Source organism: Streptomyces sp. NPDC104367 (genome assembly GCF_055583825.1).
In genome coordinates, this window is sequence record NZ_JBVJND010000033.1 from 1 (window position 1) to 111,880 (window position 111,880).

The 111,880-nt window shown below is 73.6% G+C and carries 105 protein-coding genes and 2 pseudogenes (1 of these 107 cut by a window edge); 53 read left to right on the forward strand and 54 right to left on the reverse strand.

The window, feature by feature from the left end:
• The first annotated feature begins 352 nt into the window (after positions 1–352).
• The gene (locus ACZ619_RS36240) at positions 353–1,387 is read left to right on the forward strand and encodes a methyltransferase (RefSeq protein WP_469608336.1); all 1,035 of its coding nucleotides are present in this window, start codon (positions 353–355) and stop codon (positions 1,385–1,387) included.
• Between the two features lie 12 nt (positions 1,388–1,399).
• Here ACZ619_RS36240 and ACZ619_RS36245 read toward each other — a convergent pair whose 3' ends face one another.
• From ACZ619_RS36245 to ACZ619_RS36255, 3 genes are all read right to left on the reverse strand, one after another.
• Positions 1,400–2,893, reverse strand: a complete 1,494-nt coding sequence (locus ACZ619_RS36245) for an MFS transporter (protein WP_469608339.1) — start codon at positions 2,891–2,893, stop codon at positions 1,400–1,402.
• A 290-nt stretch (positions 2,894–3,183) separates the two neighbouring features.
• On the reverse strand, positions 3,184–5,964 hold the full coding sequence (locus ACZ619_RS36250; protein ID WP_469608342.1) for a beta-L-arabinofuranosidase domain-containing protein: 2,781 nt from the start codon (positions 5,962–5,964) through the stop codon (positions 3,184–3,186).
• Between the two features lie 160 nt (positions 5,965–6,124).
• Positions 6,125–6,601 (reverse strand): Lrp/AsnC family transcriptional regulator, encoded by a 477-nt coding sequence (locus ACZ619_RS36255; protein ID WP_469608344.1) that lies wholly within the window; start codon positions 6,599–6,601, stop codon positions 6,125–6,127.
• A gap of 222 nt (positions 6,602–6,823) precedes the next feature.
• Here ACZ619_RS36255 and ACZ619_RS36260 point away from each other — a divergent pair, with 222 nt between their 5' ends.
• Entirely contained in the window at positions 6,824–8,311 is a 1,488-nt protein-coding gene (locus tag ACZ619_RS36260; protein WP_469608347.1) for an FUSC family protein, read from the forward strand.
• A gap of 102 nt (positions 8,312–8,413) precedes the next feature.
• The gene (locus tag ACZ619_RS36265; protein WP_469608349.1) at positions 8,414–9,445 is read left to right on the forward strand and encodes a lactonase family protein; all 1,032 of its coding nucleotides are present in this window, start codon (positions 8,414–8,416) and stop codon (positions 9,443–9,445) included.
• Between the two features lie 96 nt (positions 9,446–9,541).
• Here ACZ619_RS36265 and ACZ619_RS36270 read toward each other — a convergent pair whose 3' ends face one another.
• The 3 genes from ACZ619_RS36270 to ACZ619_RS36280 all read right to left on the reverse strand — a co-directional run bounded on the left by ACZ619_RS36270 (position 9,542) and on the right by ACZ619_RS36280 (position 12,277).
• The gene (locus ACZ619_RS36270) at positions 9,542–10,465 is read right to left on the reverse strand and encodes a sirohydrochlorin chelatase (protein ID WP_469608351.1); all 924 of its coding nucleotides are present in this window, start codon (positions 10,463–10,465) and stop codon (positions 9,542–9,544) included.
• A gap of 142 nt (positions 10,466–10,607) precedes the next feature.
• Entirely contained in the window at positions 10,608–11,603 is a 996-nt protein-coding gene (locus ACZ619_RS36275) for an N-acetylglucosamine kinase (RefSeq protein ID WP_469608353.1), read from the reverse strand.
• Positions 11,600–12,277 (reverse strand): uracil-DNA glycosylase, encoded by a 678-nt coding sequence (locus ACZ619_RS36280; protein ID WP_469608355.1) that lies wholly within the window; start codon positions 12,275–12,277, stop codon positions 11,600–11,602. The genes ACZ619_RS36275 and ACZ619_RS36280 overlap by 4 nt, the downstream gene beginning before the upstream one ends.
• A gap of 470 nt (positions 12,278–12,747) precedes the next feature.
• On the opposite strand from ACZ619_RS36280, the gene ACZ619_RS36285 reads away from it, so the two are divergent.
• The gene (locus tag ACZ619_RS36285) at positions 12,748–13,341 is read left to right on the forward strand and encodes an Rv1733c family protein (RefSeq protein WP_469608358.1); all 594 of its coding nucleotides are present in this window, start codon (positions 12,748–12,750) and stop codon (positions 13,339–13,341) included.
• A 482-nt stretch (positions 13,342–13,823) separates the two neighbouring features.
• On the opposite strand, the gene ACZ619_RS36290 is transcribed toward ACZ619_RS36285, so the two are convergent.
• Both ACZ619_RS36290 and ACZ619_RS36295 read right to left on the reverse strand, forming a co-directional pair.
• The gene (locus ACZ619_RS36290) at positions 13,824–15,839 is read right to left on the reverse strand and encodes a HEAT repeat domain-containing protein (RefSeq protein WP_469608360.1); all 2,016 of its coding nucleotides are present in this window, start codon (positions 15,837–15,839) and stop codon (positions 13,824–13,826) included.
• 128 nt (positions 15,840–15,967) lie between these two features.
• A complete protein-coding gene (locus tag ACZ619_RS36295) occupies positions 15,968–17,629 on the reverse strand; it encodes a DNA alkylation response protein (RefSeq protein WP_469608362.1) in 1,662 nt (553 codons plus the stop codon).
• 72 nt (positions 17,630–17,701) lie between these two features.
• On the opposite strand from ACZ619_RS36295, the gene ACZ619_RS36300 reads away from it, so the two are divergent.
• The 6 genes from ACZ619_RS36300 to ACZ619_RS36325 all read left to right on the forward strand — a co-directional run bounded on the left by ACZ619_RS36300 (position 17,702) and on the right by ACZ619_RS36325 (position 24,510).
• The gene (locus ACZ619_RS36300) at positions 17,702–18,457 is read left to right on the forward strand and encodes a PaaX family transcriptional regulator C-terminal domain-containing protein (protein WP_469608364.1); all 756 of its coding nucleotides are present in this window, start codon (positions 17,702–17,704) and stop codon (positions 18,455–18,457) included.
• 627 nt (positions 18,458–19,084) lie between these two features.
• Positions 19,085–20,374 carry an NAD(P)/FAD-dependent oxidoreductase gene (locus tag ACZ619_RS36305; RefSeq protein WP_469608367.1) on the forward strand — a complete coding sequence of 430 codons (1,290 nt, stop codon included), beginning with the start codon at positions 19,085–19,087 and terminating at the stop codon, positions 20,372–20,374.
• Entirely contained in the window at positions 20,371–21,105 is a 735-nt protein-coding gene (locus ACZ619_RS36310) for a DUF1365 domain-containing protein (RefSeq protein ID WP_469608369.1), read from the forward strand. The genes ACZ619_RS36305 and ACZ619_RS36310 overlap by 4 nt, the downstream gene beginning before the upstream one ends.
• Positions 21,102–22,400: a class I SAM-dependent methyltransferase gene (locus tag ACZ619_RS36315; protein ID WP_469608372.1), complete on the forward strand. Its 1,299-nt coding sequence runs from the start codon at positions 21,102–21,104 to the stop codon at positions 22,398–22,400. Before ACZ619_RS36310 ends, ACZ619_RS36315 begins: the two co-directional genes overlap by 4 nt.
• Positions 22,397–23,710 (forward strand): class I SAM-dependent methyltransferase, encoded by a 1,314-nt coding sequence (locus tag ACZ619_RS36320; protein WP_469608374.1) that lies wholly within the window; start codon positions 22,397–22,399, stop codon positions 23,708–23,710. Before ACZ619_RS36315 ends, ACZ619_RS36320 begins: the two co-directional genes overlap by 4 nt.
• On the forward strand, positions 23,707–24,510 hold the full coding sequence (locus ACZ619_RS36325) for a DUF1295 domain-containing protein (protein ID WP_469608376.1): 804 nt from the start codon (positions 23,707–23,709) through the stop codon (positions 24,508–24,510). The genes ACZ619_RS36320 and ACZ619_RS36325 overlap by 4 nt, the downstream gene beginning before the upstream one ends.
• Before the next feature lie 42 nt (positions 24,511–24,552).
• Here ACZ619_RS36325 and ACZ619_RS36330 read toward each other — a convergent pair whose 3' ends face one another.
• Genes ACZ619_RS36330 through ACZ619_RS36350 form a run of 5 tightly spaced genes read right to left on the reverse strand, consistent with a single transcriptional unit; the run spans position 24,553 to position 27,794 of the window.
• Positions 24,553–25,473, reverse strand: coding sequence for a YihY/virulence factor BrkB family protein (locus ACZ619_RS36330; protein WP_469608378.1), 921 nt, complete (start codon positions 25,471–25,473; stop codon positions 24,553–24,555).
• Positions 25,463–26,050: a hypothetical protein gene (locus tag ACZ619_RS36335; RefSeq protein WP_469608380.1), complete on the reverse strand. Its 588-nt coding sequence runs from the start codon at positions 26,048–26,050 to the stop codon at positions 25,463–25,465. The genes ACZ619_RS36330 and ACZ619_RS36335 overlap by 11 nt, the downstream gene beginning before the upstream one ends.
• Entirely contained in the window at positions 26,050–27,042 is a 993-nt protein-coding gene (locus ACZ619_RS36340) for a DUF6286 domain-containing Asp23/Gls24 family envelope stress response protein (protein ID WP_469608383.1), read from the reverse strand. The genes ACZ619_RS36335 and ACZ619_RS36340 overlap by 1 nt, the downstream gene beginning before the upstream one ends.
• Positions 27,039–27,224 (reverse strand): hypothetical protein, encoded by a 186-nt coding sequence (locus tag ACZ619_RS36345; RefSeq protein ID WP_469608611.1) that lies wholly within the window; start codon positions 27,222–27,224, stop codon positions 27,039–27,041. Before ACZ619_RS36345 ends, ACZ619_RS36340 begins: the two co-directional genes overlap by 4 nt.
• Positions 27,225–27,284: 60 nt before the next feature.
• Positions 27,285–27,794: an Asp23/Gls24 family envelope stress response protein gene (locus tag ACZ619_RS36350; RefSeq protein ID WP_469608385.1), complete on the reverse strand. Its 510-nt coding sequence runs from the start codon at positions 27,792–27,794 to the stop codon at positions 27,285–27,287.
• Positions 27,795–28,054: 260 nt separating this feature from the next.
• Here ACZ619_RS36350 and ACZ619_RS36355 point away from each other — a divergent pair, with 260 nt between their 5' ends.
• From ACZ619_RS36355 to ACZ619_RS36365, 3 genes are read left to right on the forward strand one after another with little or no spacing between them, the layout of a single operon-like run.
• A complete protein-coding gene (locus ACZ619_RS36355; RefSeq protein WP_469608388.1) occupies positions 28,055–28,639 on the forward strand; it encodes an RNA polymerase sigma factor in 585 nt (194 codons plus the stop codon).
• Positions 28,636–29,256 (forward strand): Asp23/Gls24 family envelope stress response protein, encoded by a 621-nt coding sequence (locus tag ACZ619_RS36360; RefSeq protein WP_469608391.1) that lies wholly within the window; start codon positions 28,636–28,638, stop codon positions 29,254–29,256. Before ACZ619_RS36355 ends, ACZ619_RS36360 begins: the two co-directional genes overlap by 4 nt.
• Positions 29,253–29,618 carry an Asp23/Gls24 family envelope stress response protein gene (locus ACZ619_RS36365; RefSeq protein ID WP_469608392.1) on the forward strand — a complete coding sequence of 122 codons (366 nt, stop codon included), beginning with the start codon at positions 29,253–29,255 and terminating at the stop codon, positions 29,616–29,618. Before ACZ619_RS36360 ends, ACZ619_RS36365 begins: the two co-directional genes overlap by 4 nt.
• Before the next feature lie 31 nt (positions 29,619–29,649).
• Here ACZ619_RS36365 and ACZ619_RS36370 read toward each other — a convergent pair whose 3' ends face one another.
• From ACZ619_RS36370 to ACZ619_RS36380, 3 genes are all read right to left on the reverse strand, one after another.
• Positions 29,650–30,405: an anti-sigma factor gene (locus ACZ619_RS36370; RefSeq protein WP_469608394.1), complete on the reverse strand. Its 756-nt coding sequence runs from the start codon at positions 30,403–30,405 to the stop codon at positions 29,650–29,652.
• On the reverse strand, positions 30,402–30,986 hold the full coding sequence (locus tag ACZ619_RS36375; protein ID WP_469608397.1) for a sigma-70 family RNA polymerase sigma factor: 585 nt from the start codon (positions 30,984–30,986) through the stop codon (positions 30,402–30,404). Before ACZ619_RS36375 ends, ACZ619_RS36370 begins: the two co-directional genes overlap by 4 nt.
• A 205-nt stretch (positions 30,987–31,191) precedes the next feature.
• Positions 31,192–31,986 (reverse strand): pectate lyase, encoded by a 795-nt coding sequence (locus ACZ619_RS36380; RefSeq protein ID WP_469608399.1) that lies wholly within the window; start codon positions 31,984–31,986, stop codon positions 31,192–31,194.
• Between the two features lie 610 nt (positions 31,987–32,596).
• Here ACZ619_RS36380 and ACZ619_RS36385 point away from each other — a divergent pair.
• The 3 genes from ACZ619_RS36385 to ACZ619_RS36395 all read left to right on the forward strand — a co-directional run bounded on the left by ACZ619_RS36385 (position 32,597) and on the right by ACZ619_RS36395 (position 36,131).
• Entirely contained in the window at positions 32,597–32,722 is a 126-nt protein-coding gene (locus tag ACZ619_RS36385) for a hypothetical protein (RefSeq protein ID WP_469608401.1), read from the forward strand.
• A 71-nt stretch (positions 32,723–32,793) separates the two neighbouring features.
• Positions 32,794–34,110 carry an SGNH/GDSL hydrolase family protein gene (locus tag ACZ619_RS36390; protein ID WP_469608403.1) on the forward strand — a complete coding sequence of 439 codons (1,317 nt, stop codon included), beginning with the start codon at positions 32,794–32,796 and terminating at the stop codon, positions 34,108–34,110.
• 164 nt (positions 34,111–34,274) lie between these two features.
• Positions 34,275–36,131 carry an acyl-CoA dehydrogenase family protein gene (locus ACZ619_RS36395; RefSeq protein WP_469608406.1) on the forward strand — a complete coding sequence of 619 codons (1,857 nt, stop codon included), beginning with the start codon at positions 34,275–34,277 and terminating at the stop codon, positions 36,129–36,131.
• Positions 36,132–36,222: 91 nt separating this feature from the next.
• Here the strand turns inward: ACZ619_RS36395 and ACZ619_RS36400 are convergent, their stop codons facing one another.
• A complete protein-coding gene (locus ACZ619_RS36400) occupies positions 36,223–37,575 on the reverse strand; it encodes a nucleobase:cation symporter-2 family protein (protein WP_469608408.1) in 1,353 nt (450 codons plus the stop codon).
• A 120-nt stretch (positions 37,576–37,695) separates the two neighbouring features.
• Entirely contained in the window at positions 37,696–39,042 is a 1,347-nt protein-coding gene (locus ACZ619_RS36405) for an FAD-dependent oxidoreductase (protein WP_469608410.1), read from the reverse strand.
• A gap of 231 nt (positions 39,043–39,273) precedes the next feature.
• On the opposite strand from ACZ619_RS36405, the gene ACZ619_RS36410 reads away from it, so the two are divergent.
• Complete coding sequence (locus ACZ619_RS36410; protein WP_469608413.1) at positions 39,274–39,744, forward strand: DUF6214 family protein; 471 nt, start codon at positions 39,274–39,276, stop codon at positions 39,742–39,744.
• Between the two features lie 37 nt (positions 39,745–39,781).
• On the opposite strand, the gene ACZ619_RS36415 is transcribed toward ACZ619_RS36410, so the two are convergent.
• The 5 genes from ACZ619_RS36415 to ACZ619_RS36435 all read right to left on the reverse strand — a co-directional run bounded on the left by ACZ619_RS36415 (position 39,782) and on the right by ACZ619_RS36435 (position 43,657).
• Positions 39,782–40,450, reverse strand: coding sequence for a TetR/AcrR family transcriptional regulator (locus ACZ619_RS36415; protein ID WP_469608416.1), 669 nt, complete (start codon positions 40,448–40,450; stop codon positions 39,782–39,784).
• Between the two features lie 134 nt (positions 40,451–40,584).
• Positions 40,585–41,307, reverse strand: a complete 723-nt coding sequence (locus ACZ619_RS36420; protein ID WP_469608419.1) for an HAD family hydrolase — start codon at positions 41,305–41,307, stop codon at positions 40,585–40,587.
• Between the two features lie 57 nt (positions 41,308–41,364).
• Positions 41,365–42,021: a phosphatase PAP2 family protein gene (locus ACZ619_RS36425; RefSeq protein ID WP_469608421.1), complete on the reverse strand. Its 657-nt coding sequence runs from the start codon at positions 42,019–42,021 to the stop codon at positions 41,365–41,367.
• A 56-nt stretch (positions 42,022–42,077) separates the two neighbouring features.
• Positions 42,078–43,013, reverse strand: a complete 936-nt coding sequence (locus tag ACZ619_RS36430) for a M56 family metallopeptidase (RefSeq protein ID WP_469608423.1) — start codon at positions 43,011–43,013, stop codon at positions 42,078–42,080.
• A 95-nt stretch (positions 43,014–43,108) separates the two neighbouring features.
• Complete coding sequence (locus tag ACZ619_RS36435) at positions 43,109–43,657, reverse strand: DUF5134 domain-containing protein (RefSeq protein WP_469608425.1); 549 nt, start codon at positions 43,655–43,657, stop codon at positions 43,109–43,111.
• A gap of 143 nt (positions 43,658–43,800) precedes the next feature.
• On the opposite strand from ACZ619_RS36435, the gene ACZ619_RS36440 reads away from it, so the two are divergent.
• Entirely contained in the window at positions 43,801–45,447 is a 1,647-nt protein-coding gene (locus ACZ619_RS36440; protein ID WP_469608428.1) for an FUSC family protein, read from the forward strand.
• Complete coding sequence (locus tag ACZ619_RS36445; protein ID WP_469608430.1) at positions 45,444–46,016, forward strand: MarR family winged helix-turn-helix transcriptional regulator; 573 nt, start codon at positions 45,444–45,446, stop codon at positions 46,014–46,016. The genes ACZ619_RS36440 and ACZ619_RS36445 overlap by 4 nt, the downstream gene beginning before the upstream one ends.
• 31 nt (positions 46,017–46,047) lie before the next feature.
• On the opposite strand, the gene ACZ619_RS36450 is transcribed toward ACZ619_RS36445, so the two are convergent.
• The gene (locus ACZ619_RS36450) at positions 46,048–46,812 is read right to left on the reverse strand and encodes a VOC family protein (RefSeq protein WP_469608432.1); all 765 of its coding nucleotides are present in this window, start codon (positions 46,810–46,812) and stop codon (positions 46,048–46,050) included.
• A 164-nt stretch (positions 46,813–46,976) separates the two neighbouring features.
• On the opposite strand from ACZ619_RS36450, the gene ACZ619_RS36455 reads away from it, so the two are divergent.
• Entirely contained in the window at positions 46,977–47,516 is a 540-nt protein-coding gene (locus ACZ619_RS36455) for a GNAT family N-acetyltransferase (protein ID WP_469608433.1), read from the forward strand.
• A 15-nt stretch (positions 47,517–47,531) separates the two neighbouring features.
• Here the strand turns inward: ACZ619_RS36455 and ACZ619_RS36460 are convergent, their stop codons facing one another.
• The gene (locus tag ACZ619_RS36460) at positions 47,532–48,215 is read right to left on the reverse strand and encodes a glycerophosphodiester phosphodiesterase (protein WP_469608436.1); all 684 of its coding nucleotides are present in this window, start codon (positions 48,213–48,215) and stop codon (positions 47,532–47,534) included.
• A 413-nt stretch (positions 48,216–48,628) separates the two neighbouring features.
• Here ACZ619_RS36460 and ACZ619_RS36465 point away from each other — a divergent pair, with 413 nt between their 5' ends.
• From ACZ619_RS36465 to ACZ619_RS36485, 5 genes are all read left to right on the forward strand, one after another.
• A complete protein-coding gene (locus ACZ619_RS36465) occupies positions 48,629–50,026 on the forward strand; it encodes a DUF6421 family protein (RefSeq protein WP_469608438.1) in 1,398 nt (465 codons plus the stop codon).
• A gap of 38 nt (positions 50,027–50,064) precedes the next feature.
• Positions 50,065–50,823, forward strand: coding sequence for an SDR family NAD(P)-dependent oxidoreductase (locus tag ACZ619_RS36470; RefSeq protein WP_469608440.1), 759 nt, complete (start codon positions 50,065–50,067; stop codon positions 50,821–50,823).
• Positions 50,820–51,890 (forward strand): threonine aldolase family protein, encoded by a 1,071-nt coding sequence (locus ACZ619_RS36475; RefSeq protein ID WP_469608443.1) that lies wholly within the window; start codon positions 50,820–50,822, stop codon positions 51,888–51,890. The genes ACZ619_RS36470 and ACZ619_RS36475 overlap by 4 nt, the downstream gene beginning before the upstream one ends.
• Positions 51,891–51,979: 89 nt before the next feature.
• Positions 51,980–52,573: a transglutaminase domain-containing protein gene (locus ACZ619_RS36480; protein ID WP_469608445.1), complete on the forward strand. Its 594-nt coding sequence runs from the start codon at positions 51,980–51,982 to the stop codon at positions 52,571–52,573.
• A 10-nt stretch (positions 52,574–52,583) separates the two neighbouring features.
• Complete coding sequence (locus tag ACZ619_RS36485; RefSeq protein ID WP_469608448.1) at positions 52,584–53,285, forward strand: B3/B4 domain-containing protein; 702 nt, start codon at positions 52,584–52,586, stop codon at positions 53,283–53,285.
• Positions 53,286–53,343: 58 nt separating this feature from the next.
• Here the strand turns inward: ACZ619_RS36485 and ACZ619_RS36490 are convergent, their stop codons facing one another.
• Positions 53,344–54,072 carry a lysophospholipid acyltransferase family protein gene (locus ACZ619_RS36490; protein WP_469608451.1) on the reverse strand — a complete coding sequence of 243 codons (729 nt, stop codon included), beginning with the start codon at positions 54,070–54,072 and terminating at the stop codon, positions 53,344–53,346.
• A gap of 187 nt (positions 54,073–54,259) precedes the next feature.
• On the reverse strand, positions 54,260–54,676 hold the full coding sequence (locus ACZ619_RS36495) for a DUF4395 domain-containing protein (RefSeq protein ID WP_469608453.1): 417 nt from the start codon (positions 54,674–54,676) through the stop codon (positions 54,260–54,262).
• Positions 54,677–54,751: 75 nt separating this feature from the next.
• Here ACZ619_RS36495 and ACZ619_RS36500 point away from each other — a divergent pair, with 75 nt between their 5' ends.
• The 4 genes from ACZ619_RS36500 (at position 54,752) to ACZ619_RS36515 (ending at position 57,917) form a co-directional block, all read left to right on the forward strand.
• Positions 54,752–55,165: a TlpA family protein disulfide reductase gene (locus ACZ619_RS36500; RefSeq protein ID WP_469608455.1), complete on the forward strand. Its 414-nt coding sequence runs from the start codon at positions 54,752–54,754 to the stop codon at positions 55,163–55,165.
• Between the two features lie 208 nt (positions 55,166–55,373).
• Positions 55,374–55,883, forward strand: coding sequence for a flavin reductase family protein (locus ACZ619_RS36505; RefSeq protein WP_469608457.1), 510 nt, complete (start codon positions 55,374–55,376; stop codon positions 55,881–55,883).
• Between the two features lie 218 nt (positions 55,884–56,101).
• Positions 56,102–56,890: an electron transfer flavoprotein subunit beta/FixA family protein gene (locus ACZ619_RS36510; protein WP_469608460.1), complete on the forward strand. Its 789-nt coding sequence runs from the start codon at positions 56,102–56,104 to the stop codon at positions 56,888–56,890.
• Positions 56,891–56,942: 52 nt separating this feature from the next.
• On the forward strand, positions 56,943–57,917 hold the full coding sequence (locus tag ACZ619_RS36515) for an electron transfer flavoprotein subunit alpha/FixB family protein (protein WP_469608463.1): 975 nt from the start codon (positions 56,943–56,945) through the stop codon (positions 57,915–57,917).
• 66 nt (positions 57,918–57,983) lie between these two features.
• Here ACZ619_RS36515 and ACZ619_RS36520 read toward each other — a convergent pair whose 3' ends face one another.
• Positions 57,984–58,931, reverse strand: coding sequence for an endonuclease/exonuclease/phosphatase family protein (locus ACZ619_RS36520; RefSeq protein ID WP_469608466.1), 948 nt, complete (start codon positions 58,929–58,931; stop codon positions 57,984–57,986).
• Between the two features lie 194 nt (positions 58,932–59,125).
• On the opposite strand from ACZ619_RS36520, the gene ACZ619_RS36525 reads away from it, so the two are divergent.
• Together ACZ619_RS36525 and ACZ619_RS36530 are read left to right on the forward strand one after the other, a co-directional pair.
• Positions 59,126–60,430 (forward strand): DUF6986 family protein, encoded by a 1,305-nt coding sequence (locus ACZ619_RS36525; protein ID WP_469608467.1) that lies wholly within the window; start codon positions 59,126–59,128, stop codon positions 60,428–60,430.
• Between the two features lie 82 nt (positions 60,431–60,512).
• Positions 60,513–62,726, forward strand: a complete 2,214-nt coding sequence (locus tag ACZ619_RS36530; protein WP_469608470.1) for a serine/threonine-protein kinase — start codon at positions 60,513–60,515, stop codon at positions 62,724–62,726.
• Here ACZ619_RS36530 and ACZ619_RS36535 read toward each other — a convergent pair.
• Both ACZ619_RS36535 and ACZ619_RS36540 read right to left on the reverse strand, forming a co-directional pair.
• Positions 62,672–63,469, reverse strand: coding sequence for a hypothetical protein (locus ACZ619_RS36535; RefSeq protein WP_469608472.1), 798 nt, complete (start codon positions 63,467–63,469; stop codon positions 62,672–62,674). The genes ACZ619_RS36530 and ACZ619_RS36535 overlap by 55 nt on opposite strands.
• 7 nt (positions 63,470–63,476) lie before the next feature.
• Positions 63,477–64,562 carry a LacI family DNA-binding transcriptional regulator gene (locus tag ACZ619_RS36540; protein ID WP_469608474.1) on the reverse strand — a complete coding sequence of 362 codons (1,086 nt, stop codon included), beginning with the start codon at positions 64,560–64,562 and terminating at the stop codon, positions 63,477–63,479.
• A gap of 214 nt (positions 64,563–64,776) precedes the next feature.
• On the opposite strand from ACZ619_RS36540, the gene ACZ619_RS36545 reads away from it, so the two are divergent.
• Positions 64,777–65,730: an ROK family protein gene (locus tag ACZ619_RS36545; protein WP_469608477.1), complete on the forward strand. Its 954-nt coding sequence runs from the start codon at positions 64,777–64,779 to the stop codon at positions 65,728–65,730.
• 84 nt (positions 65,731–65,814) lie between these two features.
• Here the strand turns inward: ACZ619_RS36545 and ACZ619_RS36550 are convergent.
• Positions 65,815–66,045: pseudogene (locus ACZ619_RS36550) on the reverse strand (NPCBM/NEW2 domain-containing protein); the annotation flags it as partial.
• 66 nt (positions 66,046–66,111) lie between these two features.
• Positions 66,112–66,474: a hypothetical protein gene (locus ACZ619_RS36555; RefSeq protein WP_469608480.1), complete on the reverse strand. Its 363-nt coding sequence runs from the start codon at positions 66,472–66,474 to the stop codon at positions 66,112–66,114.
• 169 nt (positions 66,475–66,643) lie between these two features.
• On the opposite strand from ACZ619_RS36555, the gene ACZ619_RS36560 reads away from it, so the two are divergent.
• From ACZ619_RS36560 to ACZ619_RS36590, 7 genes are all read left to right on the forward strand, one after another.
• Positions 66,644–66,835, forward strand: a complete 192-nt coding sequence (locus tag ACZ619_RS36560; RefSeq protein ID WP_469608483.1) for a hypothetical protein — start codon at positions 66,644–66,646, stop codon at positions 66,833–66,835.
• A 144-nt stretch (positions 66,836–66,979) separates the two neighbouring features.
• Positions 66,980–68,020 (forward strand): NUDIX hydrolase, encoded by a 1,041-nt coding sequence (locus ACZ619_RS36565; protein ID WP_469608485.1) that lies wholly within the window; start codon positions 66,980–66,982, stop codon positions 68,018–68,020.
• Between the two features lie 257 nt (positions 68,021–68,277).
• A complete protein-coding gene (locus ACZ619_RS36570) occupies positions 68,278–70,098 on the forward strand; it encodes an ABC transporter family substrate-binding protein (protein WP_469608488.1) in 1,821 nt (606 codons plus the stop codon).
• Positions 70,099–70,170: 72 nt separating this feature from the next.
• Positions 70,171–71,157: an ABC transporter permease gene (locus ACZ619_RS36575; RefSeq protein ID WP_469608489.1), complete on the forward strand. Its 987-nt coding sequence runs from the start codon at positions 70,171–70,173 to the stop codon at positions 71,155–71,157.
• Positions 71,150–72,070, forward strand: coding sequence for an ABC transporter permease (locus ACZ619_RS36580; protein ID WP_469608492.1), 921 nt, complete (start codon positions 71,150–71,152; stop codon positions 72,068–72,070). The genes ACZ619_RS36575 and ACZ619_RS36580 overlap by 8 nt, the downstream gene beginning before the upstream one ends.
• Entirely contained in the window at positions 72,067–73,179 is a 1,113-nt protein-coding gene (locus tag ACZ619_RS36585; protein ID WP_469608495.1) for an ABC transporter ATP-binding protein, read from the forward strand. The genes ACZ619_RS36580 and ACZ619_RS36585 overlap by 4 nt, the downstream gene beginning before the upstream one ends.
• Entirely contained in the window at positions 73,176–74,228 is a 1,053-nt protein-coding gene (locus ACZ619_RS36590) for an ABC transporter ATP-binding protein (protein WP_469608498.1), read from the forward strand. Before ACZ619_RS36585 ends, ACZ619_RS36590 begins: the two co-directional genes overlap by 4 nt.
• Here ACZ619_RS36590 and ACZ619_RS36595 read toward each other — a convergent pair.
• The 3 genes from ACZ619_RS36595 to ACZ619_RS36605 form a co-directional block, all read right to left on the reverse strand.
• On the reverse strand, positions 74,201–75,256 hold the full coding sequence (locus tag ACZ619_RS36595; protein WP_469608500.1) for a protein kinase family protein: 1,056 nt from the start codon (positions 75,254–75,256) through the stop codon (positions 74,201–74,203). The genes ACZ619_RS36590 and ACZ619_RS36595 overlap by 28 nt on opposite strands.
• Positions 75,257–75,266: 10 nt before the next feature.
• On the reverse strand, positions 75,267–75,419 hold the full coding sequence (locus tag ACZ619_RS36600) for a hypothetical protein (protein ID WP_469608503.1): 153 nt from the start codon (positions 75,417–75,419) through the stop codon (positions 75,267–75,269).
• 231 nt (positions 75,420–75,650) lie between these two features.
• Positions 75,651–77,006 carry a M20/M25/M40 family metallo-hydrolase gene (locus tag ACZ619_RS36605; protein ID WP_469608506.1) on the reverse strand — a complete coding sequence of 452 codons (1,356 nt, stop codon included), beginning with the start codon at positions 77,004–77,006 and terminating at the stop codon, positions 75,651–75,653.
• 200 nt (positions 77,007–77,206) lie between these two features.
• On the opposite strand from ACZ619_RS36605, the gene ACZ619_RS36610 reads away from it, so the two are divergent.
• Positions 77,207–78,481 (forward strand): geranylgeranyl reductase family protein, encoded by a 1,275-nt coding sequence (locus ACZ619_RS36610; RefSeq protein ID WP_469608508.1) that lies wholly within the window; start codon positions 77,207–77,209, stop codon positions 78,479–78,481.
• Here the strand turns inward: ACZ619_RS36610 and ACZ619_RS36615 are convergent.
• Positions 78,471–78,920 (reverse strand): nitroreductase family deazaflavin-dependent oxidoreductase, encoded by a 450-nt coding sequence (locus tag ACZ619_RS36615; protein ID WP_469608511.1) that lies wholly within the window; start codon positions 78,918–78,920, stop codon positions 78,471–78,473. The genes ACZ619_RS36610 and ACZ619_RS36615 overlap by 11 nt on opposite strands.
• A gap of 204 nt (positions 78,921–79,124) precedes the next feature.
• Between ACZ619_RS36615 and ACZ619_RS36620 the strand changes: the two genes are divergently transcribed.
• Positions 79,125–79,817 carry a TetR/AcrR family transcriptional regulator gene (locus ACZ619_RS36620; protein ID WP_469608513.1) on the forward strand — a complete coding sequence of 231 codons (693 nt, stop codon included), beginning with the start codon at positions 79,125–79,127 and terminating at the stop codon, positions 79,815–79,817.
• A 43-nt stretch (positions 79,818–79,860) separates the two neighbouring features.
• Here ACZ619_RS36620 and ACZ619_RS36625 read toward each other — a convergent pair whose 3' ends face one another.
• On the reverse strand, positions 79,861–80,352 hold the full coding sequence (locus ACZ619_RS36625; protein ID WP_469608516.1) for an FBP domain-containing protein: 492 nt from the start codon (positions 80,350–80,352) through the stop codon (positions 79,861–79,863).
• 103 nt (positions 80,353–80,455) lie between these two features.
• Here ACZ619_RS36625 and ACZ619_RS36630 point away from each other — a divergent pair, with 103 nt between their 5' ends.
• Both ACZ619_RS36630 and ACZ619_RS36635 read left to right on the forward strand, forming a co-directional pair.
• The gene (locus ACZ619_RS36630; protein ID WP_469608608.1) at positions 80,456–81,025 is read left to right on the forward strand and encodes a TetR/AcrR family transcriptional regulator; all 570 of its coding nucleotides are present in this window, start codon (positions 80,456–80,458) and stop codon (positions 81,023–81,025) included.
• Positions 81,026–81,101: 76 nt separating this feature from the next.
• Positions 81,102–82,421, forward strand: coding sequence for a GDSL-type esterase/lipase family protein (locus ACZ619_RS36635; protein ID WP_469608519.1), 1,320 nt, complete (start codon positions 81,102–81,104; stop codon positions 82,419–82,421).
• Positions 82,422–82,438: 17 nt separating this feature from the next.
• Here ACZ619_RS36635 and ACZ619_RS36640 read toward each other — a convergent pair whose 3' ends face one another.
• Positions 82,439–83,542: a medium chain dehydrogenase/reductase family protein gene (locus ACZ619_RS36640; RefSeq protein ID WP_469608521.1), complete on the reverse strand. Its 1,104-nt coding sequence runs from the start codon at positions 83,540–83,542 to the stop codon at positions 82,439–82,441.
• Between the two features lie 195 nt (positions 83,543–83,737).
• Between ACZ619_RS36640 and ACZ619_RS36645 the strand changes: the two genes are divergently transcribed.
• Both ACZ619_RS36645 and ACZ619_RS36650 read left to right on the forward strand, forming a co-directional pair.
• Positions 83,738–84,442 (forward strand): TetR/AcrR family transcriptional regulator, encoded by a 705-nt coding sequence (locus ACZ619_RS36645; protein ID WP_469608524.1) that lies wholly within the window; start codon positions 83,738–83,740, stop codon positions 84,440–84,442.
• 268 nt (positions 84,443–84,710) lie between these two features.
• Positions 84,711–85,183, forward strand: a pseudogene (locus ACZ619_RS36650) (hypothetical protein).
• A 170-nt stretch (positions 85,184–85,353) separates the two neighbouring features.
• On the opposite strand, the gene ACZ619_RS36655 reads toward ACZ619_RS36650, so the two are convergent.
• The 3 genes from ACZ619_RS36655 to ACZ619_RS36665 form a co-directional block, all read right to left on the reverse strand.
• Positions 85,354–86,013: an alpha/beta hydrolase gene (locus ACZ619_RS36655; RefSeq protein ID WP_469608527.1), complete on the reverse strand. Its 660-nt coding sequence runs from the start codon at positions 86,011–86,013 to the stop codon at positions 85,354–85,356.
• A 128-nt stretch (positions 86,014–86,141) separates the two neighbouring features.
• A complete protein-coding gene (locus tag ACZ619_RS36660) occupies positions 86,142–86,687 on the reverse strand; it encodes a DoxX family protein (RefSeq protein ID WP_469608530.1) in 546 nt (181 codons plus the stop codon).
• Positions 86,688–86,817: 130 nt separating this feature from the next.
• Entirely contained in the window at positions 86,818–88,293 is a 1,476-nt protein-coding gene (locus tag ACZ619_RS36665) for an MFS transporter (RefSeq protein ID WP_469608533.1), read from the reverse strand.
• Between the two features lie 86 nt (positions 88,294–88,379).
• Between ACZ619_RS36665 and ACZ619_RS36670 the strand changes: the two genes are divergently transcribed.
• The gene (locus ACZ619_RS36670) at positions 88,380–88,781 is read left to right on the forward strand and encodes a MarR family winged helix-turn-helix transcriptional regulator (protein ID WP_469608535.1); all 402 of its coding nucleotides are present in this window, start codon (positions 88,380–88,382) and stop codon (positions 88,779–88,781) included.
• A 353-nt stretch (positions 88,782–89,134) separates the two neighbouring features.
• On the opposite strand, the gene ACZ619_RS36675 is transcribed toward ACZ619_RS36670, so the two are convergent.
• Genes ACZ619_RS36675 through ACZ619_RS36685 form a run of 3 tightly spaced genes read right to left on the reverse strand, consistent with a single transcriptional unit; the run spans position 89,135 to position 92,566 of the window.
• The gene (locus ACZ619_RS36675) at positions 89,135–89,839 is read right to left on the reverse strand and encodes a lysostaphin resistance A-like protein (protein WP_469608538.1); all 705 of its coding nucleotides are present in this window, start codon (positions 89,837–89,839) and stop codon (positions 89,135–89,137) included.
• Between the two features lie 14 nt (positions 89,840–89,853).
• A complete protein-coding gene (locus ACZ619_RS36680; protein WP_469608540.1) occupies positions 89,854–91,116 on the reverse strand; it encodes an arginine deiminase in 1,263 nt (420 codons plus the stop codon).
• Between the two features lie 19 nt (positions 91,117–91,135).
• The gene (locus tag ACZ619_RS36685; RefSeq protein ID WP_469608542.1) at positions 91,136–92,566 is read right to left on the reverse strand and encodes a basic amino acid/polyamine antiporter; all 1,431 of its coding nucleotides are present in this window, start codon (positions 92,564–92,566) and stop codon (positions 91,136–91,138) included.
• 193 nt (positions 92,567–92,759) lie between these two features.
• On the opposite strand from ACZ619_RS36685, the gene ACZ619_RS36690 reads away from it, so the two are divergent.
• Complete coding sequence (locus ACZ619_RS36690) at positions 92,760–94,505, forward strand: alpha/beta hydrolase (RefSeq protein ID WP_469608544.1); 1,746 nt, start codon at positions 92,760–92,762, stop codon at positions 94,503–94,505.
• A 14-nt stretch (positions 94,506–94,519) separates the two neighbouring features.
• On the opposite strand, the gene ACZ619_RS36695 is transcribed toward ACZ619_RS36690, so the two are convergent.
• From ACZ619_RS36695 to ACZ619_RS36710, 4 genes are all read right to left on the reverse strand, one after another.
• Positions 94,520–95,215 (reverse strand): hypothetical protein, encoded by a 696-nt coding sequence (locus ACZ619_RS36695; RefSeq protein ID WP_469608546.1) that lies wholly within the window; start codon positions 95,213–95,215, stop codon positions 94,520–94,522.
• A gap of 11 nt (positions 95,216–95,226) precedes the next feature.
• Positions 95,227–98,526, reverse strand: a complete 3,300-nt coding sequence (locus ACZ619_RS36700; protein ID WP_469608549.1) for a CHAT domain-containing protein — start codon at positions 98,524–98,526, stop codon at positions 95,227–95,229.
• A 225-nt stretch (positions 98,527–98,751) separates the two neighbouring features.
• On the reverse strand, positions 98,752–99,912 hold the full coding sequence (locus ACZ619_RS36705; protein ID WP_469608552.1) for an MFS transporter: 1,161 nt from the start codon (positions 99,910–99,912) through the stop codon (positions 98,752–98,754).
• Positions 99,913–100,379: 467 nt separating this feature from the next.
• Positions 100,380–101,042: a TetR/AcrR family transcriptional regulator gene (locus tag ACZ619_RS36710; protein ID WP_469608554.1), complete on the reverse strand. Its 663-nt coding sequence runs from the start codon at positions 101,040–101,042 to the stop codon at positions 100,380–100,382.
• 57 nt (positions 101,043–101,099) lie between these two features.
• On the opposite strand from ACZ619_RS36710, the gene ACZ619_RS36715 reads away from it, so the two are divergent.
• The 3 genes from ACZ619_RS36715 to ACZ619_RS36725 all read left to right on the forward strand — a co-directional run bounded on the left by ACZ619_RS36715 (position 101,100) and on the right by ACZ619_RS36725 (position 103,300).
• Positions 101,100–101,777 carry a class II aldolase/adducin family protein gene (locus ACZ619_RS36715; protein WP_469608557.1) on the forward strand — a complete coding sequence of 226 codons (678 nt, stop codon included), beginning with the start codon at positions 101,100–101,102 and terminating at the stop codon, positions 101,775–101,777.
• Positions 101,774–102,703, forward strand: coding sequence for a carbohydrate kinase family protein (locus tag ACZ619_RS36720; protein ID WP_469608560.1), 930 nt, complete (start codon positions 101,774–101,776; stop codon positions 102,701–102,703). Before ACZ619_RS36715 ends, ACZ619_RS36720 begins: the two co-directional genes overlap by 4 nt.
• A gap of 201 nt (positions 102,704–102,904) precedes the next feature.
• Entirely contained in the window at positions 102,905–103,300 is a 396-nt protein-coding gene (locus ACZ619_RS36725) for a luciferase domain-containing protein (RefSeq protein WP_469608563.1), read from the forward strand.
• A gap of 18 nt (positions 103,301–103,318) precedes the next feature.
• On the opposite strand, the gene ACZ619_RS36730 is transcribed toward ACZ619_RS36725, so the two are convergent.
• Complete coding sequence (locus ACZ619_RS36730) at positions 103,319–104,098, reverse strand: DeoR/GlpR family DNA-binding transcription regulator (RefSeq protein ID WP_469608566.1); 780 nt, start codon at positions 104,096–104,098, stop codon at positions 103,319–103,321.
• Between the two features lie 147 nt (positions 104,099–104,245).
• A complete protein-coding gene (locus tag ACZ619_RS36735; RefSeq protein ID WP_469608569.1) occupies positions 104,246–105,376 on the reverse strand; it encodes a methyltransferase in 1,131 nt (376 codons plus the stop codon).
• 67 nt (positions 105,377–105,443) lie between these two features.
• On the opposite strand from ACZ619_RS36735, the gene ACZ619_RS36740 reads away from it, so the two are divergent.
• Positions 105,444–106,103 (forward strand): alpha-ketoglutarate-dependent dioxygenase AlkB family protein, encoded by a 660-nt coding sequence (locus ACZ619_RS36740; RefSeq protein ID WP_469608572.1) that lies wholly within the window; start codon positions 105,444–105,446, stop codon positions 106,101–106,103.
• Between the two features lie 90 nt (positions 106,104–106,193).
• Entirely contained in the window at positions 106,194–107,432 is a 1,239-nt protein-coding gene (locus ACZ619_RS36745) for an ROK family protein (RefSeq protein WP_469608574.1), read from the forward strand.
• 7 nt (positions 107,433–107,439) lie between these two features.
• On the opposite strand, the gene ilvY is transcribed toward ACZ619_RS36745, so the two are convergent.
• Positions 107,440–108,294 carry an HTH-type transcriptional activator IlvY gene (ilvY, locus tag ACZ619_RS36750; RefSeq protein WP_469608576.1) on the reverse strand — a complete coding sequence of 285 codons (855 nt, stop codon included), beginning with the start codon at positions 108,292–108,294 and terminating at the stop codon, positions 107,440–107,442.
• Positions 108,295–108,382: 88 nt separating this feature from the next.
• On the opposite strand from ilvY, the gene ACZ619_RS36755 reads away from it, so the two are divergent.
• Positions 108,383–109,855, forward strand: coding sequence for a ketol-acid reductoisomerase (locus ACZ619_RS36755; RefSeq protein ID WP_469608579.1), 1,473 nt, complete (start codon positions 108,383–108,385; stop codon positions 109,853–109,855).
• Here ACZ619_RS36755 and ACZ619_RS36760 read toward each other — a convergent pair.
• From ACZ619_RS36760 to ACZ619_RS36770, 3 genes are all read right to left on the reverse strand, one after another.
• A complete protein-coding gene (locus ACZ619_RS36760) occupies positions 109,852–110,775 on the reverse strand; it encodes a phosphotriesterase family protein (RefSeq protein WP_469608582.1) in 924 nt (307 codons plus the stop codon). The two genes, ACZ619_RS36755 and ACZ619_RS36760, sit on opposite strands and share 4 nt — an antisense overlap.
• Positions 110,769–111,353 carry a DUF4865 family protein gene (locus ACZ619_RS36765; protein ID WP_469608584.1) on the reverse strand — a complete coding sequence of 195 codons (585 nt, stop codon included), beginning with the start codon at positions 111,351–111,353 and terminating at the stop codon, positions 110,769–110,771. Before ACZ619_RS36765 ends, ACZ619_RS36760 begins: the two co-directional genes overlap by 7 nt.
• 129 nt (positions 111,354–111,482) lie before the next feature.
• On the reverse strand, positions 111,483–111,880 hold the 3' portion of the coding sequence (locus ACZ619_RS36770; RefSeq protein WP_469608586.1) for a (R)-mandelonitrile lyase. Its footprint extends 1 nt past the window's final position; the window shows 398 of its 399 coding nt (coding positions 2–399); its start codon straddles the right edge of the window (only 2 of its three bases are visible, at positions 111,879–111,880); its stop codon occupies positions 111,483–111,485.

Sequence of the window (111,880 nt, forward strand, 5' to 3'; positions counted from 1 at the left end):
CACCGACGGACATCGAGCTCGCCGCATAACCCCAGCAACACCGAACCACACCAAACCCGACAGGGGTGCCTTGACGGAAGACATAGAGGCACCCCGCCCGCCTCCGGGCCCGCCTCCGGCTCCAGGCCTGCCTCCCGCCCCGGGCTTGTCTCCGGCTCCGGCCTGCCTCCGGCTTCGGGCTTGTCTCCCGTCCCGGGCTCGCCTTCCGCCCCGGGCCCGTCCCGCGCCTGCCTCCTGCCCCGCGCCTGCTCCCGGTCTGCTTCCGCGCGCCCCGATCGTCCTCCCCGGGCCGGGGGCCGGGTGATGTCACGATGCCTGCGGACATCCTGGACATCCATCGCTGGAGGCGCACGTGAGCTCGGAAGAAGCACCGGCGGAAGCGGCCGTCGACCCCCGTACGTCGTCCGCGTTCCTCGTCGACGAATCGCTCGGCTACCTGTTCCCGGCCGCGCTGCGCGCCGCCGCGGTCGTCGGCGTCGCCGACCACCTCGCCGACGGCCCGCGCACCGCCGCCGAACTGGCGGAGGCCACCCGTACCGACGCGGACAACCTCTACCGGGTGCTCCGGCTGCTGGCCACGCGCGGTGTCTTCGCCGAGGACGACCGCGGGCGCTTCCGGCTCACCCCCGTCGCCGACACCCTGCGCACCGACGCCCCCTGCTCCGCGCGCTCGGCCGTGCTGATGAACACCGACCGCACCATGTGGCTGCCCGCCGCCGACCTGAGCCGCTGCGTGAGCGAGGGCACGTCCGCGTTCGAGCACCTCTTCGGACTGCCGTTCTTCGAGTACTTCGCGCAGGACGAGGACACCGCAGACGTCTTCCACACCGGCATGGCCGCGATGGCCGACGCCGAGAACGAGCCCATCGCCGCCGCCTGCGACCTCCCGCCCACCGGCACGGTCGTCGACGTCGGCGGCGGCCACGGCGGCTTCCTGCTGGCCGTTCTGGACCGCCACCCCGGTCTGCGCGGCATCCTCTACGACCAGCCGCACGTCCTGGCCGGGCACCGGCTGGACACGCCCGGCACCGCGGGACGCTGGAGCACCGAACCGGGGGACTTCTTCACCGCCGTACCGCGGGGCGACGTCCTCCTGCTCAAGCGGATCCTGCACGACTGGCAGGACGACCAGTGCACGGCTCTCCTGGAGCGCTGCCGCGACGCCCTCGCGCCGGGCGGGCGGATCCTGGTCGTCGACGCGGTGGTCCCGCCGGGCAACGCACCGCACCAGGCCAAGGCGCTCGACCTGCTGCTGATGGGGTCCCTGGTCGGCCGGGAACGCACCGAGCCGGAGTTCGCCGCGGTGTTCGAGGCCGCCGGCCTGAAACTGTCCCGGATCGTACCGACCCCGACCGTGCTGTCCGTGGTGGAGGCGGTGGCCGCCTAGGCTCGGGACCGCCTAGGAGACGGGCGCCCGGTCCGGCTGCCGGCCCTCCGGCTCCCTGCCCTCCGGTTCCCCCTCCGGCTCCTTCGTCCGCTCGCGCAGGTCCGCGATCGCCAGGCACAGCGCCACCAGGATGAATCCGACGGACGTGAGCAGCCCCAGCTGGAGCGCCTCGACGGCCGGGCCGCGGTCCGCGAGGTGGGCGAAGTACACCGAGCCCACCACCGCGATCCCGGCCGCCGAGCCGACCCGCTGACCGGTCTGGAGGACTCCGCCGGCCGCTCCGGCCCGCTTCACCGGGACCCGGGTGAGCGTGAGCGTCGTGTTGGGGGAGACGGTGATGCCCGAGCCGATCCCGCCGACGATCATCGGTACCGCCGCGGCCCACCCGATGCTGTCCATCGGCACCAGCCGCACCACCGCGACGATCCCGAGCAGCCCCAGCGCCACCCCGGCGAGCCCGATGACGACCAGCTTGCGCCCGTGCCGTACCACCAGCCGGCCGCCGAGCGCGGCCCCGACCGCCGAGGCGATCGCGAAGGGCAGCACCGTGACACCGGCGGCCAGCGCGCTGTATCCCGCCGCGTTCTGGAGGAACAGGGCGAGGACGAAGAAGACCGTGGTGAAGCCCGCGAAGTAGGTCAGGCTGATCAGCGCGCCGAGCGTGAAGGACCGCAGCGAGAACAGGTTCAGATCGACCAGGGGCGCCTGGCCGAGCCGCCCCTGCCGCCGCTCCCACCACCAGAACAGCCCCAGCAGCACCGCGCCGACCGGCAGCAGCGCCCACTTCTCCCGCCCGGTCCACTGCTGCTCCTGCACCAGCGGCAGCATGAGCGCGAGCACGCCCGAGCCGAGGAGCAGCACCCCGACCGGGTCGAACCGCTCCGGACGCCCAGCAGTCCCGGGGAACCGCGGCAGCAGCCGCAGCCCCGCGACGAACGCGGCCACCCCGATGGGCAGGTTGACGAAGAACACCCAGCGCCAGCCGTCGTCGGTGCCGACCGCGTCGATGATCAGACCGCCGGCCAGCGGGCCCACCGCGGTCGAGACGCCGATCACGCTGCCGAGCAGGCCGAACGCCTTGGCCCGCTCGGCGCCCTGGAACATCTGCTGGATCAGCCCCGAGGTCTGCGGCGCGACCATGCCGGCGGCCGCGCCCTGGATCAGCCGGAACACCACCAGCCGGTCGGGGCTCCCGGCGAGCCCGCAGGCCGCCGACGCCACCGTGAACACGGCCAGCCCGATCAGGAAGGCCTGCCGCCGCCCGCGCATGTCACCGAGTCGGCCGGCCGGTACGAGCGCCAGCCCGAAGGTGAGGGCGTACCCGGAGACCACCCAGGACTGGGCGGCCTCCGTCGCGCCGAGCCCGTGCTCCATGGAAGGCAGCGCCACGTTCACGATCGACGTGTCGAGCAGCGAGATGAAGCCCGCGGTGAGGCAGACCCCGAGGGCCTTCCATCGCCGGTCCTCGGTCGCCGGCTGCTGCGGCTTCGCCCAGGTCGTGGTCATGCGGCCACGCTATGCAGTCATCCGGGGCATCGCACGACCGGCGGAGCGAACGGCTGGCCGCACTGCTCCGCCCGGGTGACGACCACCAGACCAGCGGGCCACCAGACCAGCGGGCCTGCGGGCCAGCGGGCCCGCAGGCCGCCGCGCCGCCGGGTGGCCGCGCCGCCGGGTGGCTGGGCAGCCCTGCCGCCGGGTGGCCGTGCCGCGGGGCAGCCGTGCCGCCGGGCAGACGGGCAGCCCGGTGCCGGTGGCTGGGCAGAGCCGGGTCGGCGGCGCGGCGGCCCGTGGCGTCAGCGCGCGTACGACGCCTTCCGTGCCGTGGCCACCACCACCTCGCCGTCGGCCGCGGTCAGCAGCCCGGCCGCCACCCAGCCGTCCGCCACCGACCGCACCCGCGCCACCAGCGCCCCCTTGTCGTGGAACGGCGCCCCGGCCCAGACCTCGTCCAGCAGCGAGCCGCCGTCGGACCCGACCGGGTTGGCGACCCCGGAGTCGAGACCGCCGAAGACCACCGTCGGCTCCGCTCGGCGGAAGTAGGCGTGGGTCGGGTCCTCGGTGCCCTCGTGGAAGGGCGCGAACCCGATGCCGTCCAGGGTGAAGTGCAGCGGGCTGTCCGGCACCGGGGTCAGTGAGGGCAGCAGGTCGCCGGAGAGACCGGCGTTCCGGTACAGCCCCAGTTCGAGGAGGTCCGTGGCCGTGCTGCGGCCGACCAGGTTGACCGGGCCGTAGAACAGCGCCTGCACCGAGGGATCGTCGAGCGCCTTCTCGACCCGCAGCCGGAACGGGACCGACACCCGTACGGTGTCCCCGGGACACCAGGTCCGGGAGACGGCGAAGTAGCTCCCCGGTACCGGACTCCCGTGCACCGCAAGCCCGTTGACCGTCACCCGGAACCCGTCCGCCGCCCAGACCGGCACCCGCAACCGCAGTTCGAAGGCGGTCCGCCCGCGCCCGCCCACGGTGAGCGCGCTGCCCTGCTCACGGGGGTAGCCGGTGGTCTGCGTGACCGTGATGCCCTTGTCCGCCCAGGTCAGCGTGGACGGGCTGTACAGGTTGACGTACAGGGCGCTGCCGTCGGCCGTCGCGAAGTACACCGAGTCCTGGTACTTGGTGGCGGACTCCATGCCCGTGCCCTCGCAGCAGGTGGTGCCCTGCTTGGGCGTGTAGTCCCGGACATGACCGGGCGTCAGTCCGATGAAGTAGGTGACCAACGGCTTCTCGGCGTCCGCCCGGTCCTGCTTCGAACCGAGCACCTGGTTGTACAGGGCCCGCTCGTAGTAGTCCATGTACGCCGGGTCCTGCTCGTGGAAGAACAGCGACCGGCTCAGCTTCAGCATGTTGTACGCGCAGCAGGTCTCGGCCGTGGTCGCGCTGAGGGTCCCCGCGATCACGTCCCGTGCCTTCCAGAACTCCGTCGTGCTGGTGCCGCCGATGCCGTACGTCCGATGCGGCACGACCATGCCCCAGAAGTTCTTCGCCGCCGTGAGGTAACGCTCCTCGCCGGTCGCGTCGTACAGCCGGACCAGGCCGGTGAAGATCGGGATGTGCTGGTTGGCGTGCAGTCCGTTCAGCGTGTCGGTGTTCGCCGCGCAGGCGTCGATGAGGCTGTCGAGGTCGAACAGCCGGGCCAGCGCGAGGTGTTCGGAACTGCCGGTCAGCTCGTGCAGGTCGCAGACCGCCTCGACGATCCCGCCGAACTCGCCGCTGGAGAAGATCCCCCACATGCGCTGGAGCGTGGCCGCGGGCAGCACGGACAACCGGGAGTACATCCAGTCGCCCATCCCGGAGGCGAGGTCCAGCGCCCGCTCGTCACCGGTCGCGGAGTACGCGTCCAGCAGCCCCCGCAGGATCTTGTGGGCCGTGTAGTACGGCGCCCACACCTTCGTGTAGTCGCTGCCGGTCATCGACTCCAGCAGGATGAACTGCGTCTCCGGACAGGCCGCGAGGAACCCCGGGTGACTGGGACCGCCCCAGGTGCGGCGCAGGGAGGCGTCCAGCCCGCGCCCCGAACCGTCCGCGAATCCCGACCCGGACGTCTCGTCGAAGGCGTACGAGACGAGGTCGCCGCCGGTCCGCGCGTTCTGCAGCCCGGCTATCTCGTCGGCGCCCAACGCCCTTGACCACACGTCGAATCCGCCGAAGGCGCCCGCGAAGACGGGGTCGGCGGAGTAGTGGGAGCGGCCGAGCCAGTGGTGGGCGAGGTCGCCGAGGGCGGCCGGGGTGAGCGACATGGCCGAATTGCGGGCCACGGCCGTGCCGTTGACGTACAGCGTGCCGGTGCCGTCCGCGATCGTCACCGCGAGGTGGCTCCACCGGTCGAGGGGCAGTTCGGCGGTGCCGTTCAGCCCCTGCTCGCCGCCGGCGCCGCCGGTGGTGATCGCGAACCGGGGCACCCCGCCGGCGTTGCGTGCGGCGAGGTAGAGGTACCGGGTGGTGTCGTTCCCGAAGTCGAGGACCCGGGCCCAGGCGTCCGCGTGCGAGGGCCTCACCCAGGCGGACAGGGTGACCGCCGGGGCGCCCGCGAGCACCCCGGCAGGCAACTCGACGTACTGGTAGGAGCCGCGTTCGTTCTCGACGGCCCGGCCGCCGGACACCCCGCTCGAACTCAGCACGGAGGGTTCGCGGCGCAGGGCCTCCCGCACCTCGCTCAACGCCCCCACCACGGTACGGATCTTCGCCCCGAACACCTCCTCGCCGGTGCTCGCGTACGCCTGCGCCAGCATGGTCAGGAAGTGCCCGGTGTAGTGCCCGCGCAGATTGCCGTTGGCCTCCCCGTCCAGCCCCTCCCAGCCGCCCGGGGCGACCGCGCCGCCCGTGTCCAGCCCGGCGTTGGCGCGGAACACCTGCACCAGCCGCTCCACGTCGTAGCCGCGCGCGTGATCGAGCATCAACGCCCGCTTGTCCGCGAAGAGTCCGGGCCCGAGCGTCACGTCCCCGAGCCCGAACGGCCGCACCTGCCGGCCGGCTTCGGCCGCGACGGCCGTCCCCGCCACCGCGGCTCCGCCCCCTCCGGCCGCGGCGACCAGCGCCGACACCTGGAGAAGGGTCCTTCGGGAGAAGGGCTGGGGCATGGGCTCCTCCGGAGATCGACTGGTTCGAAATCACGAACACCGTTCGACAGGCTGCCCAGACGTTATGAGTGGGGCACCGGAGCGTCAATGGGTCCGGCCCGGATTCGTGTTCGGTGATGGACGGGAGGCCGCCGGGGCCGCTCGGGGGGCCGGGGCGCCGTCAGGTGCGCGCGGCCCGGCCGACCGACTCCACCAGCGGGAGCAGCCGGTGCGGCACCCGCTCGCGCAGTGCCACCTCCGTGCGGGTGCGCACCACGCCCGGCAGGCTGATCAGCTTCTGGATCACGTCCTCCAGATGCGCGTTGTCCCGTGCCACCACCCGGGTCAGCAGATCCCCGCCGCCCGTGATCGAGAAGGCCTCCACGATCTCCGGTACGGCGGCCAGCGCGTCCCCGACGTCGTCCAGATGGCCCTGGGTGACCTCGATGTGCACAAAGGCCAGCACCGGGTGGCCGAGCGCCGCGGGGGAGAGGGCGGGACCGGTTCCGGTGATCACGCCGTCCCGCTCCAGCCGGTCCAGCCGGGCCTGGAGCGTGCCCCGGGCGACGCCGAGGATCCGCGCGTACTCGCGCATGCTGGTGCGCGGCTGCTCCAGCAGCAGCCGCAGGATGCGGGTGTCGAGTTCGTCCACGGTCATGAGGACACGACTGTACCAATGGCTCAGGGGCTGCCGCCGTCGACCTGGGCCATTGGCTTTTCACGAGTACGGCGAGCACTCCCCTGAGTGGGCCAATGGACCAGCCTGAACGGCGACACTTGAGCCACTCGCCTCCCCGGTGCTCTCATGGGTGTGTCGATGGCGCTGCGGATCCCCGCGGCGCCATTTCCGTGCCGTCGGCCGTCCGCGGGAGGGGAAGCAGTGCTGAAGAAGGTGTTCGTCGCGCCGGACCCGGGGCTGGTGCGGCTGCGCTTCGCCGCGCGGGCCGTGCTGGGCATCGGGCTCGCCGTCGTGGTCTGCGGGCTGGCCGGGCACTCCCTCACGGGTGCCGTCACCGGCGGTCTCGCCGCGCTGCTCGCCCTGTTCACGGTCGCGGACGCCACGGTGCGCGGGCAGGCGCTCACCACCGCGCTGCTGCCGGCCGCGGGGCTGCCGGTGCTCGCCGCCGCGGCCGGGCTGCACGACGTGCCGGTCGCCCGTGACCTGGTCTTCCTCGCGGTCGTCGGCGCCGGCGTCTACGCGCGCCGCTGGGGGCCGCGCGGCCACAGCCTGGGCGTGTTCGCCTTCATGACCTTCTTCGTCGCCCAGTTCCTGCACGCCACCCCGGGCCGACTGCCCGAGCTGTGCGCCGCCGTGCCGCTCTCCGTGCTCAGCGCGGCCGCCGTCCGGTTCGGCCTGTGGTGCTACGAGCGCCGCCTCCCGGCGGTGCCCGTCCCCGCACCGCACGTCGCGAGCGGCCTGGCCCGGGTCACCACCCGGCAGGCCGTGCAGGCGACCGCGGGCGCGGGGTTCGCCCTGGTCGTCGGGCAGCTGGTGTCGGGGCAGCGCTGGTACTGGGCGGTCGGCGCCACCTGGTGGATCTTCGTCAACACCGCCTCGCGCGGGGAGACGCTGGTCCGCGGCTTCCGCCGGGTCCTCGGCACGGTCCTCGGCATCGGACTGGGCCTGCTGGTCGCCGTCCCCGTGCACGGCGCGCCCGTCCCCACGGCCGCCCTGGTGGCGATCGCCGTCTTCGGCGTCTTCTACACCGCCGCCGTCTCCTACACCTGGATGATGCTCTGGGTGACCCTGCTCGCCGAGCTGCTCTACGGCCTGCTCGGCGTCCTCGCACCGGGCCTGCTGGCGCTGCGCCTGGCGGAGACCGCGGTGGGCGCCCTCGGCGCCGCACTCGCCGTGCTGTTCGTGCTGCCGGTCACCACGCACCTCACCACCGACGCCTGGATCCGGCGCGCCCTGCGCTGCGTGCGCGCCTGCACGGCCGAGGCCGCGGCCCGCCTCGCCGGCTCCGCCACCGCCGACCCCGTGCCCCGGGCGGCCGAGCTGGAACAGCTCCTCGGCCGGGTACGGCTCTCCGTCGCCCCGCTCGTCCACCCGCTGAACCCGATGCCCGGCCGCAGGCGCCGCGCCCGCCTCGTCCTCACCCTGCTGGACGACTGCGCCCGGGAGATCCGCGGCCTGGTCGCCGTCGCCGCCGACCCGGAGGCCTCGCACGACGCCCGGCTCGCCGCCGCCTGCTGGCGGGTCGAGACCGCCGTGGCCGCGCTCACCAGGGGCTCCGAGCACATCGCCGGCCCGGCGGAGCCGCCCACCGAACCGGCCCTCGCCCATCTGCACGGCCTGGAACGCGCCCTGGCCGAACTCGCCGAACCCCTGCGGGCACCCTCGGGCTCACCCCTGGTCGGCGCCTGAGACGCGCCGCCCGCACCTCATGGTCTAGACCGCCAACTGCTACCGTCGGCCCCGGACTGGCTTGTACCGGCCCGTACCGGCTCGTATCGAGAGGGGACAGCGGTGGCAGACGGCGGCAGGCGGCGGAGGGCGTTCATCGGGTCGTTCACGGCGGCGGGCGGGCCCGGGGTCGTCACGGCCGCGGTCCACCCGCACAGCGGTGCCCTGGCCCTCCTGGAGAGCGTCGACGGTGTCCCCGACCCCTCCTACCTCGCGCTCGCGCCCGGCGGACGCACCCTCTACGCGGTCAGCGAGACCGCCGACGGCGCGGTGGCCGCCTACCACGTCCACGACGACAAGCCGCGCCTGGCCGGGCCGCCGGTTCCGGTGGACGCCGACGGGCCGACCCACCTCAGCGTCCTCGACGCCCACGTCCTGACCGCCAACTACGGTTCCGGCAGCGTCACCGCCGTCCCCGTCCGCTCCGACGGCACCCTCGCCCCGGTCCCCTCCGGACTGCTCCAGCACACCGGCTCGGGCCCGCACGAGCGCCGCCAGCGCGGCCCGCACGCCCATCAGGTGCAGCCCGACCCCAGCGGACGCTGGGCGGTCAGCGTCGACCTGGGCACCGACTCGGTCCGGATCTGCACGCTCGACGGCGGTGCCCTCGCCCTGCACCGGGAGGTCGCCCTGCGCCCCGGTTCCGGCCCCCGCCACCTGGCCTTCCACCCCGACGGCCGGCACGCCTACGTCGTCAACGAACTCACCCCGACGGTCACCGTCTGCCGCTGGGACGCGGACACCGGCTCGCTGCGGCCCCTGACCGAGACCCAGGTCCTGCCCGGCGCCCCGGCCGGCGACGCCTACCCCTCCGGCATCGCCGTCTCACCCGACGGCCGTTTCGTCTGGACGGCGACACGGGGCGAGGACGTGCTGACGACGTTCACGGTCGAGGGCGACCGCCTCCACCCGGCGTCCACCGTCCCCTGCGGGGGCCACTGGCCCCGCGCCCTCACGGAGTGCGACGGATTCCTCTACGCCGCCAACGAACGCTCCGGCAACATCACCTGGTTCACCGTGGACCGGCGCACCGGCCTGCCGCGCTACGACGGCTCGGTGGACGTCCCCGCGGTCTCCTGCGTCGTCTTCGACTGACACCGTGCGCGCGGCCGGGACCCGGCCGCGCACCACCCCGCAAACGCCAACGGGGCCCATCCGGGAGAGGACCCCGTCAGGACTCGCCGGCCCGCGTCAGCGGACCGGCGTCCCCTGCGGCTGCTGCGGAGCGATCCCCAGCGCCGTCGTGTACTTGGCCAGCGCCAGCTTGCCGATCGCCGGGTACGGTCCGAGCGGCTCGGCCGTGGCGCACCCGGCCTCCTCCGCGGCGGCGGCCAGCAGACCCGCGTCGATCTCCGGCCCTATCAGGTAGGGCGCCAGCGCCAGCTGCTGCGAACCGGACCCCCGCAGCTGCTCGGCGACCGAGGCGATCGAACCCTCCTGGTCCAGCGCGGCGGCCATCACCGGGACGGCGAGGCGCGCGGCGAGCAGCATGCCGGTGATCCCGGCGGCCTGCACGGCCTCGTCGCCGCCCACGGAGGCGAGGATGATGCCGTCCGCCGCCGTCGCCACGGTGAACAGGCGGGCGCGGTCCGCGCGCGCCAGACCCGCCTCGGACAGGCGCACGTGCAGCGCCTCCGCGAGCAGCGGGTGCGGGCCGAGGACGTCCGTCAGGTCCGCGGCGATCCGGCTCTCCATGACCGCCTGGCGGACCTGCCGCAGCAGCGCGCTGTCCGGGCCCGCCAGCAGCGGGACGACGACGGCGACCGGGCCGTCGGGAGCCTTGAGACCCTCGACACCGGCGGCGACGGCCTGCTCGTAGCGGGCGGTGCGCTCCTCCGAGGCACGGGTGAGCACGGACTGGAGGGTGGGGAACTCTGCGTCGTCCCCGTCCAGGTAGCCGATGCGGGCGTCAAGGCCGGGCAGCTCGGAGCGGGCGATGCTCACGACCTCCTCGGCGAGGCCGCGCGTCGCCGCGCTGGGCGTGCCCGGCACCGCGAGGACGAGAGCGGGCGCGTCCTCGGGCGCCACCAGCGGTTCGGGGCGGCGGTGCCGACCCGGCTGGCGAGGGCGCGGCATTCGTACTGGCAGGCCGGCGGGCCCAGTGGGGGAGCTCATGGCGCCGCATGTTACTGGCTATCTGGGTTCCCTTGTTCGGGGAGGGTGCAGGTGAGCGGTATCCGTCCGGTTTTGTCTGATGAGTTACGCATGGTTCGGAGGTGATCCCGCCATCTGTCGGACACTTCGTGCCCCCGCCGGATCAATCCCCTTTTGCGTGCACCACGGAGAGCAGCCGATCATCACCCGGCAGAGTGAGCCGTCCGGCGGCCAGGTCACCCGCGACGCGTACGGCACCGTGCAGCGGATCGCCCTCCGCGGCCACCTGCCGTGCCCGGGGCAGCCGGCCGGCCAACTCCTCGGCCAGCGGTACGAGGAGGGGGTCGCCGAGCTTGAACAGGCCCCCGGTGAGCGCGACTCGTGGCGTACCCGCCGCCGGGCAGACCGCGGCGGCCGACTCGGCCATGTGCCGGGCGGCCGTACGCAGGATCGCGGCCGCGACCGGGTCGGCGGCGGCGCAGTCCGCGACCGCCGGCGCGAAGGAGGCCAGTACGGCGGGCCGGTCGGCGCGCGGATAGAGCTGTCCGGGCAGTCCGGGCAGTGGCCCGAACCGCTCCTCGGCGCGCGCCCGCAGCGCGGCCGAGCCGCCGTCGCGCCCGTCGAGGGCGCGCAGCGCCGCCTCCAGTCCCGCCCGGCCGATCCAGGCCCCGCCACCGCAGTCGCCCAGCAGATGGCCCCAGCCGTCGGCCCGCCGCCAGCCGGTGAGATCGGTGCCGACGGCGATCAGCCCGGTGCCGGCGGCGATCACCGCGCCCGGGCGCGGGCCCAGGGCGCCGACGTACGCCGTCACCGCGTCGGCGGCCAGGGCGACCGTCCGCACACCCAGCTCCCGGGCCAGCGCGCCCGGCAGTTCGGCCCGCAGGGCGTCCCCGAGCGTGGCCAGTCCGGCCGCGCCCACGACGACGGTGTGCACCGCCTCCAGCCCGTACGCGCGGGTCAACTCCCTTGCCATGGGGAGGAGTTGTTCCAGCAGATGCCCGGGGTCGATGCCCCGCGGCCCGGTCCGCACCGGTTCCCGCGACGCCCGGGGTGCCGACGGCTCCCGCCCCGGCACGCCCACGACGGCCCGCAGTCCGGAGCCGCCGGAGTCGACGGCGAGGAAGCCCGCGTCCCGGGTCCCGCCGTCCGCCGCGCTCACGGCAGACGCCAGTCCACCGGCTGTCCACCCTGCTGGATCAGCAGGTCGTTGGCCCGGCTGAACGGCCGGGAGCCGAAGAAGCCGCGGTCCGCCGACATGGGCGAGGGGTGCGCGGACTCCACCGCGGGCAACTGGCCGAGGAGCGGCCGGAGATTGCGGGCGTCCCGGCCCCACAGGACGGACACCAGCGGCTTGCCGCGCGCGGCCAGCGCGCGTATCGCCTGCTCGGTGACCTCCTCCCAGCCCTTGCCCCGGTGCGCGGCCGGGCTGCGCGGGGCCGTCGTGAGCGCCCTGTTGAGCAGCAGCACGCCCTGCTGGGTCCACGGGGTGAGGTCGCCGTTGGACGGCTGGGGCAGGCCCAGGTCGGTGTTGAGCTCCCGGTAGATGTTGATCAGGCTGCCGGGCAGCGGGCGCACGTCCGGCGCGACCGAGAACGACAGACCCACCGCGTGTCCGGGGGTCGGGTAGGGGTCCTGGCCGACGATCAGGACGCGAACGTCGTCGAAGGGCTGCTGGAAGGCCCGCAGGACGTTCGGCCCGGCCGGGAGGTAGGTGCGTCCCGCGGCGATCTCCGTGCGCAGGAAGTCGCCCATCTCGGCGATCTTCCCGGCCACTGGTTCCAGGGCCTTCGCCCAGCCCGGTTCGACGATTTCATGCAAGGGTCGTGGTGCCACGGCGTCACCCTACTGCCGTACACGGGTCGGCGATCAAGCGGTGGTCGCGGGACGACCGGGGATGACCGGACCGCGGGCGCGGATGACCGAAACGACCTTCCTTCCGTGCCCCCGGCCCCCGGCCCCCGGCCCCCGGCCCCCGGCCCCCGGCCGCCGTCCGGAGGGACCCGGCAGCGGTGTTGGGCGGCACCCGGTCCGCGTCGTCGCTTCCGCGAACCCCCTTGTCACAGCCGGCACTCGGATGTCGGCCGGTTCGCACCCCGCCCCTGACAGCCACCTCCGGGACCGTGTCGGCGCAGGCCGGAAGCGCCGTGTCGGCCCGTCGAACAAGGCCGCGGCACGTGTTCCGGGAGACGCCTGCGCGAAAGGGGCGGGTCGTGCGACCGTCGACTCGGAGTTCGCCGTGAGCAACGGGGCGGCCTCTCCCGTATGGGAGGGCGGTCCGGGCTGTCCGTGCGCGCGTGAGGAGGATGCCTTTGAAGGCGTTCCGTGGTCCGAAGGTCTGGCTGTGGCGCTGGCGGCGCAACCCGCTCAAGCGCCGTGCCGACACGATGGAGGCCTGGCTGCTGCTCGGCGCCTGGCTGTTCACCCTCCTGGCCGGGGTGCTCGCCGGGCTCACCTCGGCCCGGTCGGTCGAGGACGGCCTGGCCCGTGAGCGCGTCGAATGGCATCCGGCCGTGGCCCGTGTCCTGGAGAAGGCGCCCGGTACGTCCGGCACGGAGAACGGCGCGGCGGCCGCCGAGCGGGTCTGGGCGAGAGTGGGCTGGAGCGTCGCCGACGGTTCCGCGCACTCCGGGCAGGCCCGGGTCCCGGCGGGCAGCAAGGTCGGCACCCCGGTCACCGTATGGACGGACCCGCAGGGCCACCTCGTCACCCGGCCCGTGGGCGTCGGCGAGGCGCACTTCCGCTCCGCGCTGATCGGCGGCCTGGTCGGACTGAGCGCGGCGGCCGTCCCGTTCTTCGCCGGCCTCGCCGCCCGCGGCCGGCTGGAACGGCGACGCATGGACCGCTGGGACACGGAGTGGGCCCGCCTCGGCCCGCAGTGGGGCCGCATGACCGGCTGAACCCGCTCGACGGGCGGCCCGGTCGAGGACGTGTCCCGGCCGCCGGGACGAAGGCAGCACGGCCCGCCGGACAAGGGGGGGAGCGCCCGCGGACGCCGGAGGGGGACCGCGCTCCGGCCGGGTGCCGTGTCGACTCCGCTGGCGGCCGGGTGCCGTGCCTCTTCCCTCGGTGGCCGGGTGCCGTGCCTCCTCCCTCGGCGGTCGAGTGCCCGGTCCGCTCCGTCGGCCGGGTGCGTTGCGCCCGCAACGATCGGCCGGGTGTGCGGCGCCCGCGTCCGGAGGTCGGGCGCCGTGCTCGCGGCTGCCGGGCGGCTGCCGCCGGGCGTCGTGCTCACTCCGTCGGCCGGGCGCGCGGTGCCCGGAGCCACGGTGGACGGGGGCCGCGCTCGTACCCCCGGATGCGGCGGTCGGACGCCGTGTCCGTTCCGGGGCCGGGATTCCGGCGTTCGTGGCCCGCGGTCGGTGACCCGCCCGGCCGTCCGTCAGGGGTGGTCGGTTCGGGTGCCGTGGGGCGGTGCTTCGGTAGGGGGTGACAGGGTGCGGCAGCGGGCGAGCAGGCGTTCGTCCTGGGCGATGTCGTGGCTGCCGTATCCGCCCGGCCGGGCCGTGTGGCGCCGGGCGGTGGCGAGTTCGGCCGCCACCAGGTCGTGCAGCGGTGCGCCCGCCGGGCCCATCTCGACCAGGCACTCGGCGATCGCGCCGCGTGTGTACGGGTTCCGCGACCAGGCGGTGCGCAGCACCGGCAGCACGGGCGCCGGGTCCCCCTCGATCCGCCACCAGGCGTGTGCCGCCGCGGTCCGTTCCCACGCCCGGCCGGTCACGGTCAGCTCGCGCAGCGCGGGCACGGCCACCCCCGCGGCCGGACCCAGCCTGCCGAGCCGCTCGGCCGCCGTCCGGGCACCACGGCCCTGCCCCTCGGTCAACTCCCGCAGCAGCACGGGCAGTACGGCGTCGACATCCCCCTCCGCGGACCACAGGGCCCCCGCCGCGGCCGCCGCGTGCCGGGTGTCCAGGAGCCCGCGCAGGACCGGCGCGGCCACCCTGGCTGCCGTCCCCAGGGCCTCCAGTGTCCGCACCGCCTGTCCGGCCAGGGCCTCCCGCACCCCGAGGCCGTCCGGTGCGCCGCGCAGCAGCCGCAGCACCTCGGGCACCGCCGCCGTGTCCTTGAGGGCCGTGAGCGCCGCCAGCAGGGGCGCGGCCAGTTCGGCGGCCTCCGGCGAGTCCAGCGGGACCCGGCCCAGCCGGTGCCGCAGCGCGGGGGCGAGCGGCGCGGCCGCCCGGCCCAGATGGACCACCTCGAAGCCCAGGCCGCCGGGCACCACCGGCCCCGCCAGCAGCTGCGCCAGGACCGCAACCGCGCGCGGGTCACCGCTCCTGGCCAGGCCCTTGAGCGGTTCGCCGAGCGCCGGTCTGCCGCGCTCCCAGGTGCGCACCCACAGATCGGGCCGGGCGGCCACCAGCGCGTGCAACGCGTCCGTCGCGGGCGCGGCCAGCCGGAACAGCTCCGCCAGCACCGACACGGCCGCGTCGCGTAACCGGTCCTCCTCACAGCACAGTTGAGCGCCGATCAGGGAGACGGGCGCGGTGAAGTCCGCCCGCCACCCGCGGAAGAGCCCGGCGGAGATCCACACCGCGTTGCAGCGGTCCACCGCCGCCGGACTGCCCAACTGGCCCACGAGCAGGGCGATACGGTCGGCCACCCGGTCGTCCAGCGCCCGGTGCAGGGTACGCAGCAGATGCGCCCCCTCCTCGTCCGACGGCCGCAGCCGCCGTATCCGGCCGACGAGGGTGTCCGTGTCCGCCCGGTCCGGGCCGGCCGCACCGCGCGCGGACCGTTCGCCCAGCAGCCGTACCGCCGTCGGGACCAGGTCGGCGGGCAGCCGCCGCGGCGCGGCGAGGCCCAGCTGGCCGAGCGCGGCGAGCCGCGGCCCCGGGGCGTGCGGCGGCCCGCACAGCGAGGCGAGCAGGTCCACCGCCCCGGCCGCGTGCGCCGGCCGCCGCCGTACGAACAGGCCCAGGGCCGAGGTCAGGGCCAGCAGCACCCGGTCGTCGCGCTCGACGGCGAGCCGCCGGCGCAGCAGCTCCAGTACCCGCGCCGGTTCGTCGAGGAACCCGACCAGCGCCCCGGCGGCCGACCGCCGCACCTCGGGGCACGGGTCGGCGGCCAGCGCCACGAACGCCTCGGCGCCCGCGAGCACGGCGGCGTGGGCCGCCGGAGCGGTGCTCTCCGACCCTATGCTGACCAGCAGTTCGACGATGGCGCCCCGGTCCGGCACCTCCGCGCGGGACGCGAGCGCGAAGAGGAACGGGACGCAGGCGAGCGTCGAGTCGTACACGTTGCCCTGGTGGTGCACCGAGCCGTACATCCCGTCGAGCGCGACCTCCCGTTCGGCCGCGTCCGGCGAGGCCAGCGCGCGCAGCAGACCGGGCACGTCCTCGGCGCTGCCGAACGCGTGCCGCAGCGATGCCCAGTCGACCTCGTCGATCCCCGTGAACACGTTGTCCTCCCCAGGCGAGTACCACCTGTTCCGGAGTCTGCACCACGGCACCGACAACGATGCGGAATCGGACGGGGACTGTGTGCGGTCCGTCGGCTGACACCGGCCAGGACCGGCCCGCGCCGGGATCAGTTACCGCCGGGCAGCGCCCGCTCCAGGACCGCGTCGACACCGACGCCGGCGGACAGCGTGCCGAACGCGTGCCCCCAGTCGCCGCCCAGCCGGGAGGCGCAGAACGCGTCCGCGACGGCGGCCGGCGCGTGCCGGACGAGCAGCGAGGCCTGAAGGGCCAGCGCCATCCGCTCGACCAGCCGGCGCGCGCCCGCCGGACCGGTTCCGGCCAGCTCGCTCCTGAGCCTGCCCACGGCGGCGTCCAGCCGGGCGTCCGCCCCGCGCGCGAGGTCGATCTCGCCGAACAGGGCGTCGGCGGCGCCGGGTTCCCGGGCCAGCGCCCGCAGCACGTCGAGCGCGTTGACGTTCCCGGAGCCCTCCCAGATCGACAGCAGGGGCGCCTCGCGGTAGTGGCGGGGCATGCCGGAGTCCTCGACGTAGCCGTTGCCGCCCAGGCACTCCAGGGCCTCCGCCGTGAAGGCCGGGCCGCGCTTGGTGACCCAGTACTTGCCGACGGCCGTCGCGATCCGCCGGAACGCCCGCTCCCGCTCGTCCCCGCGCACCGCGCGGTCGGCGGCGCCGGCCAGCCGCAGGGTCAGCGTGGTCGCGGCCTCCGACTCCAGCGCCAGGTCGGCCAGGACGTTGCGCATCAGCGGCTGGTCGACGAGGCGCGCGCCGAACGCGCTGCGGTGGCGCACGTGGTGACCGGCCTCGACGAGCGTCTTGCGCATCAGGGTCGCCGAGTTCATCACACAGTCCAGCCGGGTGCAGTTGACCATCTCGATGATGGTCTTCACCCCCCGGCCCTCGGGCCCGACCAGCCAGGCCACGGTCCCGTCGAACTCCGGCTCCGAGGAGGCGTTCGACCGGTTGCCGAGCTTGTCCTTCAGCCGCTGGATGCGGAACGCGTTGCGGGTGCCGTCCGGCAGCACCCGGGGCACCAGGAAGCAGGACAGGCCGCCCGGCGCCTGCGCCAGCACCAGGAAGACGTCGCACATCGGCGCCGACGTGAACCACTTGTGCCCGCGCAGGGTGTGGACGCCGGGTTCGGAGGTGGGCGTGGCGACGGTCGTGTTCGTCCGGACGTCCGAACCGCCCTGCTTCTCGGTCATGCCCATCCCGGCGAGCAGCCCCCGCTTCTCGGCCGGTGTGCGCAGCCCCGGCTCGTACTCCCGGCCGGTCAGCCCCGGCTCGTACACCTTGGCCAGCTCCGGCTGGGCGCGCAGCGCCGGTACGGCCGCGTACGTCATCGACGTGGGGCAGCCGTGTCCGGACTCGGTGTGCCCCCACACCAGCCCGCCCGCCGTCCGCGCGACATGGGCACCGGCCCGGTCGTCCGCCCAGGCGGCCCCGGCCAGCCCCTCGGCCACGGCCACCCGCATCAGGTGGTGCCAGCTGGGGTGGAAGTCGACCTCGTCGATCCGGTTGCCGTAGCGGTCGTGGGTGCGCAGCTCGGGCTCGTGCCGGTTCGCCAGCTCGGCCCACTCCTGCGCCTCCGCGCTCCCGGCGCGCGCGCCGAGCCGCCGAAGCCCCTCCTCGGCCCACCCCGCGCCCTCCCGGCGCACCCCCTCCAGCAGGGCGGTGTCCTCGGACGCGTCGTACGGGGCGAGGGGCGGCGCCTGATTGCTGACGTCGTGCGTGGCGTACTGCGGCTGCGGGAGCGAGGCGGTCGGGTCCATGCCCACCATGTTGCATTAGCTCTGCGATCGCAGCAATAGTGCAACGATACTCCGCCCGTACAGTACGTGACCATGCGCATGAACGTGTCCGCCGAGCCCGCCGGCCTCGACCTGCGGCCGCTGTCCGCCCGGTCGGTCGTGCTGAGCCTGCTGCTGGGCGCGCATCCGCCCCGGCTGCCGGTGAGGGAGCTGGTGCGGCTGGTCGAGCCCTTCGGGGTGGGCGGATCCACCCTGCGGGCCGCGCTCAGCCGTATGACGGCCTCCGGCGACCTGCGCCGCACCGAGGACGCCGTGTACGGCCTCAGCGACCGGCTGCTGGCCCGCCAGCTCCGGCAGGACGAGGCGGTACGGCCCCGCACGCGCGCGTGGCAGGGGGACTGGGAGATGCTCGTCATCACGGCCACGGGGCGCGGTCCCGCCGAACGCGCCGAGCTGCGCACCCGGCTGACCGCCCTCCGTCTCGCCGAACTCCGCGAGGGCGTCTGGCTCCGCCCGGCCAACCTGACCCGCCCGCTCCCCGCGGACCTGGCGGACATTGCCCAGTCCTACACCGCCCGCCCGGACCGCCCCGCCCGCGAACTGGCGGCCGACCTCTGGCCGTTGACCACCTGGTCCGCCACCGCCCGCGCCCTTCTCGCCCACGCGGCCGCCGCCCGCCTCCCGGCCGCCCGCCTGACCGTCTTCGCGGCGGCCGTACGCCACCTCCTCGCCGATCCCGTCCTGCCCCCGCAACTCCTGCCCCCCGACTGGCCCGGAGACGCCCTGCGCACGGCATACGCCGACTACCGGACGGAGTTGGGGGAACCGGCGGAGCGCGCGGACACCTGACACGAGCCCCGGGCGGCCGAAAGCCCTGCCCGATCCACCCGGCCTCACGCGACCGACGGGACCCCGGACGCTGCGGCCGGAACCTCGCGCGTATCCAGACGTCCTCTGGTGACCCGCGGGGTCCGCGGCGCGTGGCGCGTGGTGCTCGTGGCGGGTGGTGCTCGGGTGGCCGTGGCTCTGCGGGCGGGGCCGGACGTCCCGTCGTGGGCCGTACGTCCCGTGGCCGGGGTGCTCGTGGGTGACCCCGGATCCCCGTGCGGGCCCAGGCGTTTCTCGTGGCCCGTGGCCCGTGGCCCCGTCGTGCGTGGCGCTTGCGGTGGGTGGCGCTCAGGGGGTGTCCGGGGGCTTTTCGGGGGTCGAGTCGGGGATTAAGTGGGGTGAATCGGGGCATTCGGCACGCGTGGTCTCGGCGGGTTCGGGGGTGGCCGGGTGGGTGGGGGTGGCGGGCTGCCCGAAGGCGGTCGTGGGGGCGTGCGCGTCGGTGGGGACGGCTCGCCCCGAGCCGGGGTGCCCTCCTCGCCGCCCGCCACCACCTCCGCGGGGAAAGAACCGCATCCCGGCCAATCCATCGCCCGAGCTGCTCCGGATTACGTGCGGATCCCTGATCACCTAGGGCAGGAGAAAGCGATGGAGCGGACGTCGACGGGTACCGGGCGACGGCGTGGGACGGCCGTGGTGGGCTCCGGGGTGGCGGGGCTGACCGCCGCGTACATCCTGGGCCGAGACCGTCACGTCACCCTGTACGAGGCCGACGACCGGCTCGGCGGACACGCCCACACCCACGAGCTGACCTCGCCGTACGACGGCCGGGTGCACCGCGTCGACTCCGGGTTCATCGTGCACAACCGCCGCACCTACCCGAACCTGCTGCGGCTCTTCGACGAACTCGGCGTCCCCACGCAGGAGTCGGAGATGAGCATGTCGGTGCGGTGCGAGGGGTGCGGCCTGGAGTACGCCGGCGCCCGCGGCCCGGCCGGCCTGTTCGCCCAGCCCCGCAACCTGCTGCGCGGCCGCTACCTGCGCCTGCTGGCCGAGGTGCCCGCCTTCCACCGCGCGGCCCGGCGGCTGCTGGCCGAGGAGGACGGGAGCACGCTCACCCTCGGCGCGTTCCTGGACCGGGAGAGGTTCTCCGGCTACTTCCGCTCCCACTTCGTGACGCCGGTCGTCTCCGCCGTCTGGTCCTGCGACGCCGCCACCGCCCTGCTCTACCCGGCCGCCTACCTGTTCCGCTTCCTGGCCCACCACGGAATGCTCTCGGTGACCGGCTCACCGGTGTGGCGCACGGTCAGCGGCGGCTCCCACGAGTGCGTCGACCGGATCGCCAAGCAGCTCCCCGAGATCCGTACCGGCACCCCCGTCCGGGCCGTGCGGCGCCATGCCGACGGCGTCGACGTCACGGCCGGGGACGGCACGACCGAGTCCTACGACGACGTCCTGATCGCCGTCCACCCCGACCAGGCGCTGCGCCTGCTCGCCGACCCGACCGACCGCGAGCGCGAGGTGCTCGGCGCCTTCCGCTACTCGCGCAACGCCACCCTGCTGCACACCGACACCGGGCTGCTGCCGCGCGCCGCCGGTGCCCGCGCCTCCTGGAACTACCTGATGCCGTCCTGCGCGGCCGGCGCCGACCGGGTGCGGGTCAGCTACGACATGAACCGGCTGCAACGCCTGGACGCCGCCGAGTCGTTCGTGGTGACCCTGGGCGGCGAGGACCGCGTCGACCCCGCCAAGGTCCTGGCCCGCATGGTCTACGAACACCCCGTCTACACACCGGAGTCGGTGGCCGCGCAGCAGCGCCTGCCCGAACTGAACAGCGCCGTCTGCGCGTTCGCGGGCGCCTACCACGGCTGGGGGTTCCACGAGGACGGCTGCCGCTCCGGAGTCGAGGCCGCCGCGGCACTGGGAGCGCGCTGGTGACCGCCGTACCCGCCCTCTACCCGTGCACGGTCGCGCACGTGCGCACCGGGCCCCGGCGGTACACGCTGCGCCACCGCACGTACCTGTGGCTCGTCGACCCCGACCGCCCGCCCCGGCTCCCGCGCCCGCTGCGGGCGCTCGCCCGCTTCGACGCCCGCGACCACTTCACCGGCGAACACCCCTCCATCCGCGCCGGCCTCGACGACTTCCTCGCCGCGCACGGCGTGCAACTGGACGGCGGGCGCGTGCTGATGCTCACCAACGCCAGGGTGTTCGGCTACGTGTTCAACCCCCTCACCCTGTACTGGTGCCACGGCCCCGACGGCGAACCGCGCTGTGTGGTCGCCGAGGTCCACAACACGTACGGCGGTCGCCACTCCTACCTGCTGACCCCGGACGCGTCCGGGAACGCGCGCACCGAGAAGGAGTTCTACGTCTCGCCGTTCTTCCCCGTCGACGGCCACTACCGCATGCGGCTGCCGTGTCCCGGTGAGCGGCTCGACCTCGCCGTGCACCTGGACCGCGAGGGCGGCCGCGCCCTCACCGCGACGGTACGCGGCAGCCGACGCACCGCGACCGCCGCCGCACTCCTGCGGCAGGCGGTGCGCCACCCCTGGTCCACCCTCGTCGTGTCGGCCGCGATCCGGGCCCACGGCATACGCCTCTACCTGCGGGGACTGCCCGTCCAGCCCCGCCCCGACGACCACCGCACCCCGGAGAACGTGACATGAGGACAGCTGAAGCCCGCTCCGCCGCCCCCGAGCGTGGTGCCACGGCGCACCCCCGCTCCGGGCCCGCCGCCGTGGACCCCGCGCGCTGGCCCGACGTCGCCGCGGTGCCACGGGCGTCGTGGCCGCGCCGTACCGTGACCGGGGCCGTCGTACGGCGGGCGCTCGGCGGGCTGCCCGTGCGGGCCCGGTTCGCCGGCGGCGACACCCTGGGACGGGGCGGCCCGCTCCTGGACGTGCACGACCCGGCCGCCTTCCACGCCCGCGTCGGCACCGGCGGCCTCGTCGGGTTCGGCGAGTCCTACATGGCCGGCGAGTGGGACGCCCCCGACCCGGTCGCCGTCCTGACCGTGCTCGCCGCGCACGCCGCAGAACTGGTCCCGGCCCCGCTCCAGCGGCTGCGCCACCTGTGGGCACTGCGCCACCCGCACGGCGAGCGCAACACCCCCGACGGCTCCCGCTCGAACATCAGCCGCCACTACGACCTGTCCAACGACCTGTTCGCCCTCTTCCTCGACGAGACGCTGACCTACTCCTCGGCCGTCTTCCGGGGCTTCCCGGCCCACCCGGACCTGCTCCCCGCCGCCCAGCACCGCAAGATCGACCGGCTGCTCGACCTGGCCGAGGTCGGCGAGGGCACCCGGCTGCTGGAGATCGGCACCGGCTGGGGCGAACTGGCGCTGCGGGCCGCCGCCCGCGGCGCCCACGTCACCTCCCTCACCCTCTCCCGGGAACAGCGGGCCCTGGCCCTGGACCGGGTGCGCGCGGCGGGCCTCGGCGACCGGGTCGCCGTCGAGCTGTGCGACTACCGCGAGGCGCGCGGCACGTACGACGCCGTGGTCAGCGTGGAGATGATCGAGGCGGTCGGCGCGGAGTTCTGGCCGGCGTACTTCCGCGTCCTGGAGGAGCGCCTGGCACCGGGCGGCCGGGTGGCGCTCCAGGCCATCACCATGCCGCACGAGCGGATGGTCGCCAGCCGCGCCACCTTCACCTGGATCCACAAGTACGTCTTCCCCGGCGGCCTCATCCCGTCCACGCAGGCCATCGAGGAGACCGTCCGCGACCACACCGGCCTCGCCCTCGTCCGCCGCGACGGGTTCGGCGCCCACTACGCCGAGACCCTGCGCCTGTGGCGCGAGCGCTTCACCGAACGCGCCGAGGAGGTCGGGGCCCTCGGCTTCGACGAGACCTTCCGCCGCCTGTGGACCTTCTACCTCGCCTACTCCGAGGCCGGCTTCCGGGCCGGATACCTCGACGTCCAGCAGTACCTCTTCACGAAGGAGAGCACCGCCCGATGACCACCCCCGCCCCCTCGAAGGCCACCGGTGCCGCCCACCGGCTCGCCGCCCTCGCCGAGGACCTGCTCGGCGGGCCGCTGCCGGTGCGGCTGCGCGCCTGGGACGGCAGCGAGTGCGGTCCGGCCGGCGCCCCCGTGGTGGTGCTGCGCTCCCGGCGCGCGCTGCGCCGGCTGCTGTGGCAGCCCGGCGAACTGGGCCTGGCCCAGGCGTACGTCACCGGCGAACTCGACGTCGACGGCGACCTGGCGCAGGGCCTGCGGACCGTGTGGGCCGCCCAGCGCGAGCGCGGACTGCGGCCGCCCCGGCTCACCCCCGCCGACCGGACCCGCGCCCTCGCCACCGCCGCCCGGCTCGGCGTGGTCGGCCCCCGCCCCGCCGCCCCCGCCTCCCAGGCCCGGCTCCGCGGCGGCCTGCACAGCAGAGCCCGCGACCGGGCCGCCATCAGCCACCACTACGACCTCTCCAACGACTTCTACGCCCTGCTCCTGGACGACACCATGGCCTACTCCTGCGGCTACTGGGCGGGCGAGAGCGCGGACTTCGGACCCGCCGACGCCCAGCGGGCCAAGCTGGAGCTGATCTGCCGCAAGCTCGCGCTGAAGCCCGGGGCCAGGCTGCTGGACATCGGCTGCGGCTGGGGCTCCCTCACCCTGCACGCGGCCGAACGGCACGGCGCGCTGGTCACCGCCGTCACCCTCGCCGCGGAACAGGCCGCGTACGTGCGCGAGCGGGTGCGCGAACGCGGGCTGGACGAACGGGTGGAGGTGGTGTGCCAGGACTACCGGGACATCGAGGGCGGCGGCTACGACGCCGTCTCCAGCGTCGAGATGGGCGAGCACGTCGGCGACGCCGAGTACCCGGCCTTCGCCGCCTCCCTGCGGCGGCTCGTCCGGCCGTGCGGCCGGGTGCTGGTGCAGCAGATGTCACGCGGCCCGGGCGCCCCCGGCGGCGGCGCCTTCATCGAGGCGTACATCGCCCCCGACATGCACATGCGCCCCCTGGGACGGACCGTGGCCCTGCTGGAGGAGGCCGGTCTGGAGGTCCGGCACACCGAGTCCCTGCGCGAGCACTACGTCCGCACGGTCGCCGCCTGGCACCGCACCCTGGAGGACCGCTGGGACGCGTTCGTCCGCCTCGCCGGCGAGGAGACCGCCCGGGTCTGGCGGCTCTACCTGGTCGGCGGGGCGCTGGCCTTCGAGGAGGGACGCATGGGCGTCGACCAGATCCTGGGCGTCCGGCCCGGCCCCGGCGGCGACAGCGGCATGCCGACGACCACGCACGAGTGGTACGAGGGGCTGGAGAAGGCGTGAGCGGCTTTCCATGGGCCGCCTTCGCGGTCAACCTCGCCTGGGCCGCCGCCGCGGCCCTCGCGGTCCTGCTCGCCACCTTCGCCGTCGCGCTCCGGGCGGGCGTCCACCGGATCGTGGACGTCGCCTGGGGCCTCGGCTTCACCGCCGTGGCCCTGGTGACCCTCGCCGCGTCCGCCGGCGAGGGCGATGCCGTCCGACGGCTGCTGGCGACCTCGCTGACGGCCGTCTGGGGGCTGCGGCTCGCCGCGCACATCGCCCGCCGGGGGCGGGGCCACGGGGAGGACCCGCGCTACGAGGCACTGCTCGCGAAGGCCCCCGGCGACCGGAACGGCTACGCCCTGCGGATGATCTACCTGTTGCAGGGCGCGCTGGTGTGGCTGGTCTCCCTGCCCGTCCAGGCGGCGCAGTACGTCCCCGGCCCGCCGTCCGCCGTCACCTGGGCCGGTGCCGCGCTGTGGGCGGTCGGCCTCGGCTTCGAGGCGGTGGGCGACGCCCAGCTCGCCCGCTTCAAGGCCGATCCCGCCAACCGGGGCCGGATCATGGACCGGGGCCTGTGGTCCTGGACCCGGCACCCCAACTACTTCGGCGACTTCTGCGTCTGGTGGGGCCTGTTCCTGCTCACCTGCGACTCCCCGGCGGCGGCCGCCGTGTCCGTGGTCTCCCCGGTGGTGATGAGCCTGCTGCTGACCAGGGGAAGCGGAAAACGGCTCCTGGAACGGCACATGGCCGACCGCCCCGGCTACGCCGCCTACCTGGCCCGCACCAGCGGCTTCTTCCCCCGCCCGCCGAAGCGGGGGTGACCGGCCCGGCCGGGTCCGCTGCGCGTCCGGCCCGCCCGAGCGCTACGAAGGCGGGCCGGACCCGGCGCGGCCGGCCGTGGTGTCCCTGTCCAGCTCGGCGGTGAACTGCGCGCCGCTGAGCAGCGCGAGGTTGGAGAGCCACAGCCAGATCAGGAAGACCACGACGCCGGCCAGGGAGCCGTAGAGCCTGCTGTACGCGCTCAGGGTGGAGGCGTACAGCGCGAAACCGGTGGAGACGACCAGCCACAGCACGGCGGCGAGCACACCGCCGGGCAGACTGTGCGCGCGGCGGCGCGCCGCGGCCGGACCGGTGTGGAACACCACGAGGACCAGCAGCGCCACCAGGCAGAGCAGCAGCGGCCAGCGCAGCACGTTCCAGCCCCAGGCCACCGTGGTCCCCAGCCCCAGCAGCCGGCCCAGGTACTCGGCCAGCGGCCCGGTCAGCAGCAGGGCGAGGGAACCGGCCAGCAGCAGGAGCAGCAGCACCAGCGCGGTGAGCACGATGCGATGCGCCCGCCGCCACGGCGAACGCCGGTCCTCGACCCGGTGCATCCGGTGCAGGGCGCGGCGGAAGACGGCCAGGTAGCTGGAGGAGGACCACAGCGCGCTCACCGTACCGGCGACCAGCAGCGGCCACGCGCCCTTGTCCGCGCCCAGCATCCGGGACAGGGCGGAGTGCAGGTCGCCCGCCGACTCGGCCGGCGCGTACGCGGTGACGTGGGTGACGAACTGCTCGGCCGTGCCGGGGCTGATCAGGCCGAAGGCCAGGACCGTCACCAGCAGCGCGGGCAGCACGGCCAGGATCGCGTAGTACGTCAGCGCCGCCGCGTAGTCCGAGATGTCGTCGTTCCACAGCGACACCGGCGTCCGCCGCAGCGCGGGCCACCAGGCGGCGGGCGGCCCGGTGCGCAGGCCACGGCGGGCCGCGGGACGGGCCTCGCCCGGGTACGGGTCAGCGGACATGGGGCAGACGGTGCGACACGGCGCTCAGGCGCAGCCGGGTGTGCGCGCCGCGGGGCGCGGCCGACTCCTCGGCCTCGGCGGTCACCGAGCACAGGGCGGGCAGCACGGCCCGCGGGCAGACACCCGGGCCGAGCCACACCCGCAGCCGCACCTCCAGGCGGTGCCGGGAGCGCGGCAGGACACGGGCCCGGCAGCGGGCGACACCGGGCACGGCGGACGCGCGCGCCGCCAGCGCCTCGGCCAGCGCCCGGGTCCGGACGCTGCCGCCCGGCGCGGCGAGCGCCGTCGTCCGGGCCCGACCGGTACGGAACTGGGCGAGGAACCAGCACCCGAAGAGCACGGTCAGCGCGATCGCCGCCGCCGTGACGGAGGGCGTCCACCAGCTCTCGCCGCGCAGCCGCGCCAGCCGCTCCGCGACCGGCAGGACACGCTGCCCGGCGGCCGGACCGGGCCACCACGAGGGCGGCCGGCGCGCGAGGACGGTCCCGCCGGCCGCGAGCCACCCGCCCACGAGCAGGAGCACCGTCCCGGTGCCGCCGAGGGCGAACCGGTTGACGGCGGTACGGGACTGCCGCATCAGACCTCTCCTTCCATGACTTCCCTGACTTCCCCGCCGGCCCCGGGCACGGGAGCGGCCGTCGGCCGTGCCGTCCCGGAGCCCGGTGCCGGAGACTGCCACACCGGCGAGGGCCGGACACGCACCCGCACCCCGCGCGGCCGGCGCAGCCCGCAGGAGGCCAGCGCTTCGCCGGCGGCGTCGGTGACGTCGGCCCGGACCCTCGCGCGTTCCCCGAACAGCAGCTCGGCCCGCACCGAGACCCGGCGCCGGTGAACGCGTACCCGTACCGTACCGACCCCGGACACCTCGCCCGCCGCGTCCCGCACCAGGGCCTCGACGGCCGAGCGGTCCACCGCGGCCACGACCCGCGGCGCGGGGGCGTGCACGGTCGGCCGCCGGCGCAGTCCGGGGGTGACGGCGAGCCCGATCATGCACAGGCCGAGCAGCGCCGTCAGACCACCCGCCGCGACCAGGGACCCGTCGCCCGGCCCGTGCAGCGACAGCCAGTGCACGGCCCGGACCCGCCAGGCGGCGGCCGGACGGTGCACGGCGTGCACCAGGAGCAGGTCCAGGGCGAGGGCACCGAAGGCCGCGGTGGCCAGGGCGGCCAGCACCGCGGCCGGGACACGGCGCCGGGACCACAGGCGCCGGGGCGTACGGCCGGCGGGCACAGCCGGTCGCTCCCCGGACTCCGGGCTGTCCGCGCCGCCCGACGCGGGCGTGAGCGAGGTGACCCTGATGCGGGCGGCGGACACCTCCAGGCCGGTCAACTCCCGGGTGCGCGCCATGACATGCTCCCGCAGGCTCCGCACCGTCCCGGTCAGCGGCGCCGGGTAGGGGAGGGTCACGTCGAGGGCGACCCGGGCCCGGCGGCCGCGCACGGACGCCGCCGCCCTCGACGTCCGCGCGGCGGCCGGGCCAGGCCGGGCCTCCTCGGCCGCCCGCCCGGCGATCCTGCGCACGGCCCGGTCCGTGACCGTGGTGGTGCCCCGCCGCGCCGCGCCGGTCACCGACGCCTCCGCTCGAACGCGTCCCGTACCTCCACGACTCCGCCGCCACCCTCGACCCACCGGCCCGCCGCCCACCCGAGGCCGCCGAGCGCCCCCACGAGCAGGAACGCGCCGAAGCCGCCGAAGTACCCGGCGAACGCCAGGGCCGTCCCCGCGGTCATCCCCACGAACGGTGCGCTCACGCCCGTCCCCCTCTCACCCTGGTCCACTGCCGTCCGCTCCCGCCGGCAACCGCCGCCCGCTCACGCCACGCGGGCCTCGGCGGGGGCGGACGGCTCCTCCTCGTCGGGCAGCCGGACGTCGTTGACGGTGATGTTCACCTCGACGACCTCCAGGCCGGTGACCCGCTCCACCGCGGAGATCACGTTCTCGCGGACGTCCCGGGACACGTCGGTGACGGGCACGCCGTACTCGACGACCAGGTCCAGGTCGATGGCCGTCTGTCGCTCGCCCACCTCGACCTTCACCCCGCGCCCGACGTTCGGCCGGCCCCCGGGCACCCGGTCGCGGACGGCGCCGATGGTGCGGGACAGCCCGCCGCCCATGTCGTACACGCCCGGGATCTCGCGGGCGGCGATGCCCGCCACCTTCACGACGACGAGGTCGGCGATCGACGTCCGGCCGCGGTCCGCGGCCGGCTGGTCCGCGCCGGTGGCACCGCCGGAGACGGCCGTGGTGCCCTCGGTCCTGCCGCCGGTCCGGGGCGCGGGGGCCTCCCCGGCGACTGCCGCGGTCTGCGTGGTCGTGGTCATGGTGGTGTCCTTCCTGCAGTTGCTCGTTCCTGAGCTGCCTGTGCTCGTTCCGACCCGCCGTGGCCGCCGCTGTGACGCGGATGCCCGCAAAAGATTCCACGGAACGTCCGGTCCGCGTGCCGTCGCGCCGTTCACCCGGGTCCGCGGCCACATCCGCACCGGTGTGCGCATCCGTGCGCGTACGCGTCGGCGAAGTAGTGCGTCACGGGCACGGCACACCGGTGTCCGACTTGGAGAGACCGGACGAGAGGAGCCGCCCAGTGGCGGGGGCCCGCAGACTGACCGCACCACCGGACGCCCGGCGCGACCCCGGCGACGACCTGCTGGTGGTCCGGGCCGCGGAGGGCGACGAGGACGCCTTCGCGGTGCTCGTGCAACGCCACGCACCGGCGTTGCTCCGGCTGGCCACCCGACTGCTGGGCATCCCGGCGGAGGCGGAGGACGCGGTGCAGGACTCCTTCCTGAACGCATGGCGCCGGCTCCCGGAGTTCCAGGGGCAGGCGTCCTTCGGCACGTGGATGTACCGCATCGTCACCAACCGCTGCCTGAACGTGCTGCGTTCCCGCAGACCGGTGTCGCCCCTGGAGGCGGCCGGTGAGGTGGCGGCGGCCGAGCACGCCACCTCACCGGCCCGCATCACCGAGGCCCGGGACGCCGTACGCGAGCTGCGGGACGCCCTCGACCTGCTCTCGGCCGAACAGCGCGCCTGCTGGGTGCTGCGCGAACTGGACGGCCGGTCCTACGAGTTCATCGCGGACGCGGTCGGCATCAGCCAGGAGGCCGTCCGCGCCCGCGTCTTCCGTGCACGCCGTTGTCTGACACAAGCACTGGGGGCCTGGCGATGACCACCCGCACCGACCCGCCCGAGGACGCCCACCCCGACGGAGACGACGAACCGCTGCCGTGCGGACGACCGCTGTCCCAGGTCTGGGACGACTGGGAGCGCCGTACGGACGACCCCCATCCGGCCGTCTGCCCGCACTGCCGGGAGGCGGTACGCCACCTCGAACAGCTGGAGACCGCCGTGCGCGGCCTGCGCGAGGAGACCCCGGAGCCCGCCGCGTACGACGCCGAGCCGCTGACCCGCCGGGTCATGGATCTCGTCCGCCTCGAACTGCGGCCCGGCCGCCCGCTTCCCCTCGGCGAACCCGCCGAGGACCTGTGGATCATGGAGACGGTCGCCGCGCGCGCCCTCCGCTCGGCGGCCGAGACCGTCGAGGGGGTCCGCGCCGGTTCCTGCCGGATCGTGGACGCGGACGGCCGGGCCGACGGCGCGGTCGAGGTCCGCCTCGACCTCCACGCGCCCGCCGGCGTCGCGCTGCCGCGGCTCGCGGAGAGCGTGCGGCAGCGGGTCCTGGAAGCCGCCGACCGGGAACTGGGCATGGTCATAGCGTCCGTGGACATCCGCGTCACCGATCTCGTCGACAGCACGGCCGAGGGCCGGGAAGGGGGCACGGCATGACCGCGCACACACCGCACGACGCAGGGGCCGTGTCGGCCGAGGACATCGCCCGGGTGGTGGAGAGCGTGCCGGGCGTCGCCTTCCTGAAGCCCGGCCTGGCCGCCCGGCTCCGCTCGGCGCTGTCCCGGCCCGATCCCGGCGCCGGCCGGGCCCCGGCCTCCGGGGTCCGCCTGACACCGGAACCGGACGGCCCCGGCGGCGCCGGCGGCTGCCACGTCGACGTCCAGCTGGTCGCGGTGCGCCGGGCCAGGGCGGTGGACGTGGCCCGTGCCGTCCGCTCCGCCGTCGAGGCCCACCTGGCCGCCCGCTCCCCGGGGCGGCCCGGTCCCCGGGTGACGGTGACGATCACCGGCCGGGTCTGAGCGGCCTGCGCCCGGGGACACCCGCGGCCCCTCAGGCCGGGAAGCCCAGCAGGGCGACCGGGGCGGAGGTCGGTTTCTCGGAGCCGCCCGCCGGTTCGACGGTGACACCCACCCCCGAGGCCCCGTCGACGGCACCGCCCAGCAGGACGGCTTGGTCGGTGCGGGCGGGGTCCATCAGACCGGCGGACCGCATCGTGCCGTCGTCGTCGAACCACAGCTGGTAGACCTTGCCGTCGGCGGGACGGGCCATCCCGGAGACGAGGAACACGGCCTTGTCCCGGTCCCGGGAGACCACGACCGTTCCGGTGGCGCCGTCCCCGAGCGCGGCGGTCCGGGTTCTGGCGTCCGGCGCGGCCAGTACGGCGGCGATCTCCTCGTTCCCGCTGCGCGCGCGCCGCGCCTGGCCCAGCGCGTCCTCGGCCCGCTGGTGCTGCCACACCGTGGTGCCGCCGAGCGCGGCCGCCGCCGCGAGGCAGGCGGCCAGCGCCCACCGGGACAGCAGGCGGCCCCGCAGGGCGGCCCGCCCCACGCGTACCGCCGTCGACCCGCCCGGGGACTCCTGCCGGACCGACGAGACGCTGTGCAGCACCTGCCGGCGCATGGCCGGCGGCGGTGACACGGTGGCGGCCAGTCCCAGCCGGGCCGCGGCGGCCGACAGCTCGGCGGTCTCCTGCTCGCACGGTTCACAGCCCGCGAGGTGCCGCTCGAACGTGACGAGTTCCTCGTCGGACAGGGCGTGCAGCGCGTAGGCCCCCGTCAGACGGTGCAGATCGGCGGCCGTGCTCACGCGGTCACCCCCAGGCAGTCGCGCAGCCGGATGAGCCCGTCCCGCAGCCGGGTCTTGGCCGTGCCCAGCGGCAGGGCGAGCGCCTCGGCCACCTCGCGGTAGGTCAGCCCCCGGTAGTAGGCGAGGGTGACGGCCTGCCGCTGGATCTCGGTCAGCGTGCGCAGGCACCGCCGTACCTGCTCCCGTTCGAGCCGGGCCTCGACCTGCTCGGTCACCTCGTCGAACTCGGGCGTCCGCTCCAGCAGCGCGGCCCGGTGCTCGCGGGCGGCCGAGGCCTCCACCGACCGGACCCGGTCCACCGCGCGGCGGTGCGCCAGCGTGAGGATCCAGTTGACCGCCGTCCCGCGGTCGGGCCGGTAGCGGGGAGCGGTCCGCCAGACCTCCACCAGCACCTCCTGCGCCACCTCCTCCGACTGCGCCTGATCACGCAGCACGGCCCGGGCGACACCCAGCACGGAACCGGCCACGGCGTCGTAGAGGGACGCGAACGCCGTCTCGTCGCCGAGGGCCACACGCCCCACCAGCTCCTCCAGATCCGGTTCCGCGGCCGGGTCGGCGCCGATGTACACGGCTTCTTTCACAAGGTCCTCCGCTGCAGGGGCATCTCCGGACGTAATCCGGACCCGACGTACCGCCGGATTGGTCCTGACGACGGAGAAACCCCGCGCGCACCCCGCAGAACCCGCGCCGGCCTCTGCCGTCGAGGTACTTCGGCGGGGGAACGGCGCCCGGATGCGCCACACCGGACGGACACCGGGCGCCTTCCCACCGGTCTCGCCCGCTCGGCTACTTGTACGTGATGTCCGAGCTCGCGTACTTGCAGTACGTGCCGTCGGCGCCGCTGCCGTTGGTCGTCGGCTCCGCGCCCGTGTTGTTGCCGATGTACTTCTGGCACGGCACGATCTTCTTGCTGCTGTCGCCGACGATCGTGATGTTCTTCAGGGTCGCGCTGTCGCCGTAGTTGGTGTTGATCCCGACCAGCGCGCTGCCCTTGTAGGTCGCCTCGATGGTGTCGAGGTTGATCGTGCGCTTGTACTGCGTCTTGCAGTTGCCGCACGAGCGGACCAGCTTGCCGAAGGTCTGCACGGCGAAGCCGGACACGTTGAGCGTGCCGGCGCCGTTGAACTGGAACACCTTGTCGCTGGCCTCCTTCGCGCCGCCGCCGGAGACGGTGTACACGTTGGACGACGAGGAGCCCTTGAAGGTCGCCGCGTCCTCGCCGACGTCCTCCCACCAGACGTTCTGCAGGGTGCAGCTGCCCTCGCAGTGGATGCCGTCGGCGGCGGGGGAGCCGATGATGACGTTCTTCAGGACGGTGCCGGCCGCCAGGTCGAGGATCGGGTCCTGGTCCTCGCTCTGGCCGTCGGTGCCCAGGTCGCCGCTGCCGTACAGGCGCAGCATCCCGTAGTCCTTGGTGCCCGACAGCTTGATGGTCGCGGTGACGGCCTGGCTGCCGCTGGCCGTCGGCCAGGTCGCGGCGTTCGCCTCGGTACCGTCGGTCATGATCATGCCAACCGAGAGTCCGAGGGCGGCCAGTCCGCCCATCAGCGCTCGCGCGCTGGTCCGTGCTCGTGAAGTCATGTCCCGTATGCCTTCTTTCGAGTGGGGGGTCCTGTCGACGTTCGGGTGGTGTTCGGATATGTGAATATCGATCGCCATTACGAACGCATTGTGCTGACACCTGATCGAAGGGCCGCGAATTCCGGCCGCACGGTCACGGTGCTGAACGGAACGTAGGGTGAAAGCGCTTTCTAGTCAACGTCTCCCGCGCTATCCGTTCGGGCGGCCGCTGCGCTGCCCTAGCGTCCGCAAAGTGCCGTGGGAGCGCTTCCATGGCGGCCGTGCTCATGCCACGATGCCGGGAGTTCCCCGCACGACGCCGCACCTCGCACCGAGCCGCGCCCAGAAAGGGACAACGACGTGCCCCCCCCACACCCGGTGCCACCCTCAACGCGCCCAGAACCAGGCCGCGTCCGGCCCTGGCCGACCCGCTGAGCACGCTGCTGCTGCCACTGCTCGCGGTGGCGGTCGTCCTGGCACCGGGCGCACCGCCTCCGCCACCCGCACCGGCGCGGGGACCACGGCGGCCGGCGGCCGGCGGCTCACGTCCGTCCTGCGCGACGGGCGGACCCTCGCCCACGGCCGGAACGCCGCGCACCGCCCCGCCGCCGGCCCGGTGACGGCCGTCGGCATGGCGTACGACGCCACGCTCGCGCCGGGCGCGGGCGTGAGCGTCGGCTGCCGGGCCACGCGCACCGGCGACGGCGTGGCCCCCATCGTGTGCCCGCCCAACGACCCGCCCCGCACGGCCGGTTGACAGCGTCGGCGGACACCCGCACCCTGTCCGCGCCAGCCCGCCAGCCCGCCAGCCTCGCGAGGAAGGCCCCAGTGAATCCGCAGCCCAGCAGAGCCCCGCTGACCACGGTTCTCAGCACCTGTGTCCTCGCCCTCGCCCTGGTGGTGACCGCCACGGCCGTCACCGCGCTGGTGCGCGGCCCCCGGCCGGTCACCGCGCACACGGCCGCGGGCGACCACTGGGTGAACACCTGGACCGGGATGCCGCAGCTCACCGAGCCCGGCAATCTGCCGCCCGCGCCCTTCACGGGGGAGCGGTCGGTGCTGGCCGACACCACCCTGCGCCAGACCGTCCGCGTCACCGTCGGCGGTCACCGGCTGCGGCTGCGCTTCTCCAACGCCTACGGCGACACCGCGCTCCCGCTCACCTCGGTCACCGTGGCGCTCCCGGCGGACGGCAGGGCGGGGAGCGGCGCGATCGTCCCGGACAGCCTGCGCCGGGTCACGTTCTCCGGGCGCACCGCGACCGTCGTCCCGGTCGGTGCCCAAGTGGTCTCCGACCCGGTGGACTTCGACCTGGCGCCGGGCGCCAACCTCTCGGTGACGGCGTACACCGCGCAGGGCCAGCCCGACCTGGCGCTCACCTCGCACCCGGGCTCGCGCACCACGTCGTACCTCGTCGACGGCGACCACACGCGGGACCCGGACCTCTCGGGGGCCGCCCATGTCGACCACTGGTACCTGCTCAGCGACGTCGAGGTGCGGGCGCCGGCCGCGACCCGGGCGGTGGCCGTGCTCGGCGACTCGCTGACCGACGGCCGGGGTTCCACGACCAACGGCAACGACCGCTGGCCCGACCAGTTCTTCGACCGCCTCCGCTCCCGCCCCGCCACCTCGGACCTCGCCGTCCTCAACCAGGCGGCCGGCGGCAACCGCGTCCTCGACGACGGACTCGGCCCCAACGTCCTGGCCCGCCTCGACCGGGACGTGCTCTCCCGCAGCGGGGTCTCCTGGCTGATCGTCTTCGAGGGCGTCAACGACATCGGCACCGCCGCCGCCACCCCGCAGGCCCAGGAGGCCGTGGCCGACGACCTGATCGCCGCGTACCGGCAGATCGTGGTCCGCGCCCACGCCCAGGGCATCCGGGTCTACGGCGCCACGCTGCTGCCCTTCGCCGGCAACGCCTACGACGACGGGGCCGGGGTGCGGGAGGCGGCCCGGCAGCGGGTCAACGCGTGGATCCGGGGCCACGGTCACTTCGACGCGGTGATCGACTTCGACCGGGTGGCCCGGGACCCCGCCGATCCGAGCCGCCTGCGGGCCGACCTCCAGGTGGGGGACTGGCTGCACCTCAACCCGACCGGGTACGGAGTGCTGGCGGCGGCGGTGCCGACGGCGCTGTTCCGTTAGGAGCGCCGAGGGCCGCCTGGACACCCGCTCATACGGTCGTCGGCCGGAGCCGGTGGAGCGACCCTCCGGCGACAGGCCCGGCGCCGGTGACCGGGGCACGCTGCTGGGCGCCGGGGGAGGGCACGGCGGTTTTACCCAACGGCAACAATCATGATCGTTTCCGTGTGTCGCATCGCGTCGTTGAAACGGCCGTGTTGATCAATACTTCTTCTTCCGAGTCCGCCTCCGAGTCCGGCTCCGACCCGGTCGCCGACGTCGGCCGAGCCGACCTGACCGAGGCGCTCTTCCAGGACGGGCCCGACGGCGCGTACGTCCACGGGCACTGGCGCAAGGTCGTCTCGGCCGAGTTGTTCCGCTACCGCCCCTCGGCCTCCGTCGAGGAGAGATGGCGGCACGCCTACGACCGTCTGCGCGCCGTGAACGAGCAACTGCCGGTCTCCCCGGAGTGGTTCGCCGCGGACCCACGGGGACTCGCCGCCCTGCACGAGTGGTCGGCAATGGTCGACGGGGCCACCTCGACCGTCGCGGGCATCCACTTCAACCTCTTCCTGGGCAGCGTGCTCGACGACGAGGTCTCGCCCGCCCGGGAGCTGGCCGAGTTCCGGTCGATGGCCCGCGTCGGGACCTTCCTGTGCACCGAGCGGGCGCACGGGAACGACGCCGCGGCGCTGGAGACCGTCGCGCGCTACGACCGCGAGCGCGACGAGTTCGTCCTGCACACCCCGAACGAGGGCGCCCGCAAGTACATGCCCAACACCAGCCCGGTGGGCGGGCCGAAGACCGCGGTCGTCGCGGCCCGGCTGCTCGTCGACGACGTGGACCAGGGCGTGTTCCTGTTCCTCACCCCGCTGAGCGACCACCGCGGCACCCTGCCGGGCGTCACCGTCACGATGTTGCCGGAACGTATCGGCAGCCCGGTGGACCACTGTGTCACCGGTTTCGACCGGGTCCGCCTGCCGCGCACCGCCCTGCTCCAGGGCCCGCACGGACGGCTGCTGCCCGACGGTGTCTTCACCAGCGCGGTGGGCAGCCCGCGCAAGCGGTTCCTGCACACCATCCGCCGTGTGACGGTCGGGAAGCTCTGTATGAGCGCGTGCGCCGTCGGCGCCTCCCGGTCGGCACTGGCGACCGCGGTGCGCTACGCCCAGCTCCGGCACGTCTCCGGCCCGGTGGCCGGGCAGCGCGTTCCGCTGACGGCGCACCGCAGCCACCACGCCCGGCTGCTGGAGTGCGTGGCCACCGCCTACGCCATGACCTTCCTGCACCGGGCGGTCACCGAACGCTGGATCACCCACCGCCCCCACGAGCGCGCGGAGGCGGAGCGCCTGGTGGCCGTCGCCAAGGGCTGGATCACGTGGCGGGCCCGGGACATCATGACCGAGAGCCGGGAACGCTGCGGCGCCCAGGGGCTGTTCCCGGTGAACGGCCTGGCGGAGTACATCGCCAACACCGACGGCGCGATCACGGCGGAAGGCGACAACCTGGCGATCTGGTGCAAGGCCGGAGCCGAGATGATCTTCGGTCAGGAGCTCGCCCCGCTGGCTCCGGAGGCCACCGGTCAGGAGGCCCTGACCGACCTCGGCTTCCTGCGGGGTGCCGTGTCCGCCGCCGAACGCCACTGGCACCTGACCGCCCGGGGCGATCTCCGCGACGGCCGGTCCGCCGACGGGCTGGGCCGCTGGAACCACGCGTCCGACGCCGCGCTGGCCCTGGTCGAGGCGTTCGCCGTGGGGCAGGCGGCCGACGCGTTCACCGCCGCCTGCGCACGCGTGGCGGACCCCTCGGCGCGCGCCGCCCTGGAGTCCCTGTGCGCGCTGTTCCTGCTCCGCGAGGTGGACGCGCGCGGCGGACTGCTGCTGACGCGCAAGGCGCTGACCATCGCACAGGTCGGCGCCCTGCCAGGGACACGGCGGGAACTGACCGCCCGTCTCGCCCCTCGGCTCGCGGTCCTCACGGACGCCTTCGACGTACCGGAGGAGCACCTCTCCTCGCTGCCGATGCTCACCGCCACCAGCGGCTGAGCGACGGGTCCGAGGTCCGGCGAGGTGCAGCCGCCCGGGACGGCAGGCCCCGGGCGGTCACCTCGCCGGCCTCCACCGGCGCGCGGGCGTCCTAGGCGGTTCCGGCCCCGGCCGGGACGGTCTCCGAGGCCGAACCGGCCCTCGCGGGAAGGTGGTTGAAGAGCAGGTTGAGGACGATCGCCGTCAGGCAGCCCGCGCTGATGCCGCTGTTCATCACCGTCTGGAACCAGTCGGGGAACTTGTCGTAGACCGTGGGCACGCCCACCGGCAGGACGCCGATGGCCACCGAGACGGCCACCACCGTCAGGTTGTTGTTGCCCTTGAAGTCGACCGTCCCCAGCGTCCGCAGACCGCTCGCCGCGACGGTGCCGAACATCACCAGGCCCGCGCCGCCCAGTACCGGCGCGGGTATCGCCGCGACCACCGCGCCCAGCTTCGGCAGCAGGCCGAGCAGGACCAGGATGCCTCCGGCCGCCGCGACCACCCAGCGGCTGCGTACCCGGGTCATGCCGACCAGGCCCACGTTCTGCGCGTACGCCGTGTACGGGAAGGTGTTGAAGACGCCGCCGAGGACGGTGGAGAGGCCGTCGGCGCGCAGCCCGTCGGACAGGGAGCGCGGCTCGACCCTGCGGTCGGTCATCTCGCCCACCGCGATCAGGTCACCGGTGGTCTCCGTCATGGTCACCAGCGCCACCACCAGCATGGAGACGATCGCGGACGCCTTGAACGTCGGCGCCCCGAAGTGGAAGGGCGTGCTGATGCCCAGCCAGTCGGCGTCCCCGACCCCGCCGAAGTCCGTGAACCCGAAGGGCACGGCCACCGCCAGTCCCACCGCGATGCCGATCAGGACCGCGATCCGGGCGAGGTAGGCGGGCGCGAACCGCTGCACGCCTGTCACCACCGCCAGCACGAAGGCCGCCAGCGCCAGGTTCCTCGGCTCGCCGAAGTCCTTCGAACCGGCTCCGCCCGCCGCCCAGTTGCCCGCGACCGGCAGCAGCGAGACACCGATGACCAGGATCACCGTGCCGGTGACCAGGGGCGGGAAGAAGCGCAGCAGCCTTCCGAAGACGGGGGCCAGGAGCATGATCGCCAGGCCCGCCACGATCACCGAGCCGTAGATCGCGGGCAGTCCGCCGCCCGTGGTCCCGATGAGCACCATCGGCGACACCGCGGCGAACGTACAGCCCTGCATGATCGGCAGCCGGACGCCGAAGCGCCAGACGCCGACGCACTGGATGAGCGTCGCGATGCCGCACACCAGCAGGTCGGCGGTGATCAGATACGCCAGGTCGGCGGGCGAAAGCTTCATCGCGCTGCCCACGATGAGCGGGACGGCGACCGCGCCCGCGTACATCGCGAGCACGTGTTGCAGGCCGAAAGCGGCCAACTGTCTTACGGGCGGGACCTCGTCCACGGGGTGGACGGGGCTGGTGGTCGTGGCCATGGGCACTCCAGAGCGGGGACGACATCCGGACAGCACGAGACGGTAGGCCGCTTGAACAGTTTGTTGATTTCCGCGGCGTTGCCGATACGTGTCATGCCCGCCAGGACGCGGCCGACTCCGCTAAGCCCCCGAGCGCGCCGCCGTCAGCAGGGAGTCCCAGTCGGCCAGCTTGACCACGCTCCGGCCGAGCCGCGCGCCCAGCGCCGCCTCCGCCCGCTCGATCGCCTGCCAGCCCGGCCACTCGACCGGCTCGACGCCCGCCGAGCGCAGCGCGGCGACCGGGTCCTTCGGTACCTCCCGCCGCAGCAGCGACGGAGCGTCCGCCAGGAGCGAGGTCGCCGTCTCCTTCGCGTCCGGCCGGTTGGTGCCGATGACGCCGGTCGGGCCCCGCTTGATCCAGCCCGCCACGTAGTCGCCCGGCACACCGGAGCGGCCGTGCCGGACCCGGCCCGCGTCATGCGGAACGGTGCCGGTCTCCTCGTCGAACGGCAGCCCGTCCAGGGGCACTCCGCGATAGCCCACCGAACGCAGCACCAGCTGCGCCTCGACCGTCTCGTACCGCCCGGTGCCCCGCACTCCGCCGCGCCCGTCGGGTTCGGTCCGCTCGAAGCGCACCGCGCCCACCCGCCCGCGGTCCGCGAGCAGTTCGGCCGGGCGCAGGAAGAAGCGCAGCCGGATACCGCGGTCCGCGCCCCGGCCGCCGGCCTCGCCCCAGCCGCGCAGCACCTCGATGTTGCGGCGCTGGGCGGCGGGCAGCGCGGCCGGGTCGGCGTAGGCCGGGTCGAGCGCCAACTCGGCCGGATCCACCAGGACTTCGGTGTCCGGCAGGGCGCCCAGCTCGCGCAGCTCCCTGGTGGTGAAGCGGGCCTGGGAGGGGCCGCGCCGGCCGACCACGTGCACCTCTCTTATCCTGCTCGCCGCGAGCGCGCTCAGGGCCGCCTGGGGCATGTCGGTGGGGCTCAGCTCGGCCACGCCCCGGGCCAGCATCCGCGCCACGTCGACCGCCACGTTGCCCACGCCGACGACCACCGCGCTCCGGGCGGCGCGCACGAACCCGGCGTCGGCCGCGTCCGGGTGCGCGCTGTACCAGGACACGAACTCGGTCGCCGACCAGCAGCCCGGCAGTTCCTCGCCCGGGATGCCGAGCCGCCGGTCGCCGGCGGCGCCGACGCAGTAGACCACCGCGTGGTACAGCTCGCGCAGCCGCGCCACCGGGAGTCCGCCCGGACCGCCGCCGACCCTGACCCCGCCGAGGAACCGCACCCGCTCGTGCTCCAGCACCGTGCGCAGGTTCCCCTGGAGCGACTTGATCTTCTCGTGGTCCGGGGCGACCCCGTAGCGCACGAGTCCGAACGGGCACGGCAGCCGGTCCAGGACGTCCACGACGACCGTGGGGTCGAGCTGCACCAGGTTCTGGGCGGTGTAGCACCCGCTCGGCCCGGAGCCGACGACGGCGACACGCAACACGGGGGACTCCTTGCCCGAGGGGGCTGGTGGCTCCAGCATCCCACCGGCCCGCCCGGGTCGACAGGGGCCGCAGGGGTGATGCGGACGCGTGTCCGTTCGTATGGAATGTGATCATGCGGTTACTTTGCGTATGTGCTGGAAGCATCCTTTCTCAATCTTTGCGATCGGCGTGCGGAGGACGGCACGGTGTCCGTGTCGCCCGCCTAGGAGGTGCAGGAGCACGCGGGAGCCATGTCCTGGTTCCACGTCCGGCTGGTCTTCGGCGACGGCGCGCGGGTCGACGCGCTCGCCGTGGTGGCCGGGGGCCGGGTCTCCATCGAGGACGTCAGGGCGCGGCCCGCCCTGTCGCTGGCCGATCTCACGGTCCTCGCCGACTGGATCGAGGAGCCGCTGTTCCGGGTCTGCGGGATGGACTCGGACGTCCGCGACGACGAGGAGCCCCTCCGCGACTCCGGTGGGGCGACCCAAGTGGACCGGGAGGAAGGGGAGTTCGGCGGGCCGCGACGGGCCAGGCCGGGCTGGCCGCGGGGCGTCGAGGGGCGCTGGCTGGTCGCCCAGGAGTACCGGGCCGCGCAGGAGGAGGGCCTCGACCCGGTCCTCGCGGTGATGGGTGCGACCGGACACAGCCGCCGGCGCTCCCTGCGCCTGATCGCCCAGGCCCGCGACGCGGGCTACCTGACACCGGGCCACGCACGGCGCTGACCAGGGCGCTCCCGACGGCTCTGAGCGGCGTCCCGGCCTACGGCCGCCGGGGCTCGCCGCGGTCCTCGGTCGCGAAGAACCGGGACAGGTCGCGGGGGGCGGCCGTGGGCGCGGGTCCCTCGGGCAGGCCCAGTTCGCGGTCGAGTCCGTAGCGCTCGAACAGCTCCGCCCGCAGCGCCGGGATCGGCATCGGCACACCCGGCACCAGCGCCGCGTACACCGCCCCCATCAGCAGGGCGCGCAGCATCGGGTAGTCGTCCGGCACGTTGTGCGAGCCGTACCGGGCGACGGTGTCGCCGAGCAGCTCGGAGAGCCGACGCTGCTCCGGGCACTGCACGAACCCCTCGGCCTGGAGCAGCCCCGCCATGTGCTGGCGCATCAGCACCGGCCGCTCCCGGGCCAGGCCCAGGATCGCGTCGATGGCCCGGGCCAGCCGCTCCCGGCCGTCCTCGGTGCGCGGCTCGCGCTCCAGCGCCTCCTCCAGCGTGCGGTGCATCAGCCGGTGCACGGCGGACTGGACCAGCTGGCGCTTGCCGGGGAAGTAGTACGACACCAGCCCGCGCGCCGACCCGGCCCGGTCGGCGATGGCGCCCAGCGTGGTGGACTCGAAACCGTGCTCGTCGACCAGCTCGACCGCGGCCTGGAGAAGCCGTTCCCGGGAACGCCTGCGCAACTCTTCATTGACCGAGGCGCTGCGCGGGGACATGCTGGACTCCTGCGTTGACTGGCTGCCAGCCAACTATAATCGACGCGGCGGGCACCGCCCTGCGCGGAGCCTGTTCAGGGCCGCCGTCCGTCCGGGGCGACACGGGGGAGCGTCTCGGGCGGACGGCGCGGCAGTCAGGCCTGGGTGGGCGTGGCCGGTCGGCGGGCCACGCCCACCAGGTCCAGCACCGGCAGCAGGGCCCCGGGCCGCTCGGTCACCGGCAGGTGGTCCACGAAGTGCACCCGGCACCCCAGCGCCGCCGCCCCGCCGTCGGCGGGCCTGCTGTCCCCGACCATCACCGTCTCGGCGGGCCGGACCGCGAGCGCCTCCAGGGCGGCCGTGAAGAGTCGCGGATCGGGCTTCTGGACCCCGTGTTCGTACGACAGGACGTACGCGTCCACGTACGCGTCGAGCCCGTGCGCGCGGAAGACCGGGCGCAGGTCCCAGCCGATGTTGCTGACCACGCCGACCCCGATCCCGTGCGCCCGCAGCGTGCGCAGCACCTCGGCCGCGTCCGGGTACGGCGTCCAGGCGTCCGGGGCCATGTGCCGTTCGTACAGCGCGTCGTGCAGCGCCGGGTCCGGCAGCGGCACCCGCCGGGACAGGCCGGTGTACGCGGCCCGGTGCAGTTCGGCGCTCTCGTCCCGCACGGTCCAGACCCCGGCCAGGTCCGCGGGCAGTTCCAGCGGGTTCGCCCCGCCCGGCTGCGCCCCGGCCGCCTCCAGCGCCCCCGCGGCCCGCGTCAACTCCGCCTCGGACAGTGTCGTTGCGGTCTCGGCGAGCACGGCCCGCAACCAGGAGTCGGTCGGCTCGATGCGGAAGAGGGTCCCGGAGAAGTCGAAGAGCACGGCAGCCATGCGCCGGACTCTACCCGGGCATACGCCCGGCCCCGGCCGGTGAGGAGCGCCCGGGTGCTACCGGCCGCCGCGCTCCCAGCCGTACGCCAGTACCGCCAGTGCCACCACGAGCGCGCCGAGGAGCCAGCCGCCGAGGACGTCGGAGGGCCAGTGGACGCCGAGCCAGATCCGGGTCAGGCCGCCCCCTATCACCGACACCGCGGCCACGGCCAGGGCCGTGCGCCACAGGGCCGGGCCGGGGGCGCGGCGGCGCAGCAGCCACAGCAGCAGGCCGCAGACCACCGTCGCCGTCATGGCGTGCCCGGAGGGGAAGGCCGAGTAGGCGGCCGAGTCGACCGGGTCCGGCCAGGCGGGGCGGGGGCGGTCGACGGCCGCCTTGAGGGACTGCTGGGCGAGGGTGCCCAGCGCGCAGGTCACCGTCAGCCACAGGGCCGTCCACCATGCCGAGTGCCGCCACACCAGCCACACCGCGACCGCCGCGCAGAGCAGGCGCATGGTCAGCGGGTCCCAGACCCAGTCGGTCAGGACGCGCAGGACGTGGGTGGTGTCCTGGTCCGCCACCGCCCAGCGGTGGGTGGTGTCGGCGATCCCCTCGTCCAGTGCGACCAGCGGCGGCCACTCGCCGGCGACGAGGGCGAGCAGCAGCGCCGAGCACAGGGCGAGCACGGCGGTCGCGAGCAGCGGGGCGGGGCGGTCGTCGGGTGGCGGGCGCATGGCGTGATCTTTGCCGAATCATTGCCCGGAGAGCAATTCCCCCGCTGTGCACGGCATTACCCGAGCGCGCGCAGACCGGGGACGAGCGCCACCAGTACCGGGATCACCGGAACCAGGGCGGCGGTCGCGGTCAGGCGCAGCCGGTGCCGTGCGGGGAGCCGGTCCGGGTCGGTGAGCAACCGGTGGACGCGTTGCGGGACATGGGCGTGCGGGGTCGGTCCGGGACCGAACACGCCCCGGTCCTCGTTGAGTTCGACCAGGGCGAGGGCGGTGGTGAGGCGGCCGTGGCGGCGCGAGGCCATGTCGTCGGCGGCCAGTTCGACCAGCCGGTGCATCTCGTCGCGGAACGCGGCGAACACCGGGATCTGCGGGAATCCGCCCGCCAGCGCGGCCGAGCAGTGCAGCAGCCAGTCGTGCCGGGCCTGGGCGTGCCCCTGTTCGTGGGCGAGCACCGCGTCCAGCCGACGGCCCTCGAGCCTGCGCAACGCGGCCGTGGTGACGACGAGTCGGGGGGCCGCCCCGGCCAGCCACCAGGCGTCGGGACGCTCGCCCTCAAGGACGACGAGACGGCTGTTCGCCGCTTCCTCGCCCGGCAACAGGGGTGCGCGGAGCAGGAGTTCGGCCCGCCGTCGGCGACGCCCGGCGCGCGCCCGCAGGACCTCGCGGACCAGCATGGCCCCGCTCCACAGTCCGGCACCGGCGAGGGCCAGCGCGGTCGTCGCCGCCCACGGTCCGGTGGTGCCGAGCGTGTAGGCGTCCGCCACGCCCGCCGGGGCGGCCGCGAACACCCGCCCGCGGGCCGCGTGCCAGGCCGCCGCCGCGCTCAGTGTCATCGACAGCGCGCAGCACACCAGGACGGCCGCCACCACGCACTGCCACACCCACAGGGCGACCACCGGCTCCCGGTCCGGCCAGTCGGCCCGGGCGAGCAGCCGGGGGCCGGCCACGGCGGTCAGGGCGCCGAGCAGCAGCAGTGCCGCGGGGACCATCATGGCCAGCACCCTATGAGCGGGCGGCCGCCCAGGGGTACAGCCCATTGCGCCAAAGTGACGCAAGCAACGTCTGCGCCGCGAGCGCCGTCACGTCCTCACAGCGCCAGCAGCATCGCCACCATGCCGATGCCCATCGACAGCCTGCACGCCCGCGCCAGTTCGGGACGGTCGCCCCACCCGAGCGCCCCGGTCCCGGGCGCCGTCGCCGGCACGGGCACCAGCCGCACGCCCGACAGCAGGACGTAGCCGGTGAAGTAGGCCAGCAACGGCCCTGTCACCAGCGGGACTCCGGCGCCGCCGCCGTGGTGGTGGGCGCCGGGGGAGGCCGCCATCACCGCCGCCATGTAGACCATCGCCGCCGTGCCCACCAGGTGGTGCAGATGGTGCGGGCTGCCGCGGGCGCTCCACAGCGCGCGCAGCGCGGCCGCGCCGAACACCGCCGCGTACAGCGGCCATGCCCAGCCCGGCGGGGAGAACTCCGTCGCGGGCACGGCCATCACGGCCATGCCGAACCCCATCAGCGCCTCGCCGCCCGCGGCGCGCCGCTGCTCCTCGACCCTGCTGCGCATCCGCAGCAGACAGTAGGCCCCGGTCGCCGCGCACAGCGCGACCAGCAGCCAGCCGGGCGAAGCCGGTCCGTGCACGCGCACCTCCCCGCTCGACGTCGCATCGTGGATGCGATGCCCCGCCGTCGTGGCGCGCACGCGGGCGCAAGGATGTACACGGGGAGCACTCGGCGGAGCACGCCAATTGTTTTACGAGTAAAACACATGCTAAATTAATAGGTATGAGCACCGCGACCCGTCCCCTTCCCCTCGCCGGGGTGCTGCGCCTCGGCCGGCCCTCCGACATCTGGTTCAAGCCCGCGCTCAGCGTGGTCGCCGCGGTCGCCCCGCCCAACCTGGCCCTGCTGGCCCTCGGCCGTCTCGACCTCGCCATGTACACGATGGCCGGATCGCTGTGTGCCCTCTACGGCCACAACCGCCCGTACGCGGCCCGCGCCCGCATGCTGGTCCGGGTCGTCCTCGGCATGGTCGGCGGTCTCGCCGTCTCCCTGGTCACCGCCTCGCTCACCAGCGACGCCGTCGTCCTGGTCACCGTCGGCGCGCTGCTGGCCGCGGCGCAGAAGGTGCTCTGCGACGCGACCCGCGTCGGCCCGCCCGGCAACGTGGTCCTCACCTTCATCAGCTCGGCCTCCCTGTTCGCCCCGCAGACCCTCGGCCAGGTCCCCGGCCACCTCGGCCTCGCCCTCGCGACCGGTGCGTGGTCCTGGCTGATCGGCATGGCCCCCGGACTGCTGCGCCCGCATGGTCCCGAGCGCCGCGCCACCGCCCAGGCGCTGAGGGCCACCGCCGCCTACGCCGACACCCGCGGCACCGCCGACGGCCACGCCAGGGCCCGTGCCGCCGCGGCCGCCGCCGTCCAGGCCGCCTGGCAGTCCCTGCTGGCCACCGGCGCCCGCACCGACCGCACCCGCCGCGCCCTGGAACGCCTCGTCGTCCGTGCCGAGGTCGCCCTGGCCGCCCCCGCCGACGCGGACCCCGCACGGCTGCGCGCCTGGGCGCGCGAGCTGCATGGCACCGGACGCGTCCCGCGGGTCCCCGGCGGTGACACCGAACTCCTCGGCATCGACGCGGAACTCGCCGTGCCCCGGCCCCCGTTGTGGCGGCGGCTCGGCCCGCTCACGCCGCTCGCCGTCCGCACCGTGCTCGGCTGCGCCCTGGCCGGATACGCCTCCCTCGCCCTCGGCGTCGGCCGCCCCTACTGGGCGCTGGTCACCGCCGCCTCCCTCTACCAGGCCAACGTCACCCTCACCTGGAGCCGGGGCATCCAGCGCGTCGTCGGCAACCTGGCCGGCGTCCTCGCCTTCGCCGTCATCGTCCCGTTCGCGCACCTGCACCCGGCCGCCCTGGTGCTGTGCTGCCTCGCCCTCAACTTCGGCGCCGAGGCGCTGATCGGCCGCAACTACTGGCTCGGCAGCGTCTGCGTCACCCCGATGGCACTGCTCATCACCGAGTTCGCCCGCAGCCAGGACGCCGGGCAGCTGATCACCGAGCGGGTCGTGGACACCCTGGTCGGCGCCGTCGTCGGCTTCGCCACCGCGATCGTCGTCACCAACCGCAGGGCCGGCGACCGGATCGGCCACGCCCTCACCGCCGTCGAACGCGCCCGTGAGGAGTCCGCCAGGCTGCTCGCGGAGCCGCACCCGGCGCCGCGAGCCCTGGAAGCCGCCCGCCGTACCCTGGCCGCGGCCCTCACCGAACTGCGCGCCACCGCCGAGGCCGCGTCCGGTGAGTGGTGGCAACGCGCGCTGCCCCAGGAGCGGGTCGTGCTCGCCGAACGGTCCGGACACCGTACGCTCGCCGCGACGGTACGACGCCAGGGACCGCACTCCTGGGACGACGCGAGAACAACGGAGGACGTACGGCCATGACGGCGACCAACGGACGACCGGCGGCCGGCAGTGACACGGGGAGGGACGCGGGACGGGGCGCGGGCGGGGACGACACGGTGGCCGGTGTCGTCCGGCAGTGGCAGACCGTCCATCCCGAGCTGGACACCGGGCCCATGGAGGTCATCGGCCGGATCAACCGCTGCGCCGCGCTCCTCCAGCAGGCCGAGGACGCCCCGCTGCGCCGGGCCGGACTCAGCCGCCCCGAGTTCGACCTGCTGGGCGCGCTGCGCCGCACCGGCCACGAACTGACGCCGAGCGAACTGGCCAAGGAGACCTTCTCCTCCGGCGCAGCCGTCACCAAACGCCTCAAACAGCTCACCGAGCGGGGCCTGGTCGAGCGCCGCGGCGACGCCCGCGACCGCAGGGTCGCGCACCTCCGCCTCACCGACGAGGGCCGCGCCCTGGTCGACGCCATCCTGCCCGAGCAACTCGCCTACGAGACCGCCGTCCTGTCCGTCCTGAACTCCGACGGACAGGGCGAACTGGCCGCTCTGCTGGCCGAGTTGCTCGGCCGCCTGGAGGGCCGGATGGGCGCGCTGAGAGCCTGAGCCGGATCACCGCGGCCGTCCGGCGGGCGGCTCAGCTCTCCTCCGCCGGCCGGAAGACGCCGAACCCCGCGCCCTGCGGATCGGTCAGCACGGCGATGACCGGGCCGTCCGGCACGGTCATCGGCACCGTCCGCACCGCGCCGCCGGCCGCGGTGGCCGCCCGCGCGCTCGCGTCGACGTCGTCGACCGCGAAGCAGGGCAGCCAGTGGGCCGGCGCCCCGGGCGGGTACCGGTCGCCCATGTCGGCCATGCCGCCGAACCGCCGCCCCGCGACGGAGAACTCCGTGCAGGGGCCGCGGGCCTCGGCGTGCCAGCCGAAGACCGTGGTGTAGAAGCCCCTGGCACGGCCGGTGTCCCGGGTCGCCAGCTCCACCCGGCCCAGCGTGCCGGGCGCGTTGAACAGCCCGGCACCGGGGAAGACCCGCCCCTCCCACAGCTGGAAGGGCGCGCCGGTCGGGTCGAGGGCGACCGAGAAGCGGCCGGCGTCGAAGATGTCCATCGGGCCCACGAGCACGGTCCCGCCCGCCTCCTGCACGAGGCGCGCGGTCGCGTCCGCGTCGGTCACCGCGAACGACACGTTCCACACGACGGGTTGGGACTCCTGGTACAGCCGGGAGAGCGCCGCGACGGCCGCGTCGCCGAGGTGCGCGACGGTGTAGCAGCCCGCCTCCTGGCGCGGATCCGTCTCCGGGCGCCAGCCGAACAGCTCCGCGTAGAACCGCTTGGCCCCTTCCAGGTCGCTCGTCCCCAGCTCCGTCCAGCAGGGGCCGCCCGGCACCGGTCTGTCGAACTCCATGGCCACTCCTCGCAACCGCTCCCTCCCCAGCACGCTAGCCCCCGCCACCGACACCGGCCATCGGACACCCGCCCGCCCCCGCCCCCGCCCCGGAACCGGGAGCCGGGGTGCGGCGTTAGGCTCGTCCCTGGCCAGCCGCGCGCCCGAGATCGGAGCACCCGCCCATGGAGAACGCCGTCACCGGACTGACCTTCCGTGACGCCACCGACGCCGACGTGGACGTGATCGTCGCGTTGATCGAGTCGGCGTACCGGGGCGACTCCAGCCGGGCCGGGTGGACCACCGAGGCGGACATCCTGGAGGGGCAGCGCACCGACCCGCAGGGCGTCCTCGACGTGATCAAGGCGGCGGACAGCACGCTGCTGACCGTGGCACGGGACGGCCGGACGGTCGCCTGCTGCCAGCTCGAACACCGCGGAGCCCACGCCTACTTCGGCATGTTCGCGGTCAGCCCCGCGCTCCAGGGCGCCGGCCTCGGCAAGGTCGTCATCGCGGAGGCGGAGCGCCGGGCCCGGGCGGAGTGGGGCGTCACGGAGATGCACATGACCGTGATCTCGGTGCGGGACGACCTGATCGCCTGGTACGAACGGCGCGGCTACCGCCGTACGGGACGGATGACCCCGTTCCCGTACGGCGACGAGCGCTTCGGCGTTCCGCTCCGTGCGGACCTGCGGTTCGAGCTGCTGGTCAAGCCGCTGGTGTGACGTCGGCGCCCCGGGTCACGCGGTGAAGCGGGCGGTGCGTTTGATCTCCGGGTAGTCGGTCGTCGCGCCGTCCAGCTGGAGGGCGCGCACCAGCCTGAGGTGGTCCTGCGTGTTGACCACCCAGCCGATGATCCGCAGGTCCGCCTTGCGGGCGTGCTCGACGACCTCCAGGGTCAGCCGCCGGATGTCGAGGCACAGGGTCGTCGCCCCGGCCTCCTGCGCCCGCTCGACGACATCGGTGTCGTAGCGGCTGGCGATCAGCGCGGTGCGCACGCCCGGCACCAGCCGGGCGATCTCGGCGACGGCCTCGTCGTGGAACGACGACACCTCCACCCGGGACACCAGGTCGCGCCGCAGCATGACCTCGGCCAGCGCGCGGGCCGCCGCCACGTCCTTGATCTCGGCCTGGAGCGGTGTCCGCACCGCGTCCAGCACCTCCTCGAAGACCGGCACCCGCTCGCCGCGGCCCGCGTCCAGGGCGCGCAGCTCCTCCAGGGTCTTCTCGGCGATCGGGCCGGTGCCGTCGGTCGTGCGGTCCACCTCCGCGTCGTGCATGACGACCAGTGCGCCGTCCTTGCTGAGATGAAGATCGAGTTCGATCAGGTCGAGGCCGGCCTGTTGGGCGGCGACGAAGGAACGGAGGGTGTTCTCGGGCTCGACGCCCATGACTCCGCGGTGACCGATGGTAAGGAAGTTCAAGATTCAACTCGCTTCCGTCGACGGCGCCGGTGGGGGTACGCGCGGACCGTACGACGGGGACGTCGCTGTCCGCGCGGCTGGGCGCAGCCTAATGGCCGCCCGTCGCGATGAACCCGGCCGTACACGGGGGGATTGGTCCGCCGGGCGCGCGGTACCGGGCTCGTGCCCCTGTCGGCGGTCACCCGTGGGTGGGCGCGTCACGCCGTGTGTTGACCGGCTGGATCAGTACGGTGCCCGGGGCCTCGCCCACCGTCACCGGCCGTCGTGGATGTGAGTGCATTCACGGTTTGGCGCAGGAAAAAGCGCGGCGATTGCGCGATGCCACAGGATAATTTCCCGAAGGTCCCCTTGCTGGGAGAAAGCTCGTATGCATACGGTGTCCTTACGCGAGGTTCTCCCGTGGAGGATGGGTCATGACGGAAATTCTTGTGCAGGTGGGTTCGGAGGAGCGGGTTCCTCCCGTGACCAGGGTGGTCGAGCACCCGGCATGGCCCGTGCTCAGGGATGCCGTGGAGCGGATCCGGCCATGGCAGTCCAAGGACGGGTCGATCGACTTCGACGCCGAGGGCGCCCCGTCCCGCGCCGATGCCGAGCGGACCGTACGGCAGGTCGTGGACGCGGTGGCGGAGCTGTCGCCGCTGCTCCCGCACGACGCCGGCTACCACGGCGCGCTGGTCGAGGACCTGCGGCGGTGGGCCGACGACGGCTTCGGGGTGCCCGACTTCCTCGACTCGCTGCTGGCCTTCCAGCCCGCGAAGGGCCGCGCGGACGGCCTCCAGCACCTGGTCGTCTTCCCGATGTACACGCAGAACGGCAACCCGGACCGCAACCTGGAGGCGGTCGTGCTGCGCATGGTCTGGCCGGACTGGCTGGCCGAGCTGGAGCGCACCCGCTACGACAACCCGCTGTTCTGCGGTATCACCTTCGAGGACTTCACGGCCGGCTACGACACCAACTCCGCCGTCCTCTTCCCCGAGACCATCGCCGTGCGCGAGGCGCCGGAACGATTCTCCTGGGGCGGTATCTTCTGCGACCGCGAGGCCGCCCGGTTCCGCCGGGTCACCGACGCGGCCGTCGGCATACTGGGCCTCGAACTCCCCGGGGACATCGCCGCGATGGTGCACGACCAGAAGCGCTGCGAGGAGGCCTTCGTCCTGTGGGACATGGTCCACGACCGCACCCACAGCCACGGCGACCTGCCGTTCGACCCCTTCATGATCAAGCAGCGGCAGCCGTTCTGGATGTACGGCCTGGAGGAGCTGCGCTGCGACCTCACCGCCTTCAGGGAGGCCGTGAAACTGGCGGCCGACGGCGTCCCGCAGGCGCGTGACGTGCAGTACGCGGTGCTCTTCGACCGCATGTTCCGCTTCCCGGTCACCGGCGACCGCGTCCGCAACTACGACGGCCTCGGCGGCCAGCTGCTCTTCGCCTACCTGCACAAGCACGACGTGGTCCGCTGGACCGACAACAGGCTCACCATCGACTGGGAGCGCGCGCCCCGGGTCACCAACCAGCTCTGCGCCGAGATCGAGAAGCTCTACAAGGACGGCATCGACCGCCCGAAGCTCGTCCACTGGTTCGCCGGCTACGAGCTCGTCGCCGCCTACCTCGCCCCGCACCCGGGCTCCACGTGGGCCAAGGGCCCCGACGCCCTGGACCTGACCCTGCCGCCGCGCAAGCTCGTGGACGACGTGCTTCCGGACGAGTTTCCGCTGAGCATGTTCTACGAGGCCCTGTCCAAGAAGATCAAGAACGTGATCGCCGGTACCCGGGGCATCACCGCGGACAGCGCCGAGCCGGTCGCCGCGTGAGCGACCGGCTCCGGAACACTGCTCAAGAGGGGAACGACATGGTCGGCAACGGGGTACTCGGTGGTGCGGTCATCGCGGTGGCCGGAGCGGGCGGACCGGCGGGACGCGCGACGCTGATGCGGCTGGCCGAGGCCGGCGCCACGGTCGTCGGCGCGGACAACGACCCGCAGCGGCTCTCGGAGGCCGTGGACGCGGCCCGCTACGCGTCCGGCGGCGCCAGCGTCACCGGCGACACGGTGGACCTGCTCGACCTCCAGTCCACCCGGGACTGGGCCACCCACATCGAGAAGGACTTCGGCCGCGTCGACGGCCTGGTGCACCTCGTCGGCGGCTGGCGGGGCAGCGAGACCTTCACCAAGACCAGCCTGGACGACTGGGACTTCCTGGAGCTGCTGCTCGTCAAGACCGTGCAGCACACCTCCCTCGCCTTCCACGAGGCGCTCCAGCGCAGCGAGCGCGGCCGCTACGTGCTGATCAGCGCCTCCGCCGCTAGCCGGCCCACCGCGGGCAACGCCGCTTACGCCGCGGGCAAGGCCGCCGCCGAGGCATGGACCCTCGCCCTGGCCGACTACTTCCGCAAGGCCGGGATCACCGAGGGCGCCGAGGGCCCGACCTCGGCCGCTGCGATCCTGGTGGTGAAGGCGTTGGTGCACGAGGCGATGCGCGCCGAGCGGCCCAACGCGAAGTTCGCGGGCTTCACGGACGTCAAGGACCTGGCCGAGGCCATCGAGGGCGTCTGGAGCAAGCCCGCCGCCGAAGTGAACGGAAACCGTCTGTGGCTGACCGAGAAGCCGTGAACCCTCCCAGGACCGACGCGCGTCGCCACCACGACCCGGACGTCCGCGGTTTCGCCAGTGACAACTACGCCGGGGCCCACCCCGAGGTGCTCGCCGCCCTGGCCCTGGCCAACGGCGGCCACCAGGTGGCCTACGGCGAGGACGAGTACACCGGGAACCTCCAGCGCGTCGTCCGCAGCCACTTCGGGGCGAGCGCCGAGGCCTTCCCGGTCTTCAACGGCACCGGCGCCAACGTCGTCGCGCTCCAGGCGGTCACCGACCGCTGGGGCGCGGTGATCTGCGCCGAGAGCGCGCACATCAACGTCGACGAGGGCGGCGCGCCCGAGCGCATGGGCGGCCTCAAGCTGCTCACCGTGCCCACGCCCGACGGCAAGCTCACCCCGGAGCTGATCGACCGGCAGGCGTACGGCTGGGAGGACGAGCACCGCGCGATGCCGCAGGTCGTCTCGATCACCCAGAGCACCGAGCTGGGCACCCTCTACACGCCCGACGAGATCCGCGCGATCTGCGAGCACGCCCACGCGCGCGGCATGAGGGTGCACCTGGACGGCTCCCGGATAGCCAACGCGGCGGCCTCCCTGGACGTCCCGATGCGCACGTTCACCAACGCCGTCGGCGTCGACATCCTCTCGCTGGGCGGCACCAAGAACGGCGCCGTCTTCGGCGAGGCGGTCGTGGTGCTCGACCAGGACGCCGTGAGCCACATGAAGCACCTGCGCAAGCTGTCCATGCAGCTCGCCTCGAAGATGCGCTTCGTGTCGGTGCAGCTGGAGGCGCTGCTGGCCAGGGACCTGTGGCTGCGCAACGCCCGGCACGCCAACGAGATGGCCCGGCGGCTCGCCGAGGGCGTCCGCGCCGTGCACGGCGTGGAGATCCTCCACCCGGTCCAGGCCAACGGCGTCTTCGCGCGCCTCCCGCACGACGTGAGCGTGCGCCTCCAGAAGCGCTTCCGGTTCTACTTCTGGGACGAGGCCGCCGGGGACGTCCGCTGGATGTGCGCCTTCGACACGACCGAGGACGACGTGGACGCGTTCGTGGCGGCCCTCAAGGAGGAGATGGCCCGCTGATCCGGCACCCACCGGATGTGATGCATAGATATGCGGTCACCTGAAAAGTCATTGACTGTCGGGTGGTCGCATTCCTATGCTCTGCGGGCATGGAGCTGATCCAGAACACCGCCGACCTGTCCGCCTATCTGGTCGCTGACGAGGCCATCGACCATCACCGTCCCGTGGTGCGGGAGACGGCCGCCCGACTGGCGGTCGGGGTCGCCGACTCGTATGCCTATGCACAGGCCGCGTTTGAATTCGTACGGGACGAGATCCCGCACTCCGCCGATGCCGGTGATCCGCGCGTCACCTGGCGCGCCTCGGACGTGCTGGAGCTGCGCACCGGCATCTGCTACGCCAAGGCCCACGCCCTCGCTGCGCTGCTGCGTGCCGAGGACATCCCCACGGCCCTGTGCTACCAGCGGCTCGCGGACGACGGCGGCGGCGGTCATGTCGTCCACGGGCTGGTCGCCGTGCGCTTCAACGGCGCCTGGCACCGCCAGGACCCGCGCGGGAACAGGCCCGGCGTCGACGCCCGGTTCTCCCTCGCGGGGGAGCGGCTGGCCTGGATCCCCGACTCTCGGTCCAATGAGGTGGACTACCCGGTCCTGTACGCTGAACCTCACCCGGTCGTGCTCGGCGCGCTCAAGGCGGCACCCGACCGCACGTACCTCTGGAAGACGCTCCCCACCGCACTCTGAGGCAAGGCAGATGTCACTCACGCTCACCGTGTCCGACGAGGCCAGCGCCCTGGTGCCCGGCTTCACGCATCTCGCGGTCGAGGCCCACGGGCTGGTCAACGGGGCGAGTACCGAGGCGAGTTCGGCGCTCCTCGACGACGCGGCCCGCCGTCTGGCCGTACGCCTGGACGGGCGGGCCCCGCACGAGGACCCGCACATGGCGGCCTGGCGCGCGGCGTACACGGCCTTCGGCTCCAAGCCGTCCCGCACCCGCAACTCGGCCGAGGCCCTGGCCGGACGGGCCCTTGCGGACGGCGGTCTGCCCCGCATCAATCTGCTCGTGGACCTCTACAACGCGGTCAGCGTCGCCCACCTCGTGCCCGTCGGCGGCGAGGACCTCGACCTCGTCCGGGGCGCGATGCGCCTGGTCCGGGCCACGGGGGAGGAGGACTTCGGCACCGTCGCGGGCGGCGCGGAGGCGGTCGAGCACCCCGAGGCCGGTGAGGTCGTGTGGTGCGACGACGCCGGGGTCACCTGCCGGCGCTGGAACTGGCGCCAGGGTCCCCGCACCCGCCTCACCGAGCGCACGACGTCGGCGGTCTTCCTGCTGGAGAGCCTCGCCCCGATGCCGGTGGCGGACGTGACGGCGGCCGGCGCCGAACTCGCCGAGCTGCTGGAGAAGTTCAGCCCGGGGGCCCGGATCGAGCTGGGGACCCCGCGAACGGCGGGCTGAGCGGCGGCGCAGGTCGCGAGGGACTCGCGCCGGCCGGTGGGTCCGGGCGCGGGGCCCGTCAGATCGCCTCGGCCGCCTTCAGCTGGTCCTGGGTCGGGGCCGTGCCGCCCAGATGGGCCGGGAGCCACCAGCTGTCGGTGCTGTCCTTCGGGCGGGCGGGGTAGGCGCGCTGGGCGGCGTCGAGGAGTTCCTGGACGCGCTCGCGCAGACGGCGGGTGATGGCGCCCGCGTACTGGTCGCGCGGCGCCTCGACCGGCTCGCCCACCCGGATGGTGATGGGGAGGTGGTCGCGCTTGAAGTTGCGCGGGTGGCCCTTGGTCCAGATGCGCTGGGTGCCCCACAGCGCCATCGGGACGAGCGGGACGCCGGCCTCCTGGGCCAGGCGCGCGGCGCCCGACTTGAAGCTCTTCAGCGTGAACGACTGGGAGATCGTGGCCTCCGGGAAGACACCGACGATCTCACCGGACCGCAGCGACTCCAGCGCGTGCTGGTAGGCCGCCTCGCCCTGCTTGCGGTCCACCGGGATGTGCTTCATCCCGCGCATCAGCGGACCCGAGATCCGGTGCCGGAACACGGATTCCTTCGCCATGAAGCGCACCAGGCGCTTCTGGGGGAGTGCCGCCAGGCCGTCGAAGATGAAGTCCAGGTAGCTGATGTGGTTGCTCACCAGCACGGCACCGCCCGAGCGCGGGATGTTCTCCGAACCCTGGCAGTCGATCTTGAGGTCCCAGGCCTTGAACAGCGTCTTGGCGAGACCGACGACAGGACGGTAGACCAGCTCTGCCATGGGCGGGGTGGACCCTTTCTGCTCTGCCTGGGAAAGGGGCTCCCGGCGGGAAGTTACGCAGCCGTAGGTTTACGGGCGTCTCGCAGATCGTGCCCGAAGAACGGGCGGGGAGCCAGCCCTGGTGCCCCGGAGCGGCGAGATCCTCGTCACGTCGGCCTATGATCCACCTCGGATTTTTAAACCCCCTTTACTCCGCGCGTACCCCCAAACGCCGTACGAGCAGGAACATCTCGCAGCCCAGGCAGTACCCGAACGCGGCGTTCAGGAAGGCGGCCGCCAGCGCGAGCCCGGTGGCCGCGAGACCCAGCCAGCCGGGGCCCAGCGTGAAACCGACCAGACCCAGCCCCGCGAACACCAGTCCCACCGCCTGCGCGAACCGCGGGGGTTCCGGCGCCTCGAACTCCGTCGGAGGCCCGAGCCGGGGCCGCACCGCCCTGCGGAAGAGCAGGCCGTACGGCGAGGCGCCCACGCCCCCGGCCGCGCCCAGCGCGAACGCGAGGGTCTGCCAGGCCAGGACCCAGGGGCTCCGGGTGATCAGCGCGACGGCCAGTACGACCGTCGTCACGGCCGCCGCGAACCGCGGCCCACGTGCGTCGATATCCATGAACCAAGGATTCCGCCCCCAGGGTCCGGAGGGGAGTCGGGAATCTTTGCAGTCTCGTGAATGCTTGTGCGGAGGATGACCGGACTGGTGGTGTGCGTGGCGGTGCTCGCTGCGGCGAGCTTCTTCGGAGTGCTGCACAAGCGGCGGAGCGGGAGGGTGCGGGTGCGCGGGCGGGACGACGGCAAGCGGCTGGGAGCGGCCGAACTCGGCGGCGAACTGGGTGAACGGGCCACCCTGGTCCAGTTCTCCAGCGCCTTCTGCGCCCCCTGCCGGGCCACCCGGCGGGTGCTCGGCGAGGTGGCCGGGATGGTCCCGGGCGTCACCCACGTCGAGATAGACGCGGAGGCCCACCTGGACCTCGTACGCGAACTGGAGATCCTCAAGACGCCGACCGTGCTGGTGCTCGACGCGGACGGCCTGGTGGTGCGCCGGGCCACCGGGCAGCCCCGCCGCGCGGACGTCATCGCGGCGCTGGGAGAGGCGGTCTGACGGACGTGCCGATGACGGTGAGGCAGCTCCCACATCGCGGAACGTACTTGACTGGTCGCACCACCTATCGTCAGCCTGACTGTATGCCTCGGGAACTCCTTCTCTTCGGCCGGGTCCACGTGGACCTGGCCCGCAACGCGAGCGCGCGCTGTCCGGACTGTTGAGCAGTCCCGCACCCGAACGCCGCCTCTCGCAGAAGGACAACTCCATGACGGCCACGCCCGACCTCGACGCCCCCAGGACCGCCTCTCCCGACCTGCTCCGCTCCGCCTTCCGGCGGCACGCGGCCGGGGTCGCGGTGATCACCGCGACCGGCGCCGACGGCCCGGTCGGCTTCACCGCCACCTCCCTGGCCTCCGTCTCCGCCGAACCGCCGATGCTCTCCTTCGGTGTCGGTGTGGGCGCCTCCAGCTGGCCCGCGATATCGACCGCCGACCACATCGGCGTGCACATACTCGGCGAGCACCAGGCGGAGCTCGCGGCCACCTTCGCCCGCAGCGGTGCCGACCGGTTCGGGGAGCCCACCGCCTGGCGCGAGGGCCACGCGGGCGTGCCGGTCCTCGACGACGTGCTGGTCTGGCTGGTCTGCAAGGTCGTCGCGCGCGTCCCCGCCGGCGACCACCGCATCGTGCTGGCCGAGGTGGTCCTCGGCGACCCCTCCGGCGTCGGCCGGCCGCTGCTGTACCACCAGGGCCGGTTCAGCGGACTGCGGGATTGATCACGCGCCCCTCGTTCTGCGAAGGCGTCGGGTTCCGGTTACGCTGCGTTGCGAAGGTCACAGTTCAAAGCGCTTGCTCAGCGGGAATGAACTGGGTGTACTGACGAGTAATATTTCGTTCGGAGCGCGCGGCCGCCCCGACCGGGATGAGCCGCTTGAGGCGCCTATGCTGCCTGCAAGAGGCAGCCCAGACGAGACGATGCAGTAGGAGAGCCGGCGTGAGCCTGAGGATCGTTGTCACTGTGAAGTACGTGCCCGACGCCACTGGCGACCGGCACTTCGCCGATGACCTGACCGTCGACCGTGACGATGTGGACGGTCTGCTCTCCGAGCTGGACGAGTACGCGGTCGAGCAGGCGCTGCAGATCTCCGAGCAGTCGGACGACGACGTCGAGGTCACCGTCCTGACGGTGGGTCCGGAGGACGCGAAGGACGCGCTGCGCAAGGCGTTGTCGATGGGCGCGGACAAGGCGATCCACGTCGAGGACGACGACCTGCACGGCAGTGACGTGATCGGTACGTCGCTCGTGCTGGCGAAGGCGATCGAGAAGGCCGGTTTTGACCTGGTGGTCTCCGGTATGGCCTCCACCGACGGCACCGCGGGTGTGGTGCCGGCGCTGCTGGCCGAGCGGCTGGGTGTTCCGCAGGTGACCCTGCTCTCCCAGGTCTCGGTCGAGGACGGCGTGGTCAAGGGCCGCCGCGACGGCGACGCCGCCTCCGAGCAGCTGGAGGCGTCGCTGCCGGCGGTCGTGTCGGTGACCGACCAGTCGGGCGAGGCGCGGTACCCGTCGTTCAAGGGCATCATGGCGGCCAAGAAGAAGCCGGTGCAGGCCTGGGACCTGTCCGACCTCGACATCGAGGCGGAGGAGGTCGGCCTGGAGGGCGCCTGGACCAAGGTCGAGGACGCCGCCGCACGTCCGGCCCGGACCGCGGGCACGATCGTCAAGGACGAGGGCGAGGGCGGCAAGCAGCTCGCCGAGTTCCTCGCGGGCCAGAAGTTCATCTGAGCCCCGCACGCGCCGACCGCCCCTCAACTTCGTTTCGCAGGAGAGCATTCCCATGGCTGAAGTCCTCGTCTACGTCGACCACGTGGACGGTGCCGTCCGCAAGCCCACCCTGGAGCTGCTGACGCTGGCCCGCCGGATCGGCGAGCCCGTCGCCGTCGCGCTGGGTGCCGGCGCCGCCGACACCGCCGCCGCGCTCGCCGAGCACGGCGCCGTCAAGGTCCTGACGCACGACGCCGCCGAGTACGCCGACTACCTGGTCGTCCCGAAGGTCGACGCGCTCCAGGCCGCCGTCGCCACTGTGTCCGCCGCGGGCTCCCTGGCCGCCGTGCTGGTGCCGTCCTCCGCGGAGGGCAAGGAGATCGCCGCGCGTCTGGCGCTGCGCATCGGTTCCGGCATCATCACCGACGCCATCGACCTGGAGGCCGGCGACGAGGGCCCGGTGGCCACCCAGTCGGTGTTCGCCGCCTCGTTCACCACCAGGTCCCGGATCAGCAGGGGCACCCCGGTCATCACGGTCAAGCCGAACTCGGCCGCCGTCGAGGCCGCCCCTGCCGCCGGTGCGGTCGAGGCGCTTGAGGTGTCCTTCTCCGCGCAGGCGACCGGTACCAAGGTCACCGGCCGCACCCCGCGTGAGTCGACCGGGCGTCCGGAGCTGACCGAGGCCGCGATCGTGGTCTCCGGCGGCCGCGGCGTCAACGGCGCCGAGAACTTCTCGGTCATCGAGGCCCTCGCCGACTCCCTCGGCGCGGCCGTCGGCGCCTCGCGCGCCGCGGTGGACGCGGGCTGGTACCCGCACACCAACCAGGTCGGCCAGACCGGCAAGTCCGTCTCCCCGCAGCTGTACATCGCCTCCGGCATCTCCGGCGCGATCCAGCACCGCGCGGGCATGCAGACCTCGAAGACCATCGTCGCCATCAACAAGGACGCCGAGGCCCCCATCTTCGAACTGGTCGACTTCGGTGTCGTCGGCGACCTCTTCGACGTCGTCCCCCAGCTCACCGACGAGGTCAACACCCGCAAGGGCTGATCCGCGCCGGGCCGTCCGAGGCCCCCGTGACCGCGACGGTCACGGGGGCCTCGTGCCGTCCGGGGGTCAGCGCAGGGTGAGGGAGACCTGGACGGGCAGGTGGTCGCTCGGGAACTGGCCGTGCTCGGAGAAGGTGTCGATCGTCGCGCGGTGGGCCGTCACCCCCGGTGACGCCAGGATCCAGTCGATGCGGTCGCCGTCCGGGGTGAGCCCCTGGTAGCCGTGGAAGGTGGCGTACAGGGCGCTCCGCTGTTCGGCCGCGTCCCAGGTGTCGACGAGGCCCGAGCCGATCAGCGTGGTGTAGGCCTGGTTCTTGTGCGCGGCGGCGTTGAAGTCGCCGGTCACCACGACCGGCAGCGCGGGGTCGAACTCCGCGATCCGCTGGACCAGCAGGGTCGCGCTGCGCTCCCGGGCGTACTGGCTCCGCTGGTCGAAGTGGGTGTTGGCGACGTAGAACTCCCGCCCGGAGTCCGCCAGATCGCGGAAGCGGACCCAGGTGACGATCCGCGGGAAGGCGGCGTCCCAGGTGTTGGAGCGGATCACCTCGGGGGTGTCGGAGAGCCAGAAGGTGTAGTGCTCGACCGGGGCCAGGCGCCGTACGTCGTAGTAGACGGCGGTCGACTCGTCCCGGCTGCCGCCCTCGCGGCCGGTGCCGATCCAGTCGTAGTCCGGTCCGAGGTCGGTGCCGATGTCCAGCAACTGCTGGTAGAGGCCCTCCTGGGTGCCGATGACCTGCGGGCGCGCGCGGAGCAGCAGTTCGCGCATCACCGGTCGGCGATCAGCCCAGCTGTTGGGCTCGGTGGAGCTGGCGAACCGCAGGTTGAAGGTCATGACGTCCAGGCGGGGAGCGGGCCGGGGCGCCGCCGACAGGCTCACCCGGCGGGTGCGCGGGACGGAGGCGGAGGCGGGCGAGACGGTGATCGCGGCGGCGCTGGAGAGGGGGATGGTGACGGCCGCGGCCAGCAGGGCCTGCAGTCCAAGGCGGCGGGTGACTCGGCGACGCGGGTGCGGCACGGGCGCTCCTTCAGGGGGCACAAGCCGGACGGACTGGCGTTGAGCACTGTGATACCCAGGTGTGAGATGAGCGTGAACATGCCCAGATGGGGGCGTGTCGCCCCGTGGACACGGTGTTGACCACCCGAAGGCACCCGGATAACTTCATTCAACGGATTGTTGATTCCGTACAGTGGAAAACAGGAGGGTGCGGGATGGGCCAGAGCCGGCAGGAGAACGTGGCGACGAGCCTCGCGGGCGCCGTCAGCGAGGAGATCAGCGCCTCCCTCGCACCCGTCGACGCCGAACTGGAGCGCCGCTACCCGGGCGACCCCGGTACCCGCCAGCCCGTCCACACGGTCTACGTCCCCGGCGACGCCTTCGACGCCGGCACCATCCGCTCCTGGGGCGACCGGGCCCTCGCCGCACTCGACGAACACGCCCCCGACGCGGCCTCCTTCGCCGCCGTCCTCGGCCTCTCCGACGACCTCGCCGAGCCCGTCCACGCGAGGGTCCGCGCCAAACTGGAGCGCGAGCCGATCGAGGACCTGCGCGTCGACTTCGAGGACGGCTACGGCCCCCGCCCCGACGCCGAGGAGGACGAGACGGCCGCCCGCGCGGCGCTGCTGATCGCCGAGGCCTACGCCAAGGGGACGGCGGCGCCCTGGATGGGCATCCGGATGAAGTGCATGGAGGCCGCGGTGCGCGACCGGGGCATCCGCACCCTCGACATCTTCCTCACCGGCCTGATGGCGAACGGCGGACTGCCCGGCGGACTGGTGCTCACCCTGCCGAAGGTGACCTACCCCGAGCAGGTGACCGCCTTCGCCCGGCTCCTGGAGGCCTTCGAGAAGGTGCACGGCCTGGAGGCCGGCCGGATCGGGTTCGAGATCCAGATCGAGACCAGCCAGGCAGTCCTCGCCACCGACGGCACCGCCACCGTCGCCCGGATGATCCAGGCCGCCGAGGGCCGCGCCACCGGACTGCACTACGGCACCTTCGACTACAGCGCCTGCCTCGGCGTCTCCGCCGCCTACCAGGCCGGCGACCACCCGGCCGCCGACCACGCCAAGGCCGTCATGCAGGTCGCCGCCGCGGGCACCGGCGTCCGGGTCTCGGACGGCTCCACCAACGTGCTGCCGGTCGGCCCCACCGCCCAGGTCCACGACGCCTGGCGGCTGCACTACGGGCTCACCCGGCGCGCCCTGGCCCGCGCCTACTACCAGGGCTGGGACATGCACCCCGGCCACATCCCGACCCGCTACGCGGCCGTCTTCGCCTTCTACCGCGAGGGCTTCGAGCGGGCCGCCGCCCGGCTCGCCCGGTACGCCGACCGCGCCGGCGGGGACGTCATGGACGAGCCCGCCACCGCCAAGGCCCTCGCCGGCTACCTGCTGCGCGGACTGGACTGCGGAGCCCTCGACATCGCCGAGGTGACCCGTCCGACCGGCCTGACCCGGGCCGGTCTGGAGGCCTTCGCGGCGCCTCGGCGGGGTGATCTGACAGCCTCGGGCAACTAGTGCGTACCGGCCAAGTCGCAGCTTTTCCGGGCTACTTGAACCGTCCCTGTCACCGCCCCGTACTCTGGTGCGCCATTCACGGATGTGTGTCAGGAACGGGGCTGTGGTGGCGGGTGCGTACGGACAGGGCGACGGGACCGGTCGCCTGCTGGCCGGGAGATACCGGGTGGTGGCCCGGCTGGGGCGCGGTGGCATGGGAGTGGTGTGGCGCGCGGTCGACGAGGTCCTCGGCCGCGAGGTCGCCGTCAAGGAACTGCGGGCCTACACGGACAGCGCCGGGTCCGAACTGGCCGCGCTGCGGCTGCGGATGCGGCGCGAGGCACGGGCCGCCGCGCGGGTGCGCCATCCCGGGGTGATCGTCGTGCACGACATCGGCGAGGTCGAGGGCCGGCCGCTGATCGTCATGGAACTCGTCGACGGCCCCTCCCTGGACGACGTGCTGCGCACCCGCGGCCCCCTCGCCCCCGAGTCGGCGGCCCGGGTCGGTGCCGAGGTCATGGAGGCCATCGCCGCGGCCCACCGGGCCGGTGTCCTGCACCGCGACGTCAAGCCCGGCAACATCCTCCTCGACCGCTCGGGGCGCGTCGTCCTCACCGACTTCGGCATCGCCACGATGGACGACCCCGGCGACGGCTCCGCCACGCATCTCACCCACAGCGGTGAACTGGTCGGCTCCCTCGACTACCTGGCGCCCGAGCGGGCCAAGGGCGCGACACCGGGTCCCGCGGCCGACGTCTGGGCGCTCGGCGCGGCGCTGTACGCGGCGGTGGAGGGGGTCTCGCCGTTCCGCCGCACCTCCACGTTCTCGACGCTCACCGCGATCGTCGACGAGCCCGTCCCCGAGTCCCACCGGGCCGGCCCGCTCGCCCCCGTCCTGCGACGCCTCCTGGACAAGCGCCCCGCGTCCCGGCCGAGCGCCGAGGAGGCGTGCGAACTGCTCTGGACGGCGGCCCAGCAGCCGACCCCGGACACCTCCACGACCTACCTGAGAAAGCCGACACCCTCCCAACCCGCCCTCGCCCTCGCCCTGCCGACGGGACCCGAGGGGGCGGCCGGGGCCCGGGAGTCCGCGCAGGGGGCGGTCGAGGGGGCTGCTGGAGGGTCCGTCGAGAGGGCGGAGGGCGTTGAGGGGGCTGATGGGGCGCTTGCCGGGCAGGTGGTGGTGGGGCCGGGCCAACAGGGTGCCGAGGGGTCGCGCGGAGAGTCTGCGGCGGGCAGCGGAGGGGCGCTCGCGGCCGAGCCCGGTGAGTCTGCCGAGGGGGTGCCCCGAGGGGGCGGGGAGGGGCGTGCTTCGGCTGCCAGAGATGGGGTTGGGGCCGGGGCCGGGGCCGGAGTCGAAATCGAAATCGATGCGGGAGCCGGAGCGGGAGCCGGATCCGGAGTGGGAGCCGGAGCCGAGGCCGAGGCCGGAGCCGCAGTGGGTGAGGGGGTGGGTGGTGAGGCCGGTGCGGTGGGGGAGGGCCACGCGTTCGCCCGGTCGTCCGCTCAGCCGTCCGATCAGTCATCGGCGCGTCAGTCGGCTCAGCCGGTCGCGCAGGCGTCCGCTCAGCCGGCCGTGAAGGACGCCGTCCGGCGGTTATCCCTCGGGTTCCGCACACGGGGCCCCGGGGGGCCGTCGCGGCCCGCCTCGTCGCGTCGTGGCGGTCGGCGGGCCCGGCGGTTGACCGTCGTGGCCGTCGGTGTCGTGATCGCGACGGTCGGGCTGACCGTCGTGCTGCTGAACGACAAGGGGCACCCGGCGAAGCCGGACGCCGCGCCGCCCGCCTCGGTCGCGGCGGGTGCGTCGGAGGAGGCGCGCGACACCGCGGCCGGACCGTCGGCCGACTCGGATCCCGTGGGACAGGGCGAGGAGACGCGCACCGCCGCGACCGGCGCCGCCACCCGGCCCGGATCAGGCGACCCGAGGGGCCGCGCCTCCGCCTCCGCCTCGGCCCCCGGCGCGGAGGGGTCCACAGACCCCACCCCCTCCTCCGGTTCGGGCACCGGGGCCACCCCCACCCCCACGGCAGCCGCCTCGGCCTGCCCGTCCACCGGCGCCGGGACGTACACCTGCGTCGTCTCCAGCGCCGCCAAGTCCTACACCGCCTCGGGGACGAAGGTCGGCAAGGTCCACCCGGGCACGCACGCCTTCTACTGCCAGGCCGATCTGGGCCGTGAGGAGTCCCACGGCAGGTGGAGCAGCACCTGGTGGGCCAGGACCGACGACGACAACGGCAACACCGGCGTGTACATCAGCGACGTCTACATCGACGGCGGCGAGAGCGGCGAACCGGTCCCGGGACTCCCCGTCTGCTGATCGCCGATGTACCGCTCCAGTCCGGACGCGACCGCCCACCGGCGCTCCGCGAACAGCAGGGTGCCGCGCCGGCACAGCTCGCCGTCGGCCCGCGCCCGCGCGCAGAACTCCTCCGGCGTGCTCCCGAACAGCGACCTCAACTCGGCGGACTCCGCGAGGAGTTCCGTGAGGAGGGGGCGCTCCCCGGGGTGCCGGCGGGGGCTGCCGGTGCCGTCGTGCAGGACACCGTGCCGGTTGACGTACACGTGCACCCCGGGCAGTTCGGTGCCGTCCGCGAGGCCGGCCCGTACCCGGGGCGCGGGCAGCCAGGCCCGGGCGAAGTTGCCGTTCGGCAGCGGGGCGCCCTCGCTCGCGTCGACCACCTCCAGCTGGCGCGCGTCCAGCCAGACGACGAACAACTCCCTGACCGTGGTGGGGGATTCGACGGGGGACGCCGAGACGTAGCCGAGGCGGCTGACGTGCGCGGAGACGCCCACGTCCAGGCCGATCACCCGGGCGCGCACCATCGGGATCGGTCCGGCGACCCCGAACTCGGCCATCTTGTGCTGGAGTTGCGCGGGAGAGGCGTTGGAGCCGACCGCGAGCACCGGGACCCGGCTGTCGCCGTGCACCAGCCGCTCCAGCGGCAACAGCCGGTCGCCGTCGAGGAGTCCGGAGTCGGCGGGCCAGGCGCCGGGATAGGTCAGCGGATGGTCGCGGGGCGCCCGGTCGAGGCCGAGTTCCGCGAGGGTGCGGCCACTCACGCGCGGCTCAGTCCGCCGGCGGCAGCTCGCCCGAGCCGCGGGTGATCAGCCGGGTCGGCAGCTCGATCCGCTCCGGCGCCATGAGCGTGCCGTCCAGCTGGCGGAAGAGCCGGTCGGCGGCCGTACGGCCGAGCAGCGCCGAGTCCTGGGCGACGACCGTGAGGCCCGGGTGCAGCAGATCGGCCAGTTCGATGTCGTCGAAGCCGACCAGCGCGACCGGCCGGGTCTGTTCGGCCAGCACCCGGATCACGGTGACCGTCACACGGTTGTTGCCCGCGAAGATCGCGGTGACCGGGGAGGGCCCGGTCAGCATGGTCTCGGCCGCCCGGCGCACCCGCTCCGGGTCCGTCACGCCGAGCGAGTTCCACGCCTCCTCGACCGGTATCCCCGCGTCCTCCATCGCCGCCCGGTAGCCGCGCAGCCGCTCCGCCGCCGTGTGGATGCGGGGCATGTCGCCGATGAACCCGATGCGGCGGTGGCCGTGCGCGATCAGGTGGGCGACGCCGTCACGGGCGCCGCCGAAGTTGTCGGACAGCACCACGTCGGCGTCGATCTTCCCGGCCGGACGGTCCACGAACACCGTCGCCACGCCCGCCCTGATCTCCGGCTCCAGGTAGCGGTGGTCGTCCCCGGCGGGGATCACCACCAGCCCGTCCACCCGCCGTGCGCACAGCGCGAGCGCCAACTCCTGCTCCCGTTCCGGGTCCTCGGCGCTGGAGCCGTTGATCAGCAGGGCGCCATGGGCCCGGGCCACCTCCTCGACCGCGCGGCTCAGCGGGCCGTAGAACGGGTCGGCGAGGTCCTCCAGGACGAGACCTATGCTCGCGGTACGGCCCTTGCGCAGCACCCGCGCGCTGTCGTTGCGGCGGAAGCCGAGCGCGTCGATCGCCTCCTGCACCCGGCGCTCGGTGTCCGGGGTCACCCCGGGCTCGCCGTTGACCACGCGGGACACCGTCTTCAGGCCCACGCCGGCCCGCGCCGCCACGTCCTTCATCGTCGGCCGGGTCCCGTAGCGGGATCCGGGAAGACGGTCTGCGCGGCGGGAGGTTTCGGGCACGATGCGGCGTCCTGTCCTGTCGTCCACGGGATGCATGGGCTCGCGGGGTGGTGTCTGGGCTCCTGGGTTTGTATCAGGGATACACAGACCCGTGGGTTTGTATGAGGATGTGGCGTCGAGCATAGAGCCTGGACAACGTTGTCAGATGCGAGGGAGACTGTCCACCGCACTCCCCGGCCGGCGCCCCCACCGCCTGACCGGGCTGTTCCTTCACTCGACTACTCATGGTTGACGGGGAGATTTGACTCTGATGCACACCGACCTCGTGGCGGCCATCGACATCGGCGGCACCAAGATCGCCGGCGCACTGGTGGACGGTCACGGACGGATCCAGGCGCGCGCCCAGCGCGCGACGCCCGCCCAGCAGGACGGCGAGACGGTCATGGGGGCCGTCGAGGAGGTGATCGGCGAACTCGCCGCTTCACCCCTGTGGGGACGTGCCGGCTCGCTCGGCATCGGCAGCGCGGGCCCGGTGGACGCCTCCGCCGGCACCGTGAGCCCGGTCAACGTGCCGGGCTGGCGGCACTATCCGCTCGTCGAGCGGGTGCGCGCCGCGGCCGGCGGACTGCCGGTCGAGCTGATCGGTGACGGCGTCGCCATCACGGCCGCCGAACACTGGCAGGGCGCCGCCCGTGGCCACGACAACGCGCTGTGCATGGTGGTGTCGACAGGCGTCGGCGGCGGCCTGGTGCTCGGCGGCAAGCTGCATCCCGGGCCGACGGGCAACGCGGGCCACATCGGCCACATCAGCGTGGACCTGGACGGGGACCCCTGCCCCTGCGGTGCGCGCGGTTGTGTCGAGCGCATCGCGAGCGGGCCCAACATCGCCCGGCGGGCGCTGGAGGGCGGCTGGCTGCCGGGACCGGACGGCGACACCTCGGCGGCGGCGGTGGCGGAAGCCGCCCGGGCCGGCGACCCGGTCGCGGTGGCCTCCTTCGAGCGGGCCGCGCAGGCGCTCGCCGCCGGGATCGCGGCCACCGCGACCCTGGTGGAGATCGACATCGCGGTCATCGGCGGCGGCGTGGGCAAGGCGGGGGACATCCTCTTCACGCCGCTGCGCAAGGCCCTCACCGACTACGCGACCCTCTCCTTCGTGCAGCGGCTGACCGTCGTACCGGCCCAGATGGGCACGGACGCGGGTCTGGTCGGCGCCGCGGCGGCGGCGCTGGCCCGCAGGCCGGACGCGACGGCGGCCGGGGTCTGAGACCCGGCCGCGGCCGCGGCACCGCAGGAACGTTCAGTCCGGTCGGCCGGGGGTTCAGGTCCGGCCGACCGGACCGACGCCTGCTCAGCGGCTGATCCGGGCGTCCGCCCAGTCCGCGTGGTCGGAGGCGACGCCGTCACCGCCGTCGGTGACGACGAGGCGGACCACCTGCGCGCCGGTGACGTCGGCGGTGGGCGGCCGGGCGGGCATCGCGGTGGTCGGCACACCGGTCGAGGCGGCCTCGGTGCCGTCCGCGCGGACCTCGAAGGGGACGGTCCGGTCGGCGCCCTCCTCGTCGTCCACCCCGACGTCCGCGTCGCGTTGGGGCAGGGCCCAGCAGTCGTCCGGGCAGAACACCGGCGGGACCTGGCCGGTGAGGTGTCACGGTGCGGGACGGAACTCGTGGACGACCTCGATCGGACCGACGATGTGCGCGTTGAACTCGTCCAGTTCCCCGGCCGGTACCCACAGCTCCAGGATCGTGCTGCCGCCGGCCTGCCGGACCGGGTAGCGGCCGGCGAACTCCGTGTCGACCGCGAAGCGGGTGACGAAACCGGCGCCGTCGTGCCGGACGTTCCAGTCCCTGGCGATCCTGATCGCGTAGTCCTCGTCGAGCACCGGGTAGAAGATCGGCTGCCCGGGCAGCCGGGGCGGCCAGGCCCGCCACTCCAGCTCGCGCACCAGGTCGAGCTCCACGGGGCCGGTGGGGCGCCAGAGGGTCGTGGTGGGTCGCGGGCTGGTCATGGCGTACGGCTTCCTGTGCGCTCGGGGCCGCGGACGGCGGCGGGTCGGGGCCCGACGGTACCGCCGCGGCGACGGCCCGGACCACCCGGTTTCCGGCGTCGGGCGCGCCGCGTTGCTCCGCTCGCGGGTCCGGCCGTGACCCCGGGCCGTCCCCGCAGTTGAGACGGGCATGAAGAAGCGCAGCATGCTCGCCATCGCCAGCCTGGCCACCGGATTCGTCGTGGCCGCCATCACCCCGTCGCACGCCGCCGACAACGGCCCGCTCGGCGACCTGAACGTCTCGGACACCCTGGAGCACGTCGACCACGTGGTGAGCCATGACAGCTTCCAGACCGACGAGGGACTCCTGGGGCAGGAGTAGCCCGCCCGGGCGGGAGCGAGCCGAGGTGCCGGTGTTCCGTCGAGGGGACACCGGCACTCCGTCTGCGCGCCCTCAACGCGAACTGGTTTCCGTGGCAGTGTGGAGCGGGCAAGCCACAGGGGGCCAACAGAAGAGGGGGAGTCCGTGATCGTCTGGGTCAACGGTGCGTTCGGTGCGGGTAAGACCACCACCGCACGTGAACTGGTCGAACTGATCCCGAACAGCACGCTCTTCGACCCCGAGACCGTCGGCGGGGCACTGACGCACCTGCTGCCGGCCAAGCACCTCGCCGAGGTCGGCGACTTCCAGGACCTGCCGATCTGGCGACGCCTGGTGATCGACACGGCGGCCGCGATGCTCGCGGAGCTGGGCGGGACCCTGGTGGTTCCCATGACGCTCCTGCGCCAGGAGTACCGCGACGAGATCTTCGGCGGTCTCGCCGCCCGCCGGATCTCCGTCCGGCATGTCTGCCTCACCCCGGCCGAAACGATACTGCGCGAGCGGATAGCGGGGCGGGAGATCCCGCCCGAGCTGCCCGACGGGGAGATGCGGATCCGGCAGTGGTCGTACGACCGGATCGAGGCCTACCGCACCGCCCTCGCCTCCTGGATCGGCGCCGACGCCCATCTGGTCGACACCAGCGGGCTCAGCCCGTACGCGACGGCGGTGCGCATCGCCGAGGCGGTGGGGAGGGGGGAGGTGGTGGTGTGCGACATCGTGCAGACCCCCGAACCCACCGCCGAGACCGTCGCCGCCGGCGTCCTGCTCTTCGACGAACAGGACCGCGTCCTCCTCGTCGACCCCACCTACAAGGCCGGCTGGGAGTTCCCCGGCGGCATCGTGGAGCCCGGCGAGGCCCCCGCCCGGGCGGGAGTGCGCGAGGTCGAGGAGGAGACCGGGATACGGCTGGAGGAACCGCCGCGACTGCTCGTCGTCGACTGGGAGCAGCCCGCCCCGCCCGGCTACGGCGGACTGCGGCTGCTCTTCGACGGGGGCCGGCTCGACTCCGCCGCGGCCGGGCGGCTGGTGCTGCCGGGGCCCGAACTGCGCGGCTGGCGCTTCGCCACCGAGCAGGAGGCCGCCGAGATGCTGCCACCGGTGCGCCACGAACGGCTGCGCTGGGCGCTGCGGGCCCGGGAGCGCGGCGCGGCGCTCTATCTGGAAGCCGGTGTCCCGGTCGGTTGACATCACCTGACTGACTGTCAACTCAACTTGTTCTTGGTGTAGTTGGCGCCGACTTTGGCATTTCCCGGCCATGTGTAGGGGACTTTGCACGGGGCGGAAGGTTCCTAGGGCAAAACGAGGGTGAATTGAAGCCGTCCCGGTATGAACAAGAACGTGAAGGAGGTACACAAAGGTTCTACCGTCGGTGCGCAGCTCAACTTCCTCGCGGCCGCTGGCCGCCGTGCACGGACCGGACATCCACCGGTCGAAGGAGGGACATGCGCGCGCACTCTTCGACCCTCACAAGGGGACTCGCACTGACCGCCGGGCTCGTCCTGGCGCTCGCCGCCTGCAGCAGCAGCGGAGGAGGCGGCGGGGGCGGTGGCGGCAAGGGCACCTCGGCCGGACTCACCTCCTGCTCCACCCAGGGCAAGGCCGACACCTGCAACTCCGGTGCCACCAAGGCCGGCGGCACGTTCACCTACGTCATCGAGAAGAACGTCCAGCAGTGGAACGTGCAGGACACCAACGGCAACACCTTCGAGAACGCCGAGGCCCTGAGCCCCGTCCTGCCGCAGGTCTACATCCCGCAGCCGGACTTCAGCGTCAAGCTCGACACCGACCTGGTGACCTCCGCGACCCAGACGAGCGACAGTCCGCAGACCATCGTCTACAAGATCAACCCCAAGGCGTCCTGGAACGACGGCACCGCGATCACCGCCGACGACTTCGTCTACTACTGGCGCACCAACGACGGCAAGGACTGTCCGCCGCCACCGGCCAGTGACTCCACCCAGACCAAGGGCTGTCTGCCGGAGAGCACCGCCGGCTACGACCGGATCAAGTCGGTCACCGGATCCGACAACGGCAAGACCGTCACCGTGGTGATGGCCAGACCGTACGCCGACTGGAAGTCCCTGTTCGGCGCCGGCTACCCGTTCTACCCGGCGCACGTCGCCGAGAAGGTCTCCGGTGCGACGGCGGGCGACGCGGCGCACATGACGGCCGCTCAGATGACCCAGGGCTGGCAGTACTTCCAGAAGAACCCGCCCACCAAGTACGCCACCGCGGGCCCGTACAGGATGACCGAGTGGGTGGACAACGACCACGCCACCTATGAGCCCGACCCGAAGTGGACGGGCAAGAAGGCCACCCTGCAACGGCTGATCTTCAAGGTCATCTCGGACGCCACGCAGGAGCCGATCGCACTGCGCAACAACGAGGTCCAGGGCATCTACCCGCAGCCCGAGGTCGACCTCGTCAACCAGGTCAAGGCCATCCCCGACGTCACCTACACCATCGGCAGCGGGCTGACCTGGGAGCACTTCGACCTCAACCTGCACAACCCGGTGATCGGCAAGTACCTGGCCCTGCGGCAGGCGATGTTCACGGCCATCAGCGTCAAGGACATCATGGCCAAGACGGTCGCCCAGTTCGATCCCGGCGTGAAGCAGCTCTACAACCACAACTTCGTCCCGGGCACCGCCGGTTACCAGGACGTGGTCAGCGCCAGCGGCCAGGGCTCGGGTGACCTCGCCAAGGCCAAGAAGTACCTCACCGACGCCAAGTTCACCGGGGTCGGCACCGCACTGAAGACCCCGGACGGCAAGACCGTCGGACCCTTCAACTGCCGCTACACCACCGGCAACCAGATCCGGCAGAGCGAGTGCCAGATCCTCCAGAGCGACCTCGCCGGCCTCGGGATCAAGGTCACGATCAAGCCCATCGGCGCCGCCGACCTCGGCACGGTCCTGGCCGGACACCAGTACGACATCATCGTCTTCGCCTGGGTCGCCTCACCCTTCGCGATCAGCGGCGCCCAGCAGCTGTGGACGACCGGAGCCGGCGGCAACTACGGCGGCTACAGCAACAAGAAGGTCGACTCACTGATCAGCACGGCCATCGGCGAGACGGACCAGAGCAAGGCCGCAGCCCTGCTCAACCAGGCCGACCAGCTCATGGTGAACGACGCCTACGTGCTGCCGCTCTACCAGAAGCCGACCTTCCTCGCGGTACAGACCCGGTTCGTGAACATGCGCAACAACTCCACCAACGTCGGACCGCCGTACAACGTCGGCGAATGGGGCCTCAAGAAGTAACCCCAGCGACCCGGCCGGACCGATTCCCGGCCCCGGTGACCCCGGGGCCGGGCCTCCGCGAGAGAAGACCGCATGCTCGCCTACACCGTGCGCCGCATCCTCGTCTCCATCCCCGTCCTGATCGTCTCGACGTTCATCGTCTTCCTGGTCGTCATCAACTCCGGCGACCCCGTGGCCAACTTCGCCACCTCCCGGCAACCCCCGCCCAGCAAGGCGGCCGTGGCCGCCTTCGCCCGGCACATCCACGCCGACCAGCCCGTCGTGGAGCGCTACTGGAACTGGATCACCGGTGTCCTGCACGGCGACTGGGGCCCGTCCGTACAGGCCAACCTCGACATCGGCCACGACCTGTTCACCCGCTTCCGGGTCACCGTCACCCTGGTCGCCGCCGCCATGCTGCTCGCCCTGGTGATGTCCGTGGTCTTCGGCGTGTTCAGCGCGATCCGCCAGTACAGCGCCGCCGACTACACCATCACCTTCCTCGGCTTCCTGTTCCTCGCCATGCCCGTCTTCTGGTTCGCGGTGCTGCTCAAACAGGCCGGCATCTGGATCAACCAGGAGACCGGCAGCCAGTTCCTCGGCACCATCGGCGAGAAGTCCCCCTACCTCGAAGTGGACACCACCTGGAACGAGTTCACCGACCGCATCGGCCATCTCCTGCTGCCCACGGTCACCCTCGCCCTGGTCTCCTTCGCCTCCTGGACCCGCTACACCCGCGCCTCCATGCTCGAAGTGCTGGACAGCGACTACGTCCGGCTCGCCCGCGCGAAGGGACTGCGCCGCGGCAAGGTGCTCACCCGGCACGCCCTGCGCACCGCGCTGATCCCGCTCGCCACCGTCACCGCCCTCGACATCGCGATCATCCTCGGCGGAGCCGTCATCACCGAGACGATCTTCCAGTGGCACGGCATGGGCGAGATGCTCGTCCAGGCCGCCACCACCCTCGACGTCTACCGGACCATGGCCTGGCTGCTGCTGTCCGCCGTCGTCGTCATCGTCTTCAACCTCTTCGCCGACCTCCTCTACGCCGTACTCGACCCGAGGATCCGCTATGACTGACATCGGGGCACTCGGGCCGACCGGCACCCAACCGGCCGGGACGGACCGCGAGTTCACGGTCCGCCGGCGCTCCCAGACCCAGCTCGTGCTGCGCCGCTTCCTGCGCCACCGGGCCGCGATGACGAGCCTGGTCGTCTTCGTGCTGATCGTGCTGTGGGCGTTCATCGGCCCGCACTTCTGGCACTACTCGTACACCAGGTTCACCTCCGACAACTCCCAGCCGCCCTCCTGGAAACACCCGTTCGGCACCGACTCGTCCGGCTACGACGCCTACGCCCAGGTGATGCGCGGCACCCAGACCTCCCTGAAGATCGCCATCCTCATCGCCCTCGGCTCCACCCTGGTCGGCGCCGTCTGGGGCGCGGTCGCGGGCTTCTACCGGGGCTTCGTCGACGCGCTGATGATGCGCGTCGCCGACCTCGTCCTCACCCTGCCGCTGTTCGCGATCGCGCTCGTCATCTCCTCGCGCAGCGGCGGCTCCTGGTACTGGATCGCCGTGGTGATCGCCGGACTGACCTGGGCCTACGTCTCACGCGTGGTGCGCTCGTCGGTACTCTCGCTGCGCGAGAAGGAGTTCGTCGAGGCGGCCCGGGCGCTCGGCGCCTCGGACACCCGGATCATCTTCCGGCACCTGCTGCCCAACGCGCTCGGCCCGATCATCGTCAACGCCACCATCCTGGTCGCCACCGGCATCCTCACCGAGACCGCGCTGTCCTTCCTGGGCTTCGGCGTCCAGCCCCCCGACACCTCCCTCGGGCTGCTGGTCGCCCAGGCACAGACCGCGGTCGACACCCGGCCCTGGCTCTTCTACATCCCCGGCGCCTTCATCATCGCCATCGCCCTCACCATCAACTTCATCGGCGACGGCCTGCGCGACGCCTTCGACCCCCGGCAGCAAAGGGTGCGACAGTGACCGCCACCAGCAACGGCATCGGCCCCCTGACCGGCGGGGGAGAGGAGTCCGGCGCTGTCCTCGAAGTCGAGGACCTCGCCGTGGAGTTCCCCACCGAGGACGGCACCGTCCGTGCCGTCCGCGGCGTCGGCTACCGGCTGGAGCGGGGCGAGGCCCTCGGCATCGTCGGCGAGTCCGGCTCGGGCAAGTCGGTCACCGCCCTCGCCGTCATGGGACTGCTCCCCGGCTCGGCACGGGTGCGCGGCTCGGTGCGGTTCGAGGGCACCGAACTCCTCGGCATGTCCGACGCCCGTCTCTCGGACGTCCGCGGCAGCGGCATCGCCATGGTCTTCCAGGACCCGATGACCTCCCTCAACCCCGTCTACACGATCGGCTACCAGATCGCCGAGACCCTGCTCCGGCACAACCCCCGGCTCGGCCGACGCCCGGCCCGCGAACGCGCCGTGGAACTCCTCGGCACGGTCGGCATCCCGAGCCCCGAACGGCGCGTCGACAGCTACCCGCACGAACTGTCCGGCGGGATGCGCCAGCGGGTCGTCATCGCCATCGCCATCGCCAACGACCCGGACGTGATCATCGCCGACGAACCCACCACCGCCCTCGACGTCACCGTCCAGGCCCAGATCCTGGAGGCACTGGAGACCGCCCGCGCCGAGACCGGCGCCGCGCTCGTCCTGATCACCCACGACCTCGGCGTGGTCGCCGGCCACACCGACCGGGTCGCCGTCATGTACGCCGGGCGGATCGTGGAGACCGGCCCGGTGGAGGACATCTTCTACACCCCGCGGATGCCCTACACCCTCGGCCTGCTCGGCTCCCTGCCCCGCCTGGACCGCGAGGAGGCCCGCCTGACCCCCATCACCGGCTCCCCGCCCTCGCTGCTCAACCTGCCACCGGGCTGCCCCTTCGCCCCCCGCTGCCCGATGCGCCGGGAACCGTGCGACAGCACCGAACCCGCCCTGCGGTCGGCCGGCTCCCCAACCCACCGCAGCGCCTGCCACTTCGCCGACGAGCTCGTCGGCACCGCGGCCGGCGAGGTCTTCGACGCCGTCGGCGCCGACACCGAGGCCCTGGCCCGGTTCGCGGACCTGGAGGACGATGCCCGATGACCGCTCCACTGCCCCCGCTGCCCGGCCACGGCGGCACCGGCGACCCCGTCCTCCAGGTCCGCGACCTGGTCAAGCACTTCCCGGTGATGTCCAAGGGCGTCGTCCGCCGCCGGGTCGGGGACGTGCACGCCGTCTGCGGCGTCTCCTTCGACCTCCACGAGAACGAGACGCTCGGCCTGGTCGGCGAGTCCGGCTCCGGCAAGACCACCGTCTCCCGCACCCTGCTCAACCTGGAGAGCGCCACCTCGGGCACCGTGCACTACCGGGGCCGCCTGCTCACCGAGCTGAGCAGACGTCAGATGCGGCCCGTGCGGCGCGAGCTGCAGATCGTCTTCCAGGACCCCTACGCCTCCCTCGACCCCCGGATCTCCGTCCACGAGATCGTCGCCGAACCCCTGCGCATCCACGGCCGCTACGGCCCCGGCGCGCACGACGAGGTACGCGAACTGCTCCGCCTCGTCGGCCTCAACCCCGAGCACGGCAACCGCTTCGCCCACGAGTTCTCCGGCGGACAGCGCCAACGCATCGGCATCGCACGGGCGTTGGCGCTGCGCCCCAAGGTGATCGTCCTGGACGAGCCGGTCTCCGCACTGGACGTGTCGATCCAGGCGGGCGTCCTGAACCTGCTGATGGACCTCCAGGCCGAACTCGGGCTCTCCTTCCTCTTCGTGGCCCACGACCTCTCCGTGATGCGCCATGTCGCGGGCCGGGTCGCGGTCATGTACCTGGGCCGGCTGGTCGAGATCGCCCCCGCCCGGCAGCTCTTCGCCCGCCCCGCGCACCCCTACACCCAGGCCCTGGTCTCCGCGATCCCGCTGCCCGACCCGCGCAAGGAACGCGCCCGCACCCGCATCACCGTCCAGGGCGACGTCCCCAGCCCGGTCCGCCCGCCCAGCGGCTGCCGGTTCCGCACCCGCTGCCCCAAGTTCGCGAACCAGCTCACCGACACCGAACGCACCGCCTGCGTCGAACGGGTGCCGGACCTCGTCGACCGGGGCGGCGGCAACCCGGTCGCCTGCCACTACGCGGAGAACGTCCGGCTGCTGTAGCCGTCCGGGTACGGAAACGGGGTCAGCCGGTCCTCCTCGGCCAGCCGCCGGCAGAACACCTCCATGCCCACGGCGAGCGGGGCGTGCCGGACCAGCAGTTCGGCAGCGGCCCGGGGAACACCCTCGGGCCGCTGCCCGCCGGCACAGGCCCGCACGAACTCCGCACGCTCCGCGCCCCGGTACCCGTACAGGGCGGTGACCAGCCAGATCACCAGGAAGTAGGCGGTGTACACGCGGTCGTAGTGCCGATGCCCGTCGAAGAAGTCCCGCTCGTCGGCAGCCAGCTGGAAACGGTCGCTGAGCGAGAGCCCGAAGTCGGTGAGGTACAGCCGCCGTCCGTCGGTGAGGATGTTGCGGAAGTGGACGTCCATGTGCACGAGCCGCAGCGCCCCGAGGCCGGACGTCAGCTCCGCCAGCTGCCGTGCCACCAGGTCGCAGGCCGCGTCCGCCCGGTCCGTGCGCAGCTCGGCGTCGAACCAGTCGTGCAGGGTCGCCGGGAAGTGCTCCAGGAACAGGGCCAGGCTCGCGGAGGCGTCCCGCAGTCCCTCGACGCGCTCCCGCAGCCCCCTGGAGCCGCCCCAGTAGGCCACCGCCCGGTCGACGTCCGCGAGTTCGTCGGGCAGCGGGTGCCCCGAGTCGGGCAGGACCCGCCAGCCGTGCAGCAGCGGGAAGCCCGGGAAGCCGCCCGCCAGCACCCGGTTGGTCGTCGCGGTGTGCAGGGCCAGCTCCCGCCAGGCGCCGAACCCCGGACCGCCGACGGCCCCGACGCCGTAGTGGCAGTACGGCGGCAGCCCGAACAGGTTCGCGGTGGAGCGGGCGTACCGCGGGTCGCGCTCCCGGTCGGTCAGCGGGACGCGCTTCACGAACACCTGGCTGCCGCCGACCGTGATCCGCCCCGCCCTGCCGCCGATCCCGGCACCGAGCGGTTCGCCCGCCGCGACCAGTCCGGCCAGCTCGGCGTCGCCCGTCATGGCGAGGGCGGTCGCGATGTCGGCGTGGGCGGCGATACGGCGCGCGGTGTCGGTCATGCCCCCATGGTCACCGCGGCGACCCGCAGGCGTCCGCCGATTCCCGCAGCACCCGGGACGCGCGGGCCGTCACCGGATCACCGTGGGCCGGCACCTCGGCACCGCTCGGCGCGGCGAACTCGGCCGCCCCGCCGACGTGGTCCTCGTGGAAGCGGGCCGGCACGACCCGCCGTACGCGCGCCGGTGACCGCGCCGGCGATGCGCCGGCCCGAGCCGGGCGGACCCGCGTCGGCCGGCGTCGAGAAACCGGACTCCGGGTCGTGCCGTGGACAGGCCTGACCGACCGGGAAACGCGGCGGACGCGGCCGGGGGAGCAGCTCGACGACGTCCATGCCCCGACCGCAGGAGGACCCCCGTCCGGGGACGAGGGCCCTCCTGCGGTCGGCGGAGCGGTTCAGCCCGCCGCGTAGTTCCGCAGGAACAGCGCCTCCGCCACCGACAGACGCTCCAGCTCCTCGGGGGAGACGCTCTCGTCGACCGCGTGGATCTGCGCCTCCGGCTCGCTCAGGCCGATCAGCAGGATCTCCGCCTCCGGGTAGAGGCCGGCCAGCGTGTTGCACAGCGGGATGGAGCCGCCCTGCCCGGCGTACTGCATGGTCTCGCCCGGGTAGGCGACCGCGAACGCGTCCGCCATCGCCTGGTACGCCGGGCTGCCGGTGTCCGCACGGAACGGCTGGCCCTGGCCGACCGGCTCGGTACGCACCCGGGCACCCCACGGCGTGTGCGCCTCCAGGTGCGCCTGGAGCAGCTTGCCCGCCTCGGCCGCGTCCACGCCCGGCGGCACCCGCAGGCTGACCAGGGCACGCGCGCCGGCCTGCACCGACGGCGTCGCGCCGACCACCGGCGGGCAGTCGATGCCGAGCACCGTGACCGCCGGCCGGGCCCAGATCCGGTCCGCGACCGAGCCGTCGCCGATCAGCCCGACGCCGTCCAGCACCTTCGCGTCCCCGCGGAACTGCTCCTCGTCGTACTCCAGCCCCTCCCAGCCCTGCTGCGGCGCGAGCCCGTCGACGGTCGTCGAACCGTCCTCGGCACGCAGCGAGTCCAGGACCCGGATCAGCGCGGCCAGGGCGTCCGGGGCGGCGCCGCCGAACTGACCGGAGTGCAGATTGCCCTGAAGGGTGTCGATCTGCACCCGGACCAGCGTCATCCCGCGCAGGGTGGTGGTCACGGTCGGCAGCCCCACCCGGAAGTTGCCCGCGTCGCCGATCACGATCGCGTCCGCCGCCAGCAGCTCGGGGTGCTGCTCCGCGTACCGCTCCAGACCGCCGGTGCCCATCTCCTCCGAGCCCTCGGCGACCACCTTGACGTTGACCGGCACACCGCCGTTCGCCTTCAGCGCGCGCAGCGCCAGCAGGTGCATGAGCACGCCGCCCTTGCAGTCTGCGGCACCGCGCCCGTACCAGCGGCCGTCGCGTTCGGTCAGCTCGAACGGCGGGCTGGTCCAGGCCGCCTCGTCCAGCGGCGGCTGCACGTCGTAGTGCGCGTACAGCAGGACCGTCCTGGCCCCCTCGGGCCCGGGCAGGTAGCCGTACACCGACTGGGTGCCGTCCGGGGTGTCCAGCACGGCGACGTCCACGAAGTCCTCGGCGCGCAGCGCGTCGGCGACCCAGCCGGCCGCGCCCTCGCTCTCGCTTCTCGGGAACTGGGTGAAGTCCGCCACCGACTTGAAGGCCACCAGCTCGGCGAGCTCCGCCTTCGCCCTGGGCAACAGGGCGGCGACGGTCTCGGCGACCGGATTGGACGACATGGGCACGCTCCTCGTGGGTGCGACGTTGGAACTCGTGAGTGGACCGATCCTCCCACAGTGGCCTGCGACGATCTCCGCCGTAGGATGCGGGGGGACAGGTGACAGGTGTCGGCCTACGGACGGACGGGGCCTGGCCCACGGCTTGAATACGGCTTCTACTTGACACGGCTACTACGGCTTGATCGGAGCAGCGGACCATCGTGAGCGGCGAGAACTCTTCGGCGGACGACGTGCAGCAGGTGTGGGACGTCGTCGTGGTGGGCGCGGGACCCGCGGGGGCCTCGGCCGCCTATGCGGCTGCCGTCGCGGGACGGCGTGTGCTGCTGCTGGAGAAAGCCGAGCTGCCCCGCTACAAGACCTGCGGCGGCGGCATCATCGGACCTTCACGCGACGCACTGCCGCCCGGCTTCGAGCTGCCCCTCAAGGACCGGGTGCACGCGGTCACCTTCTCCAACAACGGACGGTTCACCCGCACCCGGCGCTCCAAGCAGATGATGTTCGGGCTGATCAACCGGCCCGAGTTCGACCAGCAACTGGTCGAGCACGCCCAGAAGGCGGGCGCCGAACTGCGGACCGGCGCCGCCGTGCAGCGCGTCGAGCAGCACGGCTCGGCCGTCCCGGACCGGCGCACGGTCGCCGTCGTCCTCCAGGGCGGCGAGACCCTGCTGGCCCGCGCGGTGGTGGGCGCCGACGGCAGCGCCAGCCGGATAGGGGCCCACGTCGGGGTGAAGGTCGACCAGGTCGACCTCGGCCTGGAGGCGGAGATCCCGGTGCCGGAGACGGTCGCCGAGGACTGGAAGGGGCGGGTCCTGATCGACTGGGGTCCGATGCCCGGCAGTTACGGCTGGGTCTTCCCCAAGGGCGACACCCTGACCGTCGGGGTGATCTCGGCGCGCGGTGAAGGCGCCGCCACCAAGCGCTACTTGGAGGACTTCATCGCCCGGCTCGGCCTGGCCGGCTTCGAACCGAGCATCTCCTCCGGCCACTTGACCCGCTGCCGGGCCGACGACTCGCCGCTGTCCCGGGGCCGGGTGCTCGTCTGCGGTGACGCGGCGGGCCTGCTGGAGCCGTGGACCCGCGAGGGCATCTCGTTCGCGCTGCGCTCGGGGCGGCTCGCGGGGGAGTGGGCGGTGCGCATCGCCGAGGCCCACGACGCGGTGGACACCCGCCGCCAGGCGCTGAACTACGCCTTCGCCGTCAAGGCCGGACTCGGCGTCGAGATGAGCGTCGGCAAGCGGATGCTGGCGGCGTTCGAGCGCCGTCCGGGTCTGTTCCACGCGGCCCTGACCGGCTTCCGCCCGGCCTGGCGGGCCTTCAAGGAGATCACCCAGGGCAGGACCACGCTCGGCGAGCTCATGCGCTCCCACCCGCTGGCCCAGCGCGCCCTGACCGCGTTCGACCCGGGGCCGGCGGCCAAGGACCAGACGGCCCCCGAGGACCCGGACCCGGCGGAGGAGGACGCGGTCACCCCGTGACGGCGATCCGGAAGACCGGGTGGTCGGGGGCGATACGGCGCAGGTCGGCGTCGGGCGAGTCGGGGCCGACCCCGTCGAAGAAGACGCCGACCTCCGCCTTCCAGCGCTTCAGGTAGGCCCGGAGCAGGTCGACCTTGTCGTCGTCGGCCACCTCGGTGGTGGTGAACGCGTCCACGTTCTTTCCGAGCCGCAGTTCACCGCCGCCGGCGGCGCGCATGTTGTGGGTCCACTGGACGTGCCCGCGCGGCGCGAGAAGGTACTGCTGCCCGTCCACCGTCAGCAGGTTCACGGGGGTGGTGCGCCACTCGCCGCTCTTGCGTCCGCGGACGGCGAGGACGCGGGAACCCCAGACGCTGATGCCGCGACGGGTCAGCCAGGACACGGCCCGGTTGAGGACGTTGACGGTGAACCAGCCGGGCTTCTGGACGTGTGCCGACATGACGACCCCCACAGGTTGGGAGAGCGGTGCTCTCGCTTGAGAACAGTGTGCGGGAGATCGGTGTTCCATTGCAAGAGCGGTGCTCTCTTTTTTGAGCGGTGCACTTGCTTGCGCCCGGTGCTCGCGTATGTGAGCGCCGCTCCACAACAAGTGCGCCGCTCCGAATGGTGTGCACCGCTCTCTCTGCGTGGCAGACTCATTCCCATGACCACCGCACAGGGCGCCCGCGCGCGAGCCAGGCTGGAAGTCACCGCCGCCATCAAGGACGAGGCGCGCAGACAGCTCGCGGCCGAGGGCGCGGCCAAGCTGTCGCTGCGGGCCGTGGCGCGCGAGCTCGGCATGGTCTCCTCGGCGCTCTACCGCTACTTCCCCAGCCGGGACGACCTGCTCACCGCACTGATCATCGACGCCTACGACTCCCTCGGCGAGGCCGCCGAGACCGCGCACGCCGCTGTCGCCGACGCCGCCCCCGCGCAGCGCTGGGTCACCGTCTGCGAGGCGGTGCGAGGCTGGGCGCTCGCGCATCCCCACGAGTACGCGCTGATCTACGGCTCGCCGGTGCCCGGCTACTCGGCGCCGGACACGACCATCCCGCCGGCCGCCCGGGTCGCCCTCGTGCTGATCGGCATCCTCCGCGACGCGTTCGAACGGCGCGGCCTGGCCCGTACCCCCGTACCCGCCGAACTCGCACCCGAGGCCCGCCGGATGGCCGGCGAACTGATGCCCGACCTGCCGCCCGAGACGGCCGTGGCGATGGCCGCCGCGTGGTCGCAGCTCTTCGGGCTGATCGGGTTCGAACTGTTCGGTCAGTTCAAGGGGGTCGTGGAGGACCGGGAGCGGTTCTTCCGGCACGCGGTCGCCCAGCTCGCGCACGGGGTGGGCCTCGTCCTCCCGTGACGGGAACCGCCGGACGGGGCGGCGGACGCGTCCGGGCCCCGGGTCACGACGTGACCTTGTCCAGGAACGCGGCGAGGTTCGCCACCGTCCGCCGGATCTTCTCCTCCGTCGTCAGCGACTCCGGCATCCGGCCGCCCACGCCCGCGTCCCGCTTGCCCCGCACGTACAGCGAACAGGCGAGGTCGCTGCAGAGGTAGGCGCCCACCGAGTTGCCCTGCTGCCCGGCCTTGCCCGCCTTCGCGGCGACCATCAGCGAGACGCCCCCGGTGTGCGTGGTCAGGCAGATCGAGCACATGCTGCGCCGGTTCTGCCGGGACGAGGGGCTCGGGCAGCGCAGCGCCACCGCCCGCGCGTGTCCGTCCAGTTCGGCCACCAGGTAGGCGCGGTCCGGCGCCTGCGGATCGCGCCAGCCGAAGTAGTCCAGGTCGTCCCACGGCCGTTCGCCCAGGTCGTGCGGTACGGACAGGCGCTTCGCCGCGCCCTTGCTGCAGTTCACGAACGCGGCCCGGATCTCTTGCTCACTCAACTGCTTCATAAACTGCACGCTAATTTGCCTAATAGGTTTAGGCAAACGCATAATCGGTTCAGGCTGAGAGCTGACGGAGTCGATGGACGAGAACGCGGGGAAGGCGAGGCCGGTGGCGCGAGCGGGACTCAGCACCGAACGGCTGGTCCGGGCGGGAGCCGAGCTGGCCGACGAGGCCGGCTTCGACCAGGTGACCGTGTCGGCGCTGGCCAGACGGTTCGACGTGAAGGTCGCCAGCCTGTACTCGCACGTCAAGAGCTCCCAGGACCTCAGGACCAGGATCGCCCTGCTGGCGCTGGAGGAGATGGCGGACCGGGCCGCCGACGCGTTGGCCGGCCGGGCCGGCAAGGACGCCCTGTTCGCGTTCGCCGACGTCTACCGCGACTACGCCCGCGCCCACCCCGGCCGCTACACGGCGGCCCGGCTGCGCCTGGACCCCCAGACCGCGGCGGCCAGCGCCGGCGTGCGGCACGCGCAGATGACCCGCGCGATCCTGCGCGGCTACGACCTGACGGAACCGGACCAGACCCACGCCGTCCGCATGCTCGGCAGCGTCTTCCACGGGTACGTGGACCTGGAACTCGGCGGCGGCTTCAGCCACAGCGCCCCCGACAGCCAGGAGTCCTGGAACCGCATCCTCCACGCCCTCCACGCCCTCCTGAGCGACTGGCCCACCCCCTGACACCGCACACCACCCGACCGTTTCCCCAGGCACCCCAGGCACCCCAGGCACCCCAGGCAGAGGCGAGGCAGAGGCGATGAACACCGCCCACCACGGCAACAGCGACCGGCACGACGGCACCGACCACCACGGCACCTCCTGGATCACCACCCCGATCACCGCGGACCTGCTGCGCGGCGCCCTCGACCTGGAGCGCACGGAGCACGGCCTCCTGCCGCACCGGCTCCCCGCCCGGGCCCGCGCCCAGTGCGCCGACCCGCAGCTCGCCAACGTCGAGGCCCAGACCTCCGGCGTACGGCTGGTCTTCCGTACCCGTGCCACCGCCGTGGAACTGGACACCCTCCCCACCAAGCGGCTCTACGTCGGCGGCCCGCCCCGTCCGGACGGCCTGTACGACCTCCTCGTCGACGGCTCCCTGACCGCACAGGGCGTGGTCACCGGCGGCAAGGTCGAGGCCGTCGACATGGGTGCCGGAACCACGGAGCTGCGCCCGGGACCGTCCGGCACCCTCTCCTTCGCCGGCCTGGCCGAGGGCGAGAAGGACGTCGAGATCTGGCTGCCGCACAACGAGATCACCGAGCTGGTGGCGCTGCGCACCGATGCCCCGGTCGCCGCCGTACCCGACCGCGGCCGCAAGGTCTGGCTGCACCACGGGAGTTCCATCAGTCACGGGTCCGACGCGGCGAGTCCCACCGCCATCTGGCCCGCGGTCGCCGCCGCGCTCGCCGGAGTCGAACTGGTCAACCTCGGCCTGGGCGGCAGCGCCCTGCTCGACCCCTTCACCGCCCGCGCCGTCCGGGACACCCCCGCGGACCTGATCAGCCTGAAGCTGGGCATCAACGTCGTCAACACCGACCTGATGCGGCTGCGGGCCTTCGGCCCCGCCGTCCACGGCTTCCTCGACACCGTCCGCGAGGGGCACCCGGACACCCCGCTGCTCGTCGTGTCGCCGATCCTCTGTCCCATGCACGAGGACACCCCCGGCCCCACCGGCATGGACCTCGACGACTTCGGCGCGGGCCGGGTCACCTTCACCGCCGAAGGGGATCCGGCCGAGCGGGCGTTCGGAAAGCTCACCCTGAACGTGATCCGCGACGAACTGGCCCGGATCGTCGCCCAGCGCGCAGCCGAGGACCCGCACCTGCACTACCTCGACGGCCGCGCCCTCTACGGCGAGGCCGACGCCTCCGAACTCCCCCTGCCCGACCGGCTCCACCCCGACGCGGCCACCCACCGCCGCATCGGCGAACGCTTCGCCGGGCTGGCCTTCGCGAACGGCGGGGCGTTCACGGACGGCGGGGCGCGCGCGGGGGACGGTGGGGGAGCGGGTGCGCACGGCGGCGAGGGGGCGCGTGTGGACGGCGGCGAGGGGGCGCGTGCGGGCGACGGCCGCTGAGCCGGCGGCGGGCCCTGTCACTGGGCCCGGGCGGTGGCCGAGGGCCGGTCGCCGTCACCGTCCGGGACCAGCACGACCTTCCCGGCGACCGTGCCCGACTCGGCGAGCCGCAGGGCCTCGGCGGCCCGGGTGAGCGGCAGCCGGGCGGCGATGTGCGCGGTGACCTCGCCGCGCTCCAGTGCCTGGAACACCTGGGTGAGGTCCTCGCCCAGCCGGGCCCGGAACCGGTCCTTGCCCAGGGCGCGGCCCGCCCAGACGTTGAAGAAGCACGCGTGCCTGCCGTTGGGCAGCGCGTTCCACATCCACATGCGGCCGAGGATCTTCATCACCGGCCACTGCTTGGACCCCGTGTCGTCCCGGGTGGTGGCGCTGCCGTAGGAGACGAGGGTGCCGCCCGGGGCGAGGAGCTTCCAGGAGTCGACGACGCTGCGGCCGCCGAGGTGGTCGAAGACGGCGTCGACACCACCGGGGGCCAGCTCACGGACCCGGGCCGGGACGTCCTCGGCCCGGTAGTCGACCGGGGTCACGCCCATCGCGCGCAGCGCGTCGTGGTGACGTGCGGACGCCGTGCCGATCACGCGCAGGCCCGCCGTGCGCGCCAGCTGGACGAGGACCGTGCCGACCCCGCCGTTGGCGCCGTGCACCAGGATCGTGCCGCCGGTGCGCACCCGCGCCTTGCGGTGCAGCATCTGCCAGGCCGTGATGCCGTTGAGGACCAGCGTCTCGGCCTCCGCCGCGCCGACACCGGCGGGCACCTCCACGGCGTCGGCCGCCTCCACGACCACGTGACTGGCCCAGCCGCCGACCTTGACCAGTGACGCCACCCGCCTGCCGACGAGCCCGGGCGACACGCCCTCGCCGACGGCGGTCACCGTGCCGACCAGGTCGTAGCCCGGGACGAAGGGGAAGGGCGGCTGGTCGTAGTAGCGGCCGCGGCGCATCTGCTGTTCGGCGAAGGAGACGCCGGTGGCCTCCATGCGGACGACGATCCGTCCGGCGCCCGGGGCCGGGATCTCCCGGCGCTGGACGCGGAGCGCCTCCGGCTCCACGACGCCCGGCAGGACGACCTCCACGAGCTGGGTGCTGCCGGCGGTTTCGGTGGTTCCCATGACGACCTCCATGCGTAAGTCCATTCGCGACCGGGAGAGCTTCTCACTTGCGTTAGAAGCTATAACTAAAATGACGGACCGTCGCGCTAGTGTCAAGCTCTCGCGATTTGGCTGGTCGTTGCGTTCGTTAGAAGTGCTCTCGAAAGTGATAGCTTGAAACGAAATGACGGATTGGCGAGACGGCGGGACGAGGGGAGCGTGACGGCCATGGCGGCACACCCGAACGCGGGCGCAAAGGCGGGCGGCGGCGCGGCCGGAGGCGCGAGCGCGGAGGCGACCAGCCCCCGTGAGCGCTACCGGACCCAGGTACGGGCGGACATCAAGTCGCGCGCCTGGGACCAGATCGCCCGGTCCGGCGCCTCGGGCCTGTCCCTGAACGCGATCGCCAAGGAACTCGGGATGAGCGGCCCCGCTCTCTACCGCTACTTCGGCAGCCGGGACGAACTGATCACCGAGCTGATCCGGGACGCCTACCGCAGCCTGGCCGACACCTTCCGGGCCGCCGTCGCCGAGGGCGCGGGCATCGACGGCCTCGCGCGTGCGCTGCGCCGCTGGGCGCTCGACGACCCCCAGCGGTACTTCCTCGTCTACGGCACCCCGGTCCCCGGCTACCACGCGCCGGACGACATCACCGGCATCGCGCAGGAGATCATGGCGGCCCTGCTCGACGCCTGCGTGGCGTCCAAGCCCCAGGCGCCGCTCTCCGCCGACTTCACGGCGCACCTCGCGCAGCACCGGCAATGGGCCGGTGAGCACCCCGCGCCGCCGGCCGACCTGCGCAGGGCGCTGGCCTGCTGGACCCGGCTGCACGGCGTGCTCTCCCTCGAACTCGCCGGGCACTTCACGGGCATGGGCTTCGACCCGGACCGGCTGTACGAGGCCGAGGTGGCGGAACTGACCTCCGGCCCCTGAGCGTGCCCGGCGGCGCCCGCGTGCGGCGCCCGTCTCGTCCAGCAGTTGCTGCGCGGCAGGTCCGACAACGGCCCCGGCGTCGAACGCCAGACCCGCAGCAGGGGTTCAACCCTGGCGAACCGGCCCGCAGTCCGGCCCGCAGTCCGGCCCGTGGTCACCGTCTCTCGTAAGTCCGCACAACTCGAGTCCGCGCAACTCGCGATGATCAACGGCGGCCGCACCCGGGTGCGCGCCCCTGAGGTCGGCCGTCCGGCCAGGAAAGCAAACGATGATCGCCACCGTTCTTGCCGTCGTCGGGACGCTCCTCGGATCGGTTGTCACCGGTACCTTCCAGCACCTGGCGGCCGGTCGCGCCGAACGCGCAGCCGCCGCCGAGCAGTTGCGCCGCGACCGACTCGACGCGGTGACCGCACTCGCCTCAGCCGCGGCTCCGACCACCGTCGGGCCTTGTGGATGCGTGGGGAGGCTCGGCTGCGCGGCGCCGGCGACGTCGAGCCGGAAGAACTGCGAGCCAGGCCTCATGTCACACGCTCCGCCATCACCCGCCCCCTGGTTGCGCTGCGGCTCCTCGTGCCCGACCCGGCTGTCCACACCACCGCACAGGCGATGGTCGTCGCCACATACGACCTGGTCGATGCCGCCACGGGCATCGAGGAACTGACCGCGGCGCAGGACACCGCACGCGCCGCCCACGACCGCTTCATCGACGCCGCCGCCGCGTACTTCAGCGCCCACACCTGACAGCGGCCGACCGTATCTCCCCGCCTGGAGTACCAGGCGGGGAACCGCTCCGGCCCCGCACGCACCGCGTACTTCGCGCACCGCTCACCGCCGAAGGGTGCTTTCGCCTCCCCCGATGCCGATGCCGATGCCGATGCCGATGCCGATGCCGATGCCGAGGTCGGAGCGCCTCAGCGCGAGTTCTCGTTCCGATCCTCCTCGGCCGTCCGCTCCGTGCGGCCGGTGGTCAGCCAGGTGGACAGGGCTGTCAGGGCGGCAGGAGCGATGGCGTGCCCGCCGGGGTCGCGGCGGGCGGTGGCGCGGGCGCCGGAACCGTCGGTCACGTACGACCAGGTGCGGTCGAGGAGGTCGCGCGGGATGACCTGGTCGTGCTCGCCCTGCGCGACGAAGACGGACGCGCCGTCCAGCACACCCGGCCCGGTGTCCAGCCCGGCGTCGAACGGCAGCGTGCCGTAGAGCACGGCCGTACCGGCGTAGCGGTGCGGGTCGTCGAGCAGGAGTCCGCCCGCGAAGGCGGCGCCGCCGCTGAACCCGACCAGGAAGACCGGCCGGCCGGGCGCTGCCACGGTGTCCAGCCAGCCCCGGAACCAGTCCATGGTCTCCCGCAGGGACTCGGCGACGGGCCGGCCGATGCCCCGGTTGGCGAACCAGGCGAACCCGCCGTGTTCGGCGAGGGGCGCGCGGACCGCCGCGTACTGGAAGCCGGTCGGCAGCGCCTGGGCCAGGGTGATGATCTCGCTCTCCCGGGAGCCGCGACCGTGCAGGAGAACGACGAGGGGCCCGTCGGGGTCGCCCTGGGTCGCGACGACGGGCGGGGTGGTGAGGGTCATGGAACGGCTCCGGATCGGAGAAGGAGAGGGGGAGGAAGCGGGGGACGGGGGAGAGGGGCCGGGAGGGGGCGGGACGCGGAGGGCCGGGCGGCCCCGGGGCGGGGCCGCCCGGCTGTGACGGGTGTCGGTCAGTTGCGGATGAGGAGGACCAGCCCCGCGATCGCCGCACCGAGGACGACCGCCGCCACGCCGTGGAGCAGGCGGTGGGAGCGCAGGACGGGCAGCAGGCGGTCGACGGCGATGCGGCCGGGGCCGGTCAGCGCCAGGCCCGCGGCGACGGCGGCGAAGAGCAGCTCGTACTCGACGCCGTTGGGGGCGAAGAAGCCGCCGCCCCACTTCACGGCCATGGCGTTGATCATCGTGCCGAGCACGGCGGCGCCGGACAGCGGGGTGAGGAGGCCGAGGACCAGGCCGAGGCCGCCGAGTGTCTCGCTGAGACCGGCGACCAGGGCCATGGTCTTCCCGGAGGGGTAACCGCTCATGGCGAAGAACTGGCCGGTGCCGTCCAGTCCGCCGCCGCCGAACCAGCCGAACAGCTTCTGGGCGCCGTGCGCTGCGGCGGTCAGCCCCAGGGTCAGGCGCACGATCAGCAGGCCGACGTCATAGGCGTGCAGCGGCGCGGGGGCGGCGACGGACGGGGTGGTGGAGCGTGGGGGATTGAGGGTGGACGTCATGGGGCCCTCCTGTGGTGCGGAAGTTTTTGAAGATTCAAGCGCAATCGACCATACCTAATGCGTGAAACTTCAACAACGCGGGCCGCTCGTGGCACCGGGAGACGTGCGACACCCCGTGGGTACGGGGCGATCAGTCCCGTACCGGCACGCGCTCGGCCTCCGCCGCCGTGGACCTGGCGACCACCACCGACGCCCCGCCACCCCGGCGGCGCAGGCCCGTCACCGTGATCAGCAGTCCGGCCAGGGCCACACCCGTGACCACCATGAAGCCGGGGCGGTAGCTGTCCAGAACCGCCTGCGGGGTCGCGTGGGCCGGGGTGCCCGCGGTGACCACGGCGGTCACGATCGCGAGGAAGACCGCGCCGCCCACCTGCACCGAGGTGTTGAGGAGGCCGGAGACCATGCCCTGCTCGTGGTCGTCCACCCCGTTGGTCGCCTGGATGTTGAGCGAGGGGAAGACCAGGGCGCAGGCCGCGCCGATCAGCAGCATCGACGGCAGGATCACCGCCGCGTAGACCGGGTTCAGGTCGACGCGCAGGAACAGGGCGTAGCCGAGGACCATGAACGCGAAGCCGGCCGCTATCAGGCGCGGGGTGCCGAAGCGGTCGACGATCGCGCCGACCTTGGTCGAGGACACGGCGACCAGCGCGCCCGCGGGCAGGAAGGCCAGCGCGGTGTGCAGGGCCGACCAGCCCAGCAGGGACTGCATGTAGAGCGTGGTCAGGAACTGGAAGCCGACGTACGAACCGAAGAAGGCGACCGCGCCGAGCTGGGCGCGGACCTGGCTGCCCGAGCGCAGCACGCCGAGCCGGATCAGCGGGCCGGGGGAGCGGCGTTCGACCTGGACGAAGACGGTCAGCAGGGCGGCGATCGCGAGGAAGGACAGCAGGGTGCGGGCCGAGGTCCAGCCTGCCTGCGGGGCCTCCACCACCGTGAACACCAGCAGCAGCATGGCGGCGGTGCCGAGGACGGCGCCGGGGATGTCGTAGCCGTCGTGGTCGCGTTCGCGGTCGCTGCGGGGCAGCAGCCGGAGCCCGGCGAGGAGCGCGACCAGGGCGATCGGCGCGGGCAGCAGCATGGTCAGGCGCCAGCTGGCCTCGGTGAGCAGGCCGGACAGCACCAGGCCCATGGAGAAGCCGGTGGCGGCGCAGGTGGTGTAGATGGAGAGGGCGCGGTTGCGCAGCGGGCCCTCCGGGAACGTGGTGGTGATGATCGACAGGCCGGCCGGGGCGGTGAACGCCGCGCTCAGGCCCTTGATGAAGCGGCTGGCGATCAGGAGCGGGCCGGAGTCGACGAGGCCGCCGAGCAGCGAGGCGAGCGCGAAGACGCCGAGGGCGGCGAGGAACACCTGGCGGCGGCCGAGCAGGTCCGCGGTGCGGCCGCCGAGCAGGAGCAGACCGCCGTACCCCAGGATGTAGCCGCTGACGATCCATTGCAGGGTCGCGGTCGACAGGTGCAGGTCGGAGCCGATCGACGGCAGGGCGACGCCGACCATCGAGACGTCGAGGGCGTCCAGGAACATCGCGGCGCAGAGCACCAGCAGGGTGCCCCAGAGGCGGGGGGTCCAGCGCCCCTCGAAGGCGGGGACGGTGAGCGGAGAGGTCATGGCCCCAGACACTACATGCATGTGCATCGAATGCAAGCGCATTTAATTACGATGCAACGATCTGGCTTCTCTGCTACGGTGCCGGGATGGCGGGATTGAAGCCCGAGCAGGTGCTCGTGGAGCAGTGGCGGGACATCCTGGCTCTGCACGCCCGGACCCAGTGCGAACTCGACCGCGCGCTGCACGGACACGGCCTGTGCGCAAGTGACTTCGAGGTCCTCGACCTGCTCTCCGACGACCGTGCCGCGGACGGCGCCTGCAGCTTCCGGGTCCAGGAGATCGCCGAGCGGGTGCACCTCAGTCAGAGCGCGCTGTCCCGGCTGATCGCCCGCCTGGAGAAGGACGGGCTGGTCGAGCGGGCCATGTGCGCGGAGGACCGGCGGGGCGTGCGGGTGGCGCTCACCGGGAAGGGGCGCACCCTGCACGGCGAGGTGCTGCCGGTGCAGCGTGCGGTACTGACCCGCATGCTGGCCGCCGAGCCGGACTGAGCCCGGCCGCAGGGCCGTTCGGACTCGGATTCCCGACTTCTCCCGCCGCCGGGCGGCCAGTTCGGGATCGCCGGCCGCCTTCGGCACCGGTACCCGGCTCCACAGCACCGGGTACAACCGGTCGGCCCTCCGCCTCGCGGCCGCAGGCACGGGTCCCGCCGCACGTAGCGGACTCGGCCGGACCCGGTCCCACGTAGCGGACTCGTCGGACCCGGGGCCGCCCCCAGTCATGCCCGGGGCCATACCTCGCCATGCCCGGGGCCGCCCCCCGCCACGCCCGGGGCCGGTTCCCGTCGTGACCGGTCGGAGAGGGGCGTCGCTCGGGGGCGGTCTGGTGGTCGGTTCGCCGTCGGCTAGCGGAGCAGGAATCCGACCGTGTAGCCGAGGGCGTTGACCGCCCAGTGCAGGGCCATCGGCGGCAGCAGCGAGTCGCTGCGGTCGCGCAGCCAGCACAGCAGGCAGCCTGCCACGGCCGTGAACAGGACGGCGGCGACGTCCACCAGGACCGCCCCGGCGACCGACTGCCCGAACAGCGAACCCAGCGTCGGCTTCTCCTTGTTGAGGTCGAGCGACGGCAGGATGTGCCAGAGCCCGAACAGCACCGAGGACAGGACGGCGGCCGTCGTCGCCGTGCGTAGGCGGCGCAGCAGTGCGAACAGCACCCCGCGGAAGGCGATCTCCTCCAGCAGTACGGTTCCCACGGGCACCGCGACCAGCGCCCGGAAGGCGACCTCGGAGCCGCTCAGCGCGTCGGTCCGCCGGTCCGCGAACAGCCCCCGGGTGACGGGGAGAAGCGCCCCGCAGAGATAGACCGCCGTGACGATCCCGATCAGGGCGAGGGCCCAGCGTGCCCCGACCGCGAGCGAGTCCCGGCCCAGCCCCAGCTCCGCCCAGCCGCCCCCGGCCCAGAACAGCAGCCCCACCAGGACCGCCGAGGCGACGACCGCGGTGACCGGTGTCCAGGACCCGGCCCAGCGGTTGTCCAGCAGGTTCGCCACCACCAGCACGGCCACCACCGCCGCCACGGCGGCCCGGGTGGGGAGCCGGGGGACCGTCATGGGCGGGCGGGGCGTCAGAACTCGACCGGATCGCGCAGCAGCGGGCAGGTCATGCAGTGCCCGCCGCCCCGCCCCCGGCCCAGTTCGGCGCCGACGATGGTGATGACCTCGATCCCCGCCTTGCGCAGCAGCGTGTTGGTCTGGGTGTTGCGGTCGTAGGTGAAGACCACGCCCGGCTCCAGCGCGACCGCGTTGTTGCCGCTGTCCCACTGCTGCCGCTCGGAGGCGTAGACGTCACCGCCGGTCTCCACCACCCGCAGTTCCGGCAGCCCCAGCGCCTTGGCGACGACGTCGACGAACGGTGTCGTGCCCTCGTCGGTCAGCTCGATGCCCGGTGCCCTGTCCCCCGGGCGCAGGGAGAAGGTGTGCACCCCGTCCATGATGGCCGGGTAGAGGGTGACCAGGTCGCGGTCGGCGAAGGTGAACACCGTGTCGAGGTGCATCGCGGACCGCAGCCTGGGCATCCCGGCGACGATCACCTGCTCGGCAGCCCCGTTGTCGAAGAGCGCCTTGGCGACCTGGGTGACGGCCTGCCGGGAGGTGCGTTCGCTCATGCCCATCAGCACCACGCCGTTGCCCACCGGCATGATGTCGCCACCCTCGAACGTCGCCTGCCCCCAGTCCAGTTCGGGGTCTCCCCACCACACCGCGCAGTCCTTGTAGTCGGGGTGGAAGGAGTAGACCGCCTTCATGAGGAGCGTCTCGTCGTGCCGGGCGGGCCAGTACAGCGGGTTGAGGGTGACCCCGCCGTACAGCCAGCACGTGGTGTCCCTGGTGTAGAGGGTGTTGGGCAGCGGCGGCATCAAGTACTCGCGGACGCCGGTGGATTCACGGGCGAGGGCGAGATAGCCGGTGCGGTACTCCTCGGGCAGGTCGATGGTGGCCAGGCCGCCGATCAGATGGCGGGCCAGCTGGACGGGGTGGAGCGTCTCCAGATAGGCGCGGGTGGTGTCGATCAGACCGAGGCCTACCTGGTTGGCGACGATCTTGCGGTCCAGCAGCCAGTCCCGGGCCGCCGGGACCGCCACCGTCTGCGCGAGCAGGTCGTGCAACTCGACGACCTCCACGTCCCGTTCACGGAGCTTGTTGACGAAGTCGGCATGGTCGCGCTGGGCGTTCTCCACCCACATCACATCGTCGAAGAGCAGGTCGTCGGAGTTGGTCGGGGTGAGCCTGCGGTGGGCCAGCCCCGGCGCGCAGACCAGCACCCGGCGCAGCCTGCCGACCTCGGAGTGGACGCCGAACGCGGGCTGTTTCGTGGGGACCTGACTGCTCACGGTGCACCTTCCAGGGGACTCAGAGACTGATCCAGCCGAGCGTCAGGGCGAGGATCCCGACCACCGCTCCGACGACCGACACGGCCAGGACGACGAGTTCGCGCGGTGAGAACAGCCGGCGGCCCTGCTCCCGGCGGGCCATCACGAACAGCACGGTCGCCGGCGCGTAGACGATGAACGAGACGAGGAGGTACTTCAGGCCCGCCGCGTAGACCAGGAACGCGGTGTAGAAAGTGGCGAGCAGGCCGACGACCAGTTCGGCCCGGCGCCGGTCCGGCCAGGCGATCTTCGCGGCGAACGCGGCCGCCAGCAGGTAGGGGATCAGGGACAGCGCGCTGGTCAGGTCCAGCGCGAAGTCGAAGGCGTCCTCGGAGAACAGCGTGACGACCAGCACCACCTGGGACAGCAGCGTGGTCAGCAGCAGCGCCGGCTCGGGCACGTCCGCCGCGGTCGCCCGGCGCAGGAAGCGCGGCATGTCGTCGTCCTTGGCGGCCACGAACAGCACCTCGGCGGCCATCAGCGTCCACGCCAGATACGCGCCGAGTACCGAGACGATCAGGCCCACACTGACGAAGACCTGCCCCCAGGTGCCCACCGCGTACTCCAGCACCCCCGCCATGGAGGGCTGGCGCAGCTGCGCGATCTGGCTCATCGGCATGATGCCGTAGGACACGATCGTCACGGACGCGAAGACGCAGAAGACGCTCAGGAAACCCAGCAGCGTCGCCCGGCCCACGTCCGAGCGGCGCTTGGCGTGCCGCGAGTAGACGCTCGCGCCCTCCACCCCGAGGAAGACGAACACCGTGGCCAGCATGGTGCCGCGGACCTGGTCGAAGAGGGAACCCGCGTAGTCGGCGCCGTGGAAGTTGGCGGCGAACACGTCCGCCTTGAAGTAGCAGAGCGCCAGCACGATGAAGACCAGGATCGGTACGACCTTCGCGACCGTGACGATTCGGTTGACCGTCGCGGCCTCCTTCACCCCTCGCCGGATCAGCAGGAAGAACGCCCACAGCCCGACCGTCGACAGGGCCGCAGCGAGCACGGTGTCGCCCTCGCCGAGCGCCGGCCACACCGCACCCACGGTCGACATGATCAGCACCCAGTAGGTGACGTTGCCGACGCAGGCGCTCGCCCAGTAGCCGAACGCCGAGAAGAAACCGAGGTATTCGCCGAAGCCCGCCTTCGCGTAGGCGTACACACCGGCGTCCAGGTCCGGCCGGCGCACCGCCAGCGCCTGGAAGACCAGGGCCAGCATCAGCATGCCGGTGCCCGCGATCACCCAGGCGATCAGGGCGCCGGCGACGCCGGTCTCCTCGGCGAACCGGCGCGGCAGCGAGAACACCCCGGCGCCGACCATCGAGCCGACCACCATCGCGGTCAGCGTGGGCAGCGTCAGCTTGGCCGCAGGTGGCGAAGGGGCGGGAGTCTCGGTCGTCCGGGCCTGGGCCATGCCCACCACGATGGGACACCCGGTGCGGCCGTGCACCTTTTGCCGTGCGGAAGGGTGGGCCGGTCCGCCGGGTGGGAGAGGGGCCGGCCCGACAGGTGGGAGAGGTGGCGGCCCGCAGGGAGGAACGGGGCCGGACGGATCTTCCGGATGCGGCGGCGGGCGCACTGGCCGATCGTGGTCCCGAGGTGGCCAAGTGAGCGGTGCGGGCAGCACGCCGAGTCGTACGAAGGACCGGACCCGTCGGGCGGTGGAGCGGGTGCGCCGGTATGCGGGCCCGGACCGGGTGGTCCGGCGACGGCCCTGCTGGGGCGGGTTCGCCCTGGCGGTCGTGTGTTACTGCCTGTCCCTCACCCCGTCCCTGCTGCCGCGGGCCTGGTGGCTCCAGGGGCTCGCCGCCGGGGTCTCGGCGACCGTCGGCTACGCGGTCGGCGCCGTGCTGGAGGCACTCGTCCGCCGCCTGCTCCGCTGGTCCGGCGTCCGCGTCCGCCCACGGGTCCGCAGGACCGTCCGGGCGGTCCTGGCGGTGTTGGGCGTCGCCGCGGTCGTCACCGTCACCGCGTGGAGCGTCCGTTGGGAGGGCCAGGTGCGCCGGGTGGTGACCCTGCCCCCGCAGGTGGTCTGGTGGCAGTGGGCCCTGGTCCCCGTCGTGGCCGCCCTCGTCGGCGCGCTGCTCCTGCTGCTCGCCCGGACGGTACGGCTCGCCACCCGCGTCGTCGCCCGGGCCTTCGACGCCTTCGTCCCGCGCCCCGTCGCCTACGCCACCGGGGTGGTGCTGGCCGCCTTCGTGATCGTCGGAGTCGTCCAGGGCTTCCTGCTGAACGCGGCGCTGGACGCGGTCGAGAGCGGCGCCTCCCTCGCCGACCAGGGCACCACGGAGGGCGTCCACCGGCCCGGCCTGTCGACCCTCTCCGGCGGCCCCGGGTCCGCCGCCCCCTGGGACACCCTGGGCGCCAAGGGCCGCGACTTCGTCGGCACGGCCACGCCCCGCGCCGACATCGCGGCCTTCACCGGCCGGCCGGCCCAGGACCCCGTACGGGTCTACGTCGGCCTGCGCTCCGCCGCCACCCTCGACGAACGCGCCGCCCTCGCCGTACGCGAACTGGAACGCACCGGCGGCTTCTCCCGGAAGATCCTCGCCGTCATGGGCACCACCGGCACCGGCTGGATCAACGACCAGGGCAGCAGACCCCTGGAGTACATGTGGGACGGCGACACCGCCCAGGTCGCCATGCAGTACTCCTACCTGCCCAGCTGGGTCTCCGCGCTCACCGAGGACGAGGCCGCCGCGACCGGCCGGGCCCTCTTCGACGCCGTCCACGACAAGTGGCTCACCCTCCCCGCCGGCTCCCGCCCCCGGCTCCTCGTCTACGGCGAGAGCCTCGGCTCCTTCTCCATGGAGTCCGCCCTCGACGGTTCCCTGTCCAAGCTCACCGCGGAGACCGGCGGGGCCCTGTTCGTCGGGCCGACCTACGACAACCCGCTGTGGAAGACGGTCACCGCGCAGCGCCGGCCCGGCAGCCCCGAGTGGCGGCCGGTGGTCGCCGACGGCGCGAACGTCCGCTTCGCACAGGTCCCGGCCGACTACGGCATCCCCGCGGCGCCCTGGGGAGAACCCCGCGCCGTCTACCTCCAGAACGGCTCCGACCCCGTGGTCTGGTGGTCGCCCGACCTCGCCCTGCACCGGCCCGACTGGCTGGACCGGCCGCGGGCGCGGGACGTGTCACCGGCGATGCGGTGGTATCCGCTGCTGACGTTCTGGCAGGTGGCGTGCGACCTCGCGGGCGCCGACAGCGTCCCGGACGGGTTCGGGCACCGGTACGGGACCATGCCGACGAGCGCGTGGGCGCAGATCACCCGGCCGCCGGGGTGGACGGCCGCCGACACGGCGAGGCTGTCCGGGCTGCTGGAGTCGGTGCGCGAGCCGGGGCTGCTGGACTGAGCACCGCACGGCGGCTACGGGGCGTCGTCGAAGGAGCCCCGGGCGTCCAGCCGTACCCGGCGGCGGCCGACGATCGGCACCGCACCGAGGGCGCCCTGCACCGAGACGCCCGCCCGCAGGGTGGTGTGCAGGCGGGCCTCGGCGGCGCCCTCCGGCAGGCCGACGAGCAGCCGCAGATCACGGTCGACGTGCAGCGGAGCCTCACCGACCTGCATGAAGTCCCACCAGGCCGCCGCGAACAGGGGGCCCGAGGAGGTCAGCCGGGGGAAGAACACGTCCTGTTCCCTGGCCCGTTCGACGGTGACCTCCGGGCCCAGCGGGACGGCCTCGATCTCCAGCGACAGACCGCCGCCGTAACGGGTGGTCACCTTGACCGGCTCGGCGGCGACCTCGTCCTTCGGGCTGAGGTCGAGGACCGTACCGTCGCTGCCGGACACGTCGACGCTCACCCGCACCCACCGCAGCCGGCACTCCGGATGCCGGTGGGCCACGCACCGCAACGGGATGTCGACCGCGCTCCCGTGACCGCCGCCGAGCGGATTCCAGGAGACGGGTCCGGCCCGCAGGGCGAATCTGTTCTCCCGCGCCAGCAGCCGGACCGTGCGGTCCACGAGGACCGGTTCCGCCCGCTCCTCCAGCGCCGCCTCGTCGACGTCCATCGCGAACTCGGCGACGTGCCCGCCCTCGGTCCGCTCCCGCTCGTTGCCCACCCGTGCCTCCCTCATCGCCAGTCGCCGATGCCGACGAACGCGCCCCAGTGGTAGAAGTGCCCGCGGTGCGGCGGCGTGCTCGCCACCGCCCGTGCCGCGCGGTGGAGCGCGTCCGCGCAGCCGAGGCCGGCCGTCAGTTCGCGGTGGAACGCGCCGAGCAGGAAGGCCGCGGACGTGTCCGCCACCTTCCACTGGCTCACCACCACCGATCTGCTCCCGCCGAGGAACAACGCACGCGGCAGACCCACCGGTTCGTCTCCAGCGCGGTGCTCGTTCACCCCCGTCTCGCAGCCGCTGAGCACCACCACAGCGGCCCGGACCCGGCGGCCGACGAGGTCCGAGGCGCGCAGGACGCCGTCCGCCGTCTCCATGCCCCGCTCGAAGCCGTCCCCCGTCGACAGCCGGCCGTGCCCCGCCAGGTGCACCAGGGCGCAGGTCTCCAGCGCCCCCAGCACCCGCGCCGCCGTCACCCGCTCGCCCAGTTCCGCCTCGACCGCGAGGAGCCGGGCCACCGTCCGCGCCTCCTCGGCGGCCCTCGGCAGATCGGCCCGCGAGTCGCCGAACACCGCCCGCGCTCCGGCGCGGCCCTCACCGCCCCGGCCCGGCCGGTCCAGGAGGTCGAGCAGGACGGCGCTGCTCGGGCTGTAGCACACCGGACCGCGCAGCAGCAGGGGCTCGCCCGCGACGGGCAGGGTGTGCAGCGGCAGGTCGTGGAGGATGCCGTGCGGCACCAGGTAGACGAGGTCGCCGGGCGAGGTCCAGTCGGCCAGCGGGGCGACGAGAGCGGCGAAGGAGTGCCAGTCGCGTTCCCCTCCGTCGGCGAGGTCCTGCATCATCAGCCGCACCCCGCCCGGCCGGCGGAAGTACTGGCCGGTGTAGCGCGACAGCCGCTCGTGATCGACCGCCACCGCCTCCACCCGCGGCGCCGGCCAGTCCGAGCGCAGCCCGAACAGCAGGGTGCCCGCCGGGGTGCACCGGTACTCGGCCACCACGATCCGCCGTCCGCCCGTGTACTCCTCCTCCCGGCCCAGCGCGGCCCGCAGCGCCCCGTACTCCGGCGGCTCGGCGGACCTGATGCGCGCGTAGGCCGCCATCGGGCCGTCCCGCATCGACGCCAGCAGCGCGTCGATCTCGTCGCGCAGCGCCAGTTCCTCCGCGTCGGTGTCCGCGGTCCGGCCGCGCAGCCCCCGTTCCCGGGCGAGTTCGGGAACCTCCCGCAACACGGGCTCGGCGGGCTCCAGTTCGGCCAGTCCGTCCAACAGCGCCCGGGACTTGGCCCGTTCGAGCCAGCGCAGCGCTTGCGCGGGGTCGGACCTGCGGTGCCAGGACAGTTCGAAACCGAGCCGGTAGACCTCCGAGGTGTCCCCGGCCAGCGCGATGCGCACGTGCTGGCCGCGCAGCGCCGTCGTGTCCGCCGTCGCCGAGGCCGCCCGGAGCCGGTCCAGTTCCCGGGCCGCCTCGACGAGCAGGGTCCCGGCGCGTGACCAGTGCGCGGCGCGCTCCCGCTCGTCGGACGCGTAGCGGTCGCCGGTCTCCAGGGCGCAGATGCCCCGGTGGAACAGGACCCGCCAGATCTCCGGGCGCATCCCCGCGGTGGCCAGCAGGTCCTGCACCTCGGCGAGACGGCTGTCGGCGTCCTCGTACAGCGCCGCCCCGCCGCCGTCGCGGGCCCGGTCGATCAGCACCAGGGCCTGATAGCCGAGCGTGAAGGCCAGTTGGGGCCCGAGCCCGAGGGCACGCGCCAGTTCCTCGGCCCGGCCGAGCGAGGCGCCGCAGCGCTCCCAGTCCGCGGTGAAGAAGGCCGCCTGGCCGCGCTGCTGGTGCACCGACACCAGATGGACCCGGGCCTCCAGCGACTTCAGGGGCTCCAGCAGCGCCGTCGCTCGGTCGAAGAGCGCGGCCACGTCCTCGGCGCCCGGCACCGCGGCCCCCGCGCGCCTGCGGGCCAGCACCGTCACCCAGGCCTGGAACGCCAGACACCGCGCCTCGTCCATGGGCAGACCGAGGCGGCGGGCCACGTTCGCGCCGTGTTCCAGCTGCGCCCGGGCCGCCGCGCCGTCGGTGTCCGCGAGCAGGGCGGCCAGCGACAGCGAGACCTCGGGCAGCAGCGCGGCCGGCGCCGGACGGTCCCGCAGCGCGCGATCGAGGTCCCGGAGCAGCAGCAGGGCCTCGTCGGCCAGGCCCATCGCCGACAGCACGGAGGCCCGGACGACCGCCTGGCCGGCGAACTCGCCCGCGTCCGCGCCGAGCGCCCCCGCGGTCAGCGCGTCGGCGCGCCCGCGGTCGCCGCCGCGGAAGGCGAGGTCCGCCTCGCTGATCGCCCGCGCGTCGTCGGCGAGCGGATGCCCGATACGTCCGGCCAGGGCCGCCGCCTTCCCGTCGGCGGCCTTCCGCGCCGCCGCGTCGCCGTGCTGGACGTGCCACAGGGACAGCGCCTGCCAGGCGACCAGTTCCTGACCGGGTACGTCGGCACGCCGGAACCCGTCCGCCGCCTGTTCGGTCAGTCCGACCCCGTCGCTCACCCCGTGCTCCAGACACAGCCGACCGAGGGCCAGCAGCGCCCGTGGCTCGGCGAGGCGGCCACCGGCCCGGGCGAGCCGGTTCGCGGCGGCCTCCAGCCCGGCGACCAGCGCCTCGGGCGCCCGCCCCGCCGGCTCCCCCCATTCGCTGCCGAACCACCGCTGGAGGTCGAGTTCCGCGAGCGCGAACGCGGACTCCGCCGCCGACAGGTCGTCACCCCGCCGTTCCGCCGCCGCCAGCAGGTCCGCCAGCAGCGCACGCGACCGGTCCGGGTCGGCTCCCGGGCCGCCGCGCAGGAACGACGCGGCCCGCCGTACGGCCCGGTCCGCGTCCCCCGTCAGGTCCGCGCGGCGGAAGGCCGCAGCCGACGCCTCCCAGGCACCGGCCACGACCGCGCGCCGCGCCGGGTCCTGGCCCGACAGCATGAACCGCAGCGCCGAGCCCTGGGCGAGCAGATCCGCGGCCAGCGCGGCGACCGGGGGCGTCGCGTGGGCGGCGACGCGCTCGCAGCGTCCGGTGAACTCGTCCAGCGACCGGGGCGCGAGCGCCGCCCGCCTCGCCAGGACCGCGACGAACCCGCTCCACAGACCGGCCGCCCCGTCGGCCGCGAAGCGCCCGCGGGCGCCCTCCACCAGCTCGTCCGCCGCGCGGATCAGCCCCTGCTCCAGGCGGCACCGGAGCAACAGCGTCCACGCCTCCTCGTCCCCGTCGTGCGCCCTCGGCCCGACCGCCTGAGCCAGTTCCGCATAGCGCTGCCGGTCGAGCAGCAGCCGCGCCGCTGAGGCATCCACCTGAGTCCCCCGTTGCTCCGGCCACCCCTGCCCCGCACCCGGCCACAACCGGCGACCGGTGGCACAGACGATGACGACCGACACGAGGATGCCCTGTTGATCGGCTCCGGACTCCTCGAAGCCGTGCCCCTACGGCTCCGCCCAGCCCAGCCGCCCGCACGAGATCAACCAGCTGTACTAGTCCTTTCGCCGGGAGAGGGCCGAGTGCGCCGCGTACACCCCGTGCTACACCGACCGCCGTGTCGTCGCGCCGATCAGGGTGGCGACCCCGGCGAGCACCGCCACGCTGGTCAACGCCGTCGGCAGGGACGTCCAGTCGGCCATGAAGCCGATCGCCGGCGGGCCCAGCAGCAGGCCGCCGTAGCCGAGCGTGGACGCCGTCGCCACGCCGGACGGTCCCGCCAGGGCGCCGGCCCGTTCCACGGCCACGGGGAAGAGGTTGGCCAGGCCGAGGCCGGTCACCGCGAAGCCGACCAGGGTCGCCCACACGGTCGGCGCGAGCGAGCCGAGGAGCATGCCGGCCACCGCCGTACTGCCACCGGCGATCACCGTGCGGGACCGCCCGAGGCGCTCCAGCAGCCTCGTTCCGCTCGCCCGGCCGAGGGTCATGGCGAGCGCGAAACACGTGTAACCGGCGGCCGCGAGACCCGGCGACGCGTCCAGGTCCTGCCGCAGGTGCAGCGCGCCCCAGTCGGCCATCGCGCCCTCGCCGTACGCCGTGCACAGGGCGATCAGGCCGAGGACGACGACGAGGCGGCGGGTGCGCGGGTCCAGGCGGCGCGGGGCGGTACCGGCGTCCTGCGCGGCGGGCGGGACCGGGGCGTCGTACCGCAGCAGGGTGCGGCCGGCGACGGCGGTGACCAGCAGGCCGATCACCACGAGGGCGAGCAGGTGCCGGGTGGGTGACAGCGCGCCGGCGACCAGGCCGCCCAGGCCCGCTCCGATCATCCCGCCGAGGCTGAAGGCCGCGTGGAAGGTGGGCATGATCGGGCGCCCGAGGGCGGCGATCAGGTCGACCGCGGCGCTGTTGAAGGCGACGTTCAGACCGCCGTACGCGGCGCCGAACACGAGCAGTACGGCGCCCAGCGCCGGTGCCGAGTGGGTGAGCGGGGGCAGCACGACGCTCAGGGACAGCAGGACCGCGCAGGCCACCGTCACCGGGTGGCTGCCGTAGCGGCGGCACAGCCGTCCCGTGAACGTCATGGTGACCACCGCGCCGGCCGAGACACCGAGCAGCGCGAGCCCCAGCTCGCCGACGGAGGCGTGGGTCTGCTGCTTGATGTCGGGGATCCGGACCACCCAGCCCGCGAAGACGAAGCCGTCCATCGCGAAGAACGCGGTGATCGCGATCCGGAGACGGGTGAGGACGAGAGGGCTGCCCGGCACGACGGTGTGCGATCGGGTTTTGTTTATCAGCGGCACAAAACCCACGCTAAGCGAACGCGGGGGAGCGGGGCAAGGGGGAACGGCAGGTGGCCGCGGGGTGCGGGACGGGAGGGAACGGGCTGTTCGCCGTGGCTCGGCGTCCGGCGTCAGGCCTGGCCCGGGTCCTCGACGGGCAGCCGTACATCAGGATCGGCCTGACCTTCTCCGGGGCCGGCGGGCGGTCCGTCTCCTGTTCCACGTAAGTGAGGGCCGCGCACGGGACCGGTCCACGTCCAGGAAGTGCGCCACCTTCGGACGGAACTCCTCGATCGTGGCGCGGCTGTGTCGGCCGCGCCGGCCGTTCCTTCCGCTCCGCCGCAGGGCTCGGCCACCACGAGTGCGTATCCGCTGCTCCGGCCGACCGCCTCGACGCCGGTGCAAGGCGACGCGCTGCTCGTCGGGGACGGGGAAGAAGCCGGCGGAGAGGCTCAGGTCTCCCGGCGGTCCTGTCGTTCCCGGTGCGTGTCGAACGTCGTCAGGTAGGCCCGGAGCATGGTCTTCGCCTCGTCGAGGAGAGGGGTGTCGCCGCGGGGGTCGCGGCGGAAGGCCTCCTGGGCCAGGGCGTCGGCGGTGAGGACGGCTGCGTGGCAGGCACGGCCGAGCGCCTCCGTGTCGCCGGTGACGCCCAGCGCGAGCAGCACCCGGCGGACGCCGTCGGCCATCCGGCGCTTGTGCTCGCGGTCCGCCTCCCGGGTCCGCTCGGTCAGCCCGCTGCCGAACCACAGCGCGCGGAAGCCGTGTTCGGCGCGGTAGAGCCCCGCGTACGTGTCGATCAGCACGCCCACCGGGTCCGGCCAGCGCTCGCTCGCCGCGCTGCGCACGAACTCGTCCATCAGCGCTTCCAGTTGCGAGAAGTACGTCGCCGCCAGCGCGTCGATGATCGCGTCCCGGTCGGGCAGGTACTGGTACAGCGAGCCGACCGAGACCCCGGCCTCCGCGGCGACCCGGGTGGTGGTCAGGGCCCCCACGCCCTCGGCGACGAGCACACGCTCCGCCGCCTTCAGTACGCGGGCCAACCGGGCTTTACTGCGGGCCTGTTGGGGAGTGCGCCGCAGCACGGCCCCGGTTTCCTCGGCGGTCGGATCGCTCACCCGCGGCTCCTGAATCTGAACGTGACTTTGTTTCAGGTTTAGGTTACGGTCGCGGCCATGACGGACTCAAGCTCCGCGCTGGTTCAGGAGCGGGCCGCGGTCGCGGACGTGTGCCGTCGGCTGGGTGCCGCGGGCCTGCTCATCGGTACGGCGGGAAACGTCAGCGTCCGCGTGGGGGACCTGATCGCGGTCACCGCGACGGGAACGGTGCTCGCCCAGCTCACCGCGGGCCAGGTGACGGTGGTCGACCTCGACGGCAGGACCGTCGCCGGGACGCTGCAACCGACCTCGGAACTGGACCTGCACCTCGGCGTCTACCGGCGTCACGGCGCCGGCGCGGTGGTCCACACGCACGCCCCGATGGCCACCGCCCTCTCCTGCGTGCTCGACGAACTGCCTTGCATCCACTACCAGTTGCTCGCCCTCGGTGGCACCGTGCGGGTGGCCCCCTATGCCACCTTCGGTACCCCGGACCTGGCCGAGTCGGTGCTCGCCGCCCTCGACGGCCGCAGCGCCGCCCTGATGGCCAACCACGGGTCGGTCACCGTCGGCGCGACCCTCGACAAGGCCGTCGAGAACGCCCTGCTGCTCGAATGGGCCTGCGGCGTCTACCAGCGCGCCGCCGCCCTCGGGACGCCCCGCGTCCTGGACGAGCGGCAGCAACTCGCGGTGATCGAGGCCGCGATCGCACGGAACTACGGCACCACCCAACCCCTGCAGGAGGGCAAGGCATGAGAGTCGTCACGATGGGCGTGCATGTGCTGGACGTGCTGGTGCGGCCGGTGGACGAGATACCCGAGGGGCAGGGTGCCGCCCTGGTCGAGGACATCAGGATGACGCCCGCGGGCACGGCCGGCGGAACCGCGCTCAGCCTGGCCAAGCTCGGCGCCACCGTGCAGAGCGCCGGGGCCGTCGGCACCGACGCCACCGGGGACATGCTGGTCCAGCTGCTCGGCCGGGCGGGCGTGGACACCGGGTTCCTCGTCCGCCGTACCGACACCGGCACCTCCGCCAGTGTGCTGCCCATCCGTTCCAACGGCGACCGGCCCTCCTTCCACCTGCTCGGCGCCAACGTCACCTACGGCGTGGACGACGTGCCCTGGGAGGCGCTCGCCGAGGCTTCTCATCTCCACCTCGGCGGACCGGAGTTGATCGGCGTCGACGTCGCCGCGCGCATCCTGCACTTCGCCAAGGAGCACGGCGTGACGACCTCCGTCGACCTGCTCGCGCCCGGCGTGTTCGGCAGCTTCGAGCAGATCGCGGCGGCCCTGCCGCACATCGACCACCTGCTCCCCAACGAGGACCAGGTGCTGGGCTTCTCCGAGGAGGACGACCTGGTGGCCGGCGCGAAGAAGCTGATCGGCGCCGGCGCCGGACTGGTCGCGGTCACCCGCGGCGGCGACGGCGCCCTCGTGGTCACCGCCGAAGGCACCGAGGCGGTCCCGGCGTTCGCGGTCGACGTCGTGGACACCACCGGCTGCGGCGACGCGTTCTCCGCGGGCTTCGTCTACGGCATCGGCCTCGGCCGCACCCCGCGCGAGTCCGCCGTGCTCGGCAACGCCGTGGCGGCGCTGGTCGCCCAGGGACTCGGCAGCGACCACGGGGACTTCGACCTCGCGGCCGCCGACGCCTTCGCGGCGGCGACCGCACGGCATGAGTAGAACGTGACGTTCGCCACGCGTGTCCCATAGGTCGGAGAGGTGTTCCGAGGTCCGAGAGGCACCTTCTGTCCCTCGAACCGCTGACGTCCTGCGGATGTACGCTCGTCCCCTGCGTGGGCGTTCGAACCGGCCGTGGCAACAGCTTGGTTAATAACTGCTCGCCGGTTGGTTACCGGAGGGTGAGCGGGTCATGATGACCCCATGACGTTGGCCTTGCGCGCGCTGGCGCAACTGGCGACCTGGCCCGACCTGACCCAGGCCGTACCGAGCTGCGGTCTGGGTCAGGCGGTGAGGTCGGAGCAGGGCGAGATCGCGCACTTCCACTCCGAGCGCGACGTGGACCTGCGTCTCACCGCCCGTGCCGTCCGCCACTTCGCCAAGGACATGAAGAACACGGGGGCCATCAGGATCGTCCCCGGCTCGCAGTGGGTGACGATCCGACTCGACGCCGCGAGCGACGTCGACCTGCTGCTGACCCTGGTGAGTGTCGCCCTCCAGGCGCAGCAGAGGTGGCCCGACCCGGCCGACCGGCCCGTGTTCGGCTGCAACGACCAGCGGGGCGCCGGCTTCGTCAGCGCGGACACCAGCGGTTTCTGACGGGCCGTCGTGGCCGGGTCACACGGTGACGACCCGGATCCCCGCCTCCTCGAACCGGCCCACCGTCTCCGGATCCGCGGCCGCGTCCGTCACCAGGGTGTCCACCTGCCCGGCCGCGCAGATCCGGGCGAACGCCCGCCCGCCCAGCTTGCTGGAGTCGGCGGCGACGACCACCCGGGCCGCGCGCTCGCACAGCAGCCGGTTGATCGCGGCCTCCGCCTCGTCGCTGGCCGCGGCCCCGTGCGTGACGTCGAAGGCGACCACCCCGAGCACCGCCACGTCGAGGGTGATCTGACCCAGCACCCCGTCCGCCAGCGGCCCGATCAGCTCGTACGACTGCGGGCGCGCCACCCCGCCCGTCACCACGATCTTGAACTGCGGGCGCACGGCCAGCTCGTTGGCGATGTTCAGCGCGTTCGTGACGATCGTCAGCGCCGGCGTCCCCGTGGTCAGGTCCCCGCGCACGGCCAGCGCGCGGGCCACCTCCGTGGTGGTCGTCCCGCCGGTCAGCCCCACCACCTCGCCGGGCGCCACCAGTTCCGCCACGGCCTTGGCGATCCGCTGCTTCTCCGGGGCCCGCCGGGCCGTCTTGTAGCGCAACGGCAGTTCGTACGACACCCCGTGCACCACCGCCCCGCCCCGGGTGCGCACCAGCATCTGCTGCTCGGCGAGCTGGTCGAGGTCCCGGCGGATGGTCGCCGCCGACACCGCCAGCTCGGCCGCCACCTCCTCGACGTCGAGCCGGCCGCGCTCCACGAGCAGATCCAGCAGCGTCTTCCAGCGGGCGTCACGCGACATCCGCCGCCTCCGTTCCTCGATCTCCCGGCGACCCTAGCGCACCCGGACCGCATCGGATTGCTCGATCGTGCTCGAAAGTCGCTTCGATCTTGCAGGAACAGTCATCGCGGGGGGGTGAGGGGCGCGACCGTGCCGGCGGGTCTGTGCCTAGCCGCGCTTGACCGCCTTCAGCACCACGAACTTCGGGTCACTGGCGACCAGCCGACTGTTGCCGAACAGCTTGCGCAGCTTCACGTGGTAGCCCAGGTGCCGGTTGCCGATCACCCACAGCTCACCACCGGCGCGCAGCGCCCGCTCCGCCCCGCTGAACATCCGCCACGCGGTCGCGTCGGTGGTTGCCTGGTGGGAGTGGAACGGCGGGTTGTTCAGCACCACGTCCACGCTCCCGGCCGCCACCCCGGCGAGCCCGTCCCCGACCCTGAACTCGGCATGCCCGGGCACCCCGTTGGCCTTGTAGGTGGCCTCCGCCGAAGCCACCGCCTGGAACGACTCGTCCACGAACAGCACCTCGGCCGTCGGATCGGCCAGCGCCACCGCCGTACCGACGACCCCGTTGCCGCACCCCAGGTCCACGATCCGGCGCCCGCCCTCGGGCAGGTGGGCCAGGAAGAACCGGGTGCCGATGTCGAGCCGGTCGGCGCAGAAGACCCCCGCGTGGTTGACGACCGTACGCCCGGAGACCGCGCCGACGCCGTCGGGCAGCGCGTAGCTGTACGGCCACGGGTTGCGCGGCCGTGCCAGCGCCGGGTCGGGCGCGCAGTGGACCAGCCGGGCCTTCTGCTCGGCGAGCGAGGTGCGGGTCGGTCCGAGGATCCGCTCGAACAGCCGGAGCGTCGAGGTGTGGATCTCCTTCACCATGCCGGTGCCGATCACCACCGTGCCCGCGTGCACGCCGGGTGCGAGGCGCAGCAGCTGGTCCTCCAGCAGCGCCAGGCTCTTCGGCACCCGCACCAGCAGCACGTCCACCCGCTCCGGCGGCGGGTCCTGCGTGGTGAGCAGCCGCACGGCACCGGGCTCCACACCGGCCCGCGCGAGGTTGGCCCGGGTCGCCTCCTGGCTCAGGTAGGAGTCGGTGATCTGCACCGGCCGGTGCTCCGCCAGCGCCGTGACCAGCGCGCCCCAGCGGTCGCCGAGGACCACGACCGTGCCGGACAGCCCGATCCGCTCCTGGTCGAGATACCGCAGCAGGTAGGCGTCGGAGGCGTCCCAGGCTCGCAGCCGGTCGCGCGGGTCCTCGGGGAAGCGGGACAGTGCGAACTCGCCCCACGCAGTCGTCATACGGTCGCTCATCGTGCGTCCAGGCTAGCGGAGCCGCAGCTCAGACCCGGTCGGGCAGGATGGGGGCATGGAGGATGAACTGTTCCCTAGGGCGCGCGCCCCCGTCGCGCCGGGCGCCGTGCACGTCCCCGACTGGCTCGGCGCGGAGCGGCAGCGCGCGCTGCTCGCCGCCTGCCGGGACTGGGCCCGGCCCACGGCCGGCCTGCGCACGGTCCGCACCCCGGGCGGCGGCACGATGACCGCCCGCCAGGTCTGCCTCGGCTGGCACTGGTACCCCTACAGCTACGCCCGCACGGTCGCCGACGGCGACGGCAGCCCCGTCAAGCCGTTCCCGGACTGGCTCGGCGAACTCGGCCGCCGTGCGGTGACCGACGCGCTGGGTCCCGGAGCGGCCGGCGGACCGCCGGGATCGTCGTACGACATCGCACTGATCAATTTCTACGGCGCGGACGCCCGTATGGGCATGCACCGGGACGGTGACGAACGCTCCGACGCACCCGTGGTCTCGCTGAGCCTGGGGGACACGTGCGTGTTCCGCTTTGGCAACACCAAGACCAGGACCAGGCCCTGGACGGACGTGGAGCTGCGCTCGGGCGACCTGTTCGTGTTCGGCGGGGAGTCCCGGCTCGCCTATCACGGGGTGCCCAGGGTGTACCCGGGCACGGGGCCCGCGGAGCTGGGCCTGACCGGCCGTCTCAACGTCACGCTGCGGGTGAGCGGCTTCTGACCCGGCCGGGGCGCGGCGCCCCGGCGGAGCGCGGGCGGCCGCCGCGCACCGGCTCCGTCCAGGACCGCGGATCATGGCAGACTCCCCTTCATGAGCGGCAAGGCGCACCCCCGGCCCGCGGGGGAAGGGACCACCTCGAAGCCCCGGTTGGACAGAGGGCGCGGCGCACTCGGCCCCGCCCTGGAACTCGTGCACACCGGCCGCGCCCCCACCCGCGCGGTCCTCACCGCGGAACTCGGCGTCACCCGGGCCACCGCCGGCGCCGTCGCCGCCGAACTGGAGGCGCTCGGCCTGATCAGGGTCGACGCCCATCCGGGCGCCGCCGCCGGGTCGCAGGGCCGCCCCTCGCACCGGCTGGAGGTCGCCGAGGACGGCCCGGTCGTCGTCGCCGCGCAGGTCCACGCCGACGGCTTCCGCGCGGCCCTGGTCGGCCTCGGCGGCCGGATCGTCGCCACCGCCCCCGGCTGCGAGACGGTCGACGCGGACCCGGCGAAGGTGCTCGGCTCCGTGGTGGAGACGGGCGCCGAACTCCTGCGCGCCACCGGCCGCCGCTGCGTCGGCGCCGGCCTCGCCGTGCCGTCCGCGGTCGCCGAGCCGGACGGCCTCGCCCTCAACCCGCTGCACCTGGCCTGGCCGGTGGGCGCCCCGGTACGCCGGATCTTCGCGGAGTGCGTGCGCGCCGCCGGCATCACCGGACCGGCGTTCGCCGCCAACGACGTGAACCTCGCCGCGCTCGCCGAGCACCGGCACGGCGCCGGCCGGGGCGCCCGCGACCTGCTCTGCGTGGCCACCGGACACCGCGGCGTCGGCGGCGCGCTGGTCCTCGACGGCCGTCTGCACACCGGCAGTTCGGGCCTCGCCCTGGAGGTCGGCCATCTCACCGTCAACCCCGAGGGCCGCCCCTGCCACTGCGGCAGCCGGGGCTGCCTGGACGTCGAGGCGGACCCGCTCGCCCTGCTGATCGAGGCGGGCCGCGAGCCCGGCCCCGAGGTGTCGCTGCTCCGCCAGGCCGAGGACCTGGTCCGCGACCACTACGACGACCCGACCGTCCGCAGGGCCGCCGAGGCGCTGATCGACCGCCTGGGCCTCGGCCTCGCCGGACTGGTCAACATCCTCAACCCCGACCGCATCATCCTCGGCGGCCTGCACCGCACCCTCCTGGAGGCCGACCCCGAGCGGCTGCACGCCGTCGTCGCCGACCGCAGCCTGTGGGGCCAGAGCGGCGGCGTACCGGTCCTGCCGTGCACGCTGAGCCACAACAGCCTGGTCGGAGCCGCCGAGCTGGCGTGGCAGCCGGTGCTGGACGACCCGCTCGCGGCGCTCCGGTGACGCTCCTCTAGGAAGGGGCCGTCAGGCTCCACAGCGCGGCCACCAGCGGCCGGCGCAGGTCGGCCCGGCGCACGCACAGCCCGATCGGGAACGGCTCCGGCGCCGGCTCGGCCGGGACCACCGTCAGCCGGTCCCGCACCGCGCTGTGGTCCAGGACCAGGCGCGGCACCACTCCCGTGCCGCAGCCGAGCGCGACCAGGGCCAACAGGGCCTCGTGGCCGTCCGGTTCACCGGCGAGGTCCGGCGGCCCGCCCCGGGCACGGAACCAGCGGTCGGCGGCCTCGCGGACCAGCCCGCGGTGCGGCAGCACGAACGGGCCGCCGAGACCCGGGTCGGGGCGGTCGCGGGCGGTGACCAGGACCAGGTCCGTCACCGCGACCGTCCGGCCGGCCAGCGATTCCGGCAGCCGCGCCGGGATCCCCGCCACGGCCACGTCGACCTCGCCCTCGTCGAGCCGGGCCAGCGCCGCGGCCGCGTCGCCGGTCCGCAGATCCAGCCGCACCTGGGGATGCGCCGCCCGGAACGGCGCCAACAGATCCGGCAGCAGCGCCTGGCAGGCGGTCACCGTGGCGAACACCGCGAGTCTGCCGGTCAGTTCGGCCGGATCGGGGTGCTCGTCGCGATAGGCCTGCCACAGCTCCAGGGCACGGACGGCGTACGCGCGGAAACGGTGGCCCTCCGCCGTCAGGGACACCCCGCGCGGGCCCCGGTCGAACAGCCGGTGACCCAGGTCCGCCTCCAGCCGCTGCACGGTCCGGGTGAGCGTGGCCGGGCTGACATGGCACTCCAGGCTGGTCCGCCCGAAGTTGAGCGACTGCGCGAGATGGAGGAAGAGCCGCAGCTCCCGATGGTCGTCCCGCACGCCCTGACCACTCCCTTTCATGTTCCGCAACAGTGCGCTGCGCAAGTTGCGCTTGCCGCAATACCCGTCCGGAGCCTACAACTCGACCATGACCTCGACGAGCACCTACACCTCCCGCGTCTTCCCGCTCGACACCCTGGACGTGCCCGGCGGCACGGAGACCGTGCTGCGCGGCGGGCGGCACCTCTTCCCACTGCTGCCCCGGGCGTTCGCCGGGGTGCGCCGGATCGGCGTGCTCGGCTGGGGCCCGCAGGGCCGGGCCCAGGCCCGCAACCTGCGCGACTCCCTCACCGGCACGGACATCACGGTCGCCGTCGGCCTGCGCCCCGGCTCCGCCTCGGCCGCCGACGCCCGCGCCCACGGCTTCACCGAGGAGAACGGCACCCTCGGCGACTGGCTCGCCGTCGCCGCCGACAGCGACCTGCTGATCCTGCTGATCGCCGACGCCGCGCTCGCCGCCCACCACCGGGAGATCTTCGGCGCGCTCAGGCCGGGCGCGGTCGTCGGCCTCTCGCACGGCTTCCTGCTCGGCCATCTCCGGGAGACCGGCGGCGACCTCCCGCCCGGCCACGGCGTGATCGCCGTCTGCCCCAAGGGCATGGGCGACTCCGTGCGCCGCCTGTACGAACAGGGCGCCGAGATCAACGGCGCCGGGATCAACAGCAGTTTCGCCGTGGCCCAGGACCCGGACGGCCGGGCCACCGACCTCGCCCTCGGCTGGTCGGTCGCGCTCGGGTCGCCGTACACCTTCCGCACCACGCTGGAGAGCGAGTACCGCTCCGACGTCGTCGGCGAGCGCGCCGTGCTGCTCGGGGCCGTGCACGCCGTCGTGGAGAGCCTGTACGGCCGTTACCGGCTCGCCGGGGACGACGAGACGACGGCCTACGAGCGGTCCTGCGAGACGGTCACCGGGCCCCTCGCCCGGACGATCTCCCGCTCGGGCATCCGGGCCGTGCGCGACGACCTCGACCCGGCCGGGCGGGACGTCTTCGACCGGGCCTACACGGCGACGTACCCACCGGCCCGTGAACTCGTCGCCGAGATCTACGACGAGGTCGCCGACGGCACCGAGCTGCGCAGCGTCATCCTGGCCGAACGGCGCCTCGGACAGCGGGAGATGAGCCGGATCGGCGGTTCCCCGATGTGGGCGGCGGGGGAGCGGGTGCGGGCCCGGCGGGCCGAATGGGAGCTGTCCGTCGAGCCGTTCACCGCTGGGGTGTTCGTCGCCACGATGATGGCGCAGATCGACGAGTTCGCCGACCGCGGCCACCCCTGGTCCGAGATCGTCAACGAGTCCGTCATCGAGGCGGTCGACTCGCTGCTGCCGTACATGCACGCCCGGGACGTGGCCTACATGGTCGACAACTGCTCGCGCACGGCCCGGCTCGGCGCCCGCCGCTGGGGCCCGCGCTTCCAGGCGGCCTACGAGCAGATCGCCTTCCCCGCAGCCGGACTCCCCGCCGACCGGGACCTGTTGGCGGCCTTCGCCACCCATCCGGCCCACGAGGCCCTGGCCGCCGCCGCGAAGCTCCGCCCGTCGGTGGACATCTCGGTCGCCTAACGCCAGTCCGCGGCGAAGGCCCGGGCCGGGTTGCGGACCAGGATGCGCTCGACCTGCTCCGCGCCCAGCTCCGCCTCCAGACGCGGCCGCACCCGCCGCAGCAGGTACGGCATGCCCGGCCCGCCGTCCACCGAACGGGCCCCGGCGGCCACGGTGTCCCCGCCGAGCAGCAACCGGTCCCCGAACCCGGCCTCGGCCAGGGCCCGGACGGATTCCGGCATCCGCCAGTCGGTGGCGTGGTGGGCCCGGGACGGTCCGTCGAAGGCCAGCCAGCAGCCTGCCCCGGCCGCCTCCCGCTGCACGACCGGGTCGGGGGAGCGGTTCAGATGGCCGAGGATCACCCGGTCGGCGGCGACCCCCAACTCCCCGCATAGCAGGTCGAGTACGTCGAGCGCACCGGTGCCCAGCTCCAGGTGGACGGCGATCGGCGCACCGGTCGCCAGCTGGGCCTCGGCCGCCGCGGTCATGGTCCAGCGGGCGTGCGCGTCCAGGGCGTGGAAGCCGCCCGCCACCTTGATCAGACCGGCGCGCACCCCGGACGTGCCGATGCCCTCGGTCAGTTCGGCGACGAAGACCTCGGCGAGCCTCCCGCGCACCTCGGCGAGCGTCCGCGGCGCGCAGTGCGCCGCCTGGTGCAGCCCCGTCGCGCAGACCACGTGCACCCCGGCCGTACGGGACAGCTCCGGCAGGTCGGCGGCCCGCCGGCCCATCCCGTACGGCGTCCACTGCACGACGGCGGCCCCGCCCGCCGCCCGGAACGCCGCCAGCTCGGCCCGTGCCGCGCCCGCGTCGTCCAGCTCTCGGCCCGGGAGTAGCGGGCTGCGGATGAAGAGGTGGTCGTGGGCGTCGCACACGCCCAGCCGCCCGGGCCCGATGTCACCGAGGACCGTGCGGACCGCTGCGGTCCCGCCGCTCACCACTGGCGTCCGCGCGGCAGCCGGTCGCGGCCGGGCGCCGACATGTGGAGCACCTGGAACAGGTCCCCCTCGGCCTCGGGCGCGTCGTGAGCCCAGAGCGAGAAGCGGACCAGCTCCCAGCGGGCCGTGTCGACGGCCGCCGCGGCCAGCACGGCACCCTCCGCGCCGGCGAGCCGTGCCGTGTCCCGGGCGATCTCCGTCGTCAGCGCGGCCAGTTCGACCCCGTCCGGCACCGGCTCCCGACGCCGTACCGCGAACGCCGCGGGCGCGTCGGCCGCGCGGCCCTCCTCGTAGGCCAGGCCCGACCACTGCCGGGCCGCGGGCCGTCCGAAGTCGTCGACCAGGCCCTGGAAGGCGCCTCCCCACAGGAAGCGGTTCATGCCCTCCACGGTGTTCCACAGGTAGAACGGCGCGTACTGGTTCACCTGCGAGCCGTGCACACCGCGCTCGCGCAGCAGGTAGGTCTTGAACCCGAGGCCGTCCCAGTCGTCGAGCAGGTGGCCGACGCGGGCGACACGGTCGCGGACGATGCCGGTGTCGTAGTCGGCGGGCAGGGTCAACTCGTACTGCAGGGCGTGCATGTCGCAGGCCTTCCTCGGCGGAATCGGGCGGCGGTGCCAGGCGGCGGTCTCGGACGCTGGTGTCGGACGGCTGTCTCGGGCGGCTGTCTCGGGCGGCGGTCCAGGACGCGCCGGCCTCGGACGCCTGTCTCAGGCGGTGGGGTAGTCGTCGGGGCACACGTGCGCGTCCCACTCCGTGGTGGTGCCGTCCTCGGCGGCCTCCACGACCGCGAGATGGGTCATGAAGGTGCGGGGCCCGGCGCCGTGCCGGTGCCGTTCGCCCGGCTCGATCCACACGGTGTCGCCCGCCCGGATCGTCTCCGGCTCACCGCCCTCGCGCTGCACCAGCCCCTCGCCCTCCAGCACGTGCAGCACCTGTCCGTGCGGGTGCCGGTGCCAGGCGGTGTGCGCGCCGGGCGCGAAGTGGACGTTGAACAGGCGCAGCCGGGACGGCGGGGCGGGGGTCGCGACCCGGTCGAGCCACACCGTGCCGCTGAAGTTCTCCGCCGGTCCGGGCTCGGTGTCGGGGCGGGTTCGGGTGATGTGCA

Excerpts from the sequence above, each read along its gene's own strand:
- ACZ619_RS36505 (WP_469608457.1), top strand. The coding sequence starts at position 55,374 with ATGACGGCCACGCCCGACCTCGACGCCCCCAGGACCGCCTCTCCCGAC.
- ACZ619_RS36335 (WP_469608380.1), bottom strand. The coding sequence starts at position 26,050 with ATGCGGCAGTCCCGTACCGCCGTCAACCGGTTCGCCCTCGGCGGCACC.
- ACZ619_RS36720 (WP_469608560.1), top strand. The coding sequence starts at position 101,774 with ATGAGAGTCGTCACGATGGGCGTGCATGTGCTGGACGTGCTGGTGCGG.
- ACZ619_RS36445 (WP_469608430.1), top strand. The coding sequence starts at position 45,444 with ATGACGGCGACCAACGGACGACCGGCGGCCGGCAGTGACACGGGGAGG.
- ACZ619_RS36575 (WP_469608489.1), top strand. The coding sequence starts at position 70,171 with ATGCTCGCCTACACCGTGCGCCGCATCCTCGTCTCCATCCCCGTCCTG.
- ACZ619_RS36665 (WP_469608533.1), bottom strand. The coding sequence starts at position 88,293 with ATGACCTCTCCGCTCACCGTCCCCGCCTTCGAGGGGCGCTGGACCCCC.
- ACZ619_RS36625 (WP_469608516.1), bottom strand. The coding sequence starts at position 80,352 with ATGAAGCAGTTGAGTGAGCAAGAGATCCGGGCCGCGTTCGTGAACTGC.
- ACZ619_RS36590 (WP_469608498.1), top strand. The coding sequence starts at position 73,176 with ATGACCGCTCCACTGCCCCCGCTGCCCGGCCACGGCGGCACCGGCGAC.
- ACZ619_RS36420 (WP_469608419.1), bottom strand. The coding sequence starts at position 41,307 with ATGGCTGCCGTGCTCTTCGACTTCTCCGGGACCCTCTTCCGCATCGAG.
- ACZ619_RS36385 (WP_469608401.1), top strand. The coding sequence starts at position 32,597 with ATGGCGTACGACGCCACGCTCGCGCCGGGCGCGGGCGTGAGCGTCGGC.
- ACZ619_RS36545 (WP_469608477.1), top strand. The coding sequence starts at position 64,777 with ATGCACACCGACCTCGTGGCGGCCATCGACATCGGCGGCACCAAGATC.
- ACZ619_RS36735 (WP_469608569.1), bottom strand. The coding sequence starts at position 105,376 with ATGACGACTGCGTGGGGCGAGTTCGCACTGTCCCGCTTCCCCGAGGAC.
- ACZ619_RS36595 (WP_469608500.1), bottom strand. The coding sequence starts at position 75,256 with ATGACCGACACCGCGCGCCGTATCGCCGCCCACGCCGACATCGCGACC.
- ACZ619_RS36330 (WP_469608378.1), bottom strand. The coding sequence starts at position 25,473 with ATGTCCGCTGACCCGTACCCGGGCGAGGCCCGTCCCGCGGCCCGCCGT.
- ACZ619_RS36430 (WP_469608423.1), bottom strand. The coding sequence starts at position 43,013 with ATGATGGTCCCCGCGGCACTGCTGCTGCTCGGCGCCCTGACCGCCGTG.
- ACZ619_RS36380 (WP_469608399.1), bottom strand. The coding sequence starts at position 31,986 with ATGACTTCACGAGCACGGACCAGCGCGCGAGCGCTGATGGGCGGACTG.
- ACZ619_RS36640 (WP_469608521.1), bottom strand. The coding sequence starts at position 83,542 with ATGGAGGTCGTCATGGGAACCACCGAAACCGCCGGCAGCACCCAGCTC.
- ACZ619_RS36555 (WP_469608480.1), bottom strand. The coding sequence starts at position 66,474 with ATGACCAGCCCGCGACCCACCACGACCCTCTGGCGCCCCACCGGCCCC.
- ACZ619_RS36525 (WP_469608467.1), top strand. The coding sequence starts at position 59,126 with ATGGGCCAGAGCCGGCAGGAGAACGTGGCGACGAGCCTCGCGGGCGCC.
- ACZ619_RS36300 (WP_469608364.1), top strand. The coding sequence starts at position 17,702 with ATGCGCATGAACGTGTCCGCCGAGCCCGCCGGCCTCGACCTGCGGCCG.
- ACZ619_RS36480 (WP_469608445.1), top strand. The coding sequence starts at position 51,980 with ATGGAGCTGATCCAGAACACCGCCGACCTGTCCGCCTATCTGGTCGCT.
- ACZ619_RS36410 (WP_469608413.1), top strand. The coding sequence starts at position 39,274 with ATGTCCTGGTTCCACGTCCGGCTGGTCTTCGGCGACGGCGCGCGGGTC.
- ACZ619_RS36455 (WP_469608433.1), top strand. The coding sequence starts at position 46,977 with ATGGAGAACGCCGTCACCGGACTGACCTTCCGTGACGCCACCGACGCC.
- ACZ619_RS36400 (WP_469608408.1), bottom strand. The coding sequence starts at position 37,575 with ATGGCCACGACCACCAGCCCCGTCCACCCCGTGGACGAGGTCCCGCCC.
- ACZ619_RS36485 (WP_469608448.1), top strand. The coding sequence starts at position 52,584 with ATGTCACTCACGCTCACCGTGTCCGACGAGGCCAGCGCCCTGGTGCCC.
- ACZ619_RS36365 (WP_469608392.1), top strand. The coding sequence starts at position 29,253 with ATGACCGCGCACACACCGCACGACGCAGGGGCCGTGTCGGCCGAGGAC.
- ACZ619_RS36450 (WP_469608432.1), bottom strand. The coding sequence starts at position 46,812 with ATGGAGTTCGACAGACCGGTGCCGGGCGGCCCCTGCTGGACGGAGCTG.
- ACZ619_RS36315 (WP_469608372.1), top strand. The coding sequence starts at position 21,102 with ATGAGGACAGCTGAAGCCCGCTCCGCCGCCCCCGAGCGTGGTGCCACG.
- ACZ619_RS36715 (WP_469608557.1), top strand. The coding sequence starts at position 101,100 with ATGACGGACTCAAGCTCCGCGCTGGTTCAGGAGCGGGCCGCGGTCGCG.
- ACZ619_RS36675 (WP_469608538.1), bottom strand. The coding sequence starts at position 89,839 with ATGACGGTCCCCCGGCTCCCCACCCGGGCCGCCGTGGCGGCGGTGGTG.
- ACZ619_RS36615 (WP_469608511.1), bottom strand. The coding sequence starts at position 78,920 with ATGTCGGCACACGTCCAGAAGCCCGGCTGGTTCACCGTCAACGTCCTC.
- ACZ619_RS36440 (WP_469608428.1), top strand. The coding sequence starts at position 43,801 with ATGAGCACCGCGACCCGTCCCCTTCCCCTCGCCGGGGTGCTGCGCCTC.
- ACZ619_RS36755 (WP_469608579.1), top strand. The coding sequence starts at position 108,383 with ATGACCTCGACGAGCACCTACACCTCCCGCGTCTTCCCGCTCGACACC.
- ACZ619_RS36620 (WP_469608513.1), top strand. The coding sequence starts at position 79,125 with ATGACCACCGCACAGGGCGCCCGCGCGCGAGCCAGGCTGGAAGTCACC.
- ACZ619_RS36425 (WP_469608421.1), bottom strand. The coding sequence starts at position 42,021 with ATGCGCCCGCCACCCGACGACCGCCCCGCCCCGCTGCTCGCGACCGCC.
- ACZ619_RS36500 (WP_469608455.1), top strand. The coding sequence starts at position 54,752 with ATGACCGGACTGGTGGTGTGCGTGGCGGTGCTCGCTGCGGCGAGCTTC.
- ACZ619_RS36490 (WP_469608451.1), bottom strand. The coding sequence starts at position 54,072 with ATGGCAGAGCTGGTCTACCGTCCTGTCGTCGGTCTCGCCAAGACGCTG.
- ACZ619_RS36350 (WP_469608385.1), bottom strand. The coding sequence starts at position 27,794 with ATGACCACGACCACGCAGACCGCGGCAGTCGCCGGGGAGGCCCCCGCG.
- ACZ619_RS36245 (WP_469608339.1), bottom strand. The coding sequence starts at position 2,893 with ATGACCACGACCTGGGCGAAGCCGCAGCAGCCGGCGACCGAGGACCGG.
- ACZ619_RS36415 (WP_469608416.1), bottom strand. The coding sequence starts at position 40,450 with ATGTCCCCGCGCAGCGCCTCGGTCAATGAAGAGTTGCGCAGGCGTTCC.
- ACZ619_RS36285 (WP_469608358.1), top strand. The coding sequence starts at position 12,748 with ATGCCTTTGAAGGCGTTCCGTGGTCCGAAGGTCTGGCTGTGGCGCTGG.
- ACZ619_RS36685 (WP_469608542.1), bottom strand. The coding sequence starts at position 92,566 with ATGGCCCAGGCCCGGACGACCGAGACTCCCGCCCCTTCGCCACCTGCG.
- ACZ619_RS36580 (WP_469608492.1), top strand. The coding sequence starts at position 71,150 with ATGACTGACATCGGGGCACTCGGGCCGACCGGCACCCAACCGGCCGGG.
- ACZ619_RS36515 (WP_469608463.1), top strand. The coding sequence starts at position 56,943 with ATGGCTGAAGTCCTCGTCTACGTCGACCACGTGGACGGTGCCGTCCGC.
- ACZ619_RS36725 (WP_469608563.1), top strand. The coding sequence starts at position 102,905 with ATGACGTTGGCCTTGCGCGCGCTGGCGCAACTGGCGACCTGGCCCGAC.
- ACZ619_RS36570 (WP_469608488.1), top strand. The coding sequence starts at position 68,278 with ATGCGCGCGCACTCTTCGACCCTCACAAGGGGACTCGCACTGACCGCC.
- ACZ619_RS36530 (WP_469608470.1), top strand. The coding sequence starts at position 60,513 with ATGTGTGTCAGGAACGGGGCTGTGGTGGCGGGTGCGTACGGACAGGGC.
- ACZ619_RS36645 (WP_469608524.1), top strand. The coding sequence starts at position 83,738 with ATGGCGGCACACCCGAACGCGGGCGCAAAGGCGGGCGGCGGCGCGGCC.
- ACZ619_RS36730 (WP_469608566.1), bottom strand. The coding sequence starts at position 104,098 with ATGTCGCGTGACGCCCGCTGGAAGACGCTGCTGGATCTGCTCGTGGAG.
- ACZ619_RS36250 (WP_469608342.1), bottom strand. The coding sequence starts at position 5,964 with ATGCCCCAGCCCTTCTCCCGAAGGACCCTTCTCCAGGTGTCGGCGCTG.
- ACZ619_RS36655 (WP_469608527.1), bottom strand. The coding sequence starts at position 86,013 with ATGACCCTCACCACCCCGCCCGTCGTCGCGACCCAGGGCGACCCCGAC.
- ACZ619_RS36270 (WP_469608351.1), bottom strand. The coding sequence starts at position 10,465 with ATGAGCTCCCCCACTGGGCCCGCCGGCCTGCCAGTACGAATGCCGCGC.
- ACZ619_RS36635 (WP_469608519.1), top strand. The coding sequence starts at position 81,102 with ATGAACACCGCCCACCACGGCAACAGCGACCGGCACGACGGCACCGAC.
- ACZ619_RS36470 (WP_469608440.1), top strand. The coding sequence starts at position 50,065 with ATGGTCGGCAACGGGGTACTCGGTGGTGCGGTCATCGCGGTGGCCGGA.
- ACZ619_RS36360 (WP_469608391.1), top strand. The coding sequence starts at position 28,636 with ATGACCACCCGCACCGACCCGCCCGAGGACGCCCACCCCGACGGAGAC.
- ACZ619_RS36295 (WP_469608362.1), bottom strand. The coding sequence starts at position 17,629 with ATGGACCCGACCGCCTCGCTCCCGCAGCCGCAGTACGCCACGCACGAC.
- ACZ619_RS36765 (WP_469608584.1), bottom strand. The coding sequence starts at position 111,353 with ATGCACGCCCTGCAGTACGAGTTGACCCTGCCCGCCGACTACGACACC.
- ACZ619_RS36305 (WP_469608367.1), top strand. The coding sequence starts at position 19,085 with ATGGAGCGGACGTCGACGGGTACCGGGCGACGGCGTGGGACGGCCGTG.
- ACZ619_RS36540 (WP_469608474.1), bottom strand. The coding sequence starts at position 64,562 with ATGCATCCCGTGGACGACAGGACAGGACGCCGCATCGTGCCCGAAACC.
- ACZ619_RS36495 (WP_469608453.1), bottom strand. The coding sequence starts at position 54,676 with ATGGATATCGACGCACGTGGGCCGCGGTTCGCGGCGGCCGTGACGACG.
- ACZ619_RS36745 (WP_469608574.1), top strand. The coding sequence starts at position 106,194 with ATGAGCGGCAAGGCGCACCCCCGGCCCGCGGGGGAAGGGACCACCTCG.
- ACZ619_RS36660 (WP_469608530.1), bottom strand. The coding sequence starts at position 86,687 with ATGACGTCCACCCTCAATCCCCCACGCTCCACCACCCCGTCCGTCGCC.
- ACZ619_RS36740 (WP_469608572.1), top strand. The coding sequence starts at position 105,444 with ATGGAGGATGAACTGTTCCCTAGGGCGCGCGCCCCCGTCGCGCCGGGC.
- ACZ619_RS36560 (WP_469608483.1), top strand. The coding sequence starts at position 66,644 with ATGAAGAAGCGCAGCATGCTCGCCATCGCCAGCCTGGCCACCGGATTC.
- ACZ619_RS36465 (WP_469608438.1), top strand. The coding sequence starts at position 48,629 with ATGACGGAAATTCTTGTGCAGGTGGGTTCGGAGGAGCGGGTTCCTCCC.
- ACZ619_RS36670 (WP_469608535.1), top strand. The coding sequence starts at position 88,380 with ATGGCGGGATTGAAGCCCGAGCAGGTGCTCGTGGAGCAGTGGCGGGAC.
- ACZ619_RS36605 (WP_469608506.1), bottom strand. The coding sequence starts at position 77,006 with ATGTCGTCCAATCCGGTCGCCGAGACCGTCGCCGCCCTGTTGCCCAGG.
- ACZ619_RS36320 (WP_469608374.1), top strand. The coding sequence starts at position 22,397 with ATGACCACCCCCGCCCCCTCGAAGGCCACCGGTGCCGCCCACCGGCTC.
- ACZ619_RS36255 (WP_469608344.1), bottom strand. The coding sequence starts at position 6,601 with ATGACCGTGGACGAACTCGACACCCGCATCCTGCGGCTGCTGCTGGAG.